Origin of the sequence: Paenibacillus sp. BIHB 4019, assembly GCF_002741035.1 — a bacterium.
Classification (GTDB): domain Bacteria; phylum Bacillota; class Bacilli; order Paenibacillales; family Paenibacillaceae; genus Pristimantibacillus.
Map to the genome: position 1 here is coordinate 4,332,230 of NZ_CP016808.1, position 115,343 is coordinate 4,447,572.

General features: G+C 49.8%; 97 protein-coding genes and 1 tRNA gene (2 of these 98 running past the window's edge). 74 read left to right on the forward strand and 24 right to left on the reverse strand.

Going from position 1 to position 115,343, the window contains the following annotated elements; genetic code table 11:
- Window positions 1-694, reverse strand: the 5' portion of a protein-coding gene (locus BBD42_RS18800; protein WP_099519411.1) for a ketoacyl-ACP synthase III. It extends 350 nt beyond the left edge of the window; 694 of the gene's 1,044 nt are visible here — the first part of the coding sequence; its start codon is at window positions 692-694; its stop codon lies off the left edge, out of view.
- A 168-nt stretch (window positions 695-862) separates the two neighbouring features.
- Here BBD42_RS18800 and BBD42_RS18805 point away from each other — a divergent pair, with 168 nt between their 5' ends.
- Entirely contained in the window at window positions 863-1,654 is a 792-nt protein-coding gene (locus BBD42_RS18805) for a YhcN/YlaJ family sporulation lipoprotein (RefSeq protein ID WP_172455554.1), read from the forward strand.
- A gap of 251 nt (window positions 1,655-1,905) precedes the next feature.
- Window positions 1,906-3,132: an MFS transporter gene (locus tag BBD42_RS18810; RefSeq protein WP_099519413.1), complete on the forward strand. Its 1,227-nt coding sequence runs from the start codon at window positions 1,906-1,908 to the stop codon at window positions 3,130-3,132.
- Between the two features lie 193 nt (window positions 3,133-3,325).
- Here BBD42_RS18810 and BBD42_RS18815 read toward each other — a convergent pair whose 3' ends face one another.
- The 4 genes from BBD42_RS18815 to BBD42_RS18830 all read right to left on the reverse strand — a co-directional run bounded on the left by BBD42_RS18815 (window position 3,326) and on the right by BBD42_RS18830 (window position 6,715).
- Complete coding sequence (locus BBD42_RS18815; RefSeq protein ID WP_099519414.1) at window positions 3,326-3,718, reverse strand: retropepsin-like aspartic protease; 393 nt, start codon at window positions 3,716-3,718, stop codon at window positions 3,326-3,328.
- A gap of 2 nt (window positions 3,719-3,720) precedes the next feature.
- Entirely contained in the window at window positions 3,721-3,963 is a 243-nt protein-coding gene (locus BBD42_RS18820; protein ID WP_099519415.1) for a hypothetical protein, read from the reverse strand.
- Between the two features lie 493 nt (window positions 3,964-4,456).
- Window positions 4,457-6,067: an RICIN domain-containing protein gene (locus BBD42_RS18825; protein ID WP_099521684.1), complete on the reverse strand. Its 1,611-nt coding sequence runs from the start codon at window positions 6,065-6,067 to the stop codon at window positions 4,457-4,459.
- 423 nt (window positions 6,068-6,490) lie between these two features.
- On the reverse strand, window positions 6,491-6,715 hold the full coding sequence (locus BBD42_RS18830) for a helix-turn-helix domain-containing protein (protein ID WP_006040330.1): 225 nt from the start codon (window positions 6,713-6,715) through the stop codon (window positions 6,491-6,493).
- A 218-nt stretch (window positions 6,716-6,933) separates the two neighbouring features.
- On the opposite strand from BBD42_RS18830, the gene BBD42_RS18835 reads away from it, so the two are divergent.
- From BBD42_RS18835 to BBD42_RS18865, 7 genes are all read left to right on the forward strand, one after another.
- Entirely contained in the window at window positions 6,934-7,635 is a 702-nt protein-coding gene (locus BBD42_RS18835) for a tetratricopeptide repeat protein (protein ID WP_099519416.1), read from the forward strand.
- Between the two features lie 73 nt (window positions 7,636-7,708).
- Window positions 7,709-9,466 (forward strand): sensor histidine kinase, encoded by a 1,758-nt coding sequence (locus BBD42_RS18840; protein ID WP_056030269.1) that lies wholly within the window; start codon window positions 7,709-7,711, stop codon window positions 9,464-9,466.
- Between the two features lie 161 nt (window positions 9,467-9,627).
- Window positions 9,628-10,053, forward strand: coding sequence for a MarR family winged helix-turn-helix transcriptional regulator (locus BBD42_RS18845; RefSeq protein ID WP_099521685.1), 426 nt, complete (start codon window positions 9,628-9,630; stop codon window positions 10,051-10,053).
- A gap of 33 nt (window positions 10,054-10,086) precedes the next feature.
- Window positions 10,087-10,674, forward strand: a complete 588-nt coding sequence (locus BBD42_RS18850; protein WP_099519417.1) for an NAD(P)H-dependent oxidoreductase — start codon at window positions 10,087-10,089, stop codon at window positions 10,672-10,674.
- Between the two features lie 260 nt (window positions 10,675-10,934).
- A complete protein-coding gene (locus BBD42_RS18855; RefSeq protein WP_099519418.1) occupies window positions 10,935-12,545 on the forward strand; it encodes an SWIM zinc finger family protein in 1,611 nt (536 codons plus the stop codon).
- Window positions 12,542-15,547 (forward strand): DEAD/DEAH box helicase, encoded by a 3,006-nt coding sequence (locus BBD42_RS18860; protein ID WP_237163148.1) that lies wholly within the window; start codon window positions 12,542-12,544, stop codon window positions 15,545-15,547. Before BBD42_RS18855 ends, BBD42_RS18860 begins: the two co-directional genes overlap by 4 nt.
- Before the next feature lie 7 nt (window positions 15,548-15,554).
- Window positions 15,555-15,905, forward strand: coding sequence for a hypothetical protein (locus BBD42_RS18865; RefSeq protein WP_099519419.1), 351 nt, complete (start codon window positions 15,555-15,557; stop codon window positions 15,903-15,905).
- A 187-nt stretch (window positions 15,906-16,092) separates the two neighbouring features.
- On the opposite strand, the gene yfbR is transcribed toward BBD42_RS18865, so the two are convergent.
- Window positions 16,093-16,692, reverse strand: coding sequence for a 5'-deoxynucleotidase (gene yfbR, locus BBD42_RS18870; RefSeq protein WP_099519420.1), 600 nt, complete (start codon window positions 16,690-16,692; stop codon window positions 16,093-16,095).
- 222 nt (window positions 16,693-16,914) lie between these two features.
- Between yfbR and BBD42_RS18875 the strand changes: the two genes are divergently transcribed.
- From BBD42_RS18875 to BBD42_RS18920, 9 genes are all read left to right on the forward strand, one after another.
- Window positions 16,915-17,847: a bile acid:sodium symporter family protein gene (locus tag BBD42_RS18875; RefSeq protein WP_099519421.1), complete on the forward strand. Its 933-nt coding sequence runs from the start codon at window positions 16,915-16,917 to the stop codon at window positions 17,845-17,847.
- 250 nt (window positions 17,848-18,097) lie between these two features.
- Entirely contained in the window at window positions 18,098-19,135 is a 1,038-nt protein-coding gene (locus BBD42_RS18880) for a LacI family DNA-binding transcriptional regulator (protein WP_099519422.1), read from the forward strand.
- A 210-nt stretch (window positions 19,136-19,345) separates the two neighbouring features.
- Complete coding sequence (locus BBD42_RS18885; protein WP_099519423.1) at window positions 19,346-20,713, forward strand: ABC transporter substrate-binding protein; 1,368 nt, start codon at window positions 19,346-19,348, stop codon at window positions 20,711-20,713.
- Window positions 20,714-20,960: 247 nt separating this feature from the next.
- Window positions 20,961-21,890 (forward strand): carbohydrate ABC transporter permease, encoded by a 930-nt coding sequence (locus BBD42_RS18890; protein WP_056030242.1) that lies wholly within the window; start codon window positions 20,961-20,963, stop codon window positions 21,888-21,890.
- Window positions 21,891-21,894: 4 nt separating this feature from the next.
- Window positions 21,895-22,746, forward strand: a complete 852-nt coding sequence (locus BBD42_RS18895; RefSeq protein WP_056030239.1) for a carbohydrate ABC transporter permease — start codon at window positions 21,895-21,897, stop codon at window positions 22,744-22,746.
- A 27-nt stretch (window positions 22,747-22,773) separates the two neighbouring features.
- Window positions 22,774-24,777, forward strand: coding sequence for a glycoside hydrolase family 127 protein (locus BBD42_RS18900; RefSeq protein WP_237163149.1), 2,004 nt, complete (start codon window positions 22,774-22,776; stop codon window positions 24,775-24,777).
- 452 nt (window positions 24,778-25,229) lie between these two features.
- Entirely contained in the window at window positions 25,230-29,393 is a 4,164-nt protein-coding gene (locus BBD42_RS18910; protein WP_237163150.1) for a DUF5695 domain-containing protein, read from the forward strand.
- 440 nt (window positions 29,394-29,833) lie between these two features.
- Window positions 29,834-31,609: a two-component system histidine kinase PnpS gene (gene pnpS / locus BBD42_RS18915; RefSeq protein ID WP_099519425.1), complete on the forward strand. Its 1,776-nt coding sequence runs from the start codon at window positions 29,834-29,836 to the stop codon at window positions 31,607-31,609.
- A gap of 91 nt (window positions 31,610-31,700) precedes the next feature.
- Window positions 31,701-32,426 (forward strand): response regulator transcription factor, encoded by a 726-nt coding sequence (locus BBD42_RS18920; RefSeq protein ID WP_056030237.1) that lies wholly within the window; start codon window positions 31,701-31,703, stop codon window positions 32,424-32,426.
- Window positions 32,427-32,851: 425 nt separating this feature from the next.
- Here BBD42_RS18920 and BBD42_RS18925 read toward each other — a convergent pair whose 3' ends face one another.
- Window positions 32,852-33,718 (reverse strand): helix-turn-helix domain-containing protein, encoded by an 867-nt coding sequence (locus tag BBD42_RS18925; RefSeq protein ID WP_099519426.1) that lies wholly within the window; start codon window positions 33,716-33,718, stop codon window positions 32,852-32,854.
- Window positions 33,719-33,855: 137 nt separating this feature from the next.
- On the opposite strand from BBD42_RS18925, the gene BBD42_RS18930 reads away from it, so the two are divergent.
- Window positions 33,856-34,824, forward strand: coding sequence for a 2-hydroxyacid dehydrogenase (locus BBD42_RS18930; RefSeq protein ID WP_099519427.1), 969 nt, complete (start codon window positions 33,856-33,858; stop codon window positions 34,822-34,824).
- A 279-nt stretch (window positions 34,825-35,103) separates the two neighbouring features.
- On the opposite strand, the gene BBD42_RS18935 is transcribed toward BBD42_RS18930, so the two are convergent.
- Together BBD42_RS18935 and BBD42_RS18940 are read right to left on the reverse strand one after the other, a co-directional pair.
- The gene (locus BBD42_RS18935) at window positions 35,104-36,270 is read right to left on the reverse strand and encodes a M20 family metallopeptidase (RefSeq protein WP_099519428.1); all 1,167 of its coding nucleotides are present in this window, start codon (window positions 36,268-36,270) and stop codon (window positions 35,104-35,106) included.
- A 232-nt stretch (window positions 36,271-36,502) separates the two neighbouring features.
- On the reverse strand, window positions 36,503-37,330 hold the full coding sequence (locus BBD42_RS18940; protein WP_172455555.1) for an AraC family transcriptional regulator: 828 nt from the start codon (window positions 37,328-37,330) through the stop codon (window positions 36,503-36,505).
- A 142-nt stretch (window positions 37,331-37,472) separates the two neighbouring features.
- Here BBD42_RS18940 and BBD42_RS18945 point away from each other — a divergent pair, with 142 nt between their 5' ends.
- The 5 genes from BBD42_RS18945 to phoU all read left to right on the forward strand — a co-directional run bounded on the left by BBD42_RS18945 (window position 37,473) and on the right by phoU (window position 45,063).
- Window positions 37,473-39,539: a beta-galactosidase gene (locus BBD42_RS18945; protein WP_099519430.1), complete on the forward strand. Its 2,067-nt coding sequence runs from the start codon at window positions 37,473-37,475 to the stop codon at window positions 39,537-39,539.
- A 177-nt stretch (window positions 39,540-39,716) separates the two neighbouring features.
- The gene (locus tag BBD42_RS18950) at window positions 39,717-41,828 is read left to right on the forward strand and encodes a methyl-accepting chemotaxis protein (protein ID WP_099519431.1); all 2,112 of its coding nucleotides are present in this window, start codon (window positions 39,717-39,719) and stop codon (window positions 41,826-41,828) included.
- A 194-nt stretch (window positions 41,829-42,022) separates the two neighbouring features.
- Window positions 42,023-43,240, forward strand: coding sequence for a methyl-accepting chemotaxis protein (locus BBD42_RS32685; protein WP_099519432.1), 1,218 nt, complete (start codon window positions 42,023-42,025; stop codon window positions 43,238-43,240).
- A 331-nt stretch (window positions 43,241-43,571) separates the two neighbouring features.
- Window positions 43,572-44,327 (forward strand): phosphate ABC transporter ATP-binding protein PstB, encoded by a 756-nt coding sequence (gene pstB, locus BBD42_RS18960; RefSeq protein WP_099519433.1) that lies wholly within the window; start codon window positions 43,572-43,574, stop codon window positions 44,325-44,327.
- Between the two features lie 76 nt (window positions 44,328-44,403).
- Window positions 44,404-45,063 (forward strand): phosphate signaling complex protein PhoU, encoded by a 660-nt coding sequence (phoU, locus tag BBD42_RS18965; protein ID WP_099521689.1) that lies wholly within the window; start codon window positions 44,404-44,406, stop codon window positions 45,061-45,063.
- 63 nt (window positions 45,064-45,126) lie between these two features.
- On the opposite strand, the gene BBD42_RS18970 is transcribed toward phoU, so the two are convergent.
- Window positions 45,127-46,029 carry a LysR family transcriptional regulator gene (locus BBD42_RS18970; protein WP_172455556.1) on the reverse strand — a complete coding sequence of 301 codons (903 nt, stop codon included), beginning with the start codon at window positions 46,027-46,029 and terminating at the stop codon, window positions 45,127-45,129.
- 167 nt (window positions 46,030-46,196) lie between these two features.
- Here BBD42_RS18970 and BBD42_RS18975 point away from each other — a divergent pair, with 167 nt between their 5' ends.
- The 11 genes from BBD42_RS18975 to BBD42_RS19025 all read left to right on the forward strand — a co-directional run bounded on the left by BBD42_RS18975 (window position 46,197) and on the right by BBD42_RS19025 (window position 58,732).
- Window positions 46,197-47,153, forward strand: coding sequence for a phosphate ABC transporter substrate-binding protein (locus BBD42_RS18975; protein ID WP_056030206.1), 957 nt, complete (start codon window positions 46,197-46,199; stop codon window positions 47,151-47,153).
- 76 nt (window positions 47,154-47,229) lie between these two features.
- On the forward strand, window positions 47,230-48,153 hold the full coding sequence (gene pstC / locus BBD42_RS18980; RefSeq protein WP_056030203.1) for a phosphate ABC transporter permease subunit PstC: 924 nt from the start codon (window positions 47,230-47,232) through the stop codon (window positions 48,151-48,153).
- Window positions 48,150-49,037, forward strand: a complete 888-nt coding sequence (pstA, locus tag BBD42_RS18985; protein WP_056030200.1) for a phosphate ABC transporter permease PstA — start codon at window positions 48,150-48,152, stop codon at window positions 49,035-49,037. Before pstC ends, pstA begins: the two co-directional genes overlap by 4 nt.
- 14 nt (window positions 49,038-49,051) lie before the next feature.
- Window positions 49,052-49,810 (forward strand): phosphate ABC transporter ATP-binding protein PstB, encoded by a 759-nt coding sequence (gene pstB / locus BBD42_RS18990; RefSeq protein WP_056030197.1) that lies wholly within the window; start codon window positions 49,052-49,054, stop codon window positions 49,808-49,810.
- A 254-nt stretch (window positions 49,811-50,064) separates the two neighbouring features.
- Window positions 50,065-51,672: a GGDEF domain-containing protein gene (locus tag BBD42_RS18995; RefSeq protein WP_099519435.1), complete on the forward strand. Its 1,608-nt coding sequence runs from the start codon at window positions 50,065-50,067 to the stop codon at window positions 51,670-51,672.
- Complete coding sequence (locus BBD42_RS19000; protein WP_150131571.1) at window positions 51,623-52,858, forward strand: EAL domain-containing protein; 1,236 nt, start codon at window positions 51,623-51,625, stop codon at window positions 52,856-52,858. The genes BBD42_RS18995 and BBD42_RS19000 overlap by 50 nt, the downstream gene beginning before the upstream one ends.
- Before the next feature lie 216 nt (window positions 52,859-53,074).
- Window positions 53,075-55,750 carry a DNA polymerase I gene (gene polA / locus BBD42_RS19005; RefSeq protein ID WP_099519437.1) on the forward strand — a complete coding sequence of 892 codons (2,676 nt, stop codon included), beginning with the start codon at window positions 53,075-53,077 and terminating at the stop codon, window positions 55,748-55,750.
- A 48-nt stretch (window positions 55,751-55,798) separates the two neighbouring features.
- Entirely contained in the window at window positions 55,799-56,656 is an 858-nt protein-coding gene (mutM, locus tag BBD42_RS19010) for a DNA-formamidopyrimidine glycosylase (protein ID WP_099519438.1), read from the forward strand.
- A 140-nt stretch (window positions 56,657-56,796) separates the two neighbouring features.
- Complete coding sequence (locus tag BBD42_RS19015; RefSeq protein ID WP_099519439.1) at window positions 56,797-57,534, forward strand: MntP/YtaF family protein; 738 nt, start codon at window positions 56,797-56,799, stop codon at window positions 57,532-57,534.
- A gap of 17 nt (window positions 57,535-57,551) precedes the next feature.
- The gene (gene coaE / locus BBD42_RS19020) at window positions 57,552-58,151 is read left to right on the forward strand and encodes a dephospho-CoA kinase (RefSeq protein WP_099519440.1); all 600 of its coding nucleotides are present in this window, start codon (window positions 57,552-57,554) and stop codon (window positions 58,149-58,151) included.
- Window positions 58,152-58,189: 38 nt separating this feature from the next.
- Window positions 58,190-58,732, forward strand: coding sequence for a lytic transglycosylase domain-containing protein (locus BBD42_RS19025; protein ID WP_348272571.1), 543 nt, complete (start codon window positions 58,190-58,192; stop codon window positions 58,730-58,732).
- A 76-nt stretch (window positions 58,733-58,808) separates the two neighbouring features.
- Here BBD42_RS19025 and BBD42_RS19030 read toward each other — a convergent pair whose 3' ends face one another.
- A complete protein-coding gene (locus BBD42_RS19030; protein ID WP_046230244.1) occupies window positions 58,809-59,027 on the reverse strand; it encodes an alpha/beta-type small acid-soluble spore protein in 219 nt (72 codons plus the stop codon).
- Window positions 59,028-59,137: 110 nt separating this feature from the next.
- On the opposite strand from BBD42_RS19030, the gene nrdR reads away from it, so the two are divergent.
- The 6 genes from nrdR to BBD42_RS19060 all read left to right on the forward strand — a co-directional run bounded on the left by nrdR (window position 59,138) and on the right by BBD42_RS19060 (window position 62,365).
- The gene (nrdR, locus tag BBD42_RS19035; protein ID WP_046230243.1) at window positions 59,138-59,617 is read left to right on the forward strand and encodes a transcriptional regulator NrdR; all 480 of its coding nucleotides are present in this window, start codon (window positions 59,138-59,140) and stop codon (window positions 59,615-59,617) included.
- 160 nt (window positions 59,618-59,777) lie between these two features.
- Window positions 59,778-60,224, forward strand: a complete 447-nt coding sequence (locus BBD42_RS19040; protein ID WP_099519442.1) for a GNAT family N-acetyltransferase — start codon at window positions 59,778-59,780, stop codon at window positions 60,222-60,224.
- 144 nt (window positions 60,225-60,368) lie between these two features.
- Window positions 60,369-61,001: a 3-hexulose-6-phosphate synthase gene (gene hxlA / locus BBD42_RS19045; RefSeq protein ID WP_056030167.1), complete on the forward strand. Its 633-nt coding sequence runs from the start codon at window positions 60,369-60,371 to the stop codon at window positions 60,999-61,001.
- A gap of 5 nt (window positions 61,002-61,006) precedes the next feature.
- Entirely contained in the window at window positions 61,007-61,564 is a 558-nt protein-coding gene (hxlB, locus tag BBD42_RS19050; RefSeq protein ID WP_099519443.1) for a 6-phospho-3-hexuloisomerase, read from the forward strand.
- Between the two features lie 65 nt (window positions 61,565-61,629).
- The gene (locus BBD42_RS19055) at window positions 61,630-61,983 is read left to right on the forward strand and encodes a winged helix-turn-helix transcriptional regulator (RefSeq protein WP_046230239.1); all 354 of its coding nucleotides are present in this window, start codon (window positions 61,630-61,632) and stop codon (window positions 61,981-61,983) included.
- Window positions 61,984-62,152: 169 nt separating this feature from the next.
- Window positions 62,153-62,365, forward strand: a complete 213-nt coding sequence (locus BBD42_RS19060) for a DUF4261 domain-containing protein (RefSeq protein ID WP_099519444.1) — start codon at window positions 62,153-62,155, stop codon at window positions 62,363-62,365.
- A 91-nt stretch (window positions 62,366-62,456) separates the two neighbouring features.
- On the opposite strand, the gene BBD42_RS19065 is transcribed toward BBD42_RS19060, so the two are convergent.
- Window positions 62,457-63,425 (reverse strand): aldo/keto reductase, encoded by a 969-nt coding sequence (locus BBD42_RS19065; RefSeq protein WP_099519445.1) that lies wholly within the window; start codon window positions 63,423-63,425, stop codon window positions 62,457-62,459.
- A 168-nt stretch (window positions 63,426-63,593) separates the two neighbouring features.
- Between BBD42_RS19065 and BBD42_RS19070 the strand changes: the two genes are divergently transcribed.
- Window positions 63,594-64,265 (forward strand): TetR/AcrR family transcriptional regulator, encoded by a 672-nt coding sequence (locus BBD42_RS19070; protein WP_099519446.1) that lies wholly within the window; start codon window positions 63,594-63,596, stop codon window positions 64,263-64,265.
- Between the two features lie 557 nt (window positions 64,266-64,822).
- On the opposite strand, the gene BBD42_RS19075 is transcribed toward BBD42_RS19070, so the two are convergent.
- Window positions 64,823-64,895 (reverse strand) — tRNA-Ala (locus BBD42_RS19075).
- 167 nt (window positions 64,896-65,062) lie between these two features.
- On the opposite strand from BBD42_RS19075, the gene BBD42_RS19080 reads away from it, so the two are divergent.
- The 7 genes from BBD42_RS19080 to BBD42_RS19110 all read left to right on the forward strand — a co-directional run bounded on the left by BBD42_RS19080 (window position 65,063) and on the right by BBD42_RS19110 (window position 71,028).
- Window positions 65,063-66,247, forward strand: a complete 1,185-nt coding sequence (locus BBD42_RS19080; protein ID WP_099519447.1) for an NAD(P)/FAD-dependent oxidoreductase — start codon at window positions 65,063-65,065, stop codon at window positions 66,245-66,247.
- Window positions 66,248-66,315: 68 nt separating this feature from the next.
- The gene (locus tag BBD42_RS19085; protein ID WP_099519448.1) at window positions 66,316-68,313 is read left to right on the forward strand and encodes an AraC family transcriptional regulator; all 1,998 of its coding nucleotides are present in this window, start codon (window positions 66,316-66,318) and stop codon (window positions 68,311-68,313) included.
- Window positions 68,314-68,490: 177 nt separating this feature from the next.
- Window positions 68,491-68,916 (forward strand): DMT family transporter, encoded by a 426-nt coding sequence (locus BBD42_RS19090; RefSeq protein WP_099519449.1) that lies wholly within the window; start codon window positions 68,491-68,493, stop codon window positions 68,914-68,916.
- A 38-nt stretch (window positions 68,917-68,954) separates the two neighbouring features.
- Window positions 68,955-69,683 (forward strand): Crp/Fnr family transcriptional regulator, encoded by a 729-nt coding sequence (locus BBD42_RS19095; RefSeq protein ID WP_099521690.1) that lies wholly within the window; start codon window positions 68,955-68,957, stop codon window positions 69,681-69,683.
- A complete protein-coding gene (locus BBD42_RS19100) occupies window positions 69,680-70,147 on the forward strand; it encodes a DMT family transporter (protein WP_099519450.1) in 468 nt (155 codons plus the stop codon). The genes BBD42_RS19095 and BBD42_RS19100 overlap by 4 nt, the downstream gene beginning before the upstream one ends.
- Before the next feature lie 175 nt (window positions 70,148-70,322).
- Window positions 70,323-70,805, forward strand: coding sequence for a DUF2975 domain-containing protein (locus BBD42_RS19105; RefSeq protein WP_099519451.1), 483 nt, complete (start codon window positions 70,323-70,325; stop codon window positions 70,803-70,805).
- A gap of 10 nt (window positions 70,806-70,815) precedes the next feature.
- Entirely contained in the window at window positions 70,816-71,028 is a 213-nt protein-coding gene (locus tag BBD42_RS19110) for a helix-turn-helix domain-containing protein (RefSeq protein ID WP_099519452.1), read from the forward strand.
- Window positions 71,029-71,123: 95 nt separating this feature from the next.
- Here BBD42_RS19110 and BBD42_RS19115 read toward each other — a convergent pair whose 3' ends face one another.
- The 6 genes from BBD42_RS19115 to BBD42_RS19140 all read right to left on the reverse strand — a co-directional run bounded on the left by BBD42_RS19115 (window position 71,124) and on the right by BBD42_RS19140 (window position 77,481).
- On the reverse strand, window positions 71,124-71,873 hold the full coding sequence (locus BBD42_RS19115) for an EcsC family protein (protein ID WP_099519453.1): 750 nt from the start codon (window positions 71,871-71,873) through the stop codon (window positions 71,124-71,126).
- 222 nt (window positions 71,874-72,095) lie between these two features.
- A complete protein-coding gene (locus BBD42_RS19120; RefSeq protein WP_099519454.1) occupies window positions 72,096-73,142 on the reverse strand; it encodes an aliphatic sulfonate ABC transporter substrate-binding protein in 1,047 nt (348 codons plus the stop codon).
- A 62-nt stretch (window positions 73,143-73,204) separates the two neighbouring features.
- Complete coding sequence (locus BBD42_RS19125; RefSeq protein WP_237163151.1) at window positions 73,205-74,551, reverse strand: LLM class flavin-dependent oxidoreductase; 1,347 nt, start codon at window positions 74,549-74,551, stop codon at window positions 73,205-73,207.
- Between the two features lie 59 nt (window positions 74,552-74,610).
- The gene (locus BBD42_RS19130; protein ID WP_099519455.1) at window positions 74,611-75,831 is read right to left on the reverse strand and encodes an aminotransferase-like domain-containing protein; all 1,221 of its coding nucleotides are present in this window, start codon (window positions 75,829-75,831) and stop codon (window positions 74,611-74,613) included.
- Window positions 75,832-75,877: 46 nt separating this feature from the next.
- A complete protein-coding gene (locus BBD42_RS19135; protein ID WP_099519456.1) occupies window positions 75,878-76,672 on the reverse strand; it encodes an ABC transporter permease in 795 nt (264 codons plus the stop codon).
- A gap of 35 nt (window positions 76,673-76,707) precedes the next feature.
- Window positions 76,708-77,481, reverse strand: coding sequence for an ABC transporter ATP-binding protein (locus tag BBD42_RS19140; RefSeq protein ID WP_099519457.1), 774 nt, complete (start codon window positions 77,479-77,481; stop codon window positions 76,708-76,710).
- A 126-nt stretch (window positions 77,482-77,607) separates the two neighbouring features.
- Between BBD42_RS19140 and BBD42_RS19145 the strand changes: the two genes are divergently transcribed.
- The gene (locus BBD42_RS19145; RefSeq protein ID WP_099519458.1) at window positions 77,608-78,504 is read left to right on the forward strand and encodes a LysR family transcriptional regulator; all 897 of its coding nucleotides are present in this window, start codon (window positions 77,608-77,610) and stop codon (window positions 78,502-78,504) included.
- A gap of 189 nt (window positions 78,505-78,693) precedes the next feature.
- A complete protein-coding gene (locus BBD42_RS19150) occupies window positions 78,694-79,905 on the forward strand; it encodes an MFS transporter (RefSeq protein WP_237163152.1) in 1,212 nt (403 codons plus the stop codon).
- A 6-nt stretch (window positions 79,906-79,911) separates the two neighbouring features.
- On the opposite strand, the gene BBD42_RS19155 is transcribed toward BBD42_RS19150, so the two are convergent.
- The 3 genes from BBD42_RS19155 to BBD42_RS19165 all read right to left on the reverse strand — a co-directional run bounded on the left by BBD42_RS19155 (window position 79,912) and on the right by BBD42_RS19165 (window position 82,282).
- Window positions 79,912-80,373, reverse strand: a complete 462-nt coding sequence (locus BBD42_RS19155) for an Lrp/AsnC family transcriptional regulator (RefSeq protein ID WP_099519459.1) — start codon at window positions 80,371-80,373, stop codon at window positions 79,912-79,914.
- Window positions 80,374-80,504: 131 nt separating this feature from the next.
- Window positions 80,505-81,380 carry a LysR family transcriptional regulator gene (locus BBD42_RS19160; RefSeq protein ID WP_099519460.1) on the reverse strand — a complete coding sequence of 292 codons (876 nt, stop codon included), beginning with the start codon at window positions 81,378-81,380 and terminating at the stop codon, window positions 80,505-80,507.
- 254 nt (window positions 81,381-81,634) lie between these two features.
- Window positions 81,635-82,282 carry a GntR family transcriptional regulator gene (locus BBD42_RS19165; protein WP_099519461.1) on the reverse strand — a complete coding sequence of 216 codons (648 nt, stop codon included), beginning with the start codon at window positions 82,280-82,282 and terminating at the stop codon, window positions 81,635-81,637.
- A 336-nt stretch (window positions 82,283-82,618) separates the two neighbouring features.
- On the opposite strand from BBD42_RS19165, the gene BBD42_RS19170 reads away from it, so the two are divergent.
- The 16 genes from BBD42_RS19170 (at window position 82,619) to BBD42_RS19245 (ending at window position 105,330) form a co-directional block, all read left to right on the forward strand.
- Window positions 82,619-83,842 carry a cystathionine gamma-synthase family protein gene (locus BBD42_RS19170; RefSeq protein ID WP_099519462.1) on the forward strand — a complete coding sequence of 408 codons (1,224 nt, stop codon included), beginning with the start codon at window positions 82,619-82,621 and terminating at the stop codon, window positions 83,840-83,842.
- A gap of 12 nt (window positions 83,843-83,854) precedes the next feature.
- Window positions 83,855-84,895, forward strand: a complete 1,041-nt coding sequence (locus tag BBD42_RS19175; RefSeq protein WP_099519463.1) for a homoserine dehydrogenase — start codon at window positions 83,855-83,857, stop codon at window positions 84,893-84,895.
- A gap of 45 nt (window positions 84,896-84,940) precedes the next feature.
- Window positions 84,941-86,386, forward strand: coding sequence for an aldehyde dehydrogenase family protein (locus BBD42_RS19180; protein WP_099519464.1), 1,446 nt, complete (start codon window positions 84,941-84,943; stop codon window positions 86,384-86,386).
- 48 nt (window positions 86,387-86,434) lie between these two features.
- Window positions 86,435-87,865: an aspartate ammonia-lyase gene (gene aspA / locus BBD42_RS19185; protein WP_099519465.1), complete on the forward strand. Its 1,431-nt coding sequence runs from the start codon at window positions 86,435-86,437 to the stop codon at window positions 87,863-87,865.
- Between the two features lies 1 nt (window position 87,866).
- Complete coding sequence (locus BBD42_RS19190) at window positions 87,867-89,270, forward strand: amino acid permease (protein ID WP_099519466.1); 1,404 nt, start codon at window positions 87,867-87,869, stop codon at window positions 89,268-89,270.
- Window positions 89,271-89,344: 74 nt separating this feature from the next.
- Window positions 89,345-90,814, forward strand: a complete 1,470-nt coding sequence (locus BBD42_RS19195; RefSeq protein WP_099519467.1) for an NAD-dependent malic enzyme — start codon at window positions 89,345-89,347, stop codon at window positions 90,812-90,814.
- Complete coding sequence (locus tag BBD42_RS19200; protein ID WP_099519468.1) at window positions 90,811-91,653, forward strand: YitT family protein; 843 nt, start codon at window positions 90,811-90,813, stop codon at window positions 91,651-91,653. The genes BBD42_RS19195 and BBD42_RS19200 overlap by 4 nt, the downstream gene beginning before the upstream one ends.
- A 171-nt stretch (window positions 91,654-91,824) precedes the next feature.
- Complete coding sequence (locus BBD42_RS32745; protein WP_099519469.1) at window positions 91,825-92,535, forward strand: tautomerase family protein; 711 nt, start codon at window positions 91,825-91,827, stop codon at window positions 92,533-92,535.
- Between the two features lie 363 nt (window positions 92,536-92,898).
- On the forward strand, window positions 92,899-95,466 hold the full coding sequence (locus BBD42_RS19210; protein ID WP_099519470.1) for a winged helix-turn-helix domain-containing protein: 2,568 nt from the start codon (window positions 92,899-92,901) through the stop codon (window positions 95,464-95,466).
- 242 nt (window positions 95,467-95,708) lie between these two features.
- Window positions 95,709-97,148 (forward strand): SWIM zinc finger family protein, encoded by a 1,440-nt coding sequence (locus BBD42_RS19215; protein WP_099519471.1) that lies wholly within the window; start codon window positions 95,709-95,711, stop codon window positions 97,146-97,148.
- A 29-nt stretch (window positions 97,149-97,177) separates the two neighbouring features.
- A complete protein-coding gene (locus BBD42_RS19220) occupies window positions 97,178-98,965 on the forward strand; it encodes a hypothetical protein (RefSeq protein ID WP_099519472.1) in 1,788 nt (595 codons plus the stop codon).
- 57 nt (window positions 98,966-99,022) lie between these two features.
- Window positions 99,023-100,126: an ATP-binding protein gene (locus BBD42_RS19225; RefSeq protein WP_099519473.1), complete on the forward strand. Its 1,104-nt coding sequence runs from the start codon at window positions 99,023-99,025 to the stop codon at window positions 100,124-100,126.
- Window positions 100,123-102,435, forward strand: coding sequence for a DUF5682 family protein (locus BBD42_RS19230; RefSeq protein ID WP_099519474.1), 2,313 nt, complete (start codon window positions 100,123-100,125; stop codon window positions 102,433-102,435). Before BBD42_RS19225 ends, BBD42_RS19230 begins: the two co-directional genes overlap by 4 nt.
- A gap of 3 nt (window positions 102,436-102,438) precedes the next feature.
- Entirely contained in the window at window positions 102,439-103,650 is a 1,212-nt protein-coding gene (locus BBD42_RS19235) for a VWA domain-containing protein (protein ID WP_099519475.1), read from the forward strand.
- A 543-nt stretch (window positions 103,651-104,193) separates the two neighbouring features.
- Window positions 104,194-104,670: a GNAT family N-acetyltransferase gene (locus BBD42_RS19240; RefSeq protein WP_099519476.1), complete on the forward strand. Its 477-nt coding sequence runs from the start codon at window positions 104,194-104,196 to the stop codon at window positions 104,668-104,670.
- 3 nt (window positions 104,671-104,673) lie between these two features.
- Window positions 104,674-105,330 carry a M48 family metallopeptidase gene (locus BBD42_RS19245; RefSeq protein WP_099519477.1) on the forward strand — a complete coding sequence of 219 codons (657 nt, stop codon included), beginning with the start codon at window positions 104,674-104,676 and terminating at the stop codon, window positions 105,328-105,330.
- Window position 105,331: 1 nt separating this feature from the next.
- Here BBD42_RS19245 and BBD42_RS19250 read toward each other — a convergent pair whose 3' ends face one another.
- Together BBD42_RS19250 and BBD42_RS19255 are read right to left on the reverse strand one after the other, a co-directional pair.
- Window positions 105,332-106,411, reverse strand: a complete 1,080-nt coding sequence (locus BBD42_RS19250; RefSeq protein WP_099519478.1) for a saccharopine dehydrogenase family protein — start codon at window positions 106,409-106,411, stop codon at window positions 105,332-105,334.
- A gap of 94 nt (window positions 106,412-106,505) precedes the next feature.
- Window positions 106,506-106,826: an ArsR/SmtB family transcription factor gene (locus BBD42_RS19255; protein ID WP_056030054.1), complete on the reverse strand. Its 321-nt coding sequence runs from the start codon at window positions 106,824-106,826 to the stop codon at window positions 106,506-106,508.
- A gap of 248 nt (window positions 106,827-107,074) precedes the next feature.
- Here BBD42_RS19255 and BBD42_RS19260 point away from each other — a divergent pair, with 248 nt between their 5' ends.
- The 7 genes from BBD42_RS19260 to BBD42_RS19290 all read left to right on the forward strand — a co-directional run.
- Complete coding sequence (locus tag BBD42_RS19260) at window positions 107,075-107,950, forward strand: RNA polymerase sigma-70 factor (protein ID WP_099519479.1); 876 nt, start codon at window positions 107,075-107,077, stop codon at window positions 107,948-107,950.
- 204 nt (window positions 107,951-108,154) lie between these two features.
- Window positions 108,155-109,312, forward strand: coding sequence for a YhgE/Pip domain-containing protein (locus tag BBD42_RS19265; RefSeq protein ID WP_099519480.1), 1,158 nt, complete (start codon window positions 108,155-108,157; stop codon window positions 109,310-109,312).
- A 66-nt stretch (window positions 109,313-109,378) separates the two neighbouring features.
- The gene (locus tag BBD42_RS19270) at window positions 109,379-109,909 is read left to right on the forward strand and encodes a PadR family transcriptional regulator (RefSeq protein ID WP_099519481.1); all 531 of its coding nucleotides are present in this window, start codon (window positions 109,379-109,381) and stop codon (window positions 109,907-109,909) included.
- Window positions 109,910-109,916: 7 nt separating this feature from the next.
- On the forward strand, window positions 109,917-110,600 hold the full coding sequence (locus BBD42_RS19275) for a Crp/Fnr family transcriptional regulator (RefSeq protein WP_099521693.1): 684 nt from the start codon (window positions 109,917-109,919) through the stop codon (window positions 110,598-110,600).
- A gap of 185 nt (window positions 110,601-110,785) precedes the next feature.
- Complete coding sequence (locus BBD42_RS19280) at window positions 110,786-111,625, forward strand: DNA alkylation repair protein (protein ID WP_172455557.1); 840 nt, start codon at window positions 110,786-110,788, stop codon at window positions 111,623-111,625.
- Window positions 111,626-111,772: 147 nt separating this feature from the next.
- Window positions 111,773-113,731: an AraC family transcriptional regulator gene (locus BBD42_RS19285; RefSeq protein WP_099519482.1), complete on the forward strand. Its 1,959-nt coding sequence runs from the start codon at window positions 111,773-111,775 to the stop codon at window positions 113,729-113,731.
- Window positions 113,732-113,878: 147 nt separating this feature from the next.
- A protein-coding gene (locus BBD42_RS19290; RefSeq protein ID WP_237163153.1) for an AraC family transcriptional regulator crosses the window boundary here: on the forward strand, window positions 113,879-115,343 show its 5' portion. 602 nt of this gene lie beyond the right edge of the window; only the first 1,465 of its 2,067 coding nucleotides appear in the window; it begins with the start codon at window positions 113,879-113,881; the stop codon falls past the right edge of the window.

The following is a 115,343-nucleotide window of genomic DNA, read 5'->3' on the forward strand; positions in this document are numbered from 1 at the left end:
TCGTATTTTGGGAAAGCTCGAAGCTGCCGATGTGTGGCGCCAGGCTGCTGCGGTATACGTGATGCCCCTGCTCACCATCGGTGCTCGCATTTGAAGCGAGTATGTTGCCAGCAGGCAGTGTGGAAGCAGCGGCAGACGCACTGCTTAAATCGGCTCCCGTCTCCAGCGTTTCAACGAGCATGGCACCGGCGCCATCGCCGAATAAAATGCAGGTCGTCCGGTCTGTATAGTCGGTAGCGCGCGAAAGGGTTTCGGTGCCAATTATTAAAATTTTGCGGCATAGCTTGGAGAGCAGCAGGCCATTGGCCATTTGCAGGGCAGACGTGAAGCCGGCGCAAGCGGCTTGCAAATCAGCGTTTCCGCAGCCCTTCATGCCGAACGAGGCTTGCACTCGTGAAGCTACACTGGGGACGAAAGCATCCGGTGTGGAAGTTGCAACGATGATGTAGTCGACATCATGAACGGATTTATTATATCTGTGGATTAAATCGCGAACAGCTTCAATGGCCAAATCGCTGGCATATTGCTGTTCTCCAGCTATTCGGCGCTCGCGGATGCCTGTACGTTGAAAAATCCATTCATCCGAAGTATCTACAAGCTTTTCTAAATCTGGATTGCTTAAAATGCGATCAGGTACATAAGTGCCGATAGCCGTTACTGCTGCATGGGATTGTACGAGAGTGGAAATGGTCATGAAAAACAACTCCTTCACAATTTAGTACCAGATGCTAATACCTGATAATAAATTACTCCTCTCCATACATTTTGTCAAGTCCATTTGGTGCATAGTCTGAATCGCGAACGCTCATCCTAATAGCGGGTCATGAGGCCTGTAAACAACAACAAGGGAGGAATACGGCACATGCGTAAAACGAATTTTCTTGCTGTCTTGTCCGCAGGCGCCCTGCTTAGCGCCATGTTGACTGGCTGTGCAGCCAATCAAGGGGATTTGGGAAATAAGAACATTCGCACCAAAATGGTAAGGGAAGATGCAAATGGAAACAGAATATTAAACGATCGTTTCGCAAACGATCATATGAATGAGAAAAACTACGTGAATGGCAAAAGCATCCGGGGCAATAACATTGTAGGTAGTCATAAAAATTATAAAATGGAAATGAGCGAAGAAATTGCGAAACGTATTGCCAATAAGCATAACGTAAAATCCGCAAACGTTTTGCTGACCGATAACAATGCTTATGTGGCGGTATCCTTTGAGGATAATCTCAAAAATGGCGATAAAAAGCTGATGAGCCGCACCAACTCCAGCTATATGGGCCGTGACGGCTCGAATTACCAACGCCGCATGAATACGATGAGCACAGGGGAAAATGCGCTTACCCACCAAATTAAAGCCGAAATTGCCAAGGAAGTCAGAAAGGTGAAGCCAGGTGTAGACAATGTCTACGTATCGGCTAACCCCGATTTTGTCGGCCGTATGACGAGCTACATGACGGATGTTCGCAACGGTCATCCGATCCAAGGCTTCCTAGTCGAATTCAACGCAATGGCTGAGCGCTTGTTCCCGGCCAACGCTAACAAAATCGAAACGCGCGGTTATGATGGCGACATGAACTACCGCAGCATGACCGACCGTACAGACCGCGATAATTATACAAATGCCCACAGAAGCAGCCCGATGATTTACGACTAACGTTTAGTGAAAAATAGGGCATGATGCATTCAGCGTGACGCGCGCGAAAGCATTAATTATAATAGAAAGCAGCCGGCGAATCAGAGCCGGCTGCTTTCGTTTGCGTTTAACTTAAATGTCTATTGGGCTGCATTATTATTTGTTATAATTATTTTGATTTTTAGGAGGTGCCTGCTTTGACCCTTTCCATGCGTTTACGTTAATTTGAGGTGCATATGTCATAGTCAAAATGATTGAAGGAGACTATAATCATGCAGCTTAAATGGCAAAAAACGTTCGCGATTATTTTTAGTGGACAAATCTTTTCTATATTGACAAGTTCAATGGTGCAGTTTTCGGTGATTTGGCATTTGACGCAAACGTCGGGGTCCGCTTCGGTTTTAATGATAGCGGGATTGGCAGGATTTTTGCCACAGGCTGTTTTAGGCTCCTTTATTGGGGTATGGCTGGACCGTTGGAACCGTAAACTGACGATGATTATAGCCGATAGTGCGATCGCCTTTTTTAGTTTGGTTTTAGGCGTGTATTTCTTTTTTGGAGAACCGAGCTTAGCGTTTGTCTATGTAATATTAATGGTTCGTTCTGCCGCTTCTGCATTCCATGGGCCATCCTTTCAAGCGGCCATTCCATTATTGGCGCCTGCTGATCAATTGACACGTGTGGCGGGCTGGCAGCAGATGGTGTATTCCTTTTCCAGTATAATCGGGCCGGCGCTTGGCATTGCTGTTTATTCAGCAACCTCGCTGGGAGCGGTGCTATTGCTTGATGTGGCTGGTGCGCTTATTGCAAATGTCATGTTATTGTTTATTAAAATTCATCAGCCAAAGCCGGAGGCGACACAAGCCCCCTCCTTTATCAAAGAGTTTAAGCTGGGCTGGGATGCTTTCATTCAAGTAAAGCCCGTAATTGTGATTACGTTGGCTACTGCTATTTTCTCCACCGTGTTTATGCCTTTGGCGACTTTGTTTCCTTATATGACGTTGTCTCATTTCGGGCGTGGGGGCTACAGTGCAAGCATCGTTGAAGCGATTTTTGGCATTGGCATGATTGCGGGTGGCGTGCTGCTGTCGGTAGTCGCTTCAAAATGGAAGGACATTACCTATATGAGCCTGAGCTTGGCTGTAATTGGCCTGACCTGTTTGCTTAGCGGTGTGTTCAACAAGGAGGCGTTCATACTGTTCGTCATTGTGTCGTTCTTTATGGGAGCGGCAGCGCCCTTCTTCCATGGGCCATATATGGCGATGATCCAAAGGGCATTTGACCCTTCGATGCTGGGACGTGTGATTTCTCTCGTCACAAGCGTAATGATGTTCTCTTCGCCAATTGGGCTGGCATTAGCAGGACCTGTTGTCGATAAGTATGGCGTGCAGGCATGGTTTTTCTGGTCGGGGCTTGTTATTATTTTGACCTCAGCTGTCCTATTTGCCTTGTTCCAGCGCATGCGGGTGGAGCAGCCTGCGGTTTTGGAGGGGGAGTAAAATGGAGTAGAGGTTGCTTTAATGTAGGGCGGCCTCTACTCCATTTTTATTCTTCTTATATTATTTTAATTGAATGCTTAGTCTAACGATTAATTTTTGCATCACTAATGTGGTACAATTTCAAGCACACAAACATGAAATGTAAAGCAAAACTTAAACTTTTAGAAAATGGGCTATTGATGTGAAAGGCGATTCACGTGTCTAAAGCCGAAAGAGATAAGTGAAGTTCTAACTTGTTCATATCTACAATAAAACCATAGGCCTTCAGAATATCTAAACCAAGCAAACCTTTATGTGAATTAGGAAGCATTCCTACATCAATCTCAATATGCTCGATTTGAAGAGTATCAATCTGAATATAATCCAGCACTTTAGTATAGAAAGGCATCGTTCCGCCGATTCCATAAGCTTCGTAAACAGTGTCTCCATTTTCATAAGTAACCCCGATATCTTCCAGTACGTCAGGGCTAAATATAGTATGTGAGGATCCCGTATCAATAATGATATCTGTCAGTTGCAGTGTTTTTCCACGATAACTAATGGTTAGTGTCGCTGTTAATAGTTGTCCATCATAAGCCATCTTCATGATTAGCGTCTCACTCTCATCAGAGGATCTTTACGCAAATGTATGATGCATTCCTCATTAAAGGTGTGATAAACAAGGTTGCCTGGCTCAACATTGAAAAATTCTCTGTTGGCATCTTTCTCAGGGACCATGCGAATAGGAGCTACATCTGTAATTATTTTTTTATCTTCCTCTTCTCGATAGTTAAGAATGGTGAGTAATACAAATTGATCGGGAAACAATTCTCTGACTTCTTGCCATTTCATTGCAAATCCCCCCAGTAAAAATCTTAAATATGACTCTATTTTATCATAATATAAATTCAATTAAGAGAGAGCAGATTTCTCTTATACCTAGAATAGCGAATGAAAGGGGAAGAGACTGCTGATTTAGATCGGAATGATCCCTCCTTTTTTGAGGACTGAGGTTCCGCTATTGTGTCTATTGTTAAGATTTCAGATAGAAAGCGGACATGAAATCCGCTATTGCCCTCATTATCCTATCAATATGGCTTTTGTCAGCGTATTAGCGGCTCCTGAGTCCGTAACACGTGCCATACCCGTGGTTTTGTTGAAATAGCGGCTGCCGTGTCCAACAATTCTATCTTTGTGCAAGGAGCAAGCACGTGGAACGATGCAAATTGATTATTGTTAAAGCAGGCAACGATGAAGGAGAAAGCGCAAGTACCGACGCTCGGGCAGCCTCGGTATTTGCGCTTTTTTTTGCATTATAAAAATTTCACAAGCCCGATTCTAAAGCTTATTGCAGGTAGGATGCGAATTCAGGGTAATGAACGTATTTCAAGCTTGAGGCGTTGCTTACAGCACCTGCAAACTGGGTTGTGAAGGTTTTTACGTCGTTTCCTGACGCAGTATACGCTTTCATTATTGGATAGCTGTATTTGGAGGCGGGATTGAAGGTCGTCACCGTGCCGGCTGGAGTTGGCAGGGCATAAGGCGTCGCAACCGGCGCATTTTCACCTTTATTTGTATAGGAGCCAACATCTTTGATGGTTGCATTTGCATCAATCGTAATTTCCGTATCCCAATAGCCGCTGGATGCTTTCTTGAAATTATGGAAGCGGTTGGCATCCGAATATACGTGTGCGCCCGAGCCGCCGATAATGGCTGCATAGCCGGCGTCATCCGTGCTCGGCAGCGTCCGCTGAATCAAATTGTTTAATACATGCATTCGGCCATTGCCCGATTGCGGCGTTCTGCGAACGGTCGAATTAAAGTTGTTGAGCATAACTGTCGCATTATTTTTGTTCCATGCGGTTACTGTGCCGAAAGCGACTGTCCAATAACGGTTAGAAAGCTTGTTGTAGGATATGGTGACATAATCCGGATCGGTGTTGGAATAAACGCTCGTATTGACCCAAATAAATTTTCCGACCTCGCCAACATCAATGCCCAGAGAGGAGGTAAAGGTGTTATGGTCAATCCATACGTTGCGCGACCCGTAGATGGCGACAGTCACAACATCTCTCCTGTTTTTGATTTCAAAGTTGATGTTTTTAATGATGACATTGTTGCTGACGCCCTCTGCCTTAAAATAGTCATCGGTGCGCAGACGCGCATCTGTCAGCCTGTTGGCCGCAAAGGATCCTATAATCGTCTTATCGGAGGCGATCCGTAAATCGTAAACCTCCGAGTTGGCATTGTCTATATTGCTGGAAATGACGATTGTCAGCGGCTTTATATCGAGCAAAGCGGTTTTCAGCTCGGCAAGCGTATGGACGAAAACCGTTTTTCCCAGCAAGCCGCCGATCGTTCCGGTTTTATTGGCCCCGTTCAAATCCTTGGCGAATCCGGCAAAGCCGACAAGGCCGTCTGAGACGAGCTTCCACTTGTGGGTAGTGCTGCCAGCATAGGTGCCTATCATCGTTTTATTTGTCGATAGATTAAGGATAAGTGCCTTCGTGCTGTCAGCTTTGTTTAAGACATGATAGGAAATATAGTCGCCATTAACATCGGTATCGTTGCCAACTATTTTCCACAATTGCTCGTTTCTGTTCGAGTCTGCATAAAGCACGGCCGCTGTTCCATCTGCCAAGGACCAATTAAGCGGAGAGAGCAGCAGGCCTGTTTTTTCATTAATGAGCTTGAAGTATTCTCCGTCCGCGGTTTCAAATCGCCATCTTTCGTTGCTTTCTCCATTCGTAGGCCATACGTTCACTTCAGAATTGCTGCTGTAGCCAAGAATGTTCAAGTTCCAGCCTTTGTTGACATTTTCCAGTCTCATCGCTTGATAGGGGTAGGAGCTGGCATCAGCAGCCTCGGCTTTTGGAATAGAAGCAGTGAATGACCATGCACTCAAAATTAGAGCGAAGCAAAGGGTGATGCTGGCGAAACGAAAGGATTTGGACATGTTCAACAGTTACGCCTCCTTGTTCTGGGTTTATGGAAAACGATCTAGGCTGTAAACTAGCTGTTGTCAATTGCCTCGCTGCAGTCTCTGCTGATCCAGAGCTTGTACCACCTCCTTATAATGAAAAGAAACCCAAAGGGCCTGGGTAATATATGTATTTTCTATAGAATCAGCTTTGCTTCATTATAAAACAACCATTTTTATGAAGTATAGGCGCTAATCTGCACTCTTTTTCCAAAATTGAACTTACTTGTTTTAGGAGGGCGGATTTGGTTGGAAGAGAACGGATGTCATGCCTGAAAGCTTCAGAATCAAAAATAAAGACAGCATAGCGCACTATGCTGCCTCGCGAAATACCATAAATGGTAACAACCTATTAGCAAATGGCTTTTGCCAAAGCAATAAAGAAGGGAGAGCCGTGAATTAAATCTGCAGCTCCCCGAGCTTGATTAGCTCGACAACCGCTTGCGAACGACCTTTAACGTTTAATTTTTGCATCACATTAGAGATATGGTTGCGGACGGTCTTCTCGCTAATGAACAGCTGTTGCGCAATATCTCGTGTTGTTTTGTCTTGGACTAGAAGCTCGAATACCTCGCGCTCACGATGTGTCAGTAAAAACTTGCTCTTATGGTCGCTACCTTTCACCTTTTCAGTCACCCCTCCTTGCTTGGGTTTTTATGGTTTAACAAGGTTAAGGGATACAGTCAAAATATAGTATGAATGACGGGTACCAATGGTGCTGTTGGCGGAGAAAATGGGCGCAAGCGGCGAATTTTATGGTATGATAGATGAAAATTTAACCAATTGACGCCGGAGCCCCTGCTGTATATGCTCGCGGTGTTATTCAGGCATGGGAGGAACGAATGAGTAAAATCTTTTTATTTTTCTTCTTGACTTGGCTCACGGGAAATCCGTTTATTGCGATTATCGTGCTGCTGCTTATTTTGTATGCGCTGGATCGCCGATTTGTCGGCTTGACGCCTAGCTTTGTGCGTCCTTTGCGAAGATCGAGCCAGCTCAGAAAGCTGAGACGCCATGTCGATATGGCTCCCAATGATGTGTCCTCCAAACAGGAAATCGCGAGAATTTTAATCGAGAAGAAAAAATATAACGAAGCGCTAGCCTGGCTTTCTCCTATGGAGCATACGCTGGAGGATTCCGCCGAATATTGGGATGACCTTGGCCTTTGCCTGCTGCAAACGGGACAGACGGAGCGCGGCGAAGCGGCCATTAAACGGGCGCTAACTTTAAACGAGCGGGTGAAATACGGCGCGCCGTATTTGCGTTTGGCTGCGTTGCATGCAGGCAAAGATGCATCTCAGGCTATTTCCTATATTGAAGCGTTTCAACGCATTCAATCGTCCTCCTGCGAGGCTTACGAGCGCCTTGCGGGCATATACAAGACGATGGGCAAGGAGCAGGATGCGAAAAACGCAATGGAGGAAGGCTTGCGCATTTATCGAACGCTGCCCAAATATAAAAAACGCGGCGAGCGAAAGTGGGCTCTTCGCTTGTGGTTCAGAAGATGGAGCAAGTTATGGCAAAGATTGCAATGCGGCGTTTAAAAAACGTTTATTGTCGTTTGCCTAAAAATCGTACATAATCTAATTAATAGCGTACACGATAGAGGAGCAATACATGCAGCGGAATATATGGTTTATGGCGATTTCAGTTATTGTGGTCATTATTTTATTGAACAACACAGCTTATTATTTTTTAACGAAAGAATCATTGGAAGATGCATTAAATCGGGAAGTTGCCGCCGTGGCCAGACAGATTGAGTTTTCAGTGGAGCAATCGCGGCTAGGGGCGGAGCGTTATCAGGATTTAATCGGCGACGAGCTTCGGGTCGTATCGATTGCTGCCCAATATGCCCTTGATCCCGACGTCGATAAAGTAACGAACGAGCAATTGGTGGAGCTGAGCGCGAAGCTTGGCGTCAACCACATTACGCTGCTTAAACGCGTGAAGGATGATATATTATTGTATAAATCGTCCGATAAAACGCAGCTAGGCAAAAGCACGAAATCTTGGGATCCTTGGTTTATCGTGTTTAACCAGCTGTTTGATCAGCGAAATGTGGAAATCGACTGGCTTGGCAAATCGCTGCCCAACTTTTGGAGCGGTCCATTCGAGGTGGCTTCTACCGATCCAGGCAGCATTTATAAATGGGGCTATTATTTTGACGGGACGACGAATTACATTACCGATCCTTATGTCAGCTATACGAAGCTGGCGGAATACGAGGAGCTGACAGGTGTAGATTCGTTGATTAAGAAGACGATTGCAAGCAACAAAGCGCTTCTGGAAGTTACGGTGCTTAATCCGGAGACGTTTGCGAAAGGCCCTTTTGAGACGGTTCACCCGAACGGCGATGTGCAGGAGCATATTTTGCAGCAGCCGATTTTGTACGGGAGCTATAATTATGTTGCGGACAGCGACGTAGCTAATGTGTCGAAGGCCTTCAACACGAAGCAAAATGTAACCGTCGATGAGGTAGTGGGCGGCAAGCATGTTTTCAAAATGTTCATTCCCGTCTTTACCGAGGACAAAGGGCTGAATATTGTGGATGAGAACGGCGTGCCAATGGACAGCTATGTGCTGACGCTGGTATCTGATTATCAGGTTATTCGTGACCAAATGTCTACGCAGCTGCTGAATATTGCCATCATTATTGTCCTTGTAACGGCGCTTAGCCTAGTGACGGCGGGCGTGGTGATGAACTATTACCGCCGTTCGCGTGATAATGCCGTGCAGGTCACTCAGCAAACGTACGTCGATGAAATCAATCAGATGTTTCAATCGATTCGGGCGCAGCGCCATGATTTTCTCAACCATGTGCAGACGATCCATTCGCTTGCAGAATTGAACAAGCATGAGGAGCTCATTGCATATACGAAGGAGCTGACGGGCGAAATTCGGCAGATGAACGATATTATTAATATTGGCAATCCGGCGATTGCCGCGCTCATTCGCTCGAAAACTTCGCAGGCGGAAAGCTACCGAATTATGTTTGAATGTACTTTTACGAGCTTTGACAAGCTGGAAATGGGCGTCAAGACGCTTGATTTAAACCGTATTCTCGGCAATCTCATTGACAATGCCTTCGATGAGACGATGAGATATCCGGAGAGCATGCGAGTAGTTGAGCTGCAAGGCTTGCAGAGAAACGGCTTTCTTGAATTTACGATTACGAATACATGCGAGGATGCTGAGAAGGTGGCGGCCATGCCGCTTTTCCAGGCGGGCTACTCCACGAAGGGTGATCAGGATCACCAAGGTCTGGGCTTGTCCATCGTGAAATCTATTGTAGACAAGTATAAAGGCACGATTGACATTTATGCGGATGGACCTGACCGTCTGACCTTTTTTATTACGATTCCTCATAAAATTTAATCGTTTTGCCCTACAGCAGCTCCTGCTTTTCTTATGAAAGCCGGGAGCTGCTTTTTTTATGGATAAGCCGATCTTGTGATTATTTAGTGCATAGCGAGGGAAATAATAGCATAGAAAAATAAAGGCTTGAAAATACATAGACATCTATGTATAATCGCAATATGATAAAACATAACGCGTTGTCATTAGTTGCTAAAATTCGAGACAAAGCTAATAAGCTGATTGTAAGCGAGCTGGAAGCGAAGCAAATTACGGGAATAGTACCATCGCACGGCGATATTCTCATGTTTCTTTATCGGGAGAAGCAGCCGCTGTCTGTCAGGGCATTATCGGAGAAAATCCATCGCACACAGCCGACGACGACTGTACTCATCAACAAGCTGGAGAAGCTTGGGTATGTAGAACGGACAAAGGACGACAGGGACAGCCGAGTTTCGCTGATCGTTTTAACCGAGAGGGGCCTAGGGCTGGAACCGATTTTTCTAGCTATTTCCCAGCAGGTCAATGACGTGATTTACGGCGGCTTAAGTGAAGAGCAGAGCTTGCAGCTAGAGCAGCTGCTGGAGCAAGTACACAGCCGGTTTTAAAAAATCCAACGATTATTTAGGAGGCATTTTTCTATGAAACATCTTATCGTATTTGCCCATCCGAACGAAGATAGCTACAACCGTGCCATTTTGGACACAGCGGTACAAAGCTTGAAAGCTGAAGGCCATGAAGTAACGGTGCGTGACCTGTATGCGCTGAAATTTCAGCCGGTGCTGACTCCGGAAGACACAGCAGCCATGCGTGCTGGCCAGACGCCAGAGGATATTTTGACAGAGCAGAAATATGTGACTGAAGCAGATGCGATTACTTTTATCTATCCGATTTGGTGGACGGGTCTTCCAGCCATTATGAAAGGCTATGTTGATCGCGTATTTGCTTACGGTTACGCTTATGCGTACGGAGAAACCGGCATTGACAAGCTGCTTACCGGCAAAAAAGGCTTTATCATTAACACGCACGGCACGCCAAGTGAAATTTACGATCAAATCGGCATGACTGCCGGCATGAAAATGACTTCAGATACGGGCATTTTTGATTTTGTCGGCATAAAGTCCGTTGGACATCTGTTCTTCGGCGGCATTGGCTATATCGGCGAAGCGGAGCTGAAAGCGAACCTGCAGCAGGTAGCGCAGACGGTTAAGACAGTATTTCAGGCTTAATGAATGGTAGCAAGTATTAGTTATTCGCCTCTGGCACGACTGCTAATTAAGCAGCTCGGCTAGAGGCTTTTTTTCTAGGCTCCATCTGGCAGTGATAAGTACAGAAATGAGGAGGAACCTGCACACCGAAAGGCAGCTTCGTGCATGGGCTTTTCATGGACACAGTGGCCGCCTCTTCCTGTCAGCGCAGCAGACTTCTCGGAAAGTCGTCTTCTCATGTGTTATAATGGAAAGAATGTTACTTGAGCGGAAGGAAGCGGGTGAACAAAGCTTTGACTAGAAATGACGGTCAGCTATTGAAGCTGTTAGAAGGCAATATCAGGGAGCATATGCAGCAGGTTATTGTCGAGTGCGGCTGGGAATATTTTCGTAAAGGCTATGTTCGAAAAGTGGAGGTGCATGATCAGCATTTGCTGACAGGCGTCGTTGCAGGGTCGGAGCTGTATGCGGTAAGCATTGATGTGATGGATTTTGCATATAGCAGATGTACGTGTCCGTATGGCGGGTTCTGCAAGCATATGTCCGCCGTATTTTTTGCTTTTTGCGATCAAAATCAGGCGCTTCATGGCACTCCGGAGTCTGCGTATCGGCGCCTGACCGGGCTTCAGCCGGAGCCTGCGCCGCGGGCGGCTGTCGTTGTGGAGCAGCGGGGGAGAGCAACCTCTACCCCGGGCATGGAGGCGTCTCCTGCAGATTGGCAGGAGTGGATGGAGCAGGAGTACGGCGAATCATGGCGCGTATGCCGCCACTCGCTGCACTCCTTGCAGCCTGTTCTGTCTGCCCTCAAAGGCACGTCCAAAGACTGGGATAAAAAAAAGCAGCGCCTGCACTGGATGAATGTCATTTTATTCGTGCTGGATCAGGCGGAGCTGGCGATTAAAGCGGTAGATTCTTTCAGCCGCTATTATCACGAAATGTCGTTCGTCCGTATGGCTGAGCCATGGCTGGAGCATTATTATACGCTCGTACTGGAGCTGTCTCCTGCCGAAATGCTGGAGGATGAGCGTGAATGGGCCGATGCGGTTGTGGGATATGCCTATAACCGGGCTCTGCGCAAGGAGCAGCAGCTGTTCGACTGGCCTTATATTTATTTGGCGCTGTGCGGGAAGATGTCGGAAAACCGGGACTGGCAGCAGCGTGAGCTGGCTTCGATGCTCGCATCGGCAGGCGAGCATACGGAGAACGCTGACGAGCAAGTAAACGACACGTTTATTCATACGGCGATTGCGATGATGTATTTTTTCGATGGGCAGGATGAGGAAGCTTTGGCCCATTTCGTGAAAACGGATTTTAGAGGCTCGCAAAAAATGGTATATACATGCGCAGCCCAGCGGTTGGAAGCAGGCGACTGGGAGCCGTTTGAGGCGTGGATGACCTATCTTTACAAGCAAATTTATGCGATTCGGAGCGGAAGGACAGTGGGACCGTTTCTAACCTTGTGCCGCCGCGCGGATACGGATCAACCGGATAATTTGAAATGGACGTCCTACATGACGTCGCTTTTGCCGCATTCTTATTCGGAGCTTACGGAGCATTGGTTTGCGCAGAAAAAATACGAGGAATGGGCGGAGCTGCAAATGCTGATTGGCGCCCAGCCCGATGATTTGCCGATTCAGGATGTGCGCGAGGTGTCGAAGGTGAACCCGCGCGTCATGATGCCGCTCTATCATCAGGCCATCGACAATTGGATCAGCTCGCGCAATCGCCAAGGCTACCGAATGGCGGTGAAGCAGCTCAAGAAGCTGGAGCGTATTTATAAAGCCGAGAAGGAAATGGACAGATGGCAGGTTTATATTACGGGCGTCAGCCGTAAATACCAGCGGCTGCGCGCGTTCCAAGAGGAGCTGTGGAAAGGAAAAATTGTGACATGAGAGCATCTATTGGCACTGGAATTTTAACGATGGACGCCTGCTGGATGAAAGCGGAGAGCGGCGAATACCGGATTGCTCTGTTTGCTAGCGACCAGCAGGAGTCGGCGATACGTCTGCGTTCCGTGCTATTCGCTTGGCACAAAGCATCCTGGTACGGCACGGAGGTGGAGGATGCCCAGCATGGCGATCGCAAAGCTTTGCTGCTGTCGCCGCTGCTGGCGGTCGATTATTTGTCGCAGCCCAAGCATGCTCGGCTGCTTCAGGTAGAGTGGACGGAGCGAGCCCAGCGTCTGAGAGAGCTGGCTTCCCTGATCCGGGAGGCGCTGCTGCAAGGCTGGTTTATGCCGGATTGGAGCGGCTGGTCGGAGGAGCAGCGGGCGTGGAAGCTGAATGTGCCGGAAACAAAGGCAGGCGGCGAGGCAAATACGCTGTGGGAACGGCTTATTCAGGAAGCCGGGCATGCGGGAGATGTTGATGTGCAGCGCTGGCTAAGCCTGGCGGTAGAAGAGGTTTTGCAGCAGCCGGATAGCTTGGCTGCGGATGCGTGGCAGAAGGTCGGCACAGCTGCTGGCGGCGAAATCGTCGTTTTGCGCAAAGCAGCCGAGGAGGAAGATTGGCTGATTGCGCTTGGGCTGCGTAAAGATTCGCTGCCGTTTAAGGTGGCTTTGCAGCTCGTGGAGCCGGGCGAGCAGCCGGAATGGACGCTGCGGCCAGCTTTGCAAAGCCGCAGCGGCGGTGCTTGGCTGCCGCTAGTACGCGGCGCTGCCGGAGCATGGGCGCTGGCTGCAGACAGCGAGCCTGATTCTTCGCCTTCGTGGAAGGCGGGGACGGAAGGTTTAGTGCCTGCTGAGGCTGAGGCGAGTCTGCCCGAAGAGTGGCTGCCCCTGCTGCCTGCGAAGCTTGCGAAAGAAGAAGCGAAATGGGTTAGCGCATTGCCGGGTTGGCAGGATCCGGCAGCAGCCGGTCAAATCAAGCTGCGGCTGTCGGACAATGAAGCATGGAGCTTCATGGAATCGGCAAGCTTGACGCTGCTTGACGCGGGCTGTCCCGTGCTGCTGCCAAGCTGGTGGGAAGCCGTTAGATCACGCAAGCTGCGGCTAAAGGCGAAGGTCAAATCATCAGTTGGCTCGGATGCGCAGCCGATGTTCGGACTTGACCAAATCGTGCAATTCGATTGGAAAATGGCGCTCGGCAATGTCGATCTGTCGGAAGCGGAGTTTATGCGCCTCGCAGAGGAAAACCGGCGCCTGATGAAAATTGGCGGCGAATGGGTGCATTTAGATCCGCAGGATGTGGCGCAAATCCGCAGCTGGGTTTCGAAAATGGGCAAGAAAAGCGGTCTGTCCTTCCGCGATATTATGGAAATGCACTTGATGGGCGGAGCTGTACTGGAGGAAGAGGAGGAGCAGGTCCATGACCTGCGGGCCGAAGTAGAGCTCAATGAGCATCTGTCCAGATGGCTGGAACAGCTTCAGCATACGTCAGAAATTCCGCTTATCGACAAGCCGGAAGGTTTCCTTGGCGAGCTTCGTCCTTACCAGCTGCAAGGGGTTTCGTGGCTGTTGTTTTTGCGGAGATTCGGCTTTGGCGGCTGCCTTGCAGACGATATGGGTCTCGGAAAGACGATTCAGTTCATGGCTTATCTCGTTTATGTGAAGGAGCAGCGCGAGCAGCAGCATGAGCTCGGGGCTTCCTTGGCATTAGCTCACGCGCCTTCGCTGCTTGTATGCCCGACTTCGGTAATCGGCAACTGGGAGAAGGAGCTGGAGAAATTTGCTCCGCAGCTTAAGGTTCATCTTCACTATGGCCCGAAGCGGGAGAAGGGGGAAGCGTTCGAGGAGGCTGTACGTGACATGGATCTGGTCATTACCTCGTATTCGCTGGCCCAATTGGATGAAGAGGATTTAGGCGAAGTATCTTGGGATGCATTATGTTTGGATGAGGCGCAAAATATAAAAAACATTTACACAAAGCAGTCGGCAGCCATTCGCAAGCTGCCTGCAAGGCACCGGGTAGCGCTGACGGGCACACCGATGGAAAATCGGCTGACCGAGCTGTGGTCCATCTATGATTTTATTAATCCAGGTTATTTGGGCGGGGTTAATGAGTTCCGCAAGGAAGTTGTCGCTCCAATCGAACGGACGCGGGATGAGAAGATGATTGCAGGCTTGCAGCGCTGGGTGAAGCCGTTTATGCTTCGCCGCATTAAGAAGGACCCGGCTATCCAGCTGTCGTTGCCGGAGAAGTTTGAAGGCAAGACGTATATTTCGCTCACGGCAGAGCAAGGCGCGATGTATGAAAATATTGTCTCGGATCTGCTGGAGAAGCTTGATACGCTAGGAGCGATGCAGCGGCGCGGTCTTATTCTGGCTTCCTTGACCCGGCTTAAGCAGCTTTGCAATCATCCCGGCCTGATGGAAGGGGATAACGGCGGAGCGAAGCAGTGGGAGGAAGATCGTTCGAACAAGGTCGCCCGCCTGATGGACATGGTGGAGGAGGTTGCTGCCGAAGGGGAGCGCTGCCTGATTTTTACCCAGTTCGTCGAGATGGGCCATCAGCTCAAGAAGCTGCTGGAAGAGCGGCTGGGCACGAGCGTTCCTTATTTGCATGGCGGAGTGCCCAAAATAAAGCGTGACGAGATGATTCAAGGCTTTCAAAATCCCGAGCAGCCATGCAGCGCTTTCGTCCTATCGCTTAAGGCAGGCGGCACGGGACTCAATCTTACAGCGGCCAATCATGTATTTCACTTTGACCGCTGGTGGAATCCGGCTGTGGAAAATCAAGCGACTGACCGCGCCTTCCGAATTGGACAGACGCGCGAGGTGCAAGTTCATAAGTTTATTACGCTAGGCACGCTTGAGGAGAAAATCGATGAAATGATTGAACGCAAGCAGTCGCTGAATGACCAAGTGGTTGGCCAGTCTGAGCAGTGGATAACCGAGCTGTCTACAGATGAGCTGAAGGAACTGTTTGAGCTGCGGAAAAACTGGCTGAAAGGATGAGTGCCAGATGGCGGAAGAGAAGCTGAGAGACCAGCTAACGAAAGTAATGGCCGAGCGCCGCAAGCGCAGCGGCGAAGGAGCAGCCGAGGCCGAAGTAGGCCAGGCGCAGGCTCACGTGCTGGGTGTGACATCTAGCGAAGCAGGGAGCACAGCTTCAATTGCAGCAGGAGACGATGCTCCTGACGAAGCACGAAACGAAGCGTCAAGGGCTGAGGAGCATGGGGCGCTTAATTTTATACCGTCTTCGACTGATCAGTTGACCGCGCTTCCTGAGGCTGTTTCAGCAGAACAATCGAATGAAGAATGGAAAGCTTTCTATGAAGCGGTCAGCACTTATGTAGCGAAAATGCGCGACTGAGCTTAGGGCTGCTAAGCGAAAAAAATGGAAGAAAGGACGGGGTTTATTCCGTCCTTTCTTCCATTTCGTGTATGGAGCAGCCTAGATGAATACGCTAGGGCAACAATATCCAGCAGCTGCGGACCCGACTTGGCTTGGGTTAGTTTAATATCGCTAAGCTTAAGCTTAGATAAGAGCTAGCTTAGTGTTAGTCAGACAGCTCATCAAGCGTCATGCCAAGGCTAGGCGCCATATGGGCGAGAAACCATTCGACCTCGGGCATGCTAAGCGTAGCCAGCGCTTGCTCGGTTTGTCCCCGCGCCACGAGAAATTCGCGATTGCCTGCTGATAGTTCATAGAGGCATTTCAAGTAAGCGTCGAGCAAATCAGCGGCTTTCACCATCGCTTGAAGCGTCTGCTCCTCGGGAGAAAGGCTGCCGTGGTGCTTGCCGAGCAGCGGGCCGTAGGTTTTCTGCATAGGCTCAGGAACCATCGCGAGCAGCCGCTCAGCGGCGAGGGCTTCAAGCTCGCGAAAGCTGGCGAGCATTTTAGGATTATGATGCTTGACGGGGGTAGGGATGTCGCCAGTAAACACCTCCGTAGCATCATGAAACAAAGCGAGCGTCACCGCGCGATCAGCATTAAATTGTTTGGCAAAAAGCGAATTGCCGATTTCGCAAAGCATATGCACGAGCAGGGCAACGCGGAAGGAGTGCTCAGCGACGTTTTCCTTTGTCGTATTGCGCATGAGGCTCCAGCGCTCAATATAGTTCAGGCGGTACATATAAGCAAAAAAATGACTGTCCATGAGATGCTGACTCCTTTGTGCGATAAAATAGATATGAAAGCAAAAGACGATTGCTGTTCTATGCTATTATAAAGGCTAAACGCAAGGGCAGCTAGGAAGCACCTGCATCTTGATTTTATTTTTATTGAAAATATGGCTTATATACACTTCTAGAGCCTAGCAAAAGAGGGATGGCTTACGAAAGCGTTTGGACTAGCTTTTAACCGTTATTTTGAGCAATGGATGTTCGTTATTATTCCCGTATCGCTGATTGTTGGATTTATATTTGCCGATAGGCTCAGCAGCATGGTGGCGGCCGTGCCTTATTTGTTCGCTTATGTGACGCTGACGATGGCGCTTGGCTGCGGTCTGAAGGAACTTGGAGCGGTCTTGAAAAAGCCAGGCGTGCTTGCCTGGACGTTTCTGCTCGCCCATGTGCTCTGTCCGATTATCGCGTATGGCCTTGGAACGCTGCTGTTCGGTGCCTCATCGCCTTATGTGGTGGGGCTCGTGCTATTTACTATTATTCCGCTTGGCGTGTCTACGGTTCTATGGGTCGGCATGTCAGGCGGCAGCGTACCGCTCATGCTCGCGATGGTCGTGATCGATTCGGCATTATGCCCATTTGTCGTGCCGGCAGGGCTCCATTTATTTTTCCAAACGGCAGTAGAGGTGGAGAGCGCGCCGCTGATGCTGGACCTGCTGCTCATCATTGTGCAGCCAACGCTGCTTGGCGTGCTGCTCCATCAATTGAGCCGCGGACGGCTGCTGGAGCAGGTTAAGCCTGTCGCAGCACCTCTTTCAAAGCTGTGCTTTGTGGCGGTAGTCGCGCTGAATGCAGCGGCAATTGCCCCGTATACCGAGCAGCTTAAGGGCGACCTGTTCAAGCTGCTGCCGCTCGTTGTGGTGCTCGTCTCGCTATGCTACGCTGTCGGCTTTATCGGAACGATGCGTGCAGCAAGCAAAGAGGTGCAAATTACAGTATCGTTTGCGACAGGCATGCGCAACATTTCCTTGGGCATGGTGCTGGCGCTCGGCTATTTCAGCCCGCTGGCTGCTGTGCCGGTTGTTCTGTCTATTATGGTGCAGCAGCCGCTGGCGACGCTCCATCATTTTATTTTGCAAAAGATACAAAAAAGGAGAGAACATTTAAAGAAATCAATGATTATACGTTAAGGAGGTTTATCATAAGTATGTGACTAGCGAAAATGACACAAGAACGAGGCTGTCAGTTTGGTAAAACGGTTGATAACTTGCTTAATGTAATGCTCATAGGATAATGAGTTTCCAAGCCTAAGGTGATTTTGAGACCTTGGCTTTTTTTAAAATTCATGGCCTAACAAAAAAGCGCTTGCATAAAAATGATTTCATGTGTTATAACCAATTTAGAACAAAATCTAATCGTTTAACATAAAGGAGTGACGGTTTGTCGACTATTAGCATTAAAGACATCGCTGCCAAAGCCCAAGTTTCAACCGCCACAGTCTCTTATGTCATAAATGGCACGCGAAATGTCAGCCGAAAGACGCGCGAAAGGGTCGAGCAGGTCATTGAGGAGATGAACTACAAGCCTAACAATGCGGCTCAGAGCTTAAAGCGCAAGCGGACGAATACGATTGGAGTCATTGCAGAGGATGTGACGGTGTTTAATGTGCCGGAAATAATCGACGGCATCAACGACTGTGCAGATCGCCTCGACATGCATATATTGCTGACCAACCTGCGGCTGGATAAACGGATAGGCCGCCAGTTCGACCAGGTGGACGCTTACCGCAAATATGCGGAGGATGCCGTGTCCGAGCTGCTTGGCAAGCAAGTGGACGGCATGATTTATATCGGCGCGCATCCCCGCGATTTGACGGGACTGTTCGATACGGAAGGCAAGCCCATCGTCTATACGTATTGCTACACGCAAAACGATGTGTCCATCCAGTACGACGACGAGCAAGCTTCTTTTGAAGCCATCAGCTATTTGACCAGCAAGGGCCACTCCCGAATTGCAATCATCAGCGGGGCGGTGGATTCCATGCCCTCGCGGCTGCGATTGGGCGGTTTCTATAAAGCGATTACGGCATTCGAGCTGCCATTCAATCCACAGTGGATTAAAATGGGCGACTGGGAGGCGGAATCCGGCTACCGGCTGGCGAAAGAGCTGCTGGAGACACCCGAGCCGCCTACGGCTATTGTGGCCATGAATGATGTTATGGCTGTCGGCGTCATGCGGGCCGCGAAGGAGCTGGGTTTCCAAATTCCTGGGCAGCTGTCGATTATCGGCTTTGACAACCGCGAATTTAGCGAATATGTAAGTCCAAGTATTACAACGATGGATCTTCCGCTTCATGAAATGGGATATAAGGCCATGGAGGCGCTGTCGCATATCCTGCAAGGAGAGAAAGTCGAAACGGGCGAGAAGCCGGTCTGCAAGCTGATTGAACGGGATTCGGTAGCCGAGCTTGCCACATAAATAGGTACCCTGATTATTAAAAATGAGTATGACAATAACGGATGGTTGCCCACTCCATGATGCAATACGGAAGTATATGGTGAAAAACGGTACCATCCGTTACTTTTCAATATAAATCTAAACGTTTAACATTTGACTGTAAGCGCTTACCAATGTGCAGCTATAATCCGCAAGGATTAAGCATAAAAAACGTTCACGGGGGATGATGGAATGCAAAAAGGGAGATTGGGTATAACCGCAAGCATTTTAGCAGTCACAATGCTGATGGCGGCTTGCAGCAGCGGAAATGGGAATGGAGGGGCCTCGCCGGCAAACAGCGGAACAACTGAGCCGACAGCAGCAGCTTCCGCAGAGACGGCGGCGCCTTCAGCGGACCCGGTCAAGCTGACGCTGTGGACGTTCGTCCAGCAGCATGCAGACTTCTATACGTTTATGGCGGATGAGTGGAACAAAAATAATCCAGAACAGCAAATCGCGCTGGACGCTCAAACGATCCCTTATGATGACATGCATACACGTCTGCTGCTAGCTCTTCAATCGAATGAAGGGGCACCGGATTTAGTCGATATCGAGCAAAGCAAATTCCCGAATTTTATGAAGGGCCAGGTTCAGCTTGCGGAGCTCAATGATATCGTTGAACCGGAAATTCCGAATATCGTTAAATCCCGCGTCGATATTTACAGCAAAGACGGCAAGTATTATGGCGTAGATATGCACGTCGGCGCAACGGTCATGTATTACAACAAGGAGCTGATGGATAAGGCAGGCGTCAACCCGGATGATATCAAGCTGTGGTCCGATGTTGAGAAATACGGGAAGACGGTAGTGGAAAAAACAGGCGTGCCGTTCATCACGTTTGAAGGCGCGGGCAACTGGTCATGGTGGCCGGCCATCAATCAGCTGAAATCCGATCAGGTGGGCCCGAACGGCGAAATTACCGTTGATGATCCGCGCAATATCGAAGCGATGACCTTCTTTAAAAAGCTGGTAGATGAAAAAATCGCAGCTGTCGCACCAGGAGTTGGACATGATACGCCAGAGTACAAAGCCTTTATGAATGGCGGCGGAGCAGCATCGGTATTTATGCCATTTTGGTTTATGAACCGTTTCACGGATGAAATGCCTGATTTGAAAGGCAAAATGATCATTCGTCCAATGCCGGCATGGGAAGAAGGCGGCAATCGTTCAGCAGGCATGGGCGGAACCGGCTTGTCGATTACTGTTCAGACGAAAAATCTGGAGCTGTCCAAAAAATTCCTTGCTTATGCGAAGCTGTCCAAAGACGGCAACATTCAAGTATGGAAGCAGCTTGGCATGGACCCAATCCGTACCGAAGTATGGAGCGATCCAGCAATGGCGGAGCCGAATAAATTTACCGACTACTTCGGCACAGATATTTTCAAAACATTGACTGAAATCAAGGATGAAATTTATCCGGTTAACATTCGCGAGACGTCGCCCGTTGTGTTCGACGCGGTACGCAATGAAGTTATCCCTAAAATATTCCAATTCAATGAAGATCCAGCGACCGTAATTGCAGAAGTCGCAGCTAAGCTTCGCAAGGATACAGGGAAATAGTCAAATAATCAATTAAGCACAGATTAAAGAGCAATTCGAGAGGGACACAGGTTTAAGCAAGACGCCTGCGCTCGCATGGCTGCCAGTGCTCTAGCCGAGGCTGCAACTTAAGCCCGGCTTGCTCAGGCAGCCAGCGCAAGCGCTGCGACTAGAAAGAAAACGTTAACTATGAGAGACTGCTACGAAATAAAGTACCGCTAATTTTCTCGCAGCTCCTAAGTATGCGCAAGTCGGAGGTGAAATCAGCATGAATGCCAACACGGGCAGGCTCGCCCTTAAGAAGCAAAAAACAGCGCCCAGGCGCATGAATTCGCAGAAGCTTGCTCCCTATTTGTTTATTTTGCCGTTTATCGTCTCGTTTCTGCTGTTTTTCTCATACCCGCTCATTCATGCGGTCATTATGAGCTTTCAGCAGGTGCTGCCAGGCGATGTGAAATTTATTGGTTTAGCCAATTACCGCAAATTGTGGAACAGCGACTTCTATCAGGCTTTATGGAACAATTCGCGTTATGTGTTTTGGACGCTGCTTGTGCTCATTCCGCTGCCGCTCACGCTTGCGGCACTGCTGAACTCCAGCATTATGCGGGCGAAAAACTTTTTCAGAGCCAGCTTGTTTATACCGGCTTTGACCTCCATCGTGGTCGCGGGCATTATTTTTCGGCTTATTTTTAGCGAGCTGGATGGGGCCATTATGAATTCCTTCATTTCGCTGTTCGGCCTTTCCAGTCAAAAATGGCTGCTTAGCCCCTCGCTTAGCATGTTCGCGCTAGTCGTGCTCGCCACTTGGCGTTGGGCAGGCATTAATATGCTGTATTTTCTGTCAGCGCTGCAGGGCATTCCGCGCGAGCTGTATGAATCGGCGGACATGGACGGTGCGGGCACGCTGAGCAAGTTTTTCAAAATTACGATTCCGCTCCTAAAGCCGATCACCATTTATGTGTTCACGATTACCATTTATGGCGGCTATGCGATGTTTACCGAAAGCTTTATGCTGTGGGGGAGCCGGGGGTCACCGCAAAATATTGGCCTGACGATGGTCGGTTACATTTATCAACAAGGCTTTCAGTACTTTGATCTGGGCTTTGGTTCAACGATTGGGATTACGCTGCTGGGCATCACTTTGGTCGTTAGCGTCATCCAGCTGAATTTGCTCGGATTTTTCAAAAAGGAGGATTAGGGAGATGGCTGAAAAAACGGGGAATAAAGGGTTCTCCCTCCTGCTGGTGCTATTGTTCGGGGCGTTTGCAGTGCTCGCGCTGTTCCCGCTGTTTGCACTGCTGCTAGCTTCGTTTAAACCAGCGTCAGAGCTGTTTCGTTACGGACTAAATGTGAGGCTGGACTTTGATGTGATGACGCTGGCCAACTACAAAATGATTTTTTCGGGAAAAGGGGGCTCGCAAAACTATTTCGACTGGTATCGCAACAGCCTTGTCATTACGCTCTTATTTACCTTCCTGTGCCTGCTGCTTTCCTCGATGGTTGGTTATGGGCTGGCGATGTACCGCTTTAAAGGAAGGGCGCTCGTATTTACACTCGTGCTTGCCGTCATGATGATTCCGGTGGAAATTATTATTCTTCCGCTGTATAAGCTGTCGATTGACCTATTGATCATCAACTCGATTTGGGGCGTTATATTGCCATTTGTCGTAGCGCCGCTGCCGATTTTCTTTTTTCGCCAATTTGCGATTGGGCTGCCGAAAGATTTTATGGATGCTGGCCGCATAGATGGCTGTACGGAATTCGGCATTTTCTTCCGGATTATGGTTCCGCTGATGCTGCCTGCTTTTGGCGCGATGACGATTTTGCAAGCCTTGTTCAGCTGGAACAACTTTTTATGGCCGGTCATCGTACTGCGCTCAACTGAGAAATTCACCTTGCCGATTGGCTTGTCTGGCTTGCTGTCGCCTACAAGCAACAATTATGAGGTGCTGCTTGCAGGCTCGATTATGACGATTATTCCGATTTTGGTGCTGTTCTTGTTTTTTCAACGCTTTTTCATAGCAGGACTTACAGTAGGCGGCGTTAAAGGCTGACCATAGATAGAAGAGGAGAGGAAGAGAATGAATAACCAAATGAATGAGCAGCTGCAGGAAGGAATCAAGCTAGCGGATCGCTCAAAACCGCTAACCTTGGACAAGGTGAGAATTAGCGACGCATTCTGGTCGGGCTATATTCGGCTTGTGCGCGAGGTGGTTGTGCCTTATCAATGGGAGGCGCTGAACGACCGGGTGCCGGAAGCTGAGCCAAGCCATGCGATTCAAAATTTCAAAATCGCCGCTGGCGAAGCAGAAGGCGCTTTCCACGGCATGGTATTCCAAGACAGCGATGTAGCGAAATGGCTGGAAGCCGTCAGCTATTTGCTGGAAACAGAGCCCGATCCGGCGCTGCAGCAGGTAGCAGACAGCGTTGTGGAGCTGATTGCGAAAGCCCAGCAGCCTGACGGCTACGTAAATACGTATTTTACGGTGAAGGAACCTGAAAACCGGTGGACGAATTTGGCGGAATGCCATGAGCTTTATTGCGCGGGCCACTTAATAGAAGCGGCAGTTGCCTATAACAAGGCAACTGGCAATGAGATGATTTTGCAGGTAGCTTGCCGTTTTGCAGATTATATTGATCGTGTATTTGGACGGGAACCCGGCAAGCTGAACGGCTATGACGGTCATCAGGAAATTGAACTGGCACTTGTGAAGCTTTACCATGCGACGGGAAAAGACCATTATTTGGCGCTAAGCCGTTATTTTATAGAGCAAAGGGGCGCTAAGCCGTCCTTCTATGAGCAAGAGTGGGAGAAGCGCGGGCGCAAGGTTCATTTTCCACAATTGGACATCGCCCATGATCTGCCCTACAGCCAGGCTCATCTTCCGGTTCAGGAGCAGGAGCAAGCGGTTGGCCATGCGGTACGTGTCGTCTATATGTGCACGGCGATGGCCGATTTGGCTGCAGAAACGGGAGATGAAGCGCTGCTGCAAGCGTGCAAAAAGCTATGGGATAACATAGTAGCCAAGCGTATGTACATTACAGGCGGCATTGGCTCAATGGCGGAGGGAGAAGCTTTTACATCCGATTATGATTTGCCGAACGATACGGCTTATGCCGAAACATGTGCCTCGATCGGCCTGATTTTCTTCGCCCATCGCATGCTGCAAATCGAACCGGACAGCCGCTACGCGGATGTAATGGAGCGGGCGCTTTACAATACGGTCGTCAGCGGGATGGCGCGGGATGGCAAAACCTTTTTCTACGTCAATCCGCTGGAGGTGAATCCTTCACAGCTGGCCGGGAACAAAAATACGCATCATGTATGCGGGCAAAGGCAGGGCTGGTTCGGCTGCGCCTGCTGTCCGCCGAATATCGCGCGTTTGCTGGCTTCGCTTGGGCAATATGTGTACACCGTGCAAAAATCAGCCATTTATGTGCACTTGTATGTAGGGGGAGCGGCAACGCTTGAAGTAGCGGATACGGAAGTGCAGCTTGAACAAAAGTCGGCTTATACTTGGGACGGTGAAGTCAGCTTTACGATCAGCACTGCTCATCCGGTTGCGTTTGCGCTCAAGCTGCGTGTTCCGGATTGGTGCGGAGCAGCATCGTGGGTCGTTAATGGCGGCGAGCCGCAGCAAATTAAAGGCAGTGACATCGACAATGGCTATGCCCAAATCGATCGTGTATGGCAAAGCGGCGATACGGTAGAGCTCGTATTTACGATGCCGATTCACCGGATGAAAAGCCATCCGCTAGTGCGCGAAAATGCCGGAAAAGTGGCTTTGCAGCGCGGTCCCTTCGTTTATTGCTTGGAGGAAACGGACAATGGCGAGCAGCTTTACCAATTGGCGCTGCCTGCGGGAAGCGAGCTTAGTACCGCTTTTGAGCCTGCTTTGCTGGGAGGCATGCAGACGATTTCGGCACTTGGACAGCGGCAGGTTTCGGATGGCTGGCAAGGACAGCTGTACCGTCATAATGCCGATTGGCAGCAGGAAGCTGCCGAGCTGAAGTTTATTCCGTATTTTGCTTGGGCCAATCGCGGTGCAGGGGAAATGGCCGTTTGGGTGAGAGAAACGACATAGTCCCAAATGGGAGTATGTGAAATAGAAGTGTAACTAATAGCGTACGAGTTGATTCATCCCATAGCGTTCACAGCATGAAATGGATTGCCGGATGAGGGAGTAATGATTACTCCCCCATCTTCCCTATTGCCAGCAGCAGGCTAACGGAGTCGCAGCTCTGAGTAATAGGGTCTTTTTTGATGGAAAAAAGCGCTGAGAGGAGGTGGTGTGGGGATTACAAAGCGGCAAGGCGGCACAGCGGCATACGGGTGTACCATACCGGAAGTGCAAGACGCTGCCCCAAGGTGAAAAGGCTGCCGCCGTCCTTTGGCGGCGCGGCGCGTTTCAGTCTGAGAAATATAGAGAAAGGTTAGCGAAATCCTATCCTTTCCTATATTTCAAGAAAAAAATGGCTTTTACATCCTGGGGAGGACAGATGCATTATAAAAATAGGTTCAGGGAGGCTAAACCGCATGACCATGCAATGGCTACCTCGTTCAAGGCAAATGCTTAAGCTGGCAACATCTGTTTTTGTAACCGCTTTAATGGTAATTTTAATTCCTCACATCGCTTCCGCTTACACGCTTTCAGACAGCAATTTCAACATTTCCACCGGCACAAACGGAGAAATCAATTCACTGCGCCTGACGGGAGACACCTTCAACACGCAATATGTGATGAACCCGACAGTAACGCCGAATCAGAACACCGCCGATCACCAATGGCTGGGCGAGCTCATGTTCAAGTACCGCTTCGGTACAGGAGCTTGGCAGACGGCACTGACACAAAGCTCCACCGATGGCAGAACGCAAAGCCAGACGGGCAACAATGTAACGATTACTTACCAGAATTCGACGAATGCAAATGGCGTCAAAAACTTCAAGCTGGTGAATACGTATTCGCTCGTAAACGATTATTTTTTATGGAAAATCGAACTGACGAATACGAGTACGCAAGCAATTGAATTTGGCGACATTGGTTTGCCATTGCCGTTCAACGAATTTTGGACGGGCGGCAGCAACGAGCAAATTTATGAAACACGCGTGCTTACCCACTCCTTTGTCGGCAACAACAGCTCCTATATTACAGCAGCACGGCCAAGCGGCATCGGCCCTTATTTGCTGATGGTTCCTGATGCGAGCACTGGAGCAGGCTTTGAATACCAGGATCGCTGGAGAGTCGAGGAGCATCCGGGCAGCAAATGGGCGATGGATCAAGGCGGCTGGATTGAAGGACTTAACGTTTTCTACATCCACTCCAATGTGATCAAAAGCACGAATCGCGGCTATTTGCCGAATACGAGCCTGACGCTCGCACCGGGCGCAAGCAAAACGTATGCGTTTAAATTTTTCAAAGTAGCGAACGAAAATGATGTGAAGGATCGTCTATACAACGAGGGCCATATCGATGTAACGGTCGTTCCGGGCATGATCGTGCCAACGAACCAAACGGCTAAATTCGATCTGCACACGACGAAAACGATCAATTCCATTACAGCGCAATACCCGTCCGACACGACGATTACGTCACTCGGCACAACGGGCACGAATCATAAGCTGTATTCAATTACGATGAACAAGCTGGGACAGAATTTAATTACGGTCAACTATGGAAACGGGGAAAAGACGGTTCTGCAGTTTTATGCCATTGAACCCGTAGATGCAGCGCTACAGCGGCATTCCACCTTCATGGTGAACAGCACGCAGTGGAACGTTCCAGGCGATATTCGCGACAAGGTGTTTGACGACTGGATGATGGATACAAACTCCAAACGCAATATTTTCAACGGCTATTGGGGCTGGGGCGATGATTGGGGTTACACCCATGCACAGTTCCTAGCGGAGAAAAATGTTCAAACTCCTGTTGCCTCCGAGGTTACGGCGCTTGACGATTATTTGACGGTCGCTATTTGGGGCAGGCTCATGGCGCAGCATCAGACGGATTATTTGATCCACGACTTCCTGATGCCGGAGCCTAATGACACGCCAACCTACCGCGGCTACGCTTATCCGCATATTTACAACACGTATTTCAGCATGTACAAAATCGCTAAGCTGTATCCGAATTTGATTACGTATGACAATCCTAAAAACACTTATCTGCTGCGGGCTTATAACATTTTCAATGCCCTGTACGGATCAGGTGTCGCTTACAACTGGAACACGGGCCTAATGGGCGAAATGACGACGCCGGATATTATTAAGGCGCTTCAGGACGAGGGCTACACGGCGGAAGCGAATAATTTGATTGCCAAAATGGCGACCAAATACAATAATTTCGCTAACACGACGTATCCTTACGGCTCGGAGTACAACTACGACAATACGGGCGAAGAAGCGGTTTACACGCTTGCCAAGATGAACAACAACAATACGATGAAAAGCAAAATCAATTTGAAAACGCGGGCTGCACGCGGTCATATGCCGGTCTGGTATTATTATGCCGATCCGGTGACGATTACCGGCGAGAACTGGTGGAACTTCCAGTACACGGTATCGCTTGCAGGCTATGCGATGGATGATTGGGTTCGCAACAACTCAACTAATGCGGAAGTGGAGCAGCGCTTGTCCTATGCAGCTAAAATCGCAAACGTCGGCGCGATCAACTCCGGTCAAATCAGCGCAGACGCAGCAGATCTTGGTGCTGTAGCCTGGACGTATCAAGCGGAAAAAGGCAACTACCCTGCACTAGGAGTAGGTGGCGGCGCCTTGCAAAACGGCTGGCGCGGCATGGCGGGAGAAGCAGATCTGGGCTTGTTCGGCGCCATTAAAATTTTGAGCTCCGACGTAGCGGTTGATCCTATTTTCGGCGTCTACTGTTATGGCTGCGATGCAACCGACAATAGCACCAGCTATACGGTTGTGCCGAAGGACGGCGTATTCCAGCGCCTCAACCTCATTACTGAGAAATTCGGCATGGAGCTGGAGCGCGACAAAATTGCAACAGCAACGATTACGAAGGCGAAAAACAATGTGAAATTCAATTTGAAAAACTCGACTTCGGGAACAGCACACACAACGAAAGTAACCTTCAAAGGCTTGGCTGCGGGCTATTATAATATTTTGGTAAACAACGCTGTAGCTGGCGGAGTCAATGTTTCAAGCAGCGGAGCAGCTGTAGTTACCCTAAACATTGGCACGGCTGCAACGTATGACATTGAGCTTGCGCAAGGAACAGCGCCAACGAATACAGCACCGGTTGTAAGCGCGGGCACAGCAGGCACATTCACGCTTCCTTCGCCAGTTGCACTGGCAGGAACAGCAACGGATGACGGTTTGCCTTCTGGCACTCTGACTACGACGTGGACGCTTGTGAGCGGTCCGGGAACGGCGGTATTCGCAAACGCAGCAGCTGTAAATACGACAGCGACGGTGTCGACGGCGGGAACTTATGTATTCAGGCTGACGGCAAGCGATGGCAGCTTGACTGCGAATGCAACGGTTACGCATACGGTTAACCCGGCGGCTCCTTTGCCTGAGGTCATTGTGAACTACTTGTTTAATCAGACAAGCGGAACGACCGCGACAGATTCCTCAGGCAACGGGAAAAATGCAACGTTATCCGGCACGACGGCATGGGTAGCGGGGCATTCCGGCAATGCGCTCGACCTTAACGGCACGAGCGGCTATGCGTCCTTGCCGACGGGCATCGTCAGCGCTGTAAATGATTTTACGATTTCGACATGGGTCAAATTAGATACCATTAGCGACTGGTCGCGCATTTTCGATTTTGGCACAGGAACGAATGCCAATATGTTCCTGACGCCGCGTGCTGGCGGCAGCGGGCTGCGCTTTGCCATCACGTCAAGCGGCAATGGCGCGGAGCAGCAGCTTAATGCAACAGCATTGCCAACGGGCGTCTGGAAGCATGTCGCAGTAACGCTTTCGGGCACGACGGGCAGAATGTACGTCGATGGGGTGCAGGTTGCGATTAATACGTCGATGACCTTAAAGCCATCAAGCCTTGGCAATACGAATTTAAATTACCTCGGCAAATCCCAATATGGCGATCCGTATTTGGATGGAGCTTTGGATGATTTCAAAATTTACAGCCGTGCGTTAAGCGCTACGGAAATCGGTTCCATATTCAGCGGTTCCTCGCTGGCTGCGGATATTTCAGAGCAAGGCACACTGACGACTTCACAGGATGAAGCGCAAGGCGTGGAAGCAGGAACGCAGTCTAGCGGTGAACAGGCAGAGGGCAAGCTTAATACTGGTACTGGTGCGGTGACACCAGCAGCGGCAGTTGGGCTGCATCTGCTGCGGCTTGTCGCACTAAGTGCGGAAGCTCCTTCAGCAACCGAGGCACCGAGTGCTCCTTCTTCTGCTCCGGGGGCTGTTGAAGCGCCTGTTCAATGGGCGCAATACGAGTTTGCCCAAGACTACACGATTAGCAGCATTCGTGTTCATTGGAACGATGGCGAAGGTACGATTAAGCTGCCGGAGCAATATTCCGTTCAATATTGGGACGGCGAGCAATGGCTTGACGTAGCGGAAGCATCGGGTCTTGGCTTGAAGGCAAATGAAGCCAATGAAACGAGCTTTACGCCGGTGAAGACGAATAAAATTCGCGTTCTTATCCCTGGCGAGGAGTCGGTGCTAACTGGACTCCAATCTTGGAAGGTATTTGGATATTAAAGGTATGAAAAGGCTTTGTTAAACGAATTTACAAAAACAAAATATTTTCGTTAAACGGCCTTAGCTTGAGTTGAAAAGCGGGGCATAATCCCTATAGGGCTTGCAGTAGGAGAGCTTATCTGTCAAGATAAGCTCCTCTCCGCAGCTCTACAGGGATTTTTTTATGAAAAATGCAGGTGCCATTTTTCTATATCTGTATGATAAGATGTTCAGGATGGACGAGGTTTTTTTAGAAAACGGGTGGATGGAGCGAGCGGAGTGAAGGGTTGGTCTGGAGAAACGGAGTGTTCGTTTTTGGTGTTGATTTTCTTCCGATAAAGTATTTATTGTTCAGGAAAATCAACACCAATGGCGATCGGAAGACCAACCTTTCGCGCAGCGAAGCACCATTCCCCCGATTTTATAATAAACGAGTGCAATGAACACGAGGAGTGGTTGGCGTGAACAGCTTTCGAAATCGGCTGACGATTATTATGATTTTAATGATTGCTTTATCCGTTACGGCAGCCGGACTTATTATGGCAAATACGTTTAAGCAAAATCATATTAGTGCGTTGGAAGACAATATGGTAAGGGAAATGCACATCATTTTGGCGAAAATGGAATGGAAGCAGGGCACGCTGAGCGAGGTGGAGCCTTATTTTACCGAGGAAGCAAAAAGTCTTAAAGGCTTCACCGGCGCCCGAGTCACGTTTATTTCCGGTGATGGCGTCGTGCTGGGCGACTCGGATCATGAAGTGTCCACGATGGATAATCACAACAGCCGCTCGGAGGTTGCCGAAGCGCGCGAGAACGGCGTTGGCCGAACGATCAGGCAAAGCGATACGCTGCATCAGAATTTGCTGTATGTGGCGATATTGACGGATAGCAGCAATCCGAACTCCAATGTGATCCGATTGGCCATGAGCCTAAGTGAAGTAGAGCAAAGCATCCGCAACGTATGGACGGTTATTGGCGGCGGGCTGCTGCTGCTGTTTTTGGCTGCTGCTTTTGTCAGCTACCGCATTGCGCTCAGCCTGACGCGGCCGCTTGAGCAAATTACAAGCGTCGCGAAGCGGATTAAAAATATGGATTATCAGGCGCGCGTAGTAGTAGCCAAGCAGGATGAGATTGGCGAGCTTGGCAATGCGATTAACGCCATGGCGGACAGCCTGCAGGTGCAAATGACGCAAATCCGCCAAAATGAAAGCCAGCTGGAAAGCGTGCTGGACAATATGATCAACGGCGTCGTCATGATCGATCGTACCGGACGTTTCGTCCTGATGAACAGGCATGCTGAGGAATTGCTCGGCTTCTCGGCACGCGAGCTCGTAGGGCGCCATTACGCCGAAGGCAAACAGCAATTTGAGCTAGCCCAAATGATTCAGGAGGGGCTGGAGACGCGCGAGCATATCCGCGAGGAGGTTACGTTCTATTTTCCCGAGGAGCGGCTGCTGGAGCTGAATCTGGTGCCGATTGAGCAAGAGGGAGAAGAATACGAGGGCATGCTGCTCGTGCTGCAGGATGTGACAGCTATTCGCCGTCTGGAGCGAATGCGCAGCGAGTTCGTAGCGAATGTATCGCATGAGCTGAAAACGCCAATTACGGCGATTAAAGGCTTCGCAGAGACGCTGATTGCAGGAGCTGTCGATGATGCGGAAACGTCACGTTCGTTTCTGCAAATTATTTTTGATGAGAGCGATCGGTTGAACCGATTGATCGGGGATATACTGGAGCTGTCGAAAATTGAGTCGCGGCGGGTTCCGCTTTATTTTTCACCGGTCAATATGGATGCATTTATGGATAAAACGCTCAAGCTGCTGGAGGCGGAGGCATCGCGCAAGGTGATTGAGCTGAAAATGGACCTGGAAGCAGGCCTATATATGGAAGCGGATGAAGACCGGCTGCGGCAAATTGTAATGAATTTGCTTTCGAACGGCATCAACTATACGCCAGAGGGCGGGCGGGTGACCGTAAAAATGGAAGGCATAAACGAGGACCATATCCGCATACGTATCAGCGACACGGGAATCGGCATTCCGAAGAAGGATTTGCCGCGCATCTTTGAGCGCTTTTACCGGGTGGACAAGGCGCGTTCGCGCAGTTCAGGCGGCACGGGGCTTGGCTTGTCGATCGTTAAGCATTTGATCGAGCTGCACAAAGGAACGATATCGGTAACGAGCGAAGTGGGCCGTGGAACGACATTTATTATTGAGCTGCCCGTGCTTCAGCAGTAGCGGTTTCACGCTTAGCGCAAAAGGTTTACCACTTCTATATAATTTCATGTTAGAATAGGGTTGAATAAATGCAATAATGCTGGAGGTTACCATGTCGCATAAAGTGCTTGTCATTGAAGACGAACCGACACTCGCTAGGCTTCTGTCATACAATTTGACGCAGGAAGGCTACGAAATTACGGTCGCCGATCATGGTGGAGAAGGTTTGCAAACGGCGCTGCAGCGCAGCTTCGATCTTATTATTTTGGATATTATGCTGCCGGGAATGAACGGCTTCGACATTTTAAATCGCCTGCGTCAAAATGGCCTGCGGACGCCGGTCATTATTTTGACAGCCCGCAATGCCGAGGAAGAAGTCGTGCAAGGCTTAAAGCATGGTGCGGATGACTATATTACTAAGCCGTTCGGCGTTGCCGAGCTGCTGGCGCGCGTATCTGCGGTGCTGCGCCGGACTCAGCTTCAGGACGATAACATGATGCCTGAAACGACAGAGAAGATCATTACAGCGGGCGAGCTGTCGATCTATCCGGATAAGTATGAGGTCGTGCTGGATGGGGAATCGATCCCGCTGCGTCCGAAGGAATTTGAAGTGCTGCTGTATCTGGTCCAGCGGCCAGGCATGGTTATTACGCGCGACGATTTGATGAATGTTGTGTGGGGCTTCGACTACATTGGCGGTCAGCGTACCGTAGATGTGCACGTCAGCTCGCTTCGCAAAAAGCTGGAGCTTGGACAGCAGTCGGTGCAAATCGAATCGATTCGCGGCGTCGGCTATAAGCTCGTTATGCACAAAAAGCTTGTCACACCTAAAAGTTAAGGTGGACAAGCTTTTTTCATCGTTCGTTAGGGAGCGTACACACGCGGCGGCTCGGTGAGGAAGGGCTGTGCTGCGCTGCGTGAAAGGTTTGGCCTCCGATCGCCATTGCTGCCAGATTTCCCTCAACAATGCTCCGCATCGTAGAAATCTGGCAGCAAAAGCGAACGCTTCGCTTCTCCAACTCAAACCTTTCACTCCTCTCCACACCAACCCCTCCTCTCCTCGCTCTCCCTAAAAATCAATAAAAAAAGCAAAGTCTGTAAAGCAGGAAGAGCGAAAGTGTAAAAGAGCAAAGAGCAAAGAGCAAAGAGCAAAGAGCAAAGAGCAAAGAACAAAGAGCAAAGACTAAGAACAAAGAGCAACAGGCTAAGAGCTTATGAACCGAAGACGAAAATGGTAACCCAAACTCAGAGAAGCTATTTGCTTTAGCTTCGGTCCCATTCCAGCATTTTACGCTGGAATTGCTTGGGGGAGCAGTCGTTGTATTTTTTGAAGGTTTTATAAAAATGGGCCATATTCGGCATGCCAATCCGCTCGCCTACGTCGGCAATGCTTAAATCCTTCGTTAGCAAAATACGCTCCGCCCACTTGATTTTGCGGTAATTGACGTATTCGGTGAAGGAAAGGCCTATCGTTTTTTTGAAAAACTTAACGAAATAATAGTAGCTCATATTCACAATTCGGCACATGTCCTCGACCTGAATGCGCTCGCCCAAATTGTTCTCGACATAGTCAAGGACAGGCTTGAGCCGGATATGGTCAAAATCATCCTGCCTGGCAAGGATGCGCTGGCTGTCGCCACGCAGCATAAGCAGCAGCAGCTGCTTGATCTGGATGCTGACGGCAATTTCATAGCCGGTTTCCTTGTGGGTTGCTTCGTGCAGCAGCTTAGTAATCGCTTCGCTTGCCTGCTGCCGGATGGCTGTATTTTCACGAAAAATATAATTGGCGCGGCTCAGTGGATTTTCCGTCTCGGAAAAATAGCGGATATAAGGTATGGTGCTGTTGTCGAAAAAATCCTCAAGATTAAATTGCAGCACAATATAGTCCAGCTTGCCAACATTACGGTCGCGATGCAGCTGGCTTGAGCCAAGCACGACAATGTCTCCGCTTTCAAGATCAAAGCTGTCGTCCTCAATATCGATCTTGAGACTGCCATTAATAATATAGATGAGCTCCAGCTGTTTGTGATAATGCCACTTGATCAATTCGCTGGTTGAGCGCTGTGTTCGAAAAATTCGGATAGAAAGCAACGGGTTCTCGTAAGGAACCTGCTCGTTAAAAGCTTCCAAGGCTGCTCCTCCTTCAGGGAACGAAATCGATTGTTGGTACCGGGAGGCAATATGATTTATTGTAGAGGGGATAGGGCTGAAAGGCAAGAGCAGGTAAGTAGGAACATCATGAATTCTGGAAAATGGAGGATTATAACATGAAACCAAAAGTATTTATTTCGAGCAAAATACCCCCAGAGGTGAAAAACTACCTTGATGAGCATTGCGAATGCCGGATGTGGGAAGGCGAGCAGGGGATTACCGGCGCGCAGCTGGCGGAAGAAATTAGTGAAGTGGAAGGCCTGCTTGCTGCGGGCAACGCAATCAGCGAGCGTCTGCTGTCGGCGGCGCCGAAGCTGAAAGTCGTCAGCAACATTTCCGTCGGCTACAACCATAATGATTTGGATGCGATGAAAAAACGCGGCATTATCGGTACACATACTCCTTACGTGCTAGACGATACGGTGGCAGATTTGACAATGGCGCTCATGCTGGCTGCAGCACGCCGGGTGGCTGAGCTGGATAAGCTCGTTCGCGCAGGCGAGTGGAAGCGCGGCATCGGTACGTCCTTGTTCGGCATTGATGTTCATCACGCCAAGCTTGGCATTATAGGCATGGGCCGCATTGGCGAAACGATTGCCAAACGTGCAAAATACGGCTTCGATATGGAAGTCGGCTATTATAATCGTTCGCGCAAGCCAGACTTCGAACAGCAGCTTGGCGTACAGTACAGCCCGCTTGATCAACTGCTTCAAGAGTCGGATTTTATCGTGCTGATGACGCCGCTAACGCCGGAGACAAAGCATATGATCGGCAAGGAGCAGTTTGCGATGATGAAGCGCAGTGCCATCTTTATTAACTGCTCACGAGGGGAGACAGTTGATGAGGCGGCGCTCATTGAGGCGCTGAGAAGCGGAACGATACGCGGCGCAGGGCTGGATGTTTTTGAAAAAGAGCCGGTTACGCAAGACAACCCGCTGCTCCAGCTCGACAATGCAGTGCTGCTGCCGCATATTGGCTCGGCTACCCATCAGACGAGATACAATATGGCGATGCTTGCTGCCCGCAATCTGGTGGACGGCCTTTATGGGCGCGAGCCGCAATATGTGATTCCGGAACTGAAGTAGCGTTTAGCTCATTGACTCAATGAATTGCAACTTTATTATGCGTTACTAAAAAAGGCCGGTATGCTCGCTCTTATGAGCAGCTACCGGCCTTTTTTCGGTGCGATAAAACAACAAGCCGAACATCTACTGGAGCAAACGGCAAGCCCCAGATTGATGAAGCCAAATACGAGATAGAGTGTCCGAGCGCCTGAATCAACCAGAAAAAAGGCAGCGAGTTGAACGTAGCAGTTTTTTAAATGCTGCTGCCAAAGTTACTCTATATAATCGTTAATCTTTATTTTAGTTGGTCTGCTGCTCAAACTCTGCTCTAATCCGTGCCAGCAAAGCTGGATCGTTATACACATCCGCAGCAGTGGCAGCGAGCATTTTCGCCCCGAAGATCATGCGCTCCAAAGCGCGCTCTGTAATGGCTGCATCACGGAACCCTTCCGTATGCAGCAGCAAGCGCTCCTCGACGATTTTCACATAAGGATGAATAGCTGGGCAGTGCGTGGAAACATTGCCGAGGTCAACCGAGCCATGGTCCTTGCCGATTTGAATTTCGCCAACCTGAATGCCTGCCGCAATCAGGTTGGCGGAAAATTGCTCCGACAGCGCCTCATTCGTGCGCAGCTCATCATAAGACAGCTCATAATTGTTCGTGCGCAGCTCGCAGCCCGTTTGCAGGGCGGCACCTTCGGCGCAGCGAAGCACCTTCGCCGTCAGCTCGTTCGTATACGTGCGCGAAGCCGAGCGAATATAAAATTTTGCCGAGGCATAGTCAGGGATAATGTTGGGCGCCTTGCCCCCATTGTCGATTATGCCGTGAATGCGCGTATCGCTGCGGGTCTGCTGGCGCAAGGCATTGACGCTATTGAACAGCTGAATGACCGCATCGAGCGCATTTATGCCCTCATAAGGGCTGGCTGCCGCATGAGCAGCCGCTCCTGTAAATTCGAACTGCACGGCATCCATCGCCAGCGATTCGCCGGATTTTTCAAACGTATGGTAAGGATGCGCCATCAAGGCGAAATCGCAATCATCAAACAAGCCGGCTTCTGCCATCGGCACCTTTGCGCCCTTCGTTTCTTCCGCAGGCGTCCCATAGACGCGAATGCTTCCTGCTTCTAAAACCGATTTCAAGCCGACCGCGGCGCCGATGCTCATCATGCAGATGAGGTGATGACCGCAGGCATGACCGATTTCCGGCAATGCGTCATATTCGCAGAGGAAAGCGGCAACCGGGCCAGGCTTGCCCGTATCATAGGTGGCGATGAAAGCAGTAGCCAGTCCAAGCGTGCCACGCTCAACGCTAAAGCCTTGACGCTCAAGCTCCGCGCACAGCGCTGCCGACGCTTTAAATTCCTCATGTCCAAGCTCCGGATTCGCAAAAATCGATCGGGAAATCGCCTTGAAGCCCTCGCTATGACGGTCGATTTCCTCAAATATCGTAGGTTTATTCAGCATCCTCTTCATTCCTTTCTAAGCAACCGCTTGTAACCACATCATAAATAAAGCAGATGCTGGCATTATAACATGCCGCGCAGTCTGCTAGATAGCCAGCGGCCCCCATCGGCATATGCGGGGGTTCAAGCTGAACAAGCTACTCTACAGCAGTACAGGCGCAGAACAACCGCAGTATAGCCGCGGTACAATCGCAGTCCAAGCGTCTGTTCCCGGCGTTATGCAAATAGCTAAGTTAGCGCATGCCGTGCATTTTTTTAAACTGCTCGGGCCCAACACCTTCCAGCCGCTTGAAGACGGAGCTGAAATAGCTGGCGCTGTCGAAGCCGGACAGCTTGGCGATTTCCTGCATTTTCAGCGTGCTCTCGCGGAACATGAGCTGCTTGCTGCGGCTGATACGTTCACGGTTGACGTACTCCATCGGCCGCATGCGCATCGCTTTTTTAAACAATAGGCATAAATATTGCGGCGTCACGTTTATCGCCCCTGCTAAATCCTCAATCGTAATGAGGCTGCCGGCATGCGCTTCAATATATTGAATGACGGGATGGAGCCGCGATAAGTTCTGATGCGCCGAATGGGAGCTGACACGAACAACCTTCATTAGATCCAGAAGCATGGCATAGAGCAGCTTCGAGCATTCGAGGCCGAGGAAAGGACGGTCCGACTGCGACATCGCATATATGCTGCGCATATGTGAAATTAATACTTCTCCGTCTGCTGTTGCATAGACGCCGGATTCCGTAATGCCGGCCTGCTCGAACAACGTTTCGCACAGGCTGCCGCCAAAGCTGACAAAATGCACATCCCACGGCTCGCGGGTCGCATAATAACGATGCGGCACTCCGGGGAACAGGCAGAAGCCTTGGCCATTTTTCACCGAATAGGTTTTTTCCCCGATAATAAGCTCGCCTTCCCCAGAAGCCACTTGCAGCCATTGATAGTGGGGAAAGCCGTTCATGCGATCGATCGTCTCCTGATTGCCCCAATGTCCGATTATGTCGACGTAAAGCGGCAGCGCAAGCTCGGTATCCGTTACAAGCGGAAATGCAATTGTATCCATATGCTGCACATCCTGTTTCATATTTTTATAGAGATAAGAATATTGTGAGATTTAGTTTCAATAAAACGAAATATATAATATGAATATAGTTAAAGAATGAGCGTTCGTCAAACGAATGCCGCTATTACAGGAGGTTACACAGATGAGCAGCAAATTTCCGCCAATCAGCTCGAAAATTCCCCAAATGCTTCATGGCGCGGATTATAATCCGGACCAGTGGCTTAAATATCCTCATATTTTAGAGGAAGATATTCGTTTAATGAAATTGTCGCACAGCAATGTCATGTCGGTTGGCATTTTTGGCTGGGTTGCGCTGGAGCCAGAGGAAGGCGTCTTCACTTTTGAGTGGATGGATCAATTGCTCGACCGCTTTGCGGCCAACGGCATTTATGCACTGCTTGCCACGCCGAGCGGAGCGAGACCGGCATGGATGTCTTCCAAATACCCGGAAGTGCTCCGTGTAGATGAGAACGGCATTCGCAATCTGCATGGCGCACGTCATAATCACTGCTTCTCGTCTCCGGTGTACCGCGAGAAAGTGCAAATTATGAATACGAAGCTTGCGGAGCGTTATTCGAGCCATCCAGCGGTTATTGGCTGGCATATTTCCAATGAGTTCGGCGGCGAATGCCACTGCGACCTGTGCGCCGAGGCGTTCCGCGGCTGGCTGCAGCAGCGTTATGGCACACTTGAGGCATTGAACGATGCTTGGTGGACGACGTTCTGGAGCCATACGTATACAGATTGGAGCCAAGTCGATACGCCAACGCGGCGCGGTGAACGGGCGGTTCACGGCATGAATGTGGACTGGATGCGTTTTGTTACGGACCAGACGGTTGACTTCTGCCGCAAGGAAATGGAGCCGCTTCGCGCAATCAACCCGGAGCTGCCGATTACAACTAATTTTATGCTCGACTTCGAAGGGCTGAATTATTGGAAGTTTGCGGATATGCTCGATATGATTTCGTGGGATGCTTATCCGACTTGGCACAGCCTGGAGAGCGACAGCGAGCTGGCGGCTTGGATCGGCTTCAACCATGACATTTTCCGCTCGCTCAAAGGCGGCAAGCCATTTATGCTGATGGAAAGCACGCCAAGCATGACGAACTGGCAGCCGGTCAGCAAGCTGAAGAAGCCGGGCATGCATTTGCTTTCATCCATGCAGGCCGTTGCCCATGGCTCGGATACGGTGCAATATTTCCAATGGCGCAAAAGCCGCGGCTCCAGCGAGAAGCTGCATGGCTCGGTCGTTGACCATGTCGGACATGAGCATACCCGCGTATTTAAAGATGTAACCGACGTAGGCCATGCGCTTACGAAGCTTGAAGATGTAGTAGGAACATCGGTTAAGCCGGAAGTCGCGATCATTTACGATTGGGAAAACCGCTGGGCGGTCAAAGACTCCCAAGGCCCGCGCAACTGCGGCATTCATTACGAGGAAACGGCGCGCAAGCATTACCGTCCGTTCTGGGAGCTAGGTATTCCGGTCGATATTATCGACTCCGAATGCGCACTTAATTCTTATAAAATCGTGATCGCTCCTATGCTGTACATGGTACGTCCAGGTGTGGGCGAGGCCATTGAGAAGTTTGTTGAAAATGGTGGCACGTTTATTGCGACTTACTGGACCGGCATCGTGAACGAAAGCGATCTATGCTTCCTGACAGGCTTCCCAGGGCCGCTTCGCAAAACGCTCGGCATCTGGTCGGAGGAAATCGATTCCCTTCATGACGGCGAGACGAATCGCGTAGTCATGTCGGAAGGCAATGCACTGGGCTTGTCCGGTGAGTACGAAGCGCATGAGCTGTGCGACCTTATTCACCTTGAAGGAGCAGAGGCGCTGGCCGTATACGGAGAAGATTTCTATGCTGGCCGCCCGGCATTGACGGTGAACCGCTTGGGCAAGGGGAAAGCGTATTATGTTGCTTCCCGCAACAAAGAACCATTTTTCACAGATTTCTTCAAGACGCTTGTGGAGCAGGAGGGCATTCGCAAAGTGCTCGATACCGAGCTGCCTGAAGGCGTGACTGCGCAGCTGCGTAGCGATGGGGAGTCGGACTATGTATTCGTATCCAACTTCACGCCGCAAGAGCAGCAGGTAGTGCTCGATAGCCATTCCTATGAGGATGTATTGAATGGTGGTCAAGCGGAGTCTGCGCTCACGCTTGCTGCGTATGATGTTCGGATTTTAAAACGTAAATCTCGTTAATCGTTACAAAAATATTAGAGAGCCGCGAACCTCGTTCGCGGTTCTTTTGTGCTGGAAAACGCTTTATTGAATTTTAAAATATGAGGAACGTTGAATATAGTTCTAAATACCTATAATCAAATATAGGCATATTGTCGATTAACGATTCATGTTGTTTTGTATGGAGGAGTGGGTGGCATGAGAAGGAAGCAGCTGCATTTATCTTTGACGGTTAAATTGGTATCCTGTGTGGTCATTTGCTTGCTTGTCATTTTTACTGTAATGAATGTGCTGAATATTAATCAGCTGGAGTCGCTTGCTGTGACGAAAGGCGAGCAGGAGGCGCAGTTGGCCGGAACTGATTTTGTGATGTCGGTACAGCGTGAGCTTACGGCAACCGAATCCAAATTGGAAAATTTGATGCTTGTCCTAAAGGAAACGCGAAGTGAAAAGCAGCTATCGCGTCAAAAGGTCGTTGAAATGCTGCAAACCATGGTCGAAAATGATCCACGTGTGCTGGCGTATTATACGTTATGGGAGCCAGATGCTTTTGACCAAGAGGACGAGTCCAATAGTAACTACTCGTCATACGATGATAAAACAGGCCGTTTTATTCCTTATGTTTTCCGTAACGGCAGTGGAACGGCAATTAATCCGCTTTCGGATTATACGGTGGAAGGGGCGGGAGACTATTATTTGCTGCCCAAGCAATCGAAAAAAGTAACGTACGTTGATCCTTATTTTTATAATGTAGCCGGTCAGCAGACGCTTATTACATCAATTGTTGTTCCCATATTGGATCAAAGTGGCAGCTTCCTCGGGATAGTCGGAGCAGACTTATCCATCGAGAGCTTCCAGAAGGCGGCAGCCGAATATTCGCCAATGGGCGGTTATGTATCCCTGATTAGTGAAAAAGGCAATTATTTGGCTAATCCGAATGATTCGGCAGCACTGAATGAGGCTTTCGCGGATAATGAAGGGAAGCAGGCGCTTCTGGATGATGTGATGAGCGGTACGCGTTATTCGGGATACACGGCGGATTCGAATGGCGACGAAGTCATGCGGCTGTTTGAGCCGATAGCGCTGCCGGGAAGCAATCAATTCTGGTATAGCCAGAGCGTTGTTCCTAAAGCAGCGATATTTGAAGATTTTAATGCCAGTCGCACAGCATCGTTAATAATTGCCTGTTCTTCGATGATTTTATTGGGTATTATTATTTCTCTCCTGATCCGCTTTATGGTTATTCGCAAGCTGAACTTGTTTAATAAAGGGCTTGAAAAAATGGCCGAGGGCGACCTCACCCAGACGATTGCCGTTAAACAGCAGGATGAGCTGGGCCAAATGGCTGCTTCCTTTAATAGGATGACGGAGAAGCTGCGGGGCATGTTCCAGCTCGTGACGAATCTCGGGGTAGCCGTCAGTGAAACGTCGGAGCAGTTGACAGCTAGCGCCGATCAGACGAGCAAAGCGTCCGAGACGATAGCCGAATCGATTCAGACGGTAGCGATGGATGCCGAGACGCAAAATCAGCATGCCGGCGGCACAGCAGAAGCGATGCATGCGATGTCCAGCCATGTTCAGCGCATAGCTGAATCGAGCGATCAGGTAGCCTCCTCAGCGAATGGGGTCGCGCTGCAGACAGCGGATGGTTATCAATTGATGCAGGAAGCCGTCCGGCAAATGGGCCAAATCCAGCATTCGGTGTCGGAGACGGAAGCAGCGATTGAACGGCTTAATGAACGCTCGACCCAAATCGGACAAATGACGGGCCTGATTACAGCAATCAGCGTACAAACGAATCTGCTTGCGCTGAATGCCGGCATTGAGGCTGCGCGGGTAGGCGAGCATGGCCGGGGCTTTGCCATAGTAGCGCAAGAGGTGCGCAAGCTGGCGGAGCAGACGAAGCAGGCAGCGGATCAAGTATCGCAGCTTGTGGAAGGCATTCGCAGCGATACGGACCATGTGGCGCAAACGATGCAAAGAGGCTCCAAAGAAGTGGCGAGCGGCGCGCAAACGGTAGAGGGAAGCGGCGAGCTGTTCAATGCGATTATGAATGAAATGAGCGCAGTCAGCAGCCAAATTCAAGAGGTTTCAGCGGCGGCTGGCCAAATGAATGCAAGCTCGCAGCAAATGACCGCAAGCGTTGAACAAATGGCGGTTATAGCGGGCGACACGGCATCCAATTCCCATAATGTCGCAGCGGCCTCCGAGGAGCAGCTGGCATCGATGCAGCAAATATCGGCGGCGGCCGAGTCACTGGACCATATGGTTCAGGAGCTGCTGGAAAAACTGTCGCAGTTTAAAATTTAATTTTTCTCCAAAAAGCGCTATTCGCCTGCTCAATTCGCAGCGTGAATAGCGCTTTTTTGTTTCTTTTCCTTAAAGTGGAATTTCCGAGAAGCGGGCTTGGTCTAATTTGACATTGCGTTAACATAGCAAAGTATTTCCGTTGATGCTAAAGACCTATAGTGAAGGAAGAAGGAATTACGGAAGGATGATGACCAATGACGACTGCTGAGCTAGCGCATCCGATGGATATGAAGCTGGAAATGGACGAATTAGAAGCCCGGCATCCAGAGCAGCAGGCAGAAAACGTCTTAGCTGCGGAGGCTCCCGGTTCGAAAGAGCAGACAGACGCTCCGTCGCAGCAGGCTGCCCGGCTTGCCGATTTTGTTCGTCAGGCGCCGATTGTGCGGGAGGAGCGGACCTGCAAAGAGACGATAGCGGTCTTCAAGCAGCATCCCGAATCGGAATGTGTCGTCGTTTGCGACGCTGCTGATCGAGTGAAGGGACTCATGATGCGGAATCGTTTTTTTCTAAAGCTGGGCCATCGTTTTAGTGCCGATTTATATTATGAAAAGCCTATAACCGTCATGATGGATGCAACTCCGCTCATAATTGACTTCGAAAGCGCCCCGGACCATCTCATTGAGCGGGCGCTTAATCGTCAGGAGAAAGTGCTCTATGATTGCGTGCTTGTGACGGATGCAGGCAAATTCACAGGCGTCTTGACAGTTGCCGATTTGCTGAAGCTTTCCAAAAGGCTGCAGGAAGAGGCGGAGCTGGCCCAGCGCAGGACGATTCGATCAGCGGAGGAGCGTGTAAAGGAGATTGAATCAGCGATTCAGAGCGTACGCGGCTCCACGGAGGAAGGCGAGGAGCTTTCGGTCGTGATGGTCGATTTGACGCTGAAGGGGAAAAACGAGCTCGATAACGTAACGAAAGCATTCGCTTCCATCGCGGCCAACTCCCAGCTTCAGGAGGAGCGAATGCGTGCCTTGCAGGCGGAAGCTGGCTCGATTAGCAAGGTGTCAGGGTTGATAAAGGAGCTGGCAGAACAAAGCAATTTGCTGGCGATCAATGCTTCGATTGAAGCCGCAAGGGCTGGCGAGCATGGGCGGGGTTTCGCAATCGTGGCTGGCGAAGTGATGAAGCTGGCGAACCAGACGAAAACATCTGCTGCCACGATTACATCGCTCATTCAAACGATCATCCAGGAAATCGAACAAACGGCGCAGCTGGCGAAAAATGGGAGATTGGAAACGGCATCAAGCGAAGCGCATGTGCACGAGGTAGAAGGCGCATTCAATAGCCTGTTTCATGCGGCGGCTGAAAATCGCGGCAATGCCGGGCAAATTGGGGCATTGTCCGAGCAGGCTTATTTGCAAGTGCAGCATGTCGCACAGGAAATGAGCAGCCTTCAAAAGAACACTCTTTCATAAAACGTCTACTTTTAACACTACGTTAACATAAATGCAATATAAGATTTACAAACAGTCTGTAACATATAGAAGCGTGGTGGGAAAGGCGTAACGGAATGGAAAGCTTGAGCTGGAGAAGCGGCAGCGTTCGTTTTTACCCTTGAATTTCTCCATTTAATTGCTTATTCAAAGAAATTCAAGGGTAATGGCGATCGTAAGCCAAGCTTTTCATGCAGTGCAGACTCTTTTTCACCACACTTCTAGAACGGAACAGACTAGTTGCGACATGAAACACATACAACCCTTAAACAAGGGGTAAACGGGCAATGGAAAGCAATAAGGAGGAGAACGTTTGGAAGCGCTAATTAACATAGACAAGCTGAATCTTTATTACGGGGCGTTCCACGCACTGAAGAACGTATCGCTTACGATTCCGGCTAAGGCGATTACCGCCTTTATCGGACCTTCCGGCTGTGGCAAATCGACCTTGCTGCGGACGCTTAACCGGATGAATGACATGATTCAAGGAACGAGGATCGAAGGCAGCATTATCATTGATAAGCAAAATATTTATTCTAACGAGGTAGAGGTAGAAGCGCTGCGCCGTAAAATCGGCATGGTGTTCCAGCAGCCGAATCCTTTTCCAAAGTCGATTTATGATAATGTGGCTTATGGTCCGCGCCTGCATGGCATTACAAACAAAAAAGAGCTCGATGAAATTGTAGAAACGAGCTTGAAATCTGCGGTGCTGTGGGGCGAAGTGAAGGATTCCCTTAAGCGCTCGGCACTGGGCTTATCGGGCGGTCAGCAGCAGAGGCTTTGTATCGCCAGAGCGATTGCGGTTAACCCGGATATTTTGCTGATGGATGAAGCAACTTCGGCGCTTGATCCGATTTCCACCTTGAAAATCGAAGAGCTGACCCAGGAGTTAAAGGACAAATATACGATTGTTATGGTCACTCACAATATGCATCAGGCGGCTAGGGTGTCCAACCAAACGGTGTTTTTCCTGAACGGCGAAGTCGTTGAATATGCGGATACGGAAAAGCTGTTTTCCAATCCGTCTGACCAGCGCACGGAAGATTATATTTCCGGACGCTTCGGCTAAATTCGGCTAATGGCCAATAAGCGGACTCATGCGTTTTCCATGTAAAGATTGATCATTTGGGAGGAAATTTAAAATGATGACAACACGCAAGGAGTTCGACCTCGGCCTCGAGAAGCTACATGATTTTGTAATTGAGATGGGGAATTTTGTTGAAAATGCTTTGGTCGAATCCATCGAAGCTCTAAAAGCCGTTGATGTGGCGCGCGCGCAGCAGGTTATCGCCGCTGATCCTTCGCTCAATCAGCTGGAGGAGAAAGTAACAGAGCTTGGGGCAAAGCTCATTGCGACGCAGCAGCCGGTAGCGAAGGACTTGCGCCGGATTTTATCTTCCTTCCGCATTGCCAGCGATTTGGAGCGGATGGGCGATTTGGCGGTTGATATTGCCAAGGTCGTATTGCGCATGGAAGGGCAGGAGCTGATCAAGCCGCTCATCGATCTTCCGCGCATGGCCGAAATTGTTCAAATGATGACAACGGAATCCATCCAATCCTTCATTCAAGAAAATGTCGACCTCGCTTACAAAATGGCCAAGGATGACGATCAGGTCGATGCGCTGTACGGGCAAATTACCCGTGAGCTTTACTCGCTAATGATGGAAAATCCCCGCAACATTACGCAATCCTCGCTGCTTAGCTTTGTTGGCCGCTACCTGGAGCGCTTCGGCGATCACGCGACGAACATCGGTGAGAGCGTCGTCTACATTGTGACAGGCACAAGACCAGATTTGAACGTATAGCCTCATGAACTAGTGAAAAAGGTTCCGTCTCCACGCAGCTGTGGAAATGGAGCCTTTTTTATTTTATAAGCTGATTCTATCCAGAACCTGCTGCATAAAAGCTTGATCCCAGTGCTGGCTGCGCCAGCTGGCGATCATCGGCCACCGGGCTGCCTCACTGTCCAGAGCGGCAAGCTGTAATCCGAGCTCATCTAGTTTAGCCGCTTGCGGCAGTAAGCATTCGGGCAATATGGCAAGGTCCCCGCAGGCTGCGGCGGCATTTATAAGCAGCTCCACCGACCCAAAGGACGCATGCGAGGTTAAGGAGTACTGGTGCTTGCGGCTCCATTCATGAATACGCTGTGCGACGGAGCTGTCAGCAAGCTCGACAAACTCATATTTCTCGAGCTGGGAGTCCAATGAAATTTCTTCTGACCAAGCATATAAAGGATGCTGCTGAGGGATCATAACCCGGAGCGGCGAGGCGCCCAGCGTCTGATAGCGGAATTCGCCGCCATCTGCCTGCTGTTTTCCTTCCCCATACATAATAAAGTCGACCGTTCCAAGATGCAGCTTCTGATAAAGCTCCTCCTCATCATGAACGGCTATGGACATTATAGCGCCATGGCTTTCGGAAAGCGTCCGCAGCTTTCCCATTGCGGCGCTGTTTGCGAGGTAAGCGGCGGTACTGGTCGTGCAGCCGATCACAAAACGATTTTTCTCTGCCGCATGAATGGCGCCAAGCCTCGACTCCGCCTCGCTATATAATTGGTCGATTTGCGACGCATAATGAAGCAGCAGCTTTCCATTGCGGGTAAGCAGCACTTTCCCCGTACGCATTTCGAACAGCTTGACGCCCCATTCCTCCTCCATTTTCTTCATATGAAAGCTGACGGTAGGCTGCTTGATTTGCAGGGCATTGGCCACCGCCGTGATCTGTTTATAGCGATCGATGAGGACCATTAACTTCATTTTTAACAAACTCATGAGCTGCCTCCTGAAATCTTTCATTTTATCTATATCATATCCACATTCATAGAAAAAATCTATGAGATTTAATTGATAATTTTACAAACAGAAAACATTAGGTTAATGCCCCCGATCTACAATAGGTCTTGTGAAGCAAACAAGGTATTGAGAGGGGAAAATAAGAAATGAAGAAGTCTTTGATGTTGATTATGGCAATGGTACTGACATTTACACTGGCTGCATGCGGCCAAGCTAACAATGGAGGTACAACAGCTGGCAACACAACAAGCTCAAGCAGCCCATCCACAGAGCCATCCGCTGAACCGTCAGCAGAAGCATCTGGTCTAACAGGCTCGCTTCTTGCAACAGGATCCTCTGCACTGCAACCATTGGTTGACCAAGCATCGAAAATGTTTATGGAGAAAAACAGCGGCGTTACGATTCAAGTACAAGGCGGCGGCAGCGGTACAGGCCTGACGCAAGTATCCGAAGGACAAGCAAATATCGGCAACTCCGACGTTTATGCAGAAGAGAAGCTGGATGCAGATAAAGCAAAAGAATTGGTTGACCACCAAGTGGCAGTAGTCGCTATGGCAGCAGTTGTGAACAAGGATGTAAAAGTAGACAACCTGACGAAACAACAGCTGATTGATATTTTCACAGGCAAAGTAACGAACTGGAAAGACCTTGGCGGCGATGATGCAGCAATCGTAATCGTAAACCGTCCAGCAAGCTCCGGTACTCGCGCTACTTTTGAGAAATATGCACTTGGCCAGAAATCCGAAGATCTTCAAGGCTCGATCCAAGAGGATTCGTCCGGTACGGTTAAGAAAATTATCGGTGAAACACCAGGCGCTATCGGTTACCTTGCTCTTTCTTACCTTGATGATTCCATCAAAACAGTAAGCTATGACGGCGTAGCAGCTAACGTAGAAAACGTAGCCAACGGCACGTATCCAGTATGGGCTTACGAGCACATGTATACAAAAGGCGAGCCTGATGCAGCGGCAAAAGCTTTCCTGGAATACATGATGAGCGAAGAAATCCAAAACGAAAAAGGTTTGGTTGTTGAGCTGGGTTACATCCCAACTAGCCAAATGCAAGTCGTTCGCGATCTTGACGGCAACATCACTAAGAAGTAATAGCTAATCATTCATAGGCCAGCACAAGAGGCGGATTCGCAATCTGCCTCTTTCTGGCTGTATAGAGGAGATTATTATGGCGCAGACGATACCGAAAAAAACGGCGGGCAATGGCCGTACCGCGGGCAATAACCATTTTGTTGAAGAATGGGTCGGTAAAGTATATACAACCTTATGTGTTCTATTTTTGGTTGCGACGATTATTGCCATGGTGTATTTTGTCGCTTCCCGCGGACTAAGCACCTTTTTTAAAGATCATGTAAACGTATTTGAGCTATTAGGCGGTTTAAAATGGAGTCCGGAAGGATCTCCCCCATCCTTCGGCGCATTCCCGTTCATCTTCGGCTCCTTCAGCACGTCGCTGCTTGCCGCGCTGCTTGCTGCGCCACTTAGCATTTGCGCATCGATCTTTATGATTGAAATTACGCCGAAATTCGGACGTAAATTTTTGCAGCCGGTTATTGAGCTGCTGGCGGGCATTCCATCCGTTGTATACGGTTTTATCGGTCTTAGCGTCATCGTGCCTTTATTCCGTGATATTTTTCCTGGACAAGGTTTAGGTGTAGCTGCGGGCGCACTTGTATTGTCCATTATGATTTTGCCAACGATGACGACGGTTGCGACAGATGCTTTAGCTTCCTTGCCTGCCGGTCTTAAGGAAGGCTCGTACGCACTCGGTGCCACACGCTGGCAAACGATTTATCGCGTCGTTATTCCGACTACGCTTCCCGCGCTCATGACGGGTGTCGTGCTCGGTATTGCCCGGGCATTTGGCGAGGCGCTGGCTGTACAAATGGTTATCGGCAACGCGCCCTTTGTGCCGCGCTCCCTGTTTGAGTCGGCTTCGACGCTGACAAGCGCTATTACGCTCAGCATGGGCAACACTGCTGCCGGCTCCACGCATAACAATGCTTTGTGGTCGCTTGCGATGATTTTGATGCTCATGACATTCGTTTTCGTATTTATCGTACGCTGGCTGGAAGGCAGGTCTAAACTATGAAACCAAAAACAGTAGATAAAATTGCCACAGCCGTCATTATTTGCGTAGCTGCATTCATCGTGCTGCTGCTGATCGGCTTGCTCGGCTTCATTCTTGTGCGCGGGCTAGGCCATATTAGCTTCAGCTTCCTGACCTCGGCTCCTGAATCGTTCAGGGAGGGCGGAGGCATTGGGCCGCAGTTGTTTAACTCCTTGTTCCTGCTCGTGCTTACGATGATCATCACCGTTCCGATTGGGATTGGCGCAGGCATCTATATGAGTGAATATGCGAAGCCGAGCAAGCTGACTGATTTTATCCGGCTTGTCGTTGAGGTATTATCTTCGTTTCCTTCCATTATTGTTGGTTTGTTCGGGTTACTTATGCTTGTCAATTATTTCGGTCTTGGCTTTTCCTTGCTTGCGGGTGCGCTTGCGCTGACCGTATTCAATCTGCCGCTGATGGTGCGGATTACGGAGCAGGGCCTCAAAAGCGTACCAAGAGAGCAGAAGGAAGCGAGTCTGGCACTCGGCTTGACGAAGTGGAAGACGATTACGTCCACCATGCTGCCTATCGCATTGCCGATTATTGTATCGGGCACGATTTTGGCTGCGGGCCGCGTATTTGGCGAAGCGGCGGCGCTGCTCTTTACAGCAGGCATGAGCTCGCCAAGACTCGATTTCTCGGATTGGAACCCATTTAGCCCGGTATCTCCGCTTAACCCATTGCGTCCGGCTGAAACGCTTGCGGTTCATATTTGGAAAATTAATTCCGAGGGGCTTGCTCCTGATGCTGCGGAAATTGCTGCTGGAGCTTCGGCTGTACTGGTCATCACGGTGCTGCTGTTTAATTTGCTCGCACGCTGGCTCGGCCGCTTCATGTACCGCAAGTTTACCGCTACGAAATAGGAGGATGGCAGCATATGGCTGAAAATGGCATATCCGTACGCGATTTAAGCGTTTATTATGGCAGCAATAAGGCTGTTAAAAATGTATCGATCGATTTTGAAAATAAACAGGTTACGGCGCTCATCGGGCCGTCCGGCTGCGGGAAATCGACGTTTTTGCGGACGCTGAACCGGATGAACGACTTGATTCCAAACGCCAAAATGACCGGTGAGATTTGGATTGGCGATGAGGATATCAACAATCCGAAAACCGATGTGGTGCTGCTGCGCAGACGCATCGGCATGGTATGGCAGCGGCCGAACCCTTTTCATAAGTCGATTTATGAAAATATTGCTTTTGGCCCGCGTTACCATGGCATCAAAAATAAAAGCGAGCTCGATGAGCTGGTGGAGGAATCGCTCCGCAAAGCGGCGCTTTGGGAAGAGACGAAGGACCGCTTGCATACGTCCGCGCTCAGGCTGTCTGGCGGACAGCAGCAGCGGCTGTGTATTGCCCGCTCCATTGCGGTCAAGCCGGACATTATTTTGATGGATGAGCCTGCCTCGGCGCTTGATCCAATTTCGACCTCTAAAGTAGAGGAACTGATTACGGAGCTGAAGCAGGATTACTGCATCGTGATTGTCACGCACAATATGCATCAAGCGGCGCGGATTTCGGCCAAAACGGCATTTTTCCTATCCGGCGAGCTCGTGGAATTCGAAAATACAGAGAAAATGTTTACGAATCCCAGCAAAAAAGAAACGAGCGACTATATTTCAGGTCGTTTCGGGTGATCCCCTTGCACGCATGCTTCCAGCATAGCCATAAGGGAACCCTGTATGCCCCAGCAACAACTTCTGCCTGCTAAGCAAGCCGGTATGGAGTTGTTTTTTTATATGCGAAAAAGTAGGTATAGCACTCAAGCCTGCTTGCGGCAACTAGGGCAAAAGTCTTGTGCTTTACAGATAGTTTACATGAATATGTTACTCTGCTCACATTTGGCTGGTAATGTAGAAGCAGAACAACCAAGATTAAAGGGAGACCTGGCATGGACGAGATGGCAATTGGTCTGATCCATATAGAACTGCTCCAAGTGATGAGAGAAAGCTGGCGGCTTGGGGAGATTGGCGTCATATATATACGGCTTGCGGAGGAACGAGCCTTGCCCGAAACATGGCTCCTGACATGGGAGCGGAAGCTGAAGCCGTTCAAGCTGATCTGGAAGCGCAGCTTTGGACAGGAGTATTACATTATGCTTGGCTGCAATGGCCCGAGGCTTGGAGCTGAGCAGGCGATGAATGATAGCGCAGCGGAGCTGCATGCGCTCGCAAGCCGCGAGCAGAGCGTTATTATAGGCCACGTGATCGCAGATCCGCCTGCGGGGCAGAGCCATGAAGCCGCTGAGCAAGCCGCATGGAAAGCGCTTAGGGAAGCGTGGCGGCAAGCGGAAATGAGCAGCATGCGGGTTTCGAGCAAGCAGGCAGTAGAGGCAGCCAAGAGCCCGGGTCCGGATAGGCAGCTGGGAACAATGGCGGCAATGGCGCTTGAAGAAAGGCAGAGCCTACAGGAGATAGCGGTTGCGCTTGAACCGGAAGCGGCGGCGATCGCTTATTATGCGGCTCCAGGCATGAGCATTGGCGAGCAGGCAGCGCCGTTTCCCGTCTTTTCAGCGCAGGCGCGCGTGACGGAAATTGCCGATTTTTTCAATATGAACGGCAAGGAGCAATGCGTGATTCTGCAGGAGGAGGGACGCCCCGTCGGCCTGCTGATGAAGCAAAAGCTGCATGAGCTGTTAGCTGGGAAATATGGGCTGCCGCTTTATTCCACCCGTCCTGTTGAGAAAATTATGAATGCATCGCCATTAATTGTAGATGCGGACATGCCGATTGAGCATGTATCTCAGCTGGCGATGGCGCGGGATATTTCCCATTTATATGATGTCGTTATTATTACGGCGGGAGGCCAGCTGCTTGGCGCAACGACGGTTCGTGATATTTTGGAGCGCATTACGACGCTGCGCATGGAGGCGGCAAGATCGGCCAACCCGCTGACGGGTTTGCCCGGCAATGAGGGCATCCAGCTGGAGCTGGCTCGCAGAAGCAGTGGCGACAAGCCGTTCGCCGTTATTTATGCGGACTTGGACTATTTCAAATGGTTTAATGATTGCTTTGGGTTTAGCCAAGGCGATGCGCTCATTCGTTTTTTGGCGGATACGCTAGTTGGCATCAAGGAAGAATATGGGCTGGCAAGCGATTTTATCGGGCATATTGGCGGTGATGATTTCATTATGGTGACGGAAGCCTCTTATGCTGAAAAAATTTGCAGCAGGTTGATTGAACGTTTTGACGGCGGGGTAAAAAGGTATTACGGTGGAGTGGAGGTCAGCATGGTGGAGGATCGTCACGGCAACACAGTTGAGCAGGAAGGGGTTACTTTGTCCCTATCTTTAATGCTTGCTTCCGGCGGGACGGCGCCAAGCCGCATATCCACTTTAACAGCGAAGCTCAAGAAACGTGCCAAGATGCAGAAGGGCAGTGTGTATGTCATGGAAGATATGACCTCCTGCACACAAGAACGCAATGCTACAGAGGGGATCGAAGTGAGACGTGGGACATCATCAAGCGATAGTGCAGCGAAGCAACCTTATAGTGGATGAAAAGCCGGAAAATATTGGCGTTATCTATTTATCCTGGCACAGTGAACAGTCGGCAGGCACCTTTGAGCAGCTGCCCCCCACATTTATGAAGAGATGGAAGCTATACATAGAGATGATGATTTATGCGAATCCGGAAACAGCTGTCCATGTACGGGACAAGTTTTGGATGGGTGATGATTTGTATGTTGTAATGGCTTTGCCGGATTTGCAGCAGCAGGAGCTGCTGGGGAATTTGCTGCAAGCCGCAGGCAATTGGCAGGAGGAAGCCGAGCGCGGGTTCAGTGGCGCCGAGCTTGGAGCCATGACGGATATGCGTCTTCATGCAGGCGTAGGTTTGGTAGAGAGCAGCGGTACCGGAAGCCCAGTCTCCCGTCTCTATGAAGCTTCTAAGCGAGCGCTCTTATATGGGCAGCAGAAGGAAGCTTTAACACGCGCCATGCGGCTTCAATATTTGAACGGACTAATTCGCGGCAAGCTGCTCATTCCGGTCTATCAGCCGATTATGTCGCTACAGGAAAGCGGCAGCGAGCGGGCAGCATTCGGATATGAGGCACTCACGCGGTTCCCTAAAAATAAATGGTTTTCCAGTCCGCTCGACTTGTTTGCCTTCGCAGAAGAGTCGGGAGAGGTTGCACGGCTGGATCAGACGGCGCGCGAGCAGGCAGTGGAGGGCAGCACCGGCCTACAGCCGCATCAGAAGCTGTTTCTAAATATGACGGCGCAATTGCTAAATGAAGGAAGCCTTTACCCCGACAGGCTCGCCAAAATGATGGAGCAGCGGGGCTTGTCTCCCCATCATATCGTCTTTGAAATTACGGAGCGTTCGGCTATTCAGGATTATGGCTCCGTGCTTGCTACACTTGCGCATTATCGCCGCCAAGGCTTTCAAATCGCAATCGACGATGTAGGCGCGGGTTATTCGTCGCTGCAGGCTATTATTGAGCTGAAGCCGGATTATATAAAAGTAGACCGCTCCCTCATTATGGGCATTCATGAGCACGAGATGAAGGAGCATATTGTGCATACGCTTGTCCAGCTGGCCGACAAAATGGCGATTGGCATTATCGCCGAAGGCATTGAGCATCAAGAGGAGCTGGACAAAGTAAAGGCAATGGGCGTGCATTATGCCCAAGGCTATTTGCTAGGGCGCCCGGGTGAAATTGCCGGTCTGGTCCAGCGGCGATAGCCGGGATGAGAAAAGCTGTTTCTGAGCGGTCCATATGGAGCTTGGAGAGAGCTTTTTTTCGCGAATTGGGCATTGTATGAAGTGCGCGCCAACCTTGCTTATGCTAGCAGCGGCAGCGGGTTTTCAAGAATGTTGCCAGCCCAGCGCGAGAAGGAAGCAAAGGCATTTGCAGTTATGGTATGATAACCATTAGAACCGATAAATGAGGTGTCAATAATGGATAAATGGATGTTATTAGATGGCAATAGTATTGCGTACCGGGCATTTTTTGCAATGCCTCCGCTTACGAATTCGGCTGGTTTACATACGAATGCGATATATGGCTTTACAACGATGCTGCTTAAGCTGCTGGAAGACGAGAAACCGACACATGTGCTCGTTGCATTTGATGCAGGGAAGGCAACCTTTCGCCATGAAGGATATGCAGAATACAAAGGCGGACGGGAAAAAACGCCGCCGGAGCTGTCGGAACAGTTTCCGGTGCTCAAGGAGCTGCTGCAGGCTTTTCAAATTGCGCAGTTTGAGCTGAACGGGTTTGAAGCGGACGATATTATTGGCACGCTCACCCGCCTTGCGGACGAGCAGAAGGTCGAGACGCTTGTCGTCACAGGCGACAAGGATATGCTCCAACTCGTATCGGAGCATGTGACCGTAGCGCTGACGCGCAAAGGGGTAAGCGAGCAGGAGAGATATTCGCCGGCTGAAATTAAGGAGAAATATGGACTGACGCCGAATCAAATCATTGATTTGAAAGGGCTGATGGGCGATGCCTCCGACAACATTCCGGGCATTCCGGGTGTCGGCGAGAAAACAGCGCTCAAGATGCTGCATGAATACGGAACAGTTGAAGAAGTGCTGGCCAACACAGCGAGCTTGAAAGGGAAGATGAAGGAAAAGGTCGAGCAGCATAAAGAGGATGCGGTGATGAGCAAGAAGCTCGCGACGATTCACCGCGAGGTGCCGCTTGCGCCGGAGCAGGAGCCGGAGGCGATTCGCTACAGCGGCTTTAATGGGCCGGCGCTTGCAGATGTGCTGCGCCGGCTGGAATTCCGATCCGTTCAAGAGCGGCTCGGACTGAGCGGCGAGGGAAGCGGTTCAGCAGGCGAAGCGGCTGAGCTGAACCTGACCCCGATCGAATCGGCTGCGGATGCGCCGAAGCTCGATGAACTGATGAAGGAGCTTGAAGCAGATGAGAGCGGCTTCGGTCTATATGTGGAAGCGATAGGCGAAAATCCGCATCAGGCTGAGCTGGTCGGGCTGGCGCTGGCAAACGCCGAAGCGGCATATGCGCTGCCTTTCGCAGCGATGAAGGAAGCTTTCACAGAGCCGCTGCGGAGCTGGCTCGCTGATCCAGGCAAGAAGAAGGTCGGCTTTGATACGCATAAAGTGGAGCTGGCTTTGAAGTGGGCGGGCATCACGCTGAGCGGCGTGAGCTTTGATGTCCAGCTGGCCGCTTATGTGATTGATCCTACGGAGTCGAGTCTTTTGCTCTCCGGCATTACCCATCGCTACGAACAGCCAGCTGTCCCTAGCGATGAATCGGTGTACGGCAAAGGAGCGAAGCTTAAAGTTCCAGCTGCGGCCGTGCTGTATCAGCATCTGGCAACGAAAGCCGATGCGGTGCGCAGAGTGGCGCCTTTGCAGCGCGACGAGCTGAAGGAGACAGGCATGCTCAGCTTGTATGAAGAGCTGGAGCTGCCGCTCTCCGTTATTTTGGCAGGGATGGAGCATCAGGGCATCAGCGTGGAGAAGGCGGAGCTGGAGATGCTCGGCAGCGAATTGGAGCGTCAGCTTACGACGCTGGTGACGGAAATTTATAAGCAGGCGGGTATGGAATTTAATTTGAATTCGCCGAAGCAATTGGGCGAGGTGTTATTCGAGAAGCTTGGCTTGCCTGCGAGGAAAAAGACGAAGACGGGCTACTCGACAGACGCCGAGGTACTCGAGGAGCTGGCGCCATACAGTGAAATTGTTCCGCTGATTTTGCATTACCGGACGCTGGCGAAGCTGCAATCTACCTATGTGGAAGGGCTGCTCAAGGAAATTCGCGAGCAGACAGGCAAAATCCATACGTATTTCCGCCAGACGATAGCGGCAACAGGCCGTCTGAGCAGCCAATTCCCGAATTTGCAAAACATTCCGATCCGTCTGGAAGAGGGCCGCAAAATCCGCAAAGCATTCGTTCCGTCCGAGCCTGGCTGGACCATTCTCGCAGCGGACTATTCGCAAATTGAGCTGCGTGTGCTCGCCCATATTTCCGGCGATGAAAATATGAAGGAAGCGTTCATTCAGGACATGGACATTCATACGAAAACGGCGATGGACGTATTTGGCGTAACCGAGGATCAGGTGGATTCCAATATGCGCCGCTCGGCGAAAGCGGTCAATTTCGGCATTGTGTATGGCATCAGCGACTTTGGGCTTTCCAACAACCTGAACATTACGCGAAATGAAGCCGGCCGGTTTATTGAGCAATATCTCGGCGTCTTCAAAGGCGTGAAGTCGTTTATGGATCGGATTAAAGTCGAGGCGGCGAAGCAAGGCTATGTGACGACTTTGCTCGATCGCAGGCGGTACTTGCCGGATATTAACCATTCGAATTTCAATAAACGCTCTTTCGCAGAGCGCACAGCCATGAATTCGCCGATCCAAGGCACAGCAGCGGACATTATTAAGCTGGCGATGGTGCATATGAATAAGAAGCTGCACGAGCTGAAGCTCAGAAGCCGCATGCTGCTCCAGGTACACGATGAATTGGTATTTGAGGTGCCGGAGGATGAGCTGGAACAGATGAAGAAGCTTCTTCCTGAAGTGATGGAATCCGCCATCAAGCTCGATGTTCCGCTTAAGGCGGACGTCAGTTTTGGAGCGAACTGGTATGAAGCGAAATAACCCGCTGGGAGCGGAAATCAGGTATAATAGACGTTGAGGTGAGATGCAATGCCGGAACTTCCAGAGGTAGAAACGGTTAGACGAACATTAATTGAGCTTGTTGCAGGAAAAAAGATTAAATCCGTTACGGTGCGGCTGCCCCGCATCATTCAGCGTCCGGCTGTGCCGGAGCAATTTGAGGATGCGCTCGTCGGCATGACAATCGAGACGGTCGAGCGGCGCGGGAAATTTTTGCGTATCGTCATGGACGGGCTTGTGCTCGTATCGCATTTGCGCATGGAAGGCCGCTATGGATTATTTCAAAGCGATGAACCGATCGAGCTTCATACGCATGTCCTGTTCCATTTTGAGGATGGAACGGATTTAAGATATAAAGATGTCAGGCAGTTCGGCACGATGCACTTGTTCACGCCGGGCACGGAGTTTGAGCTGCCGCCGCTGAATAAGCTGGGCCTTGAGCCGCTTGAGCCTGCATTTACTCGCGATGTGCTGCATGCCAAGCTGGCAAGGCGCTCTACGAAAATCAAGCCGCTGCTGCTCAATCAGGAATATGTGGTCGGGTTGGGCAATATTTATGTAGATGAGGCGCTGTTTCAAGCGGGTATCCATCCTGAGCGGAGCGCCAATTCGCTTAGTGCCGGAGAATGGGATAAGCTGCATGCAGCAATCTGTTCGACGCTTGGCAAAGCGGTGGAAGCGGGCGGCTCATCGATCAAATCCTATGTAAATGGGCAAGGCGAGATGGGCATGTTCCAGCATCAGCTGCTCGTTTATGGCCGAAAGGACGAGCCGTGTCCGGCTTGTGGAGTAGCCATTGAAAAGTTTGTTGTTGGAGGCAGAGGCACGCATATTTGCCCTAGCTGCCAGAAGGCGCCGGAGCAAGCAGGTGAGCAAAGCGCAGGCTAATCGCGGTAACTTAAGCCAAGCCCTCCATAATGTAGTCATTCACCCTAGGCATGCAGCTGCATATGCTGTTGTGAAGAACAATAGGCAGATGCCCTGTAGAGTGTAATCGGGGCACCTGCGTATGCAGGGAGTGACGAGGGTTGGCTTTGCATCTGGTTTCGTTGATCGTGCTCGCTTTTGCTGTGAGCGTGGACGGCTTCGGCGTTGGCATTACGTATGGTTTGCGCCGCATTCGCATCCCGTTGCTGTCCGTGCTGATTATCGCGTGCTGTTCAGGCCTGATCATTTTATTGTCCATGAAGCTAGGCAGCGTTATCGCCAAATATTTATCGCCAGGCTCGGCGAGCTTGATTGGCGCCATCGTGCTGATGGGTATTGGCTGTTGGGCGCTGCTCCAGCTGCGGCGAAATCGCCATGAAAGCAAGAAGGTGGATGCTGAAAATGCGTCTGCCGCTTCTGGTGCTAGCGGCCCTGTTTCCGAGGATCGTTCCGGCCATCCGGCTGTAGAAACAAACGCTGCGGAGGCAAGCCATCCGGTGCTCGTTGTGATAGTTGAGCTGAGGCGCATTGGGCTTGTCATTCAGATTTTACGGACACCGCAGGCTGCTGACGTTGATAAATCGGGCACGATTTCCGCCTCCGAGGCGATTATGCTCGGCGTAGCGCTGTCGCTCGATGCTTTCGGCGCGGGAATCGGGGCCGCGATGATTGGTTTGCCTGCTTTGCTGACAGCGATTGTGATTGCTGCGGCTAGCGCCCTATTTTTGCTAGGGGGCATCAGCTTCGGTTTTCGCTTCTCGCATTGGAAGGGCATGCAGGCGCTGGCGGTACTGCCAGGCATTTTGCTTATTATAATTGGAATATCAAAGCTGCTGTAAAGATGAGGTGGAAGGGCATGAGGATCGGATTAACCGGCGGCATTGCTACTGGAAAAAGCACCGTTGCCCACCTATTAGTGGAGCTTGGAGCGCTGCTGGTGGATGCCGATCAGGTAGCAAGGGAAGTTGTTTTGCCAGGGGAGCCCGCTCTAGCGGCGGTCGCCTCTGCGTTTGGACAAGCTGTGTTACATAAAGACGGTACACTTGATCGGGCAGCGCTCGGCCAAATCGTATTCAATAATAAAGAGCAGCTGGGGCAGCTTGAAGCGATTTTGCATCCGGCGATTCGCTCTACGATGCAGCAGCGAATGGCTGACTATGAACGGCAGCATCCAGGCAAGCTGGTCGTTGCTGATATTCCGCTGCTGTATGAGACGGAGCAGGAGCATTTATATGAAGGCGTGCTTGTTGTGTATGTGCCAGAGCATATCCAGTTGGAGCGCCTGATGGCGCGCAACAACGTTGATGAGCAGGAAGCAAGGCGGCGCATGGGGCTGCAACTGAGCATGGAAGAGAAGAAGCGCAGAGCTAATTGGGTTATCGACAACAGTGGAACGCTGGCGCAGACGAGGGAGCAGGTTCAGGCGTTTTGGCAGAGCAAGGGTCATACATGCTGAGGGCCAAGAGAAGAAAGGTCGCTCGAAGAAGGCTGTTTTTGCTATTATTTATTATCATAGTTGTCATTATTGTCGCTCAGCCCGCATGGATGCTCAAGAAGCTCTATCCTATTGATTATAAGGCCGATATTCGGGCAAGTGCCATTAGCTATCAGGTAGATCCCCATTTGGTGGCGGCCATTATTAAAGCGGAGACGAATTTCCAGACGGGCAAAGTTTCGAAGAAAGGCGCGCTCGGACTGATGCAAATTATGCCGACCACCGCCAAATGGATTGTCGAGAAGGCAGGCTTCGAGCAGGTGACCGAGGAGACGCTGCGCAATCGCGCTGATGTGAGCATCGAGCTGGGGGTATGGTATCTGGCTTCGCTGCACAAACAATTTGATGAAAATAATATCGTTGTCATTGCTGCCTACAATGCAGGACCAGGTAAAGTCCGGCAATGGCTCGATTCGGGGGAATGGGACGGCACGTTCGATGATGCCGCTAAAATTCCATATAAAGAAACACGCGATTATGTACAAAAGGTCGTGAAGTATTATAATAAGTACAAAGACTTGTACCCGGAACTGGAACCGTAAACAGGAAGAAGCTTTGGCTGCCCGTCACTTCAGGACTTAAGCAGCCAAAGCTGTCTGTTATTACAAGAGCTATTTATTAATGGGAGCCCCCTGCAAGGGATTGCTCAGCGATTTGTACCAGACGGCGGGTAATGTACCCTCCGATGGAACCAGCGTCCTTTGTAGCCATGTTACCGTAGTAACCGTCTTGTGGAATCGCGATTCCAAGCTCTTGAGCAACCTCGAATTTCATTTGGTCGAGTGCTGCTGTCGCTTGTGGTACAACCAGTTGGTTGCTGCTGCGGTTTGCGCTCATGTGTGTTCACCTCCTCGCGGTTGGTAAAAGTATTATGTGCGAAAATCCGAACTTCATTACAGGAATTGTTTGGTAATTTTTAGGGATAGCTTAGAAGGGAGGAAAAGAGAATGAAATGTCCATATTGCGACTACTCCGGAACGAAGGTGCTGGACTCGCGCCCCGCTAACGAGAACAAGTCCATTCGCCGCCGCCGGGAATGTGAGAAATGCAAAAGCCGCTTCACGACGTTCGAGATGATTGAGGAAACGCCGCTCGTTGTCATCAAGAAGGATGGCAGCCGTGAAGAGTTCAGCCGTGATAAAATTTTGCGTGGTTTAATCCGTGCTTGCGAGAAGCGCCCCGTGCCCGCTGAAAGGCTGGAGGTTGTCGTTTCTGAGGTAGAGAAGGAGCTGCGCACAACTGCACACGCTGAGGTGGAGAGCCGTGTCATTGGCGAGCTGGTGATGGGGCAGCTGTATCCAGTAGATGAAGTAGCTTATGTCCGTTTTGCCTCTGTGTATCGGCAGTTCAAGGACATCGATATGTTCATGAAGGAGCTTAGCAGCCTGCTGTCGAAGGACAGCTCGCCGAATGGAATGAAGGATTAAATCAGATGCTGCCTTCGGAAGCTGCGGCATGAATAGATTGGAGAAAACAGCGCCGCTCCAGGCGTTGTTTTTTTGTTTTTTGCGTTAGAACGCCTTAAACAATAATAAGATTGAATATTAAATCATTTAAATATTCATTGTTGAAAGGGAGGTTTTTTGTATGTCATTCAAAATTAGGCTGGCGGAAAAGAAGGATATCAGCAGCTTGACCGATTTAATGCACGACTATATCGTAGGCTTTTATCAAAATCCTTGGCCGGGCACACCAGAAATTCATCAATTAATGGAGCAGCTGCTGGAAAAGCAGGGCGGTATCCAGTTTGTCGTAGAGAAGGAGCAGCAGCTGATTGGCTTTGCTACTTTATATTTTACAATTAGTACAATGAAGTCAGCGCAGATTACGCTCATGAATGACTTTTTTCTGCTGGAGCCGTATCGGGATACGGAAGTGGAGGAAGAACTATTTTTGACATGCAGAACGTACACACAGGAGCAAGGCTTTGCTCATATGTTCTGGATAACAGCTCCGCAAAATAAGCGGGCTCAACAATTTTTCGCTAAAATGGATGCGGTTCAAGGCAGCTGGGTGAACTATACAATTGTCTAGAAAGCCTGATAAATCGCATTAGTATCCTTCAAGTAACTACACCACTTTCAAGTGCGTACTTCCTCAAATGTCGGAAAGGGGCTAGACTAAAACCTGTAGCAAGGTTAACAATTTCCAACATTTGATGAAGGAGTGTGCGTATACATGGAATTGCAATTGGCGCTTGATTTGGTGAACATTGAGGAAGCAAAGGTTTTGGTCAAAGAGGTTGAGTCGTTTATCGATATCGTTGAAATCGGAACACCTATCGTTATCAATGAAGGTCTGCATGCGGTAAAAGCGATTAAAGAAGCTTTCCCTAACCTTAAAGTATTGGCCGATCTGAAAATTATGGACGCTGGCGGCTATGAAGTGATGAAAGCTTCCGAAGCGGGTGCAGACATCATTACCGTTCTTGGTGTTTCCGACGACTCCACCATCAGAGGTGCAGTTGAAGAAGCTCGCAAGCAGGGCAATAAAATTATGGTCGATATGATTAATGTGAAAAATATTGAAGCCCGTGCAGCGGAAATTGATGCGCTTGGGGTAGACTATATTTGTGTCCATTCCGGCTATGATCACCAAGCTGAAGGCAAAAACTCCTTCGAAGAGCTGGCGGCGATCAAGCGTGTTGTAAAACAAGCAAAAACCGCAATCGCAGGCGGCATCAAAATCGATACGCTGCAAGAGGTTATTTCGGCAAAGCCTGATCTGGTTATCGTAGGCGGCGGTATTACGGGCGTTGAAAATAAATCCGCAACTGCATCGCAAATGCAGCAGTGGATCAAACAGGCCTAAAGCTGATGCGTATGAGTCAGCTTGCAGGAGAAATCGTACAGGAGCTGGAGCGGCTGACGCAGCTCATTCCGGATGAAGCCGCAGGCGAGCTGGCTGATGCAATTATGCGCGCGCCGCGTGTTTTCGTCTCAGGCGCTGGACGCTCGGGCCTGATGGGCAAAGCTTTTGCGATGCGGCTCGTGCATATGGGCTTTGACGCTTATGTGGCTGGCGAGACAGTGACGCGTGCACTCGGCAAAGACGATGTGCTCGTACTGGGCTCGGGCTCCGGCGGGACGAGCAGCCTCATTGCGATGGCGCAAAAGGCGGAGGCGCTCGGCGGCAAGCTGGCCGTCATTACGACGAATCCAGAGTCGGCGCTTGGACGTGCGGCGCATATCGTTGTAACGCTGCAGGCTGCGGCGAAGGAAGAGCAGGATGGGGCCAAGCAGACCGTGCAGCCGATGGCTTCTCTTTTTGAACAAGGCCTTCTCATTTTCTATGATGCGGTTATTTTGAGCTTGATGGAGAAGAAGGGGCTTAGCGGCAACACCATGTACAGCAATCACGCGAATCTGGAATAGCAGGTGGCGCGCAGCATAGCTGGAAGCTGCTTCATCATGTATACTGGGAAGGAGGGGGAATGAATATGGCTCAGGAATTAAAGGAACGTATTAATTTACGTGAAATCAACTGCGAGAAGGAGCTTACGCTGGCCGTCATTGGGGGCAAGTGGAAGCTGATCATATTGTGGCATCTTGGTCTTGAAGGAACGAAACGTTTCAGTGAGCTGAAGAAAATGATTCCCCATATCACCCAGAAAATGCTGACGAATCAGCTCCGCGAGCTGGAGGAGGATTTGCTGGTTGAGCGTAAAGTATATGCGGAAGTTCCGCCGCGAGTGGAATATACGTTAACGGCTTACGGCGAAAGCCTGATGCCTGTGCTGCGCATGATGTACGATTGGGGCAAAAACTACGGCGAGGAAGTCGTATGGAAATAGCAGCAATAGCAGCTTGATAGCTAAGGAAGGCTGGGGTTAGGAGCAGAGGATGCTTCTAGCTTCGGCCTTTTTTTGATTTGAAATCGGACCCTATCATTGGTGAAGTTGTTCATGGCTGCAACCAATTAAAATTAAATAATAGCTAGCAGTATGATTAGACCCTAATGAGGTGGCCCAAAATTTTGGCAATATCGCCTATTATTTATTTGAAAATGGGGATGTTATCAACGATGGAGAGACGGTCGGCGGGACCGAGGACATACGCTGGCGCTGTGAGCATCAATACGCTCTTGCCGCACCACGACGCGTCGTCCTCGACCTTGATCCGGGAGAGCCTTATTATGCCGGAATGCAGGGGGGAAGCAACGGCAGAAAAGACTGATGCAGCAGCTTGTACAAGACGCAAAGAAGCCAGCCGTTAAGGCTGGCTTCTTTGCGCTTATTCCATTTTTAATAGGATGAGCCTATCATGCTTAATAGCGGCTGCCGAAGGTGCTGCCGACAGGGGCAAGTTCATTCAATTGGGATTGCTCCTCAGCTGTTAAGCGGATGGATAAGGCCTCTGCATTTTGTTGCAAATATTTCACACGTTTCGTACCCGGAATCGGAACGATATCGCTGCCTTGCGCGAATACCCAAGCCAGTGCGATTTGGGCGGGAGTTACTCCTTTTTGCTGGGCAAGCAGCTGTATCCCCTGAACGATATTTTTATTTTGTTCGAATGCCTCTTCAGAAAACCGGGGATTATACATGCGCCAGTCACCTTGTGCCAATTGGCTTCGACTGGAGAGCGTGCCAGTCAGAAATCCTCTTCCAAGCGGACTGTAGGGGACAAAACCGACGCCCAACTCTCTGCAAGCATGCAATATACCGAGCTCAGGCTCTCTGGACCATAAGGAATATTCCGTTTGAACGGCTGAAATAGGAAAGACAGCGTGAGCAGCGGCCAATTGTTCAGGGGTCACTTCTGAAAGCCCCAAATAGCGGATCTTTCCTTCTTTCACGAGCTCAGCCATAGCTCCAACCGTCTCTGTGATCGGAACATTAGGATCTGCTCTATGCAAGTAATACAGATCGATGTAGTCCGTGCCCAAGCGTTGCAAACTTGCCTCGCAGGCTTGCTTCACATATTGCGGCGTTCCATTGTAGCCTAGATGCTGTGTTTGATTACGAAGGGAGCCAAATTTGGTTGCGATCTGCACGGAATGACGGTGTGGCCTTAATCCTTTACCAACCAGTTTTTCATTTACTCCGATGCCGTCCTCGTCATAACCGTAAATATCCGCTGTATCAAAAAACGTAATGCCTAACTCCAGAGCGTGATTCAACGTGCCTAAAGACTCTGACTCATCCGTTGCCCCATAAAATTCGGACATTCCCATACATCCTAATCCCAAACGGGATACTTTCAGTCCTTGACTACCCAATGCCAAAGTTTCCATCGTGTTCAAGCCTCCTTTTATTTCTGCATTTCTTGAAAATAACAATAGCACGCTAAACGCCAAAAAGTAAACTTAAAAGTCTTAAAAAGTTTAAATAGTACAAAACGTTCATATTTTTGCTCGATTGAGTTATAATTTTAGGTATGAAGAAATAGGAGGCTTTACCCCATGGATATGAAACCCCAGGCATTGGAGAAGAGAAATAAAACGATCCAAAAGCTAATTATAAAGATAATACCCGTGATTCAAAAAAACGGATTTGCTACGCTGAAAATGGATGATGCAGCTAAATATATGGATATTAGCAAGGCGACCATGTACAAATATTTTGCTTCTAAGGATGAAATCATTGAAGCGGTGGTAGCCCGTTACGCAGAATATATTTCGGAAATGGTACAAGACCTGTCTTTGAACGATAACACGTCCTATATCAAATCCTTTGATAAAGTGTTTAAGCAGTCTTTGCTCATGGCGGTTTATTTGTCCGATATTTTCTTGCAGGAGCTGGACAATCTGTATCCACATTTATATGAAAAGCTTTCAAGTGAGGTTGAGCTTCGCAATGAACAGGTGAGGGCGTTTTTTGACAGAGGGATGAAGAACGATATATTCCAGCATTTGAATCCGGTCATCCTCCTCATTCAAATGGACACGATGCTTAGGAAAATGATTGATCACAAGCTGCTAATGCTTCATCATTTGTCGCTGAAGCAGGCATTATCCGATTATTACGAAGTGATGAGACACCAAATCATAAAATCGGAATTCATTAATTTAGAAAATAGTTCGGAGATGGATTTGTTTTTGAACCAGATGGTTCAAAAATTGTCGAGGCAATAGGGAAGAGGGCTCCGTCCGCGCGGACTGAACCCCGGGGTTCGCCCCCTGGCTCTCCATAAAATAAAGAACGTCACTACGCTATGTGGTGACGTTCTTTATTATGGAGCCTAGGGGATTTGCTTCGATTACTCGCAAATCCATCATGGGATGTCCGAATCTTTGATTAAAGGGCTGACGAAGGGGAATCGGAGAAGACTTTTAGAGGTAGATTCAGACGCCGTGCTCCTCCGCATTCGCTCCGTCCGCGCGGACTGAACCCCGGGGTTCGCCCCCTGGCTCTCCATAAAATAAAGAACGTCACCACGCTATGTGGTGACGTTCTTTATTATGGAGCCTAGGGGATTTGCTTCGATTACTCGCAAATCCATCATGGGATGTCCGAATCTTTGATTAAAGGGCTGACGAAGGGGAATCGGAGAAGACTTTTAGAGGTAGATTCAGACGCCGTGCTCCTCCGCATTCGCTCCGTCCGCGCGGACTGAACCCCGGGGTTCGCCCCCTGGCTCTCCATAAAATAAAGAACGTCACCACGCTATGTGGTGACGTTCTTTATTTTATGGAGCCTAGGGGGATCGAACCCCTGACCTCATCGCTGCCAGCGATGCGCTCTCCCAGCTGAGCTAAGGCCCCGAGTGACACTTTTATTATTATACATAGAACAGTCACTCCGCGCAAGATGGTTGGAAATAAAAATATAGCAAAAAAGCCCAGCCCTACAAAAACGAATCTGTCACAAAACACACCCCCTTGTCGTTATACATGCAAATAAGCAAACGAACTTAAAGGGAGTGGTTGTAATGGAAACGTTGACCTGTATCGTCATTGGAGCGGGATATGCGGGCATTCATGCGATGAAGGAATTACGCAAAAATTTAATTAACAGTAAAAGAAGCCAGTCTATCCGATTCGTATTAATTGACAAAAATAACTATCACTTGCGTAAGGTCATCCTATTTAAGCCAGCGGTAACAGATGAAAATATTTGCATGCCACTTGACCAAATGTTTCCAGAAGAAGTTGAGCTTGTTGAGGCAACGGTTACTGACATTAAGAAGGCAGAGAAACAGCTGCTGCTGCGGAATGCAAATGGGGAGCAGCAGCAGCTAAGCTACGATGTGCTTGTAGTCGCAATTGGCAGTATCATCCGCCAGCTCGACGAGGAAAAAGGCGGGTTTCCGCTTGCTACGCTGGAGCATGCGGTGAACATTCGGACAGCATGGCGTGCTAATTTGCAGCAGGCCGCAATTGAAGCCAATCCGGCTGAACGAGAGCGCCTTATGACGATTGCTGTAGCGGGAGCGGGCATAAGCGGCATTGAAACAGCCGCCGAATTAGCCCATTATGTGCGGGCAGATGCGAAGCAGCTGGGATTAAATCCGGATCAAGTGCACATTCGCTTGTTTAATGCACACGAAAGACTATTTTTGAATGGACCAGGCAAAGTGGCCTCGAAACTGGAGCAGCTGCTAACGAATAACGGAGTAGCAGTCGTTCATGGAAGCCGGGTGTTGTCAGCGGCAGGAGGGCGCTTGCTTTTGGCCGGTGGAGAAGAGCTGCCCGTTGGCTTATGCATTTGGACATTAGGCCTTATGCCAAACCCTGTTTTAAGAAAGCTGGGCTTGCCGACGACAGAGGACGGATTTGTAAACATTGATGCAAGCTATCGGGTTAAGGCTGCCAGCGGCATATACAGCATAGGGGATTGTGCGAAAGTAATCGATCCGGATACGGGCCGCTCAGATGGCATGACATGCAAGGAGGCTATTCCGCAAGCGGCTAGGCTTGGCAAAGTGGTAGCAGCTGATCTTGAAGGAAGAGCTGCTCCTCGGCATACCGGCTATATGGATAGCTTCAGCATCGGACTAGGGCCGGAAAAAGGATTAACATGGGTGCACAAATGGGGAATGGATATCATGATTACTGGGAAAATGGCCTATCGAATTAAACAATTTACATGGAATATAGCAAGCTTCATTAAGTAGGCTTGTGCCGGGGACATGGTATAATAAATTTATAACCAAACGGTGCAAATGATTTGGAAGAGGGTCTCATGATGAACTGGAACGAATACGCTTTACTATGGAATCAAGCGGCTGCAAAAGTTATAGATATACGATTTCGGGTAATGGAGGAGGAGGAGGGGGCTAGTCTTTCCTACTTGCTTCCTTCCAGTGTTTTTTTGTTTGCTTCAAGGGGCAGTGCTGACGTGCGTCTGGATGGGGAACCAAGCAGGCTCCACCCGTTTCATGTGCTGCACGGCGGCAAAGGAGCGAACCTGGAGATTATGCCTGCTGCAGAAGAATTCGCATTTTATCTCGTTTTCTATAAAGCGATTTTTCCATTTACAGTGGGCAATGCTCTTCACCGTTTAGCAGATGAACGAAAGCCATTTCACTCTCCTTTCCAAGCAGTTCCCCATGAACCGCTGTCATTGTACGACAAATTAAATCAAATGAACCGTCTATGGCACAATGGTCAGGCCTTGGATCAGCTTAAAGTAAAATCGTTGTTTTATGATTGTGTTCATGAGCTATTGCGGCAGCTGTCCGTCAATGGATCGCTGGAAAGCAGCCCGGATCTCGTCCAACAAACGATTCGCTATTTGCATGAGCATTACCAGGAAGCGATAACGATGGAGAGTCTGGCTCAATTGCTCGATTGCAGCATTAGTTATATATCCCGAATCTTTAAGGCGAAGGTGGGGACAAGCCCCCATGATTATTTAATTCAGGTGCGTGTGGAGCAGGCGAAAAAAAGGCTCAGCTCATCAGAATTGAGCTTGCAGAGCATTGCCCAGTCTGTAGGCTATGACGATGTGTATTATTTCAGCCGTCTCTTTAAAAAACATATGGGCGTATCCCCCCTGAAATTCAAGAAGAGGATCATGAAAGAGAAAGAGGTTCAATTTAATCCATTAACAGGTTCAAGATTTTCTATTGTTCAAGGAAATCGATTCCTCTATAGTGATAATGAAAATCATTACTACCAAAGAGGAGAGGTACATTCAGCTATGTCAAGAAATACGAAACCATCTTTTGCCGCAGTCATGCTGTTATGCTTGACCTTATTAATCAGTGCTTGCCAGACGGGGGGGAATCAGCTGAACCATGCCAATAACAGTGCCGCACAAACGCAGTCTCCTGCTGCAAGCCCTGCCATATCTGCGAATGGATCAAATGCAACAGAGGACGGACAGCAAGCCGCTGAAACGAGAATGTTCAAGCATTTGCATGGGGAGACAGAAATTCCGTCACATCCTAAGCGCATTGTTACAGCTTTTCATTTAGGCCAAATGATGGCGCTGGGTGTCAAACCGCTTGGGACATCTACATACATTTTGCAAAATCCGGTTTTAGACACAAAGGATATTGAGGATGTAGGCGTACCGCTTGATTTGGAGAAAATTTTGGATTTGGAGCCGGACTTAATTATTCTGATCGATGCGTACGTAGAGATGAGCGGCGGATATGATGCTTTTGCCAAAATCGCGCCTACGATCGTCATTGAGCCTTATTATGACCCTGTAAAGGATATTACGCTAATGGGTGATATTTTGGGGAAAGTAGACGAAGCACAGCAATGGATCAAGGATTTCGAGGAGAAGGTTGCTGTTTCAAAACAAAAAGTAAGTGAAGTCATTGCGCCGGATGAAACGTTCACCATTATGAGCGTATTCGATAAAGCTACCCGAATTTATAAAGACCAAAATATGGGAGGGAACATCCTTTATAAGTATTTAGGATTGAAACCTCAGGAAAGAATAGTTAGCGATTTTATCAATAACGAAGCACAGACTGCGCCATATATGGAAATTTCGGCTGAGGTCATCCCTGAATTTGTAGGCGACCATCTTGTAGTATCAACATATGCCGACAACAAGGAAGCGTTTGAAAGCTTCAAAGGCACGGCCATATGGGATAAGCTGGAGGCTGTGAAAAATAATAAGGTGTACATGCTCGATTACGATTTGTTTTTGCAAAGTGATCCGGTAGCCGTAAAGAAACAGCTTGAGCTGCTGACGGAAATGCTTGTGAATAACAACAAGTGAAGACGCATGAGCAGTAAGCTTCGCCCGTTCCTCCTTGAGGACGGGCCTTTTATTTTTCTGATTTTGATAACATTTGTGCATAAAGCTGCTCTTTTTCTTGCCTAGGACATATGTCCTTTCCAATATGCGGTGTTCTGCCGTTTAATTAAGGAAACGAAGAGGACGGGGAGAGCACTCATGAAAGGGATTTTGTTTGCAATATTAGGAGGGGCATGTATTACGCTGCAGGGAATAGCCAATACCCGAATAAGCGGAAGCATCGGAACGTGGCAGGCCGCAACACTTACCCAATTTACTGGCTTTATCGTGGCGTTCATTATATTGATGAGCGTAGGTGCCGGAAAATGGCGTGAATTTCAGCAGGTGAAGCCTATCTATTTGGCAGGCGGCTCTTTTGCAGCTATTATTATTTTTAGCAATGTAACAGCTATTCAACAGATCGGTGTCACGCTCATGGTAGCGATGCTGCTGATTGCCCAGCTTGGCATGACGGTTATAATAGAGACGAATGGCTTTTTTGGCATGAAGAAGCAAAAAATAAACGGGGCGCAATTGATCGGCATTGGCATGATGATTTGTGGTGTGTTTTTATTAAAGGGCTGATGCCGAAGGCGAACTTAAGCCATGAAAGAAGTGGAGAAATGATTGAAATCAAAGACCGAGAGCTGCTAGATCATTATTTGCAGCTGCACCAGCTGGAGTCTGTGTTTAATGAGCCGCTGCTTCCTTATTTGAGCTTGTACAGCTTTAAACAGGAGGAGCTTATATGCGGCCAGGGGGAAATGCCTCAGCATATGTACGTGCTCGTGAAGGGGAAAATTAAAGTCTATACGAACTCGCCGGAGGGAAAGACGCTCATTATTTCCTTTAAGACGCCCCTTGAGGTCATTGGCGATGTGGAATATATTCGCGGCACGGAGTTTCTCAATACAGTGGAGGCGGTATCTCCCGTCATAATGATTGGGGTTCAGCATCGCTGGCTGGATAAGCATGGAAGGGATTATGCGCCGCTGCTGCGATTTTTATTGGAGAAAATTACGCGGAAGTTTTATTTTAAATCCAATTCCATGAGCTTGAATGTGATGCAGCCTGTGGATGTACGTCTGGCGAGCTATTTGCTGTCGGTTTCCTACGACGAATCCGATGAGCAATTCAAAGGGGAGCTCAGTACGGACAATTTGAAGGATGTCGCTAACTTGATTGGCACAAGCTATCGGCACCTGAACCGGGTCATTCGGCAGTTTTGCGAGGAAGGCCTCGTCGAGCGGACGAAGCAATGGATTGTTATTAAAAATAAGGACGCGTTAAGCAAACGGGCCAATCATCATAATTACACATTAACGGATCAGAAGGGAGAGCAGGGCCAATGATGACAGGCATATTGTTTTCGCTAATGGCGGGCGCGCTCGTCAGCATACAGGCGATTTTTAACAGCAAGGTAAATGAACGGGCAGGAACGTGGGCGACCACAACGCTCGTATTGGGACTCGGGTTTCTAGCTTCAATGACCATTGGCTTTATTTTGGAAGGGAAGCAGCTATTTGCCTGGCAGGAAATGCAGCCTTGGTTTTGGTTCAGCGGTTTAATTGGGGTTGGGGTAGTCATGAGCTTGGTGCAAGCGATGAAGCGGCTTAGCCCGACGATTGCGATTTCCATTGTCATGACGTCTGAGGTTTTATTTGCCCTATTATGGGATTCGCTTGGCTGGATGGGGCTGGAACAGGTTCCGTTTACAATCAACAAGCTGCTGGGCGTGATGGTCATAATCGGCGGGATATTTGTATTGAAATTTGGCGGCAGTCGGGAGCAGCAGAAAGTGTCTGAGGCGGCTTAGCCTTCTGCAATAGGATTGAAAGAGCGTTTCTCTGCATAGGGGAATGCTCTTTTTCGTTTGAAATGGATTTCTAAACAACAACAATAATATATTAAATAAAATGAAATTTTTATTGTAAAACGATAAATACCGTGTTAAAGTCGAATTAAATTTAATCCTAAGCGAGGGGCTTCTTATGCAACGAGGAACAACACTTTTTTTAAAGGCAGCAGTTATTTTTATGGGCATTCCAGTTTTTGCTATATGCGTATTTCTGGTACCGAAAATTGCGAATTTTATAGCAGAGTCATATCCAGCTCATGCTTATTTGAAATATCTCTTTTTCATCGATGTATATGCAGCGGCGATCCCTTTTTACTTTGCACTGTATCAAGCTTTAAAACTTTTAAGCTATATTGACCACAATAAAGCTTTCTCGGAATTATCTGTGCGTGTTTTAAAGAACATAAAATTTTGTGCAATCCTAATCAGCTGCCTGTATGTGGCAGGCATGCCATTCTTCTATCTGATCACGCGGAAAGTCGATCCCCCAGGCATCATGGTAATCGGGCTGGTCATCATTTTTGCCTCATTAGTGATTGCTGTGTTTGCTGCAGTTCTCCAGAGGCTTTTGCAAGAGGCTATTGATATAAAATCAGAAAATGATTTGACGGTCTGAGGTGAATGAAATGGCGATAATCATTAATATTGATGTAATGCTGGCGAAGAGGAAAATGAGCGTAACAGAGCTTTCGGAGAGGGTTGGAATAACGCTGGCTAACCTTTCTATACTGAAAAATGGAAAGGCAAAAGCGATTCGGATATCGACTTTAGAGGCTATTTGCAAAGCTTTAGAATGTCAGCCTGGCGATATTTTAGAATATAAAAGCGATGAAAACTAAAAGGCTGGAGGAATAATCGACTTTATTGAACTTAGGAGAACGAATCAAGGAGCAGCATTGCAGCCGGCAAAATGGCTTGGCTGCGATGCTGACAATCAATAAACCTGTTTTATTTGGCCCTCGCTCAATCTGCGCAACCGATAGGCGTTCATGGCGGCTTCGCCTAGCTCCTCGAGAATGGTATAATTCGCCCAAGCGCCTGCCACCGCTCCAATCCCCGGCACCATCTGCAGCATTTTCCGAAAGTCGATGGAGTCGCGGTATTCTTTCTGGAACGTCTCCCAGTCCATGTTTTTGGAGTAATCGCTATCCGTGAAGCACTGCTCCTTTTCCATATCCCAACACTTAATCGAGACCAGCAGCTTGGCGCGCTGTTCGGGACCGGAGAACGCCATTTGGAACACCTTGAGAATGAAAACGCGCTCGGAAAAATCCTTCGTGTCATACCCGTAGTTATGAGCCAATTCAAACAAAAATTTCATCTTAATTGCGATTAACGCAGGGAAGTCCACGATGTTAAGCACAATGCCGCCCGCCCCGGTGCCTGCGCCTTCGGCAGTCGCGATTTTTTGGTATAAGGAAAACAAGCGTTGCGCTTCTTGATCGGCATGTTCTAGAGAAAAAGTCCGCTGCACCGGTCGCTGAGGCGTATATTCCGCACCGAACAGCGCTGTCCGCACGATGGACTTTATGGTGGCCGTCATGACGTTGTGCACCTTGGGTGGAATCAAGTCGTTGATTCGCTTGCCAATCGTCTTCGATGTTCGCTCCAGCCAGCCAGGCGGCTTAAATAACTGGCGCTCCCAAGCGGCAATATCGTTGTGCACTTTCTGTTCGTAATTCATTCTCAATCGCTCCTCCAACATATGTGGCTATATTGTATCGGATAACGCCGCGATTTGGAACAGACTGCGGCAGGTGGCGGCGCCCGACCAAAGTCGTGGATGCACGGATGCATTAGTTCGCCAATGGGAAACGATAGTTGAAAAATGGCAAGAAAAGCAAAACGACCTCAAGTCCAGTGGTAAACAGGACAGAGGTCGTTTCGTTTTTTATTAAATGGATAATTATTTTCCCAAAGCTTTGTTTATAAAGCTGTTGTCTACGACCTTGGAGACGTCAAGTTTTTCCTTGATTTCGCCTAGCTCCAGCAAAATATCGGCAGTCACTTGCTGGCTTTCCGTTGCTTTGTCCGATACCGGATTGTTCAAATCGACGTTGTTTTTCAAAGAGATGCGCACCGTTTCTTCGTCCAGCTTTTTAATCGTTGCAAGCAGCGAAATGGCTTCGTCAAAATGCTCCTTTTCCCATTGCAGCGCTTTTTCATAGGCTGTCAAATAGGCGATAACGAGGTCAGGATGCTCCTCTGTAAATTTGGTGCGGGCGATATTATAGCCTGGGGTATATGCATCGATGATTTTAGAGTCGGCAATAATTGTAGCGCCGTTCGTATTGACTTGATTCGTCCGATGCGGCTCCCATACGCCCCATGCGTCAACTTGGCCAGACTGGAATGCGCCCTGAGCTTCATCGGGCAGCAAATTAATCAGCTCGATATCCGAAGTCGTCATGCCTTCCTTCGCCAGTGCCCGCAGAAGCAGACCCCACGAGCTGCTGCCTTTAGCGACGGCAACTTTTTTGCCTTTCAAATCTTTAACCGATTTGACGGGGCTGTCCTTCTGGACGAGAATGCCATCGCCAGCGCCGTCGCTGCCTTCGCTCAAAAGCTTGAAATCGACGTTGGCAGCTTGTCCAGTAATCGCACCTACATAGCCGATGCGGGCAAAATCAAGGCGATTGGAGGCGATAGCTTCCAAAAATTGCGAGGAGCTTTGCAGCGTTTGATAGCTCACGGTTGCTCCATATTTTGCAAACTCCTCTTCGAAAAAGCCTTTTTCCTTGGCGATCAGAATCGGGCCAATTTGGCTGGCTTCAACATTAACCTGTACACCGTCTGCGCTTTTGCTTGCTTCTGGTGAGGCGGAGCTTCCCTCAGCCGAGCTTGGCGAGCTGTTTGGTGAAGCATTATTTGCTGTTCCGCAGCCTGCAATAATGGCAATGGCGAGCAGGATAGCGGCTAGAGGCAAAAGCTTGATGTTCTTCTTCGGTTGCATGAAATTTCCTCCTAAAGTGTGTTCGATTGGTGAAAAGCATCTATGATGTTCTGGCTGTCCAGTCAAAAATAAGAGGGCTCGCGGAATCGGTTGCCCGGCTGCTTCAGGCCAAGATGGCCGCGCAGCGTATAACCTTCGTAATTTTGGCGGAAAAGTCCCCGTTCCTGCAGCAGCGGAATAACCTGCTCTACGAATGGTTCAAGTCCGCCCGGCAAATGCGGCGGCATGACGTTAAAGCCATCACAAGCGCCGCTTAGAAACCAGTCCTCCAGTTGATCGGCGATTTGTTCGGCAGTGCCGCATACGGTTAAATGTCCACGGGCCACGGAAAAATGCAGCCCAAGCTCGCGGATCGAAAGCTGTTCCTTTTGCGACATTTCCACGACCATACGTGCCCGGCTTGAATTGTTCTCAAGGGCGATCTGCGGCAGCGGACCGTCAACCGGATAACTGCTCAAATCAATATTTAGCAGCCGAGATAAGTAGCGGGTGCTCGCTTCTGGCACGATCAGCTCGTTAAAAGCAGCTTCCTGCGCCTTCGCTTCTTCCTCCGTATCCCCAATGAAGAACATGACGCCCGGCATAACCTTCAAGTCATCCGCTGTTCGGCCAAACTCGGCGAGCTGCCCTTTTAAAGCATCATAAAAATGAATCGCTTCTTCCTTGTCCGAGCAGGCAGTAAATACGACATCAGCGGTTTGCGCTGCAAGCCGTTGACCGGCCTTCGACGTGCCAGCCTCAACGATGACGGGGCGTCCTTGCGGCGTTCGCGGAATATTAAGCGGGCCTTTCACTTGAAACGCAGCGCCGCTGTGATTAATGGAATGAATGCGTGATGGATCTGCAAAAATGCCATTTTCTTTATTCAGAAGCAGCGCTTCTTCTTCCCAGCTGTCCCATAACGCATGGACGACATCGATAAATTCATGCGCCCGATCATAACGGTTGCCATGCTCAGGCAGATCTTCGCCTTGAAAATTATGCGCTTCTGTATTTTTGGTTGAGGTGACGACATTCCAAGCCGTTCGCCCGCCTGACAAATGATCGAGCGTTGCAAATCGGCGGGCCAAGTTATAAGGCTCATTAAAAGTAGTCGATACGGTAGCCGCAAGGCCAATTCGCTCCGTAACGGCAGTTAATGCTGCAAGCACAATCATCGCATCGGGATAAACAGCGCTGACATCATGCTTTACATCGGCTTTATCCGGTAAAGACAGCGCATCGGCGAAAAACAGCATATCCATTTTTCCACGTTCCGCCATTTGGGCAGCTTCTTTATAAAAGTTCAGTTCAATGGGGGAATTTGCTCCTGTACCGTTATGGCGCCAAGCGGCAAAATGATGGCCGAAGCTGAATAAAAAGGCGCCCAAGCTCATTTGCTTATTGTTGCGTTTATCGTTACGCTTCAAAGCGTTCACTTCCTTCATGTATGGCTGAATTCATTTAAAAAGGGACCTGCTAGGTTGAGCTAAGCTAGACCGTTTTTGTTGTTTTTAATATAGGTGTAATAGGCTTTGGCAAACAGCTCTACACCCCGTACGATATCCTCTTCGTTGCAATAGCTGAAGGAAAGCCGGGCATGTCTGTGGCCTTCGGGCCTCACGAAAAATTGCTTGCCGTCGATGAAGCTGACACCACTTGCATTCGCATCCGCTACGAATTTGCTCGTATCAATATGTTCAGGGAAGGTGAGCCAAATAAAGAAGCCGCCCTTCGGCACATTGTAACTAACATCATCGCCCAAATAATGCGCGAGCGCTGCGACCATAGCATCCCGGTTGTTGCGGTACAGGCTTATGCTCCGCTCCAAATGCTCCTCGAAAGGAAAGCTTTGCAGCAGCTGAGCCACAATTTCCTGCGAAAAAACGCTCGCCTTGCTGCCTTGAAAGAAGACGTTGATGCGGGCAATAACATCCGGGGCAGCGATCGCCCAGCCTAGCCGAATGCCTGGCGCGACGATTTTGGAGAAGGTGCTCAGGTGGATAACCCGCAGCGGAGCGAACGAATAGAGCGATGGAAGCGGGTCGCCTTCGAAGGAAAGCTCGGTATAAGCGTCATCCTCCAAGATGAAAAAGTTATATTGATAAGCCAGCGCAGCAAGCTGCTTGCGCCGTTCCAGCGAAAGCGTGACACCGCCTGGATTATGAAAGTTCGGCATGACATAAATAAATTTTGGAATCGGGCGGCCATTCTTTGCCGCTTGCTCCAGTGCTTGTTCGACTTCATCGACAAGCAGGCCATCCGCATCAATGGGGAAGGAGGTTAGGACAGCTTCTGCTGTACGGAAGGTGCTGACAGCTCCGAAATAAGTCGGGGCCTCCAGCCACACATGGTCGCCGGGGTTTAGCAAAGCCCGGGCAACATAGTCGATTGCTTGCTGCGAGCCATACGTCAGCAGCACATGAGAGGCATCGACATGAATAGAGCGGCGGGCCGAGCGGTTCGCCACCCACTGAAGCAGCGAGGATGGACCGCCAGCTCCAGCGTATTGAAGGGCATTTCGGCCTTGTGAAAGGATAGCCTCGACGGCTGCTTCCTTTAATGCCTCATAAGGGAAAGTATCGGAATGCGGCGCTCCGAAAGAAAGCGGAATGCTGTTTGCCTGGCTTGCTGCTTGAGCCGCTCCAAGCGGCGGGAGTGCTGGAAGGCGCTGAGCGAATGAAAAATCTTCTGGAATAATAGCCGTCATGGCAGGTCACCTCTTATTTTTTAGGAGTAAAATGATTGCTTGGAAATTAGCCTTTAAAGCTGTCCTGCCATTTCAGCAGGCGCTTCTCAAGCAGGCGTACAAATGAATCGGTCAGCTTGCCGACCGCAGCGAAGGTGAAGATGCCGACGAAGACGACGCCGGTGCGCATGAAGGAGCGGGCATCCTGGATCAAATAGCCGATGCCGCGATCCGCGCCCATCAGCTCGGCAACGACGAGGCACAGCCAAGCCATGCTGAGCGAAAGCCGCAGACCAAGCAGCACATTAGGCAAAGCGGCTGGAAGCACCAGCTTTGTAATTTGCTTGGCTCTTGTGAATTCAAGTGCCCGCGCTACATCGAACAGCTTCGAATCGACGTTGCGAACTCCGAGAAACGTATTGACGTATAACGGGAAGAAGGCGCCCACGGCAATCAGCAGTATTTTGGAAAGCTCGCCGAAGCCGAACCATAAAATAAATAGCGGCGTAATCGCCAGCAGCGGAACCGTTCGCAGCATTTGAATCGAAGGATCAAGCACATCCTCGGTGCGTTTGGACAAACCGACTAATAGGCCGATTAGCAAGCCGAGCGTACCCCCAATTAAAAAGCCCATCGCAGCACGGTATATGCTGATTCGCAAATGCTTGATAAATTCCCCCGAAATCAGCAGCTCGTAGAAATCCTTCATAATAGAGAGCGGCGATGGGAATAATTGAGCAGAAATCAGCTCCGCATAGGATAAATACTGCCAGATGATAAGGACGAGCAGCGGCAGTACAGCTCCTATAAGGAAGCGGCTCGCTGCGCTTCTTTTGTGACTTTTTTTCGTTAGCTTAGTCATTGCATTTCAATCCTTCCTGAGCTTGTCCATATGCTTTAAATTTCCCAGCCTGCCAGCACAGGGGCCGTATCATTGAGCGCAGACAGCACCTTGGTACGGAATTGTTGAAAGCTTATTCCTGTACGGTCTCTCGGATACGGAAGATCGATCGTAATGGTGCTTTTAATCGTTCCGGGCCGGGCGCCCATTACATAGATGCGGTTCGACAGGAATACAGCTTCGTCGATATCATGGGTGACGAGCAGCATCGTGGTGCCATTTTTCTCCCATATATCGAGCAAGGCTTCCTGCATATGTGTTTTCGTGAAAGCATCCAGCGCACCGAATGGCTCGTCCAGCAGCAGCACCTCAGGATTGCGCAGCAAAGCTCTAGCAATGGCGACCCGCTGTGACATGCCCCCGGACAACTCGCGCGGGTATGACTTCTCGAATCCTTGCAGCTTTACCAAGGCGATGATGTCATCGACCTGTTTTCTAACTTCAGGAGCACGCAGCGACAGATCAGCCGCAATATTTTGTTCGACCGTAAGCCAAGGAAACAAGCGGTGCTCTTGAAAAATAACGCCTTTTTCCTTGCTGGGCCGAGTGACCTCTTTCCCGCTTAGCATGACGCTTCCTGCATATTGCCCATCGAGTCCGGCGACGATTTTGAGAAGCGTGCTTTTGCCGCAGCCGCTGGGACCGATGAAGCTCACAAACTGTCCAGGCTTGACGCTAAAATCAATTTCGGATAAGACGTTCAGCGTTTCGGCTCCGCGGTTGAATGACTTATGCAAGGAACGTATCGTCAATTCACCTTTTTGCGTCAAAATATCACCTAACCTTATTGAATTAGTGGGGTATTAACTGCTATTATTAACTCATATAAATACTTCTGATGTAAAATATGAATTTTTTATCTTATCATAAATTTCATTTATGTAATGGGGGCCAATATGCGAATTGAGCAGCTGCAATACGTTGTGGAAGTAGCGTTAACCGGATCTATATCGATTGCAGCAGAGCGGCTGCACGTATCACAGCCGAATATAAGCCATGCGATTTCTACCTTGGAAAAGGAGGTCGGCCTTACTTTATTTCATCGCACACGTTCAGGAACGACGCCGACGGAGGCTGGCAAATCGATTATTGCTAAAGCGCAAAGCATTTTGCTGCAGCTCGATGATTTAAAGGAAACCGCGAAGGTCCACTCGACGCTGCTTGACGAGCAGCTGTCTATAGGCGCCATTTCCGGCATTTGCACAAGCGTACTTCCTCGTACTTTATCCAGCTATGCCAGTAAATATCCTTATGTGGAAATGGAGGTCGTCGAGGATCATTCCGGAGGAATTGAGGAGCGGCTGCTGGAGGGAAAGCTTGATCTTGGATTAATGGGCATTACGGGCGAATATTCCCATAAGCAGCTGACGGCAGAGCGTTTTCTGTCCTGTGAAATTATGGCTTGTGTAGGTGCCAAGTCGCCGCTTGCTTCGCGGAAAAGCCTTTCCTTAAAGGAGATTTTGGAATATCCGATTTTGGGCGCCTCCGGCCATATGCAGGAGCTGTTGAAGCCGCACGGCACGCCACGGCAATTGTTTCATTCGAAAGGCACAGAAGCGGCAAAATGTGTGGCGGCGGAAGGGATGGCGATTTGCTTCTACATGGATATGTCGCTGAAAATGGACCCTTATGTGGCCACAGGCCAAATCATTCCGATCCCTATTAAGGAAAAGCCTGTCGTGCATTTATATTGGGTGCATCAGAAAAAAAAGCTGACCGCAGCAAGCGAGGCCTTTATGAAGGAGCTTTTTTTGCAGCTGGACCAATTTAATCGCATGCAGCGATTTTATTAAGAGCTGAATGAGGATGCGCTTTTAAATTAACGGTAGAGAAGGGCAATTAAATGCAATTCCATTGAAAAACAACAAGTATGCCTTGTTCATTGCATGTAAATCAAGCTCTTAATTATGTAAACTTGAATCAGCAAAACGATGGATGGCTTTGCTGACGAGTGAACCTATTATTAAGGGAGTGTTTTTACATTGAACAAGCATCAACTTACTTCTTCCCGCCGAGCGGCAGCGAGTACCCCGGCTACTGATCGTTTGCCATGGGCCGCATTATTAGCGCTCGCTATGGCAGGATTTATTTGTATTCTGACCGAGACGATTCCCGCAGGCTTGCTGCCGCAAATCGCCCGGGGACTCCAGATTTCAGAGTCGCTTGCCGGCCAACTGGTCACCGCGTACGCGCTCGGCACTTTATTGACAGCCATTCCTTTGACCGCGGCTACGAACAATTGGCGTAGACGGCCTCTGCTTCTGCTATGTATGTTTGGCTTTTTGCTGTTCAACAGCGTAACGGCATTTTCCTCCAGTTTTGGGCTGACCTTGATTGCCCGCTTTATGGCGGGTGTAAGCTCCGGCATATTATGGGGCATGTCCGCTGGCTATGCTCGCCGTATGGTGCCTGATGCGCTGAAGGGCCGCGCCATGGCGGTAGCGATGCTTGGGTCGCCAATTGCGCTTGCACTGGGAGTTCCGGCAGGTACTTTTCTTGGTGTATTTGCGGGCTGGCGGTTTGTTTTTGGAATCATGTCGCTGCTTGCTATGCTGCTCATCTTGTGGATGATGTGGAAGATGCCGGACTTTGCAGGGCAACCTTCTGCCAAGAGACGTTCCCTCTACAACGTAATGACAATTCCGGGAGTAAGGCCCGTTTTAGCCGTCGTTCTCGCTTGGATGCTTGCACATAACATTCTTTATACGTATATAGCGCCCTATTTGGCTATGGTCGGGCTTGTGGAGCGCGTTGATGTCGTTTTACTTGTTTTTGGAGTAGCATCGGTTGCGGGCATCATACTCATTGGCCTGTTGATTGACCGCATGCTGCGGGCTATGGTTTTAATAAGCCTCGCGGGTTTCGCCGTCGCCTCTATTCTGCTGGGCATAGGCAGCAGCGAGCCAATGATCGTTTATATAGCCATTGCATTGTGGGGGGTGACATTTGGCGGGGCAGCGACGCTGCTGCAGACAGCAGCGGCCGAAGCCGCTGGCGATCATGCAGATGTGGCGCAATCCATGCTGGTGACGGCCTGGAATTTGGCGATTGGCGGGGGTGGATTAATCGGTGCGCTTTTGCTTGAAACGCTGGGTGTTATTTCTTTCCCATGGACACTTTCCTTGCTGGTAATCATCGCTCTGCTCATCGCCTTCGTTGCCAAGGAGCATGGTTTTCGCTCGAATAGAGGCTGAGTAGCATCAGCCTAAATCCGTGAGGTATTGTGCTTCCGCAAGAGCAGGGATCAGAAGCTTATGATCAATGGGGGACGACATGACGATCAAAATCGTATACGTCCCATATTTATCGCATTGATTGCCAAACTCTTCAAGGGACCGGGTAGAGTCGGTCAACACTTTCAATAAGTAATTGTGCTGGCCGCTGATGCGGTGGCACTCCATGACATCGGGAGAGCTATGGACAAAATCGAGAAAGGCATGGCAATCCCGCGTCTGAAACAGCATATAGGCGACGGAGGACTTGCCGATTTTTTCTGGGGAAATGATCGTGCGGTATTCCTCGATAACGCCTTTTTCCTCCAGCCGTCTGACTCTTTCCGTTACAGCCGGTTGGGACAATCCCACACTTTTGCCAAGGTCCGTCATGGAAATTCTCGCTTGATTTTGCAAATGGAATAAAATTTGTTTGTCCACATGATCCACGAAAGATTCCTCCTTTAATATTAAAGTTTTTATAAGTAGAAACAATGAATTTATAAGCTATAACAATTTTTGCTTCATAATTATAGGTGAATAAGCCGTTTGTATGACTATCATAAACCTATAAGCTTACTTTAAGCAAGTGACAGCTCCTCTTTGATATATTGCATCAATTGATGCTTGGAGGTGGCCGCATAGCTCTCATTGCGCAGCTGCAGCAAGCCGATGGGAATGGAGGCATCCTTGAGCTTTACATCGAGGGCAACAAGATTTGGCGCCAGCTCTGTCGAAGCAAGAACAACGCCTATGGCGGCTGTCTGCTGGATAAAGGCTGGAATTGCGGAAATTTGGCTGACCGTATGCAGGAGGGGGGCTTCGTCATAGCGTGAAAACTGCTTGGATAATCGCAAATAATAAAGGCATGTACTTCCCCCAATTAGCAAAGGATAAGCAAGCAGCTCAGCAAAATCTATGCCGTCCCTGTTCGCTAGGGGATGGCCATTCGCTGCAACAAAGGCGATTTTTTCCTCGAACAAGGGCTCAAAGCGAAAGGAGGTCGAATCAGCAGGCTCCCCGCAAATGGCAAAGTCGAGTCCGCCTTGCAGCACTCCACGCGACAGCGTGTCGGTGTTGCCTATAACAAAATGGCAGGAAACACGAGGCTTTTGCGCCTGGAAGCGCCGGAGCGAAGCAGGCAGTACCTGCTTTGCGAGCGATTCTAACGCGCCTACGCTGACCTTCCCGATTTCTTCTTGCTGCAAAGCCTTCGCCTGCTCCGCTACATAATGCCAATGCCCAATAAGCTTGTCTACCTCGGCGGCGAACAGCTGCCCGGAGGCCGTAAGCTCGGCATCCCAGCCCCGTTTGAACAGCTGAATGCCAAGCTCCTTCTCCAGCCGCTGGACCTGATTAGTGACGGTAGACTGGGCATAATGCAGCTTGAGGGCGGCTTTAGAAAAGTTTCCTTCTTGAACAATCGTTTGAAACGTCGTTAATTCCTTCAAATCCATGCTGCACAGCTCCTTGTATAAATAGCGAATAATCTTATTTGTTAAAACTGAATGAGATTATGATCTCATTCAATTATACAAATAAATGGGAGAGGCGTTCAATAGGGATCGCCAATTGATGACCAGCATGATGAATCCATCTTCCTCGGGAATCGCCAGCGCAAAGGGCTGAAACGGTACTGCGCCCCGCAGCCCGGAGAAAAACGAAAAAACCAGTACACGTGACAAGCGTCTCGTTTACTGGTTTTTGCCGTTTAAATCATATCGAGGTAATCAATTTTCCAATGCACAGTTTTAATAAACTCGTCCAGCTTTGCAGAATCTCTTTGTTTGAAAAGCTGAATAATCTGCTTATGCTCCTCATTCATTTGCGATAATACCGCAAACAGCCGCTGCTTGTCCTCGCTTAAATAAATTTGCCGGATAAAGCTGTTTTGCAGCGATTTCAATATGTCAATTAAGGTGCTGTTGTTGCATTTCAGCAAGTAAACATTATGAAAATCGTTCTGCCAATGCTGGTAATCGGTATAATTTTGCTGCTGGATCGCCAAGTCGATTTTTTCAACCAGCCGCTCCATCGTCGCGACATCGTCTTCGTCTAAATTCGAAACGGATAAAGTAGCGGCAAGCGCATCCAGCACCCCGACGACCTGAAAAACATCCAGCTTCTTTTTTGTATCCAGCTCTTTAACGATGAAGCCTCGGCGGGGCAAGTTTTCCAGCAAATTTTCCGAGGCCAGCTGAATCAATGCTTCCCGGACAGGGGTACGGCTGACCCCCAGCGTTTGGCAAATGGAGGCTTCGTTCAATTTCTGATTAGGCAGCAAAGAGCCGTTTTGAATTTTTTCTGCTATATAATTGTACACATGATCTTTTAAGGACTGGTACTTTTTGATGGTCATTGTAGCGCTCCTTTAGGACGAATGAAAAATGCTGGTTTCCAGTATCTGCAGGGAAATCTATGATTCATAGTACCATTGTCATAGGGTTTGATCAAGCGGCGAGGTCCTTTTTGAAAGCGCTTTATAATTTTGTTGATTTTCAAAAGGAAGCATGATATGATCAGAAACATAAACAAGGATATTGTATATTGTATACAAAATACAAATTGATCAGGGGGCATTCATGCCGCTGTCAAAAGCAGCAAGTGCGCCATATATTGTATACAATATACAATTTATAAAGGTGCAAGTGAAGTTTTCCTCGAATCTATGAACAATAGCAAAGGGTGAGAAGCAATGCGTGAACACATCGATAACAATGCGCGAATAGGCACAAAAGCGGTTTGGGGCGGGGAGAAGGATTTCAGAGTTTTTGGAGCCACTCAGGTTCCCGTCGTTCTCAGCGTAGCTTACGACTATAGCGACGTTGACGAATGGCAGGAAGTGGCGCTGGGGAACAAACCGGGATATACCTACAACCGGATGTCGAACCCGACCGTCCGGGCGATGGAAGAAAAGGTGCGGCTACTGGAAGAGGCGGAAGAGGCTATCGCTTTTTCGTCCGGCATGGCGGCGATCAGCAGCGCGCTTTATACGTTTTTGCGGCCTGGCGACCGCGTCGTCTCCGTCAAGGACACCTACGGCGGAACGAACAAAATTTTTACGGAATTTTTGCCGCAAATTCATGTAGAAACGGTGCTGTGCAATACTGGTGATCATGAGGAGATCGAGCGCGAGATTGCCAAGGGCTGCAACGTGCTTTACCTGGAGTCGCCGACGAATCCGACGCTGAAAATTACCGATATCGAACGTTTGGCCAAAGCGGCGAAAGCCGTCGGCGCGCTGGTGATGGTCGATAATACGTTCGCAACGCCGATCAATCAAAATCCGCTGAAGCTCGGCGTCGATCTCGTCATTCACAGTGCGACCAAATTTTTAAGCGGTCATGCCGATGTGCTTGGAGGCGTCGTGTGCGGGTCCGCAGCTTTGATGGAGAAGGTGTACCACTACCGGGAAATTCACGGGGCGAACCTCGATCCGTGGGCGGCTTATCTGATTTTGCGGGGGATGAAAACGCTTAAGCTCCGCGTCCGCCAACAGGCGCAAAGCGCCATGGAAATTGCCCGCTTTTTGCAAAAACATCCGCTTGTCGAGTCTGTCAACTATCCTGGTCTGGAAACACATCCGCATCATGATATTGCAAAAAAGCAGATGAACGGCTTTGGCGGCATTTTGAGCGTTGTGCTCAAAGGGGAAATGGAAACGATCAAGCTGCTGCTGCCGCGGCTCCAGTATGCGAACCGGGCAGGAAACCTTGGCGCCGTCGAAACGATTTACGGACCGGCGAGAACGACCAGCCATGTGGAATGCACGCTGGAGGAGCGCCGGGCACTGGGCATTTCCGAAGGCCTGCTGCGCATCTCTGTCGGCATCGAGGATACGGAGGATTTGATCGCCGACTTGTCGCAAGCGCTAGCCTATGTAGAATCGCAGATGCCTTTAAGCATCCATAACCTATAAGGAGTGATCGATATGGAACTCAAAATTGCATTGCTTGGCTTTGGCGTCGTAGGCCAGGGATTGGCGGAAATATTGGAAGAGAAAAGCAAGGCATTGCACAGCGATACCGGGTTTCAGGCGAAAATTGTCGCGATCTCGGACATGATGAAAGGCTCTTTGTATCATCCAGACGGCTTGAATATCGTGGAAGCTCTGCGTGCTGTAAAAGAAACAGGCAGGCTCGACGCTTACCCCGAAGAGCCGGGGCTAAACCGCGGCTGGGACAGTTTCAAAACGATTCAGGAAACGAATGCCGATACGATTGTAGAGCTGACCTTTACCGATGTGAAGACGGGCCAGCCGGCAATCGATCACTGCCGCGCTGCATTCAATTGCAAGAAAAATGTCGTGATGAGCAATAAAGGACCGGTCGCGCTTGCTTATCAGGAGCTGTCGGAGCTTGCTCGCAGAAACGGCGTTCGCTGGGGGTACGAAGGAACGGTCATGAGCGGAACGCCTGCGCTCCGCATGCCGATCACTGCGCTCTCGGGCAATCGAATCAACGAGATCAAGGGCATTTTGAACGGGACGACTAATTATATGCTGACCCGGATGGAAGAGGGCATGAGCTATGCGGACGCGCTTGCCGAGGCGCAAGGACTAGGCTATGCGGAAGCGGACCCGACCAGCGATGTAGAAGGCTATGACGCGCAGTACAAAATTACGATTTTGAGCAATATTGTAATGAATGCGCCCCTGGAAAGGGAGGACGTTGCCTGCGAAGGGATTAGCAAGCTGACCCGGGAAGATATGGAGCGCGCCAAACGGGAAGGCAAGCGCTGGAAGCTGATCGCACGCTGCTGGCGAGACGGCGAGGAGGTCATCGCCAAGGTAGGGCCGGAGGCGATTCCGCTCAGCGATCCGCTGGCGGGCGTTGGCGGCGCATTGAATGCCGTTACGTACGATTGCGATTTGGCCGGGCCGATCACGCTGATGGGCGCCGGGGCCGGACGCAAGGAAACAGGCTTTTCGATTTTGATTGATTTGATCAACATTCACCGCAATCAGCTGTAGCTTCTGCAATCATAGAAATTAAACAACCAGGATGAGGTGTAAACAATGACTATGGAAACTATGGTAAAGAAAAGCAAGATGTATTTGGCCGGACAATGGGTGCTGCGCGAGAACTTGATGGAGGTTCGCGATCCGCAGGACGATAGCCTGATCGCGACCGTGCCCGCTGCCTCGACGGCGGACATGTTGTATGCCATCGAGCAGGCGAAGGAAGGGTTCAAGCTAAGCTCGGAGCTGCCGACGCATGAGCGGATCGCCATTCTGAACCGCGCAGCCAACTGGGTGGACGCCCATAAGGAAGACTATGCGGAGACGATTGCCCGCGAAGGCAGCAAAACGATCAAAGAAGCGCGGAAGGAAGTCAGAAGATGCGTGGAGACGCTGCGTATCAGCGCGGAGGAGGCCAGGCGGCTGCACGGCGAGACGATCGCGTTCGACCAGATGCCGGGCAGTGAAAAACGTTTCGGCTACTACTACCGTTTTCCGATTGGCATCATCGGGGCGATTACCCCCTTCAACGATCCGCTGAACCTGGTTGCGCACAAGGTCGGCCCTGCAATCGCCGCAGGCAACGCGATTATAGTAAAGCCTGCGCCTGCAACTCCGCTTAGCGCGCTGATGCTGGCGGAAGCTTTTGATCACGCGGGTCTGCCTGCTAAAATTTTATCGGTCGTAACGGGCAATGCCAGTGAAATCGGCGATGCCTTGGTGACGCATCCCGATGTGAGAATGATTTCGTTTACCGGGGGGCTGACGACAGGCAAAGCGATTATGCAAAAGGGCGGACTGAAAAAAATGGGCATGGAGCTCGGTTCCAACTCCCCGGCTATCGTATTGAACGACGCGAATATTAGCGACGCGGTCGAAGCGACCGTATCCGGCGCATTTTGGGCAGCGGGCCAAAATTGCCTGGGCGTGCAGCGCATTTACGTGCAGGAGGCGGTGTACGCATCCTTTGTCGCCCAATTCGTCGCCAGAACGAAGCTGTACCGCATGGGCAGCAAGTTGGAAGAGGACACGGACATGGGTCCAATGATCAACGAAAGAGAAGCAAGGCGCGTGGAGAGCTGGATTCAGGAAGCGGTAGAGCAGGGCGGAGAACTGCTATGCGGCGGCCAGCGCCGCGGTGCATTTGTGGAGCCGACGGTTATGGCGAACGTTCCGAAGACGTGCAAAGTCGTGAAAGAGGAAGTGTTCGGTCCCGTCGTGACGATTTTCAGCGTGCCTGATTTGGATACGGCAATACGCGAATCCAACAACGTCGATTTCGGGCTGCAGGCAGGAATTTTCACGGCAAATCTGGAGCATGCCTTTACGGCCGTTCACAAGCTTGACGTCGGCGGCGTGATGGTCAACGACAGCTCCGATTACCGCATTGATGCCATGCCTTTCGGTGGCGTTAAAGGCTCTGGACTTGGCCGGGAGGGCGTTGCCTTCGCGCTTCACGAAATGACCGAGCCGAAAGTGGTCTGCTTTCAGATGTCCAAATAAATGAAACGAGCTTGTATTCCACCAAGATGACTTCGGGGAGAGATCCACATGTCAGTGCGTATCGAACATGATTTTCTCGGTGAAAAGGCGGTACCCGCCGAAGCCTACTACGGCATTCAGACGCTGCGGGCCACCGAAAATTTCCCGGTTACCGGAACCCCGGTCAGCCCGCATTTGATGACGGCTTTGGCCGAGATCAAGAAGGCCTCGGCATTGGCCAATATGGAAACCGGCATGCTGTCGAAATCGATCGGTTCCGCGATTGTGCAGGCTGCGGAGGAGGCGGCTGCGGGCAAGCTGTCGGCGCATTTTATCGTCGATGCCATCCAGGGCGGTGCGGGCACTTCCATCAATATGAATATGAACGAAGTGCTGGCCAACCGGGCGCTGGAATGGCTCGGCAAGCAGAAAGGCGATTACTTCCACTGCTCGCCGAACAATCACGTCAATATGTCCCAATCGACGAACGATACGGTTCCGACGGCGATCCGCATCGCCGCTTACCGGCTCGCCGAACCGCTGCTGGACGCTGTCGCGGCTCTCGAAGCGGGGTTTGCGCGGAAAGCGGAGGAGTTTGACAATGTTCTGAAAATGGGGCGCACCCATTTGCAGGATGCGGTTCCGATCCGGATGGGACAAGAGTTCGGCGCCTATGCCCGCGTAATCGGCAGGGACCTTGCAAGAATTACCGCGGCGGCAGCCGGATTGATGACGGTTAATCTGGGCGCGACAGCCGTCGGCACAGGGCTCAACGCCAATCTGAAGTACAGCGAGCTGGCCGTGCGGCATTTGATTGAGCACACAGGACTCCCTTTAACTGCGGCGGATGATTTGGTGGACGCTACGCAAAATACGGACGCCTTTACGGCGCTCTCTGCGGCGCTTAAAATTATGGCGGTAAATCTGTCTAAAATTTGCAATGACCTCAGGCTTATGGCTTCGGGACCTCGAGCCGGGCTGGGAGAGATTCAATTTCCTCCCAAGCAGCCCGGCTCGTCGATTATGCCGGGCAAGGTTAATCCGGTCATGGCGGAATTGGTCAACCAGATCGCCTTTCAGGTGATCGGCAACGATCATACGATTTGCTTGGCTGCTGAAGCGGGCCAGCTTGAGCTGAATGTGATGGGGCCGGTCTTGGCCCATAATTTGCTCCAATCCTTACTCATCTTGCGCAACGGGCTCAACGTTTTCCTGCGCGAGGCCGTGGAAGGCATTCAGGCGAATGAGGAAACCTGCAGATTGCACGTGGAACGAAGCTTCGGCGTCATGACGGCGCTGAATCCTCATCTCGGTTATGAAACCGCTGCCAGGCTTGTAAAGGAAGCGCTTCATTCTGGACAAACGATCAAGGAAATATGTCTGGAACGAAATCTTTTGACCCCCGAAGAGCTAGATGTTATATTAAATCCCTTTGAAATGACAACCCCTGGAATTGCGGGCCTTGAGTATCTCGAAAACTTCGACAAGGGAGCGAAATAGGATGAGCAAAATTGGCGAGAACGAGCAGCACACATTGAAAAGATCGATGAAAAGCCGGCATATTTTCATGATTTCACTTGGCGGCGTCATCGGAACGGGACTTTTTCTAAGCACAGGCTATACGCTGAACCTGGCCGGACCGGGAGGGGCTGTGCTTGCTTATCTGGTCGGCGCGCTGATTATGTATTTAGTGATGCTTTGTCTGGGCGAATTGAGCGTGGCGATGCCGGTTACGGGTTCATTTCCGGCTTATGCAACCAAATTTATCGGGCCTGCTACGGGTTTTACAATCGGCTGGCTTTATTGGCTGACGTGGGTCGTAACGGTCGGATCGGAGTTTACGGCGGCGGGTCTGCTGATGCAGCGCTGGTTCCCCAATATCTCGGTTTGGATTTGGAGCGCAATATTCGCCGTTTTACTGTTTACTTTAAATGCTTTATCCGTGAAGTTTTTTGCAGAATCCGAGTTTTGGGTTGCCGGCTTTAAGGTCATTGTTATTATCCTTTTCATCGGGCTTGGCGGAGCGGCCATGTTTGGGCTCATTCCGATGGAAGGCCATGCCTCTGCGCCGATGTTCTCTAACCTGTTGAATCAGGGCGGGTTATTTCCAAACGGCTTCCTGCCGGTATTATTCGTCATGATATCCGTCAATTTCGCTTTCTCCGGCACCGAGCTGATCGGCGTGACCGCAGGGGAGACGGAAAATCCGGACGTCAGCATCCCTCGCTCCATCCGCACAGTCGTTTGGCGGACGATGATCTTCTTCGTCGGCGCGATTATCGTGCTGGCCGGGCTTATCCCGTGGAAGGAAGCGGGAGTTATCGAAAGCCCATTCGTTCTCGTATTTGACAAGATCGGCATTCCGTATGCGGCCGACATTATGAACTTTGTCATTTTGACCGCTTTGCTATCGGTGGGCAATTCGGGGCTGTATGCTTCGACGCGGATGCTTTGGGCGCTTTCCCAGGAAAAAATGATCAGCCCGTGGCTTGGCAAATTGACATCAAATGGCGTACCGTTGAATGCGCTAATCATTAGCATGCTGGTTTCCTGCTTGTCCCTGCTCTCCAGTGTAATTGCTCCTGATACCGTGTACGTCGTTCTGATTGCCATCTCCGGGTTCGCCGTCGTAGCCGTATGGATGGGCATCGTCGCTTCGCAATTTATGTTCCGCAGACAGTTTCTTAAGGAGGGCGGCAGGCTCCAGGATTTGAAATATCGGACTCCGCTGTACCCTTATGTGCCCATTGCAGCGTTCCTGCTCTGTCTGACGTCCTGCATAGGATTGTATTTCGATCCTGCCCAGCGCATCGCTTTGTATTGCGGAGTTCCTTTCGTCGTCATGTGTTACCTTATTTATTATTTGAAAAACAAAAAATCAGCGGCGACGCCGCCTGCGCAATAAATGGAGCAGCTCTTTGGAACGGTTGGAACGGCCGTTTCCAGCAGCGGCAATTTGTGGAATGGGAGTGATCGGAAATGACGGTAAAGGCTAATGTAAGTGGGGGCACAAGTATTATTATTAGGCTGGAGATCGCCAAGGATGTGGTGACGTTCGGGCAGATCGCGACAGCAATCGGCGATGCCGGCGGGGATGTTATTGCGATCGATGTCGCGAAATCCGGCAAAGCGACGACGATTCGGGATATTACGGTTCACGTGAGCGATCATAAGCATTCCGACTCCATTGTAAGCGCTGTCAAAAAATTGGCAGGCATCAAAGTATTGCATGTTTCCGACCAAACCTTTCTGATCCATCTCGGCGGGAAAATCGAAATGGTGCCGAAAATGCCGATCAAAAACCGCGAGGATTTATCGCGCGTTTATACGCCGGGCGTGGCGCGAGTTTGCATGGCGATCCACGAGGACCCGAGAAAAGCGCATTCGCTGACGATCAAGCGCAACACGGTTGCGGTCGTTTCCGATGGCTCCGCGGTGCTCGGACTTGGCAATATCGGGCCGGAGGCGGCGATGCCGGTTATGGAAGGCAAAGCGATGCTGTTTAAGCAATTGGCCGGTGTAGATGCGTTTCCCATTTGCTTGAATACGCAGAGCACCGAAGAAATTATTCAAATTGTCAAAGCGCTCGCGCCGACGTTCGGCGGCATCAATCTAGAGGATATTTCGTCGCCGCGCTGTTTTGAAATCGAGAACCGGTTGATCGAGGAACTGGATATCCCCGTTTTCCATGATGACCAGCATGGGACGGCGGTCGTCCTGCTAGCAGGATTGCTGAACGCCGTCAAAGTGGTGAAAAAAGAGCTCGGCCGCTGCAAGGTAGTCGTATGCGGCATCGGAGCGGCGGGCATCGCCTGCACCAAAATGCTGCTGGCCGCCGGGGTGACCAACGTTATCGGCGTTGATCGGCAAGGCGCTATCGTGCGGGGGCAAAACTATGACAATCCTGCGTGGCAATGGTTTGCCGAGCATACGAATCCCGAGGGCCGAAGCGGCGCATTGAGCGAAGTAATCAGCGGCGCCGATATATTCATCGGACTGTCCGGGCCTAAGGTGCTCAGTGTGGGCGATGTGCAAAATATGGCCAGCGATCCGATCGTTTTCGCCATGGCGAATCCGACGCCGGAAATTCCGCCGGAAGAAGCGGAGCCGTACGTCCGCGTGATGGCAACCGGAAGGTCGGATTACCCGAATCAGATCAACAATGTGCTTTGCTTCCCGGGCTTGTTCCGCGGCGTCCTCGACTGCCGCGCCTCGCGAATTACGGAGGAGATGAAGCTGGCCGCGGCAAGCGCGATCGCTTCCGTCGTTACGGAAGAGGAGCTGAATGAATCCTACATTATTCCAAGCGTATTTAACCAACACGTTGTGGAAAAAGTGCGGGAAGCCGTCATTGCCGCAGCCTACCAGTCGGGCGTAGCGCGCCGGAGCCTCAGCCAAGAGACTACGAACGAGGCGGCCGAAGCGCGGCTCCAGGAAGAATTTGCATGAACGAGCATTTGAAAAACGGTGCTGCCATCCTCGTCGGCTCGGCGATTATGGGCTTTGGCATCAACTATTTCAATGCAGCTAACGGGCTGGCCGAGGGTGGTATTACCGGAGCCAGCTTATTGCTGAAATATATGTTTGGCTGGGATGCAGGGGTAACCAATTTTTTGCTTAACCTCCCGCTTTTTTTTATTGGCTGGAAGGCGCTCGGAGGGCGTTCTTTAGCTTATACCGTTTTTGCAACGTTGATGTTCTCGTTTTTTGTATACGTCTTTCGGGACTTTCATTTTGTTATGAGCGATCTGCTGCTGGCTTCCTTGTATGCCGGCGTGACGGTCGGCGTCGGTTTGGGCCTTGTTTTCCGGTTTGGCGGGACGAGCGGCGGAACGGATATTTTGGCGCAGGTGCTCAAAAAGTATTGGGGATGGCCTGTCGGAAGAAGCGTTTTTATGTTCGATTGCGCCACTATTGTGCTGTCGCTTATTTATTTGGATCGGGAACGGGCGATGTATACGATTGTGGCCGTTTTCGTGGGCACGCGGGTGCTTGACTACGTCATGGAAGGCTCGGGAAGAGGCAAAGCGGCGATCATCATTACGAGCCATGCCGATCAAATATCGGCCCTCATTCATACGGAAATGCAGCGAGGCACGACGTTTTTCCATGGGAAAGGCGGTTACAGCGATGCCGAGAAAAAAATTATTTACTGCGTCGTCAGCCGCTCCGAAGTAGGCCGGCTCAAAAAGCTGGTCCACGATACGGACCGCTACGCCTTTGTTACCGTTCACGACGTCGTCGAAGTGTTCGGAGAGGGGTTCAACTCGCTGCGGGAAAAAGAGTGAGCGCTGTAGGCCTAGGCCTTATTTCCTTCAAGTTGCTTGCTGAACAGCTCCTTGTATAAATAGCTAACCATCTTATTCAATGGAATTGAATAAGAATATGATTTTATTCAATTATACAAATAATTGAGAAGGGCGTACAATGAGGGCATCCATTTGAAGGAGGAAGCCAGCATGCCATTCGTCAGAGTCAGTTATTTGGAAAATAAATATGATGAGCCACAGCTGTCAGCCATTAGCCAGGTCATTATGGGCGCGCTTATGGAGCATTTCCATGTGCCGGAGGACGATTTTTTTCAAGTATTCCATGGGCATCGGGCAAGCGAATTTTATTATAGTCCCCATTATTTAAATATTAGGCGGACCGATGAGTTGCTTTTTATCCAAATTACTTTGAAATCTGGTAGAAGCACGGTGCAAAAGCAGCATTTTTATAAAAAGGTAGCGCAGCGTTTGGAGAGCGGGCTGGCCATTCGCGAGGAAGATGTATTCATCATGCTCGTCGGGACGGAACTGGAAGATTGGACGTTCGGCAGCGGGATCGCCCAAATGATTAGCCCTCCAGAAGCGATCGCTTCAAATGTCCGGCAAACGTTCGGAGCTATAGCGCCTGCTTTTGTCCAATATTCGGAGGAGCTGCTCTTCGGAGAGGTTTGGAAAAGAGAGCAGCTGTCGCCTCGGGATCGCAGCCTGCTTACGATATCTGCATTAGTGGCCGGCGGATCGACGGAGCAGCTGCCCTTCCATATTCGTCTAGGGAGGCAGCATGGCTTGACGGAGGAACAGGTCGTAGAGGCATTAACCCATCTTGCTTTTTACGCAGGCTGGCCGCGTGCCGCAGCTGCTATCCAAGCGGCGAAGCAGCTGTTTCAAGAAAAGAGTTGATCTTCCCCCCCAAACGGGGGATTTTCTAATCGCTTGCTTCATATTATGATAAGCAAGAATACAGCATTGTTTTTTTCAGTGACACAAAACGACGCATTTTACCTCTCAAGGCATCAGCCGAGCTGCTCAGCTTTAATGATGCCAGCATATACTGCAGATCGCGGCGACGCCTCCACTTAGAGGCGCTGCCCATCTGTGGGACACCTCAACAATCGTCCATTCATAAGCTAACCTTTCTAATACGGCGGGTACTGGTCAAACAGTGCGTGCCGTATTTTTATTGCCCTGTTTTCTGCTATACTAGGGGGTGGCCTGAAATAAGAAGTATTGATACATAGGCATTTTCGGAGGTGTCCGCAAGTAATGGCAAGCATTAAACTTCATATTCCTCCCATTCGCAGCTCTTTAGTATTTCGGCCGAAGCTGATGGGCAAGCTCGACGAGGGAATGAAAGCGAAGCTGACCGTCGTTTCCGCGCAGGCTGGCTATGGGAAAACAACAGCCTTGAGCGGGTGGGCGAAATTATGCAGCTCGCCAGTAGCATGGGTTTCACTGGATGTTCATGATAATGACTGGATTGCCTTTTGGAGCTATGTGGCAGCGTCCATTCAAACCCGTATTGCTGGGTTTGCTCCTTCCCTTCGAGCCTTGATCGAGAAAGGGCCATCGGTATCCGCAGAGCCTGCGATGAGCATGCTGCTGAATGAGCTTGCTGGCTTGGATAGCGAGCTTTCCATCATTCTTGACGATTTTCAATTTATTGAACTGCCATCTATTCAGCATTCTTTCATTTATTTGCTGGAGCACTTGCCTGCCCATATTCATATATATATCGCCAGCCGCAATGAACTTTCCATTCCTACAGCAAGGCTGCGGGCAAAAGGGGAATTTCATCAAATCAAGATGCCCGATTTGCGGTTTGAGCTGGAGGAAGGGTTTGTTTTTTTTCGCGATTTGACGGAGCTGCATTTAACGAAAGAACAGGTGGCGCTGCTGTGCCTCCAGACGGAGGGTTGGATCAGCGGATTGCAGCTAGCTGCCATTTCCTTAAAGCAGAGCGGCAATATTCCGGAATCGATTGAGCAGTTTAATGGGCATCACCGCCATATTTCGGACTATTTGCTGGAGGAAGTATTTAGTCAGCTCCCGATTCAACTGCGCGATTTTCTACTGGAAACGTCTATTTTACAAAGGTTGAACGCTTCTATATGCGAGGCGGTAACGGGCTATGCCGACAGCCAGGAGCAATTGGAGAAAATCGAACGATTGAACTTATTTATTATCCCGCTTGACGAGCAGCGCGGCTGGTATCGGTATCATCATTTGCTTTCGGATTTTTTGCAGCAGCAGCTGCTGAGGGAAAAGCCGGATAAAAAGCTGCAAGCGCACATTCGCGCTGCACAATGGCTGGAGAGCCAAGGGCTTGAGCAGGTGGCAGTTGAGCATTTTTTGCAGGGCCAGCAGTATAGCGATGCCGTACGTTTAATGGAGAAAAATCTCATTGCTTTCATGCAAACGAAGAGCGTTGTATTAAATAGATGGCTGTCCGTCTTGCCGGAAAGCACCTTTGCAGATAAGCCGATGGTCGAAATGTTTTATATTTCGGTCCTGCTCGGGGTGGGAGAATGGAACGCCGCTTTCCGCAAAATAGAACAAGCCCGAATTCGCTTTGCTTCTTTGAAAGAGCAATTAGCTGAAGCGGATTGGAAGCGGGCAATGGGCAATATATATTTCTTTTGCTCCATCGTTTCCTATTTACATAAAGATCTCAAGCTGACTTCGAATGATTTGGAGCAAATGGAGCAATACATGCCCGAGGGCAGTTTTTTTCAAACGATGGGACGCAATCGCTATCAAGGCTATGATGCCTTTGACGACCACTTGGCATTTATAAACGATTTTCATGCGGCGGGCGCATTTTTACTGAGATGGATTAAAGCATGGGAGCATAAAAAACAATACCCGTTTATCGGCTTCCTCAACGTGTCGTACAGCAAATTGCTTTATGAATGGAATCGGTTGGATGAAGCTTCGTTTTATGCGAATCAGGCACTTGGACGCGACGATATTAAGCCTTTTGCCCGAATTATGATTCATTTAGCGGTTAGCGCTTCACAAATCGAGCAGGCCAAGGGAAATAGTGAACGGGCCGCGGAGCTGCTCATGCAGCTAAAGTCGCATATCGATTCTCCCGATGCGGTTTTGTTCCATTTGCGAATTGAGGCGGAGCAAGCTCGGCTTGCTTTGCGGCAAGGCTTCATCCAAGAGGCGCAAAATTGGCTCCATCATTGCGGCATGCTGCATACGGACGAAGTATCGCTAGGCCGTGTGCCTGAGCATCTCATATTGGCCAGAGTGCTTGCTGCCTGCGGCAGGCCGGGCGATGCGCTGCATTTGCTGGGGAGGCTGCTCCAGCTGTTGAGCGCGGAGGATCGGCTGCGCGACCGCATAAAAAGCATAATTTTGCAAAGCTTAATCTTTGAGCAAATGGGCCGGATGGATGCTGCGCTTGCACATCTGGAGGAAGCGCTGCGGCTTGCCGAGCCGCAAGGCTACATTCGCAGCTTCATTGATGAAGGCGAGCGGATGGTACTACTTCTCATCGCTTATACAAAGGCTAGAAATGCAAATAAGAACGTTAAAGAGCAGTGGGAGCCTGTTGTAACGCTGGAATATGTAAGGGAGCTGCTTCTTGCTTTGAATGTGGAAGCAGGAGAGAAGCAGCAGGTGAAAATGATTTTAACGGAACAGGAAATACGGGTGCTGCGGCTCATTGCTGATGGCTTGGAGAATAAGGAAATTGCTGCCAAGCTGGGCAATGCGAGCGAGACGATAAAGTGGCATATTAAGAGCATATATAGAAAGCTTGGTGTGAGCAATCGCGTCCAGGCGCTGCAGGTTGCTAGGGAATTTAATATTTTGCTGCCCTAAATTTGCCGATTCCGCATGAACTAGGATGCAGCTTTGTAAGTCTTGCCGCGGGGCAAGGCTTATTTTTTATGAGTAAAATAGATTAATTACAATATTTTCTGTGTAGAAAGACCTATTTTTATAACAAAATATTTAAAATTAGATGAATTATTCAGATTCTAATGCTCTATCAAAAATATTAGCAAATGTCTTATAATAGAATGTGAAGTAAATTATAGGAAATGAGTAGGGAGGAATCTTTTTTGCTTGAAATTTCAGCATCCTATGTCGATTCGCTTGCTCCGAATGCTGCCGCAATCAAGAACGGGCAAGGACTTGTTAAGAAAAACAGCTTTGTGCAATTAAACCGTTCTGAAGATGGAGAGCTTTTATTTGGGCAATGCGCAGGCAGCGGCAAGTCCAACTATGATTGCTCGGTTGACTTTATCGTCCTAGAGAAGCCGACTTTTCGCTGCACATGCCCTAGCCGCCAATTTCCTTGCAAGCATGGCTTAGGCTTGTTGTATGCGTACACGGATGGATTGTCCTTTGAAGTGGCGCCCATTCCTGAAGATATTATAAGCAAACGCGAAAAAGCAGAAAAACGCGTTGAAAATAAAGCACAAAAGGAAAATAGTGATGAGCCGCCTAAACCGAAGAAGGTGAACAAGACAGCCCTGAAGAAAAAAATAGCTTCCCAGCTAGAGGGGCTTGATGTGCTGGAAAAGCTCATTCTTTCGCTCATTCGCAGCGGCCTTGGCACCATCGACAGCAAAATGCTTAAAGCTATCCAAGAGCACGTTAAGCAATTGGGCAACTATTATTTGTCGGGCGCGCAGATTGAGCTGCGGCGGTTTGCGCTGCTGCTCGCCGATCAACGCGACCGGGAAGCAAGTTATACCGATGCGGCGGAACAGCTGACCAGGCTGCATGCTTTTATCAAGAAAGGCCGAGCTTATCTGCTCTCCAAGCTGGAAGATCCGGAGCTTGCGCTGGACTATACGTCAACAATGGAGGAGTGGCTGGGCCATGCCTGGCAGTTAACCGAGCTGAAGGAATTTGGCCTTGTAACAGAACAAGCAGAGCTGCTGCAGTTGGCCTTCTACAGCTATGACGATGATGCCCGACAAGAGTTTGTAGATGTCGGCTATTGGCTTGAAACGGCTAGCGGCGAAATTCACCGCACCGTGCAATATCGCCCCCGCAAAGCGGCAAAGCATATGCGCGAGGATGACAGCTTTTTTGAAGTCGCTCGTGTGCCTTCCTTATACAAGTATCCAGGGGATATGAACGCCCGGGTGCGCTTTGAGGAAATGGCGCCGAGAGCTGTGACAGCTGCTGATTTGGCGAACGTAGCTTCCAAGGCGAACGGCACTTATGCAGAAGCAGTCAAGCGTGTAAAGAACCAGCTGAAAAACCCGCTCAGCGACAAGTCGCCTGTTATGCTGCTGCACGCCGCCAAAGTCGGAGCAACCGAAAGCGGACAGTTCGCGCTAATAGACGAAGCGGGAGGACAGCTTGTGCTGGAGGATGTTGCAGCGCTGCCGCAAGGTACCGTATCTCTCCTGCCTTACCTGAATGACACTCAGCTGAAGGACTGCTGCGTTCTGGTCATGTTTGAGCACCGGATGGACCAAGGGCGGCTTGCTGCCCAGCCGCTGACTATCATAAAGGGTGAAAATATAACCCGGCTTTTATACTAGCTTCTATTATCCATTTAGGGGGACAACCCATGAGTACAGCGTTATTGCAAGAGCTTCATCAAGAGGTAAGACGGCTTTATATTGCCGGGAGCGACCTGGCTGCGGGGGATTTTCGTTTGAAGCGCCTTCTGCCGCAATTCGAGCAGCTAGGCGAACGCGCAGCCATTTTCAAAAGATTGGGAGAGGGCATTGCAGCGCTGCTTGAATCAGCCGAAGGCACGGGAGCATCCGTGAAGCTGCAAGAGCTGGCCGTGCTGCTAGGCTCTGTGCTCTACACGCAAGGCCATACAGCGGCGGATGGCGAGGTTTTGGATCTGGCAGGCGGAGGGGTTCCATTATCCACAAGCTACTCCTATCGCAAGCTGGCCGAGGTGCAAAAGGCGCTTTCTACGACAGGCAGCGGCCGCTACGAAATTGTGACCGATGCTTTTGCCGAAGGGCTGTTCAACGATTTGCGCCTATTTCCATTTGCGATTCGCGCACTGGACGATCCCTATTCCGAAATGGCCGAATTTGCTATGGATAAAATTTTGCCCGCCTATGGCTCAGCGGTAGTTCCGTATTTAATCCAATGCTTTAACCGTTCCGGCGGCAAAAGCGATGTGCGCAAGCTGCGGGTTATTTATAAGGCAGGTGGTGCAGCGGAGCTGGATCTCATCTTTGATGCGGCGGAGAATGGGGCAGATGAAATTAGGGTCGCTGCCATTGAATGTCTTGCCGCTCATGAGGAGTATACCGATGCCTTAATAGGCTGGACGCTGGACAAAAAGAAACCCATTAGAGAAGCGGCTTATGCCGCCTTGGCAGCAGGAGCTTCTGCGCAGGGCACAGAGCGTTTATTTGCGGCGTTTTCTGGAAAAGACATTGAGCTCGCGGCGGAGGCACTCAACCGCTTTCCTTCTGAGCCGTTGACGGAAAGGCTTATTCCCTTGTTTAGAGCAGAGCTGGATCAGGCTCCACTGAATAATAAGGATGAGAAGGCTACCGATAAAGCATGGGCGAAAGCTCAGCCGTTTTTGAGAGCGTTCGAATATGTGCGCATGCCCCAGCTTGAGGAGCTTTATGATCAGATTGTGCGTGAAGCGGACCGTTTTACCGCTTTAAGCTGGATTACGCTGCTGGACAAAGCAGCGCAATATTTGGAACAAACGAATTCCATGGAAGTGTTAAGCCTGCTGCAGGAGCTGGATCACAAAAATCATCGTTATTTGCCGTATTCATTCCGCATGGCGAAGCGCCTTTTGCCTCCTGAGGATGTATACATGCATTATGTGGGTTCTACTGCGATCAAGCTGAAATCGGTCGTCACCAAAGCATCAAGCGCTCGCGAGCGCCAGCTGCTCGATACGATGGAGTATATGGTAGGCAGCTATGACTATTACAATGGAGAGATCAATACGGCAGCGCCGCTGGTTGAAGCTTGGGATGCCCGCTGGCTGGACTGGCTCATCGATCGTAAACATTTGGAGCTGGTCGCTGTTTTTGCACGGCCTGGGCACAAGAGGGTAGAAGAATTTCTGCTGCAGAGCCTGCAAGAGTGGAAAGAGAAGAAGAAAAGCGGTTTAAATACAATTGGCGTGCATGTTTTTAAAGGGTTGGAGCATGCCGGAGTGGAAGAAGCTCGGCGCCTCGAGCTGTTGATGGAGATTTTGGAGGATTCAAAGGACAAAAGCCTGTACAGCTTCTCCGTTTATCTGTTCCATTTGATGTTTCATTTCCCTAAGAGCTATGCAGACCGTTTGGAAGCTATTCTTCCTAGCTATAGATATGACTGTGCGAGACAACTGGAAGAAATAATCGGCTTATTGCGAAAATAAGGGCTGCTTTAGCGTTGAATGTTCGGCAGCTTATATAAACTTAAAGGAGATGTACGAATGACAACAGATCAAGAACAGCTTCAGGATATGATGCGGCTGCCGGCAGAAGTTTTGTACAGCCATGAGCTGGAGGCGCTGCGCAAGGCGGACAAAGGAAAAATTCCGGCAGGCTGGCAAATGTCGCCGCGCTCGGTGCTGACGTTCATCATTGGCGGCAAAGCCGGCAAGACGGTCATCACGCCTAAATATATTGGCAATACCCGCTTAATCGAGATGGCGATTGCTACGCTTGTTACGGACCGCGCCTTGCTGTTAATAGGGGAGCCGGGCACCGCCAAATCATGGCTGTCGGAAAATTTGGCTGCTGCGATCTATGGCAATTCCGGGTTGGTCGTGCAGGGAACCGCCGGAACGAGCGAGGAGCAGGTGCGTTATTCTTGGAACTATGCCATGCTGCTGGCTAATGGGCCTACGCCTGAGGCGCTTGTGAAAAGTCCGATTATGCGGGCCATGGAGGATGGCGGCATTGCCCGCTTTGAGGAAATTTCCCGCTGTGCGTCGGAGGTGCAGGATGCGCTCATTTCGATCCTTTCCGAGAAGACGATATCGGTGCCCGAGCTTGGAAAAGAGACGAGCGCCCGCAAAGGATTCTCGATTATTGCGACAGCCAATACCCGGGATCGCGGAGTGAATGAAATGTCTGCCGCGCTCAAGCGCCGCTTCAACATCATTGTCCTTCCGGCACCATCGGATCTAGAAACCGAGCTTGAAATCGTGAAAAAAAGGGTCGGCGAAATTGCGGCGTCCTATGAGCTGGAGGCTTCCCTTCCAGCAGACGAGGCGCTGCTCAAGGTGGTTACGATATTCCGCGAGCTGCGCAGCGGCATGACGCTCGACAAGAAAGAGAAGCTGAAATCGCCAGCAGGTGTCATCTCGACTGCGGAAGCGATCTCTCTGCTGACCAACAGCATGGCACTGGCCGCAAGCTTCGGCAGCGGGGAGCTGACAGATAGCGATTTGGCGGCCGGTCTGCAGGGCGCCATTGTCAAGGATGATGATAAGGACAAGCTCGTCTGGAAGGAATATTTGGACAACGTCATGAAGAAGCGGGGAGCGGAGTGGCGGAATTTGTATCAAGCGTGCAAGGAGATGAACGAGTGAATGTAAATGCTGACGATCAGGTGTTTATTTTCGGAGTGCGCCATCTATCTCCTGGCGGGGCGAAGCAGCTGCTTGAGTACCTGAATGATCGTGAGCCGACGGCGGTGCTTATTGAAGGCCCCTCGGATGCGACTGGCGAGATTAAGCACTTGACACATGCCGCTACTGAACTGCCCGCAGCTATATTAGCCTTTACCGAAGAGCTTCCCGTGCGTACGGTGTTATGGCCCTTCGCGGTATATTCGCCGGAGTTTCAGGCGATGAAATGGGCTAAGGAGCATGGCGCGGCTGCGGCATTTATTGACCTTCCTTCTTCCGTGACGCTAGCGCTGCAGGATGCGCTCCGTTCAAAGGGAAAGGAGCCTTCTGCTGTACCCGAAGGGGAGGAGAAACGCTCCATTTACAGCCGGATTGCCGAGCTTGCCGGTGAAAGCGATTATGATATGTATTGGGAGCGCAGCTTTGAGCATAATGCCAATCCCGGCGCATACCGGGAAGCCATTCTCGCTTTTTCGGCGGAGCTGCGAGAGCTTGGCGAGGCGAAGGAGCGGCGCGAGTACCCGGCTGAGCATGCCTATAATGCATTACGGGAGTCTTATATGCGGCGGCAGATCCAGCAAACGATTGCTGCGGGCCATGACCCCCAGCGAATCGTGGTCGTCTGCGGCGCCTATCATGCTGCTGCTCTAGCGGATTTGACAGCGGCGGTGATGAGCGATGAAGAGGCAGCGGGACTGCCATCCCGCAGCGCCAAGCATACGTTAATGCCTTACTCTTATTATAAGCTGTCGACGATGTCGGGTTATGGTGCCGGAAATAATGCGCCCCACTATTTCCAAATGATGTGGGAGGCGATGGAGGGCGGAATGCTGGAGCAGCTTCCACACCGTTATCTCGCCTCGGTTGCCAGACTTGTAAGGAGCGGGGGCACTCACCGCTCTACTGCCGAGGTAATTGAAGCTGTACGAATGGCAGAGTCGCTCGCTGCGCTGCATGACGGCAGCGCGCCTACTTTGCGCGATCTTCATGATGCTGCCCAAACGCTGCTCGGGCATGGAGAGTTATCTGCTGTCGCTGAGGCGCTGGCAAGAATTGACGTGGGAACGGCGATAGGCCGCTTGGCAGAAGGAGTGAGCCAAACTCCTATTCAAGATGATTTGAACCGGCAGCTAAAAAGATTAAAGCTGGAAAAGTACAAGACGACAATCGCCAGCACCCTAACGCTTGATCTCAGAGAAAACCGCAGGGTCGCTTCAGTAGAAGCTGCCTTTTTGGACTTGAACCGTTCCATCTTATGCCACCGATTGCTATTGCTTGGCATATCTTTTGTGAAAAGCCAGCCAAGCGGCCAAGAAGGAGCAACTTGGGCGGAAAATTGGCTCATCCAGTGGTCGCCGGAAGCTGAAATTCAAGTTGTGGAAGCGACGCTGCTCGGGGAAACAATTGAAGTAGCGTGTGCTTACGTGCTTCGTGAGAAGCTTCTTGCCTGCCGCTCTATTGAAGAAGCCTCGGCGCTCATCCATGTTTCCTGCTGCTGTGGAATGACCTCGCAGATGGAGGAGGGCAGCAGAGTGCTGCAGACGCTGGCTGCCGACAGCCGCGATGTCGTGCAAATTGCAGCGGCGGCACGGGGATTATCGATGATTATTGGCTATGGCGATATTCGCAAGGTAGATACACAGCCGCTTATTCCGCTGCTGGAGCAGCTGTTTCACCGCGGCTCCTTATATTTGCTGGATGGTGCGAGCTGCAATGATGAAGCGGCGGGCGGCATGATTACGGCGATAAACGAGCTCAACCGCATTTCGCAGGAGCATAGTGAAATCATTGACGACAAGCAGTGGGTGCAAGAGCTGCTGCATTTATCGGAGCGGGATGACCGCAATCCCAAATTATCCGGCTTCGCCTGTGCTATTTTGATGGAACGGGGTGCGATTACGGCGGAGCAGTGTGCATCGGAAGTGTCCCGGCGTCTTTCCCCAGGCATTACGGCTGATCTTGGTGCAGGCTGGTTTGAAGGGCTATCGATGCGCAATCGCTACAGCCTGCTCTCACGGACAAGCTTGTGGGAACAGCTGAACCATTACATTAATTCGCTGCAGGACGATGAGTTTAAGCGGGCGCTTGTCTTTTTACGGAGAGCGTTCAGCTCCTTCTCTTCAAGGGAGATGACGATGATCGGCGAGCTGCTGGGCGAGCTGTGGGGAGTAAGCGGGGAGCAGGCCGCAGAAATTATTACAGGTGAGCTAATGGAGGAAGAGATAAAAATGCTGGACGATCTGAATGATTTTGACTTTGAGGACCTTTAACCTATGGAGGACAATCGGAAAGAAAATACAGTATCGCGCTGGCGGCTGATTTTGGGACAAGAAGCGGAAGGCCAATTGGCTGGCTGTAACGAAGACGGACGGCTTGTTCTTACGGAAGAGGAGCTTATTATGGATGCGGCGCTGGCAGCCATTTATGATGAAAGCGGTGCGGCCGGCAGTACGAAGGGCGGCTCAGGCACTGGAGCTGGGCGAGGGTCAAGCACAGGCCACGGATCGCTTAACCTGTCCAAGTGGCTCGGCGACGTGAGATCGTTTTTTCCAGAGGATGTCGTATCTATCATCCAAAATGATGCGATGGAGCGCAAAGGCTGGAAGCAGCTGCTGTTTGAGCCGGAACTGCTCGCCTCCGTAAAGCCGGATATTCAGCTTGTGGGCACGCTGCTGTCGCTTAAGGGGAAAATTCCTGAGAAGACGAAAGATACGGCGCGCCTGCTTGTGAAAGCGGTAGTAGATGAACTGGTGAAGCTGCTGGAAACCGATATTCGCCGCGCGGTGACGGGAGCGCTCAACAAGAGGCAGCATTCGCCGCTGCCGTCCCTGAGCGGGCTCGACTGGAAGCGGACTATTCAGCGGAATTTGAAGCATTATGATACGAAGCGGCGGGTAATCATACCTGAGAAATTTTATTATTTTGACAGGGCGCAGCGAAGCAGGGAATGGACGGTCATTATCGACATTGACCAGAGCGGCTCAATGGCCGATTCGATTATTTGGGCTTCGGTTGTCGGCTCGATCTTTGCCAGCATCCCGGCGCTAAATACAAGAGTAGTCGTATTTGACACAGAGGTTGTGGATTTGACCGAGCAATGTGCCAACGATCCCGTCGATATGCTGTTCGGCATTCAGCTTGGCGGCGGCACGGATATTCATAAGTCGGTCAAATATTGTGAGCAATTTATTGAAGAGCCGAAGAAAACGCTATTCATTATTGTCTCCGATCTTTATGAAGGCGGCAATCAATCCGGGCTTATTCGCCGAATGCGTGAAATGCGGGAATCGGGTGTGCGTACGATGTGCCTGCTTGCTTTATCGGACAAGGGCAAGCCATTTTACGACGAGGGACTTGCGAAACAGCTGTCCCGCGACGGCACGCCGTGCTTTGCTTGTACGCCCGCCTTGCTTCCTGCCCTTGTGGAGGGCGCACTGAAAGGACAAGATTTGGCAGAGCTTTCGAAGCGGATTGGGACTTTGTAAGGCTGCTCATTATTTTGGTGTTAAAGACACGGGAGGGGCCTTCCGTGTCTTTTTTGTTTTTTCAAAAAATTAGCTTCTATAAGTTTCACTCTTGTAATGGGCTTAAATTTCAACCTCGAAACGGTAGCTTTACCGCCAGAGGACGACGAAGGCCGTTTCACCTTGAAATATAGGAAAGTATATGATTTTTCTATCCTTTCTCTATATTTCTCGGAATGAAACGCGCCACGCCGCCAAAGGACGACGATGGCCGTTTCACCTTGAAATATAGGAAAGTATATGGTTTTTCTATCCTTTCTCTATATTTCTCGGAATGAAACGCGCCGCGCCGCCAAAGGACGACGATGGCCGTTTCACCTTGAAATATAGGAAAGTATATGGTTTTTCTATCCTTTCTCTATATTTCTCGGAATGAAACGCGCCGCGCCGCCAAAGGACGACGATGGCCGTTTCACCTTGTTACACCTAGTATGGTATGATAACAGTCACGAATCAGAGCGACAAATCATATAAGCTTTGAAGCAAAAAAAGGAGATCATAATCATGTCTAGCATTATAGCGAAACCATTTGATAAAGAAATGCAGAACACACTCCGCGAGATTACGACGACCTATCATGCAAGCGAATTGAGCCAGAAGGACCAAGCGGAGCTGCCGGAAAACATTTATATAATTGAAACAGACGAGACGATGGTCGGATACGGCGTCATCTGGGAATACGCGAACGGCAAGCAGCTGATCGAAAAAGCCGAAAAAGATTATTTTAGCGATGACGAAAAATATTTGGAAAAAGGCTTTTATATCGACATTAAAAATAAAAAGGATTTTGTTTTTATCGAAGCGCTCGATGTGCTGAAGGAATATGAAGGCAAAGGCCATGCGGCTTCCTTTATCAACTGGCTTAAAGCGAAATACCCGAAAAAGAGAATATATGTGTACACGCTGGATAAATCGCGCAACTTCTGGTTTAAGCAAGATTTTGAAGTGCTCGGCACGACAGCCTGGATGACCTATAACTAGCCGATGAACATTGAATTTGAAAATCATACGATATCGTTTCATGTTCAATATGGCAATCGGGAAAAGAAAATCTCCATTCAGATCGAGCCCTCAGGCTTCATCACGGTTAAAGCGCCGAAAGCGGCAAGCGAAGAGGTCATTAAACGGGCCGTCGGGCAGCATGGCAAATGGATTTTGGAGCAGACGCAGCATCTTGCGGAGGCTAATAAAGCGCCCCAAACGAAGCAATACCAAGATAAAGAAAAATTTCTCTACCTTGGCAAAGAGCATTTGCTGCATGAATTAATCGAGACAAACGGTTTATCAGAGGAGGAGCTGCGAAAAAACCTCAAAAAGTTTTATTTTTCAAACTGCAAAAAAATAATAGGCGAACGTCTGCCTATTTATCAGGCGCAGCTGAAAATAAAGCCTAAAACGGTTGAAATCGTAGAGTCCGCGACGAAGTGGGGAAGCTGCAGCTCAAGCAAGCATTTGACCTTCAATTATCGTCTGGCGATGGCGCCGATTGATGTCATTGATTACGTCATTATCCATGAGCTTTGCCATCTCTTCCATATGAATCATGATCGTTCCTTTTGGCGGCGGGTAGGCAGCATAATGCCGGATTATAAAGAAAAGGAACAATATTTGGCTAGATACGGCGGCTTAATGACGCTCTAAATTAGTAGGAGACAAGCACGCCATATTGTTTGAAAAAGCCCATAATCGCAGCCGTGTCCATCCGCGAATCCGGCAGGTCCTCCGGATAATAAACGCCAGGGGCGAGCGGTTCATTTTCCAGCATCAGCAGCAATTTCTCGGCTTGGACAGCAGCGCCCAAAGCGGTAAGATGTGTCTGGCCAAGCGGGTCCGAAATGGCGATTCGCCGCTCTACCAGGCGTCCATTAGGGTCGTGCCCCTTTAGGTGAATAAGCACATGATGGGCGCTGCCGGTACCCGGATTGTAGAGCAGGCGCTGTCTGAACGAGCGGAACCTCTTCCCGCTGATCATCTTCCAGATGCCGCTGTTAACGAGTCCCACAAGCAGAGAGGTGGATGCTTTGCTGTCGAAGGAGATGCGGAAGCTGGCTGTGTGAATATGGCTGGCCTTAAGCAGTGTCACATGATCAGGGGTGTCCAGCCGATAGCATTTTGCCTTATAGCCATTGGGGAACTGGACCTTCACCGGATCGGTCATCGGATGGACAAGCCGGTTTTTTCCCGCTTCCGTAATATGAAAGGGGATCGTCATCCGATCCATGTATGCGGTAGAATCCGGGCCTGCTTTATCCCGCAGGGAGTAGAGGGCATGGATATCGACAGCTACGTGGTCAAGCGAATCAGCATGCAGCATAGCAAATAGAGAGGCCGTTCCTGCCATCCAGCCTGAAGACAGCACGACAGGAGCATGGAGCGCCATATTTCTCAATTTTGCAGAAGCCTGCTCGAATAGCTCCGTCCAGCGCGTCACGTCGATAAACGGGATTTTTCTTCTCACGGCAGCAAGAAGCAGTTTATCCTGCAGATCGTTGACTGCGCTAATGATGAGCGAAATATGCTCGCCTGCATGCTGGAGCGGATCTTCCGCATTCGTGTCTACAGCGGCAGTATGTACGCGTTCAGACGTGAAGGCTTTCGCTTTCTCCGGTGACCTTCCTCCCAATACGATTTCCAAATCCGCATGCCGCTCAAGTAAAATGTGGGCGATCTGCCTGCCAACTTCTCCATATCCCCCAACGATAAGAACCTTGTTTCTATTCATAAAATGAACCTCCGATTAAATGTTTATACGTTTAAGTTATTCAACCTATAGCCGTTTGAAAAAGGAATGGCAGCAAGCTAGCCTAATATTGGCACTAGCATTGGCATTCCTCTTCCACGAATTGGACAAGCTGTTTCATAAGCGCAATCGCATCATTGATTTCAAGCCGATAATACATTTCGGTCCCTTTTTTCTGAACGGTAAGCAGCCCTGCCTGACGCAATATTTTCAAATGATGCGAAACGGTAGGCCGCGACATTGGAATATGCTCAGCAATTTGCGTTACATTCATACTGTCTTTATCGATTAGCAGCGATATAATTTGCTGGCGAACAGGGTCCCCCAAGCCTTGAAAATAAGGGCTTAAACTTTCAAAAATGTGAATCGCTTTCTGATTGCCGATAAATTCGCTCATGGCTCCACTCCTCCGCTATATGGTTTAATTGTTTAAACATATCGCCAAGTATAATTCATTTCAAACAATAATTCAAATCAAAACAAAATGTCACAAAAATCAGCCTCTCCTCGTTATATGGGCAAATGGATTTACAGGAGAAGACATGGGCTTGCTTAATGATGCGTATGGACGCCTAATGGTGTGCTTGATATGATCGATACAAGTGATACAAGAAGTGCAGGCAAGCATAGATGGGGGCATGCGAAGTGACGGAGCTTTATGAACGGTACAAAAATCTTTTATTCCAGCTGGCGTATCAGCTAACCGGTTCCGTATGTGATGCGGAGGACGCAGTTCAGGACGTATTCATCAAGCTTCAGCGAGTGGACCCGGCGCGGCTGCAGGAGCCAAAGGCGTATTTATGCAAAATGATAACGAATCATTGCTATGACCTGCTCAAATCTGCACGCAAACGCCGGGAGAAATATATCGGGCCATGGCTGCCCGAGCCGCTGCAAATGAACGCTGAGGATGGATTTGAGGCTATCATCCGCGGCGAGCTGCTATCTTATGCGATGCTTGCATTATTAGAGCGTCTATCACCAGCCGAGCGGGCGGTATTTGTGCTCAGAGAAGCGCTCTCGTTCGATTACGCCGCTATAGCGGAAATTACGGGCAAAAGTGAAATGAACTGCCGCAAGCTGCTTAGCCGAGCCCGGGGAAAAATGGGCGTTTCGGAGCAGGAGCTTGCGGGGGCAGGCGCAGTTAGCGACGAGTGGGTGCAGCAATTTCTCGCAGCTTTGTCCGAGGGGAAGGTCGATACGGTGCTGTCTATGCTTGCAGAAGACGCCATGCTGCTATCCGACGGAGGAGGCAAGGTGAGCGCCGCTATGCGTCCTATCCAGTCGAGCGACCATGTGGCCCGTTTCCTGCTGGGCATCATTCGCAAGGCAGGCGAAGGAGAGGACGATCGCTTCAGCATCGAAATCGCGCAGCTGAACGGCCAAACCGCCATCATGTTCAGGCAGCAAGAGCGCATAACCTCCGCCGTATTCCTCCATATGAAAAACAAGCTGCTGCAAAATATTTATATTATCCGCAATCCGGATAAGCTGGAGCGATTGAATCAGCAGGCCTTATAGGAAACAAATAAAGAGATGGGGAGCAGCCGCTTCCCGTCTCTTTATTTGTTCAGGCAGGCGGCTTGCCGAGACGGGAAAGCCACCTGCCAGCTAGCGGTATACTGTATACCGAACTAAATATGGTAGCCTTTTACATTGACAGTATACACTAAATTAATTACTCTAATTAAAGTATATAAAATAAAGTATAAGGTGGCGTGGAGCATGGTAGTATTTTTGAAAAACAAAATCGTAATCGGTGGCATTTTTATGATGGTTTTTTATCAAATCGCGATGATTGGAATTTTTATGTACGGGTACAGCGCGGTGCCGAAAAACCTGCCTGATCTCACGGTGGCCATTGTAAGCGAGGACGAGCAGACCGGAGCGAAGATGGTGGAGCAATTGAAAGAGCAGCTGCCCTTTCATATCAATACTGCTCTTAGTCTAGAGCAGGCCAAAACCGAGCTGGAAAATCGCAACGTCCATTTAATCGTGCATATTCCGCAAAATTTCACGCAGCAGCTTTCGCAGCCGGGTGAACAGGCCCAATTGGATTTTTTCATGAATGATTCTAATCCGTCGACGACAAGCAGTGCGATGCAAAGCGTGGCTGACCAAATTTCCAGCAAAATGGTCGCCCAAATTCAGACGCAAAGCTTTGAAGGGCTGCTGCAAAATATGCAGCTGCCAGAGGATCAGGCGAAGCAGATGGTGGAAGGCGTCATGACCAAAGTAACTCCCAATATGGTTGTGACCAACCCGAAGCCTGCCGGCATGCACAATCAGATGGCACCTATGTTTCTGACGATGGCAGGCTATGTTGGGGCTATGATTTATTCCATGATTAGTGTCGGCGCCTTGCAGCAAATGAAAGGGCAGCTGGGCAAATGGAAAGCCTTTTTTAGTTTGCAGGGGCTTAATGCGCTGCTGGCTTTGATCGTTCCACTCGTTGGCTTAACTATTTATTTCTCCATTCATGGCTATGGTGCCGAGACATTTCTAAAAGTGTGGATGGTACATTCCCTTGAACTATTTACAGCTATTTCGTTTACGAGCATCTTCTGCATGCTAGCCGGCCAAGTGGGCATGCTGCTTAATATGCCGCTTCTGCTGTCGCAGTCCATTGCAGGCGGAGCGATGATGCCGCAGGAAATGATGCCAGGCTTGTTCAAAGTCATCAGCTATATTTCCCCGATGTTTTATACGATTCAGCTGGATTACAACCTGCTCTTCGGCGGGGGGCAGACGTCAAAATATTTGCTGGGGCTCGCGCTAATTGGTGTTGGAGCGCTGCTGATCAATACGCTGATTCACCAATTTAAAGGGGTTAAAACAACGACCGAGGAAAATACGCCTGCAGCGCAGCCGCAATTCATGTAAAATAAAAGGGTTGGCAGGCGGATTAGCAGCTTGCCAGCCCTTTAAGCTAGTGATGGAGGCGAAGCAATGACCTTGCAAATTTTTATTCTTGGAACGTTGAGCGAAGCGGAAAGCCATCCGTATGATATAAAAAAACAGGTGCTCAAGTCGCTCGGCAGTACGATTCCAATAAACGACGGAACGCTGTATTACCAATTTGATGTGCTGCAGAAAAAAGGGCTCATTCAAAAGCTTGAGGTCGTTCAGACAGACAACCGTCCAGAAAAGACGACCTATGGCATTACAGATAAAGGCCTCAAAGCGCTGGAAACCGAAATTTATGCCGCTTATAAAAATGTGACTAACATAACATCTCTATATGCTACGCTTTTTTATTTGGACAAGATTGATAAACACAAGCTGGCTTATTTGATTGAGGAAGCGATTGACAAGCGCCAGGATAAACTCAAAATGATTGAGGGTACGGATCTGGATACGCTGCCAATTTCGCAGGAGAAGCACAAGCCGCTTGAGCTGCTGGCCGACCACGCCTACCAAATGCTTCAGAGCGACATCGCTTGGCTGCAGAAGCTGCTCGTTTATGTGCGAAGCGAATAGGCCAATCGTGGATAAAATTCAATATTTGTCGCAATTTAATTTGCTTCATTCCTTGTCGATGGAAGATTTAATCGAGATGGAGGAGCTGACCGTCATTACGCCCTTCCCGAAAAATACATTCATTCAGACGCCGGCATCCTTTGCCGAAGGGCTTTATTTTGTGAAAAAAGGCAAGGTGCGCTTGTATCAGCTTAGCGCGGAGGGCAAGCAGTTCACTTCGGATATTTTGAGCGAAGGCAATGTATTTGGGGAAATGGCGATGATTTCGTTTGGTACGCGGAACCATTACATTGAAGCGGCTGAAGACAGCCATATTTGCTTAATGGACCCGAAGCGATTTGAAAATTTTTTGCTGCATCGGCCCCGTTTTATGCTGTCACTGCTTCAAGTATTAAGCGAACGCCTGAACGGCATGAGCCAGTTGACGCAGCATTTGGCACTCGGGAACCTGCATGATAAAATTTTGCATGCGCTTATGCGGCTCGGCAAGGACTTCGGCCTTGCGAGCACGGGCGAATTTGCTAAAATAAACTTTCCGCTCTCTCATCAGGAAATTGCCCATCTCGTCGGAGCTAGCCGGGAATCCGTGACGATTGCTCTGCAAGAGCTCGTTAAAGAAGGCTTCATTAGCACCGGCTTTAGAACGATTTGCATTCATCAAGGCAAGCTTCTGGAGCGTCTGGCTACTTAGCTGCAAAAACAAAACATAACAAAACTAAACTAAAGTTGTTCAAAAGCTGTAAGCTGCCTTACAGCTTTTACATTCCCTTATCGCGTATTTTATTAATAGCAGCCTGCTTTGAAGGCATTATCGGTTATAACCCGACGATGCTTGCTGGCATGCTGCTATTTTTAAAAAAGGAAAGGGAGAGTTTCATGGATGCCGAAACGCTTATACCTGATATTATTTTGCACCGGAAAGGTGCTCGAAAAATAGAGGATATACCGCCCGAGGTTGCCAGTCTGCTGAATGAGGGCAAGCTTGAAAGCGCCAATTTGACCGAATGGCTGGCAGTTGACCATAGAGCGCTGCTGCATGCAGTGGTCCTTGAGCTGAGCCTCGGACAGGAGGCCGGGCCCATGCTGCGTCGTATGGATGCATGCAGCGAGCGTAAAATCATGAAGGTCATTCCGGCCATAGCTGGGGAATGGCTTGCATGGCTTAAAGGCAAAGATGCTGCGGAGCGATCCAGCCTCTGCGAGGCACTGGCGGGCCACCGCTCAGATAGTGTCCGCTGCTGGGCCGCATACATCATCGGGCTCGATGCCCAATTGAGCTTGGAGCAGAAATTGGCTGGCATTAAGCCGTATGCGGCAGACCCTCATTTTGGCGTGCGCGAAATCGCTTGGATGGCTGTCAGAGAGCCCATTATTCGCGAATTAAACGCAGCATTGGCATGTTTCGAGGGCTGGGTAACGGATGCCGATGCCAATATTCGGCGGTTTGCCATTGAAGCGACGCGCCCGGTAGGCGTATGGGCCAAGCATATTGCGGCTTTAAAGGTAGAGCCTGCTCCTGCATTGCCGCTATTGGAGGCGGTTTGCTCCGATCCGGCAAAATATGTGCAGGATTCGGTAAGCAACTGGCTGAATGATGCTGGCAAAACGAATCCGGATTGGGTGCTTCATCTTTGCAGGCGCTGGCAGGAGCAGTCCGAATCGAAGCAAACGAAGCGGATTGTAACAAGGGCAACACGAAACCTGCTGAGCAAATGATAACAGCTCCCGCAGCAGGAAGCGGGTGAATCGTACTGAAGAAGAGCATGCGCATGGGGCATATGCTCTTCTTTTTAACTTTTATTGAGAAGGTTTATCATTTATAATGGGGGAAAAGCGGTTTGGCTACAGTAGGGGAGAAGCAGTGTGAAGCTGGGTGAGCATATAGCCGTATGGAATCATACAGCGGTCAAAATATTTGATATTAGACATATCGTCATGAATGCGGGAGAGCATCTGGGCGACTATCGTTTTCCTGCTAGCGGTTTTTTGTATGGGGTAAAAGGCGCAGCGCGCTTGCATTTGGACGGTCAATTTCATAAATCGCGGCGTTTTTATTTGCTGCATGGCGCAAAGGGCATGCGGCTGGAAATCGAAGCCCAGGAAGAGTTTGAATTTTATTTGCTGTATTACCGGGCAAAGCTTGCTTTCTCTGGCTGGAGGGAAATTCGCCAGCTGCTGGAGCGCCGAAGCCCTTTTGAAATGCAATATGGGTTTGAGCCCGATGAGCCGCTTGCCATGCTCGTGCTGATGTCAACGATGAATCAGACGCTCAGAAATGAAGGAAGTCTCGGCAGCGTGCAAATTAAGGGGCTGTTCTACCAATTTGTGCACGAGGTGCTGGGCCAGCTGAAAACAACGGAGGCGGCGGGCAGCGAGCCGGATCTTGTGACTCAGGCGATACGTTTTCTGCACGAGCATTATCAGGAGGGCATCTCGCTCGATGAGCTCGCCAATCGCTTTAATTACAGTCCGCGTTATCTGTCGATGAGGTTCAAGAAGCAGACGGGCGCAAGCCCGATTGACTATCTTATTCAAATCCGCATTAAGGAAGCGAAAAAGCTGCTGCTGGAGACGGGTGCCACACTTCGCGATATCGCGGCATATGTCGGTTATGCGGATGAATATTATTTCAGCCGTTTATTTAAGAAGCAGACGGGCCTATCGCCAGCACGTTATCAAGCCAAGGAACGAGGCAGCAGCACTAAGGAAGATAGTCCATTGAGCACGGCCAAATTGTCCATTGGATCGTACGAACAGCAACGTTATAGTATGGATGGTGGTGATAATCATTATCAATATTATGGCGGAGGGTTTACAAATATGAAGAGAAATAAAAACTCAGCACTAGTATTGAGCGTGCTGCTTAGCTTGACACTGCTGCTTAGCGCTTGCTCAGCGGGAGTAAACAATGCGGGTTCAAACACATCCCAGACTGCGACGAACGTAACGGCAACTTCTGCAGCCAATGCCGATACGGCTGGTGAAGCGAGTACAAGGACCATTTCCACGGTAAAAGGAGATGTTGTTGTTCCAGCGGAGCCGAAACGGATCGTTGTGCTGTATATGCTAGGTGATGCGGTTGCTCTTGGCATTAAGCCAATCGGTATTTCAGAGGTTTATGATGGAGCAGCCTTCTCTGAGCAATTGGAAGGTGTGGAATCGCTGGGCCACTGGAATGAAGCGAACCCGGAGGCGGTTATGTCGCTAGATCCTGATTTGATTATTGCCAATTCCGAGGATAATTATAGGATGCTTAAGGATATTGCGCCAACTGTGTTTATTCCGGCTGATCAAATCTCGACAGAGGAGCGGATTAAGAAGCTTGGCGAAGTATTCGGCAAGGAGAAGGAAGCGCAGGCGCTGCTGGACACCTTCCAGAGCAAAGTAGAAGAAAGCAAAGAAAAGCTTCGCACATCGGGCTTGCTGGACAAGACGATTACAATTGTCGAAGGCGGCAATAAAGAAATGCTGGTCATTGAAAGCAAGGAGTACGGACGGGGCTCGCAAATCGTCTATGATTATTTAGGCATGAAAGCGCCGGAAGTCATTCAGCATAAGGTCGATAAGACGAAAACGGTAGAAAGCGAAATGGTTTCTATGGAAGTGCTGCCACAATTTATGGGTGATTACGTGCTGCGTTCTTCATGGGAGGGGATGGACGACCTGTCTGAGCATCCCGTTTGGAGCAGCTTGCCTGCGGTGAAGGCCGGACATGTCATTGCAGCGGATTTTGGCTTGTTTTATTACACCGATCTTTATTCCTTGAATACGCAGCTGGATGTCATTACGAACGCTTTGCTGGCGACAGCAGCGAGCAAGTGACCGTAAGACGGCTATGTTGAAAATAAAACGCTCTGCTCTTATCATTCAGAGCAGAGCGTTTTTTATTGTGGCAGGTCGCCGCCTGTATACCATGTTGTTATACTAGCCACTGCTCATTAAATCATCCTGCTTCGGTTGCCACTAAGAATGATTATCAATTATAATGGGGTTAAATATAATCGTTCGGATGGGTCTGCAATAGAGGAGTGGAGCGGCAGCATGCAATTAAATGAACATATACGTCTATGGAACCATGTTTTCATTAAAATAATTGATATTCGCTATTCGGCAATGGACAAAGGCGAAGAGCTGTCCTCCTATCGGCTGCCAGCCAGTGCGTTTATGTACACCGTGCGCGGAAGCGCGAAAATCTGGCTTGACCGCCAAATGCATACGGCCAAGCGATTTCATCTTTTTCATGGCGGCAAAGGCATGAATCTGGCTATTTTAGCAGAGGACGAGCTGGAATATTATATGATTTTGTACAAGCCGACGCTTGCGCTGCCAAGCGCACAGGATTTGGCGAAGCGGATAGAGAAGGATAACCCTTTCCATTATCAATATGCGTTTGAGCCAAGTGCTCCGCTTGCTTTGTTCGATAAAGTCGAGCGTCTGTATGAGGAGTGGAGACAGGAGACGGGGCTGGGCAGGCTGCAGGTGAAGGCGGGGTTTTACCAGTTCGTCTATGAGCTGCTCTGGCAATGGCATCAGCAGGAAGTGGCCCCGATTCGACCTGACTTGGCAGCAATGGCTATTCGCTATATTCATGAGTATTACAATAAGCCGCTTACGCTGGAAACAATTGCTGCGGCATTGGAATGCAGTGAAGGGCATCTATCAAGATTGTTCAAAAATAAAACAGGCAGCAGCCCAATGCATTACTTAGGCCAGATTCGGACCCTGCGCACGACGCAGCTGCTGCTGCGGACGGATGCGACCTTGCAGGAAATTGCCGAAAGCGTAGGCTTCCCGGATGCCCATTCTTTAAGCCGCAGCTTCAAGAAATATAAGGGAGTTTCTCCAGCTCGATACAGAGAGAAGTATAGTGCGGAAGGGAAAGGTCGGGATTTGCCCTTATTGATGCAAGGATTTGCCGTTCTGCAACCCCCGTTTTACCCCTATAATGATACTGAAAATCATTTTCATTATCCGACAGGGAGAGAGTTATTGATGCAAAGAAGAACGAAAATAGCAGTGATGGCTTTAGTGATGTGCTTTACCTTGCTTATAAGCGCATGTGGAGGCATCGCGAATACCAACGGCAGTCCTTCGAATGCGCCAGCTAATCAGTCGGCTGGAGCTTCAAATACGGAGACATCGCCTGCGGCTCAGCAAGCGGAGCCGCAAGCCGCGACCCGAATTGTAGCTACGCCTAAAGGAGACGTAGAGGTCCCTGTCAATCCGCAGCGAGTTGCCGCTGATCAATATATGGGCCATCTGCTGAAGCTGGGCATTATTCCAGTTGGGGTCAGAAGCTTTATGTTGAATGAGGCCTGGCTTGGGGATTCCGGCATTTCGCAGGATGTACTGGATGGCATAGAGGATTTGGGCGGTTTTCCAATGAATTTGGAGAAGCTGACGTATTTGGAGCCGGATCTCATCATTGGCTCTA

Excerpts from the sequence above, each read along its gene's own strand:
- BBD42_RS18805 (WP_172455554.1), top strand. The coding sequence starts at position 863 with ATGCGTAAAACGAATTTTCTTGCTGTCTTGTCCGCAGGCGCCCTGCTT.
- BBD42_RS18810 (WP_099519413.1), top strand. The coding sequence starts at position 1,906 with ATGCAGCTTAAATGGCAAAAAACGTTCGCGATTATTTTTAGTGGACAA.
- BBD42_RS18815 (WP_099519414.1), bottom strand. The coding sequence starts at position 3,718 with ATGAAGATGGCTTATGATGGACAACTATTAACAGCGACACTAACCATT.
- BBD42_RS18820 (WP_099519415.1), bottom strand. The coding sequence starts at position 3,963 with ATGAAATGGCAAGAAGTCAGAGAATTGTTTCCCGATCAATTTGTATTA.
- BBD42_RS18825 (WP_099521684.1), bottom strand. The coding sequence starts at position 6,067 with ATGTCCAAATCCTTTCGTTTCGCCAGCATCACCCTTTGCTTCGCTCTA.
- BBD42_RS18835 (WP_099519416.1), top strand. The coding sequence starts at position 6,934 with ATGAGTAAAATCTTTTTATTTTTCTTCTTGACTTGGCTCACGGGAAAT.
- BBD42_RS18840 (WP_056030269.1), top strand. The coding sequence starts at position 7,709 with ATGCAGCGGAATATATGGTTTATGGCGATTTCAGTTATTGTGGTCATT.
- BBD42_RS18845 (WP_099521685.1), top strand. The coding sequence starts at position 9,628 with ATGATAAAACATAACGCGTTGTCATTAGTTGCTAAAATTCGAGACAAA.
- BBD42_RS18850 (WP_099519417.1), top strand. The coding sequence starts at position 10,087 with ATGAAACATCTTATCGTATTTGCCCATCCGAACGAAGATAGCTACAAC.
- BBD42_RS18860 (WP_237163148.1), top strand. The coding sequence starts at position 12,542 with ATGAGAGCATCTATTGGCACTGGAATTTTAACGATGGACGCCTGCTGG.
- BBD42_RS18865 (WP_099519419.1), top strand. The coding sequence starts at position 15,555 with ATGGCGGAAGAGAAGCTGAGAGACCAGCTAACGAAAGTAATGGCCGAG.
- yfbR (WP_099519420.1), bottom strand. The coding sequence starts at position 16,692 with ATGGACAGTCATTTTTTTGCTTATATGTACCGCCTGAACTATATTGAG.
- BBD42_RS18875 (WP_099519421.1), top strand. The coding sequence starts at position 16,915 with ATGTTCGTTATTATTCCCGTATCGCTGATTGTTGGATTTATATTTGCC.
- BBD42_RS18885 (WP_099519423.1), top strand. The coding sequence starts at position 19,346 with ATGCAAAAAGGGAGATTGGGTATAACCGCAAGCATTTTAGCAGTCACA.
- BBD42_RS18890 (WP_056030242.1), top strand. The coding sequence starts at position 20,961 with ATGAATGCCAACACGGGCAGGCTCGCCCTTAAGAAGCAAAAAACAGCG.
- BBD42_RS18895 (WP_056030239.1), top strand. The coding sequence starts at position 21,895 with ATGGCTGAAAAAACGGGGAATAAAGGGTTCTCCCTCCTGCTGGTGCTA.
- BBD42_RS18900 (WP_237163149.1), top strand. The coding sequence starts at position 22,774 with ATGAATAACCAAATGAATGAGCAGCTGCAGGAAGGAATCAAGCTAGCG.
- BBD42_RS18910 (WP_237163150.1), top strand. The coding sequence starts at position 25,230 with ATGACCATGCAATGGCTACCTCGTTCAAGGCAAATGCTTAAGCTGGCA.
- BBD42_RS18920 (WP_056030237.1), top strand. The coding sequence starts at position 31,701 with ATGTCGCATAAAGTGCTTGTCATTGAAGACGAACCGACACTCGCTAGG.
- BBD42_RS18930 (WP_099519427.1), top strand. The coding sequence starts at position 33,856 with ATGAAACCAAAAGTATTTATTTCGAGCAAAATACCCCCAGAGGTGAAA.
- BBD42_RS18935 (WP_099519428.1), bottom strand. The coding sequence starts at position 36,270 with ATGCTGAATAAACCTACGATATTTGAGGAAATCGACCGTCATAGCGAG.
- BBD42_RS18940 (WP_172455555.1), bottom strand. The coding sequence starts at position 37,330 with ATGGATACAATTGCATTTCCGCTTGTAACGGATACCGAGCTTGCGCTG.
- BBD42_RS18945 (WP_099519430.1), top strand. The coding sequence starts at position 37,473 with ATGAGCAGCAAATTTCCGCCAATCAGCTCGAAAATTCCCCAAATGCTT.
- BBD42_RS18950 (WP_099519431.1), top strand. The coding sequence starts at position 39,717 with ATGAGAAGGAAGCAGCTGCATTTATCTTTGACGGTTAAATTGGTATCC.
- BBD42_RS32685 (WP_099519432.1), top strand. The coding sequence starts at position 42,023 with ATGACGACTGCTGAGCTAGCGCATCCGATGGATATGAAGCTGGAAATG.
- phoU (WP_099521689.1), top strand. The coding sequence starts at position 44,404 with ATGACAACACGCAAGGAGTTCGACCTCGGCCTCGAGAAGCTACATGAT.
- BBD42_RS18970 (WP_172455556.1), bottom strand. The coding sequence starts at position 46,029 with ATGAGTTTGTTAAAAATGAAGTTAATGGTCCTCATCGATCGCTATAAA.
- BBD42_RS18975 (WP_056030206.1), top strand. The coding sequence starts at position 46,197 with ATGAAGAAGTCTTTGATGTTGATTATGGCAATGGTACTGACATTTACA.
- pstC (WP_056030203.1), top strand. The coding sequence starts at position 47,230 with ATGGCGCAGACGATACCGAAAAAAACGGCGGGCAATGGCCGTACCGCG.
- pstA (WP_056030200.1), top strand. The coding sequence starts at position 48,150 with ATGAAACCAAAAACAGTAGATAAAATTGCCACAGCCGTCATTATTTGC.
- pstB (WP_056030197.1), top strand. The coding sequence starts at position 49,052 with ATGGCTGAAAATGGCATATCCGTACGCGATTTAAGCGTTTATTATGGC.
- BBD42_RS18995 (WP_099519435.1), top strand. The coding sequence starts at position 50,065 with ATGGACGAGATGGCAATTGGTCTGATCCATATAGAACTGCTCCAAGTG.
- polA (WP_099519437.1), top strand. The coding sequence starts at position 53,075 with ATGGATAAATGGATGTTATTAGATGGCAATAGTATTGCGTACCGGGCA.
- mutM (WP_099519438.1), top strand. The coding sequence starts at position 55,799 with ATGCCGGAACTTCCAGAGGTAGAAACGGTTAGACGAACATTAATTGAG.
- coaE (WP_099519440.1), top strand. The coding sequence starts at position 57,552 with ATGAGGATCGGATTAACCGGCGGCATTGCTACTGGAAAAAGCACCGTT.
- BBD42_RS19030 (WP_046230244.1), bottom strand. The coding sequence starts at position 59,027 with ATGAGCGCAAACCGCAGCAGCAACCAACTGGTTGTACCACAAGCGACA.
- nrdR (WP_046230243.1), top strand. The coding sequence starts at position 59,138 with ATGAAATGTCCATATTGCGACTACTCCGGAACGAAGGTGCTGGACTCG.
- BBD42_RS19040 (WP_099519442.1), top strand. The coding sequence starts at position 59,778 with ATGTCATTCAAAATTAGGCTGGCGGAAAAGAAGGATATCAGCAGCTTG.
- hxlA (WP_056030167.1), top strand. The coding sequence starts at position 60,369 with ATGGAATTGCAATTGGCGCTTGATTTGGTGAACATTGAGGAAGCAAAG.
- hxlB (WP_099519443.1), top strand. The coding sequence starts at position 61,007 with ATGCGTATGAGTCAGCTTGCAGGAGAAATCGTACAGGAGCTGGAGCGG.
- BBD42_RS19055 (WP_046230239.1), top strand. The coding sequence starts at position 61,630 with ATGGCTCAGGAATTAAAGGAACGTATTAATTTACGTGAAATCAACTGC.
- BBD42_RS19065 (WP_099519445.1), bottom strand. The coding sequence starts at position 63,425 with ATGGAAACTTTGGCATTGGGTAGTCAAGGACTGAAAGTATCCCGTTTG.
- BBD42_RS19070 (WP_099519446.1), top strand. The coding sequence starts at position 63,594 with ATGGATATGAAACCCCAGGCATTGGAGAAGAGAAATAAAACGATCCAA.
- BBD42_RS19080 (WP_099519447.1), top strand. The coding sequence starts at position 65,063 with ATGGAAACGTTGACCTGTATCGTCATTGGAGCGGGATATGCGGGCATT.
- BBD42_RS19085 (WP_099519448.1), top strand. The coding sequence starts at position 66,316 with ATGATGAACTGGAACGAATACGCTTTACTATGGAATCAAGCGGCTGCA.
- BBD42_RS19090 (WP_099519449.1), top strand. The coding sequence starts at position 68,491 with ATGAAAGGGATTTTGTTTGCAATATTAGGAGGGGCATGTATTACGCTG.
- BBD42_RS19095 (WP_099521690.1), top strand. The coding sequence starts at position 68,955 with ATGATTGAAATCAAAGACCGAGAGCTGCTAGATCATTATTTGCAGCTG.
- BBD42_RS19100 (WP_099519450.1), top strand. The coding sequence starts at position 69,680 with ATGATGACAGGCATATTGTTTTCGCTAATGGCGGGCGCGCTCGTCAGC.
- BBD42_RS19105 (WP_099519451.1), top strand. The coding sequence starts at position 70,323 with ATGCAACGAGGAACAACACTTTTTTTAAAGGCAGCAGTTATTTTTATG.
- BBD42_RS19110 (WP_099519452.1), top strand. The coding sequence starts at position 70,816 with ATGGCGATAATCATTAATATTGATGTAATGCTGGCGAAGAGGAAAATG.
- BBD42_RS19115 (WP_099519453.1), bottom strand. The coding sequence starts at position 71,873 with ATGAATTACGAACAGAAAGTGCACAACGATATTGCCGCTTGGGAGCGC.
- BBD42_RS19120 (WP_099519454.1), bottom strand. The coding sequence starts at position 73,142 with ATGCAACCGAAGAAGAACATCAAGCTTTTGCCTCTAGCCGCTATCCTG.
- BBD42_RS19130 (WP_099519455.1), bottom strand. The coding sequence starts at position 75,831 with ATGACGGCTATTATTCCAGAAGATTTTTCATTCGCTCAGCGCCTTCCA.
- BBD42_RS19135 (WP_099519456.1), bottom strand. The coding sequence starts at position 76,672 with ATGACTAAGCTAACGAAAAAAAGTCACAAAAGAAGCGCAGCGAGCCGC.
- BBD42_RS19145 (WP_099519458.1), top strand. The coding sequence starts at position 77,608 with ATGCGAATTGAGCAGCTGCAATACGTTGTGGAAGTAGCGTTAACCGGA.
- BBD42_RS19160 (WP_099519460.1), bottom strand. The coding sequence starts at position 81,380 with ATGGATTTGAAGGAATTAACGACGTTTCAAACGATTGTTCAAGAAGGA.
- BBD42_RS19165 (WP_099519461.1), bottom strand. The coding sequence starts at position 82,282 with ATGACCATCAAAAAGTACCAGTCCTTAAAAGATCATGTGTACAATTAT.
- BBD42_RS19170 (WP_099519462.1), top strand. The coding sequence starts at position 82,619 with ATGCGTGAACACATCGATAACAATGCGCGAATAGGCACAAAAGCGGTT.
- BBD42_RS19175 (WP_099519463.1), top strand. The coding sequence starts at position 83,855 with ATGGAACTCAAAATTGCATTGCTTGGCTTTGGCGTCGTAGGCCAGGGA.
- BBD42_RS19180 (WP_099519464.1), top strand. The coding sequence starts at position 84,941 with ATGACTATGGAAACTATGGTAAAGAAAAGCAAGATGTATTTGGCCGGA.
- aspA (WP_099519465.1), top strand. The coding sequence starts at position 86,435 with ATGTCAGTGCGTATCGAACATGATTTTCTCGGTGAAAAGGCGGTACCC.
- BBD42_RS19190 (WP_099519466.1), top strand. The coding sequence starts at position 87,867 with ATGAGCAAAATTGGCGAGAACGAGCAGCACACATTGAAAAGATCGATG.
- BBD42_RS19195 (WP_099519467.1), top strand. The coding sequence starts at position 89,345 with ATGACGGTAAAGGCTAATGTAAGTGGGGGCACAAGTATTATTATTAGG.
- BBD42_RS19200 (WP_099519468.1), top strand. The coding sequence starts at position 90,811 with ATGAACGAGCATTTGAAAAACGGTGCTGCCATCCTCGTCGGCTCGGCG.
- BBD42_RS32745 (WP_099519469.1), top strand. The coding sequence starts at position 91,825 with ATGCCATTCGTCAGAGTCAGTTATTTGGAAAATAAATATGATGAGCCA.
- BBD42_RS19210 (WP_099519470.1), top strand. The coding sequence starts at position 92,899 with ATGGCAAGCATTAAACTTCATATTCCTCCCATTCGCAGCTCTTTAGTA.
- BBD42_RS19220 (WP_099519472.1), top strand. The coding sequence starts at position 97,178 with ATGAGTACAGCGTTATTGCAAGAGCTTCATCAAGAGGTAAGACGGCTT.
- BBD42_RS19225 (WP_099519473.1), top strand. The coding sequence starts at position 99,023 with ATGACAACAGATCAAGAACAGCTTCAGGATATGATGCGGCTGCCGGCA.
- BBD42_RS19235 (WP_099519475.1), top strand. The coding sequence starts at position 102,439 with ATGGAGGACAATCGGAAAGAAAATACAGTATCGCGCTGGCGGCTGATT.
- BBD42_RS19240 (WP_099519476.1), top strand. The coding sequence starts at position 104,194 with ATGTCTAGCATTATAGCGAAACCATTTGATAAAGAAATGCAGAACACA.
- BBD42_RS19245 (WP_099519477.1), top strand. The coding sequence starts at position 104,674 with ATGAACATTGAATTTGAAAATCATACGATATCGTTTCATGTTCAATAT.
- BBD42_RS19250 (WP_099519478.1), bottom strand. The coding sequence starts at position 106,411 with ATGAATAGAAACAAGGTTCTTATCGTTGGGGGATATGGAGAAGTTGGC.
- BBD42_RS19255 (WP_056030054.1), bottom strand. The coding sequence starts at position 106,826 with ATGAGCGAATTTATCGGCAATCAGAAAGCGATTCACATTTTTGAAAGT.
- BBD42_RS19265 (WP_099519480.1), top strand. The coding sequence starts at position 108,155 with ATGGTAGTATTTTTGAAAAACAAAATCGTAATCGGTGGCATTTTTATG.
- BBD42_RS19270 (WP_099519481.1), top strand. The coding sequence starts at position 109,379 with ATGACCTTGCAAATTTTTATTCTTGGAACGTTGAGCGAAGCGGAAAGC.
- BBD42_RS19280 (WP_172455557.1), top strand. The coding sequence starts at position 110,786 with ATGGATGCCGAAACGCTTATACCTGATATTATTTTGCACCGGAAAGGT.